This is a genomic window from Janthinobacterium sp. BCJ23 (assembly GCF_059617945.1).
Genome location: NZ_JCAQAW010000009.1, coordinates 56,423 through 167,491, shown reverse-complemented (window position 1 = coordinate 167,491; position 111,069 = coordinate 56,423). Strand labels below are relative to the sequence as shown.

The window sequence follows — 111,069 nt, the reverse complement described above, 5'->3', positions numbered from 1 at the left end:
GCCAAAATTAAACTGTTTCGTGGGTGAGATTCAGATAGAATGATTCTCGCTGTCGAGGGCATCTCTGTCGGGCCAGGGTTGCCAATGCTGGTCAGTTTATTTACTATGGCGCCCTACCCACACTGAGATACCGATGTCAGCGTCTGAATCAAACCTGTTTCCGTTGGTGGGATTACAAGCAGTGGCCAATGCTCATAACGAGTGGGTCGCTGTCACCTTGCATGTACCGCAGGCCTCGACGGCGCCGCTGCTGGCGGCGCTGGCCGCTGCCGATGCGTATGCCTTCCTGGCGCCGCTCGATTGCATCATTCCCCTGACCGACCCGCATGGCGTGGACGAGGCCGTGCTGGCGCAACTGGCGCCGCAACGCACCATCTTCCGTTTGCCGGCCCAGCTTGCCGGCGACAAGCAACTCCAGAAAAAATGCCGGCAATGGCGCGATGCCGGCTACCGCATCCTTCTCGATGGCGCCGACGCCAATCCCGTGGTGGCGGCGCAAGTCGACGCGCGCGCGCTGAGCTTTGACGCGGCAGGCGCACAACCGGCCCTGCATCAGCTGCTGCCCTTGCCGGGGCCGCACCTGGCCTACAACATCGCCGACGCGGGGCAGATTGCCGCATTGCAAGAACTTGGCGTCAGCTGGTTTGCCGGCGATTACGCCTTGCAGCATGCGCGCCAGCAAGGCGAGCCGGAAGACGCGACATCGCGGCGCCGGCTGATGTCGCTGCTGGGCCTGCTGGCCCGCGATGCCGACGCGCACGAGCTGGAAGTGCCGCTCAAGCAAGACCCGGCCCTCAGCTATCATTTATTGAAACTGGTCAATTCAGCCGCCTTCGGTTTCACGGCGCCGATTACCAGCTTCAGCCAGGCCATCACCCTGCTGGGCCGGCGCCAGCTGCAGCGCTGGCTGCAACTGCTGCTGTATGCGCGGCAACAGGACGATGGCAAGATCCACGCGCTGCTGCCGCTGGCGGCCGTGCGCGCGGCGCAGATGGAAGCGCTGTGCCAGTTGCGCGGCGGCGACCGCGACGCGCAAGACCTAGCCTTCATGGCAGGCGTATTTTCGCTGCTTGACGTCCTGCTGGGCATGCCGATGGCAGAGATCATCGCCACCCTGAACCTGGCGCCCGAAGTCAGCGCCGCCTTGCTGGAACGCAATGGCGAGCTGGGCACCTTGCTGGCGCTGGTCGAAAGCGCCACGCCGCCGCCCGAGGGCTTGCGCCGCGCTGGCATCGATGGAGAAACCTATTGGCGCAGCCTGCTGCAGGCCTACCAATGGGCCATCCAGGTCAGCCGGAACCTCTAGCATGGCCCTGTTTCCGGTGTCGGATTTCCTCGGTGACAGCGCCGCCCTGTGCGACGCCGTCGTGCGTTTGCGCGGCCCTGCGCTGGTCGCTGAGCTGGGCCGTATCGCCAGTACGGTGATGGCCAGCCCGCATGGCCAGTTCCTGCCTGCGGCCGGCACGGACGCCGCTGTGCCGGCCGTGCCGTTTCCCCGCGATACGCCCGCCTTGCTGCAGGAAGTCAGTTTCGACGGCCACTGTTTCGGCCATTACAGCGTGGCCGGCCGTCCGCTGTATAACGACGCCGACCGCCGCCACCTGGCCAGCCTGGCATCGTTGACGGCCGGCGTCCTGCAAGTGCATTCGCTGGCGCAACGCTCGACCCATGCCTACGCGCAAGTCGAAGCCTTGCTGGCGCAGCAGACGCAAATCCTCGACCAGTTGCACGAATCCGTGCTGACGATGGACTTGACGGGCTACATCACCAGCTGGAACAAGGGCGCCGAGCGCCTGTTCGGCTACACCTCGGTGGAAGCCGTGGGGCGCAACATTTTGTTCCTGTACGATGACGAAGACACGGGTTTCCACGATGCCTTCCTGGAGCAGGGGGGGCGCCTGATGGAGGTGCGCCGCCGAAAGAAGTCGGGCGAGGTCTTCTGGGCCAGCCTGTCCCTGTCTCCGCTGCAAGATCTGGACGACAAGCCGATCGGACTCATCGCCTACCTGACGGACATCACGGAACGCAAGCTGGCCGAAGAGCGGCTGCACCACCTGGCGTATTACGATCCGCTGACCAGCCTGCCCAACCGCACCTTGCTGGCCAAGCTGGTCGACCAGGCCCTCTCCGTGGCGCAGCGCAGCAAGATGCTCGGCTGCGTGCTGTTCATCGACCTGAACCGTTTTAAGCTGATCAACGACACCCTGGGCCGGCGCATCGGCGACGAACTGCTGCGCCAGGTCTCCCTGCGTTTCCGCCAGGTATTGCGCGACCAAGACCTGGTGGCGCGCCTGGGCGGCGACGAGTTCGCCGTCGGCCTGTTCGACATCGGCCAGCATTTCGAAGCGAGCATGGTGGCGCAAAAGCTGCTGGCCTCGTTGGTGGAGCCGTTCCTGATCGAAGGCCACGACTTGCGCGTGGGCGCCAGCATCGGCATCAGCGTGTATCCGCAAGACGCGCAAGATGCGGAAACCCTGCTGCGCCTGGCCGACATCGCGATGTACCGCGCCAAGCAGGACAGCGGCGGCGAAGCGGAAAGCGTTGCGTTCTACAGCCAGGACATGAACCTGGGCATGCAGGCGCGCATGCGCCTGGAAACAGGCTTGCGCCAGGCTTTGTCGGAACAGCAACTGCTGTTGCACTACCAGCCGAAATACGCCCTGGGCAGCGGCCGCATCATCGGCGCCGAAGCGCTGGTGCGCTGGCACCACCCGCAGCACGGCATGATCCCGCCCGCCGAGTTTATTCCTTTGGCCGAATCGACTGGCCTGGTGGTGCAAGTGGGCGAATGGGTACTGGAAGCGGCCTGCGCCCAGGCGCAAGCGTGGAAACTGGCCGGCCTGCCGCCGATCCGCCTGGCCGTCAACGTGTCCGCCCGCGAATTCACGGCAGCGCTGCCCGCCAGAGTGGCGGCGACCCTGGCCCGCTACGGCCTGGAAGCGGCCTGGCTGGAACTGGAAATCACGGAAAGCACCCTGATGCACAACATCGAGAGAGTCATCGGCATCATGGACCGCATCACGGCCTTGGGCGTGGCCCTGTCCCTGGACGACTTTGGCACCGGCTACTCAAGCCTGTCCTATTTAAAACGTTTCCCCATCGACACCCTGAAGATCGACCGATCGTTCACCACCGGCATCCCCACCGACGCCAGCGACTGCGCCATCGCCAGCACCATCATCAGCATCGCCCAGCAGCTGCACCATAAAGTGATCGCGGAAGGCGTGGAAACGGCCGAGCAACTGGCCTTCCTGAAGAGCTCAGGCTGCGACGAAGTGCAGGGCTATCTGTTCTCGCGCCCATTGCCGGCCGTGGAGTTCGAGAAGGCGCTGCGGGAAAACTGGGGCGTGTAAGGCAAGCGTGCCCGCTCTTTCCTGTCGGGCAAACGGTGCTAGCCATTGGTAAGCCACGGACCTTTATGTATAATGCTGCCATCTGGAAGCGTGGCCGAGTGGTTGAAGGCACTAGTCTTGAAAACTAGCGACGGGTTAAACTGTTCGTGAGTTCGAATCTCACCGCTTCCGCCAGGAATAAAGAAACCGCCTTCGGGCGGTTTTTTATTGCCTGGAGGAAGCGAGCAGGGCGCCTGCGCGCCCTGCGTGTGAGATTCGGGGCGGGCTGGGCCTACCGGCCCAGCCCGCCCCGAATCCTCCATCTGCTGCCGCTGTGCGGCAGCCCGCGCGCCGCAGGCGTGCGTTTCGTGGTTCTAATCAGCTTTTCGGCTGCGCCAGCTTCCACAGCGCCCAATGCATTGGTCCATGTCTGAAAGCCGGACTAGCTCAAACTGACCAAGAACTGACACCGGCCAGCAAACACTTAAACCACAGCAGCACTAAACGATTCGGGTCGCCGCGCAAGCAGATGAGACAGCCGTTGCAGACCCGCCTGCAAGCGTCCACGGTCCTTGATGCTGCCCAAAGAGATACGAATGGCATTCACGGATACGCTGCCAGTGGCGAATGCCTCCGCAGGCGTGACTGCGATGCCGTAGCTGGCGGCTGCATGCGCAAGCTGTGAGGAGTTCCAATATGCCGGCAACTCGAGCCATACATGCAGGCCATCTCCAGCGCCGCTGTAGCGCCCCGCCAGAATATCGCGCGCCATCCGGTGGCGCAGGCGCGCCTCCTTGCGTACGCCTGCCAGCAATCCGTCAGCCGAACCGTCGAGTATCCACTGTGTGGCCAGTGCGGCTGTCAGAGGGGCGACCATCAGCGCAAATGATCTGAGGGCGACCAGGAAGCGTTCGCGTTCCTCCGGGTCGCGTATCAGCACGAAGGCGACACGCAAGCCGGGCGTCAGGCATTTTGACAGGGTGGAGATGTAGACTACCTGTTCCGGTGCAAACGTGGCGACAGGCGGTGGCGGGGCATCGGCAAGCAGCCAGTAGGGATCGTCCTCGACGATGCGTACATTGCAGCGCTGCGCGATGCCGGCGATCTCCTTGCGCCGGCGTTCCGGCATGGTAATGGCGGTCGGATTCTGTAATGTCGGATTGAGGTAGACCAGCCGGGGCTTGTGCTGGCTGCATGCTTGCTCAAGCATCTCGGGCAGCATCCCGTGCTTGTCCGCTTCCACGGCAATGACGTGCCGGCCGAATTGGGTCGCTGCGGCACGCAAGCCGGGATAACTCGTCGGTTCTGCCAGGATGACATCGCCAGGTTCCGTCAGCGCAAGGATCAGTGCGGCGATCGCCGCTTGCGCACCGGGACACACGACAACCTGTCGAGAATCCAGATGTCCAAACATCGGTGCCAGCCATTTGGCGCCAGCCTGACGGTCGGAGTCACTTCCTCCGCCCAAGTGGTAAGTCATCAGTAACTCATTGTCTGCTCGCATCAATACTTGCGACAAACCTTGTTTCAGCATGTCGTCGAAGTCCACGCCATCGGGCGGTGGTGGGGTATTCATGGAGAGGTCGAGGATAGCGGTCAATTCGACTTTTGGCGCCGCGACATACGTGCCGCGAGCGCCGCGGCCCTCCAGCAAGTTGCGGCGCCTGGCTTCGTCGTAGGCGCGCGTGATCGTCGTCAGATCGACGTCCAGCTGTGCTGCCAGGTGGCGCTGTGGAGGCAGACGGTCACCCGGTGTCAGCGATCCATCTGCCACCGCCGCCTGCAAGGCGTCGGCAATCTGCAAAAAACGTGGCCCTCCGTGCGTCAGCAATCGCGGCAACCAGATAGTCAAATGTTCATCTTGTATGGTTTTCAACTGGGACATTTTGTCTCAATGTATGGAGATTGTTTTGAGGTAGTATGCATCATAACGTGCAGCAACACCAATCTTGCATGGCAGTCGCTGACGTTTCTCCTCTCTCATCTGCATTCGGCACATCGCTGCGCTTGATGCCATGGTTATTTCATAGCTGGCTATAATGAAAGAATCAAACAGGATGCCTGGGGGATGGTTGGAGCAGAAGCTGCTGAAGCAGCGTTTTGAGGCAGTGCTCCTCACGATAGATAGTGTCAAGTAATAGACTGGAAATATTTAAAATGCTGGATTGGACCCCTATAGTTTTCGTTACCTTCAAGGCTCTCGTGCTCGGCACGGGCATGTTCTTCGCCATCAAGTGGCATTACGATCAAGGGAAGAAGGATAAGGACAAGGCGAAGCAGAATCGCGCTGTGCTGCGCGCGAGTGGGAAGGTGGTCGCAGGCTTCGTGCTATTGCTCATGGGCCTGGGACTCGTCACCTTCGTCGTTGTCAGGATGGTCGGTTTGGACATGACCCTCCCATGATGGCAAAGAATAGGCGGCCGATATCGAGTGATGCGGCAGCCATTCCCCGATGCGCTAGTGGCTAGCCCCGCGCGCCGCATGGACGTGTATCGGCATTTTGTGGTAATTCAAATAATACTAACCAGCCAGCGTGGTGTATAACGAATAGACGTCACGGCATGTGTGACGCATGGCACCGGCGAGTGCTGTACTCGCCAGGAAACCTCATAAGGAGAGCGCTATGCCAAAGTATGTTATTGAGCGTGATATTCCCGGGGCTGGAAAGTTATCAGAGCAAGAGCTTCAAGCCATTTCGCAGAAGTCATGCGGTGTACTAAACAAGATGGGACCACAAATTCAATGGCTCCAAAGTTATGTGACCGGCGATAAAATCTACTGTGTTTACATCGCTGCAAATGAAGAGCTGGTTCGCGAACATGCCCAGCTAGGCGGCTTCCCTGCGAACCGTGTGTCGGAGGTTATTTCGGTCATTGATCCGACTACGGCGGAGTAGTGCCGCCCAAGTACTGTAGCCTCGTCCTTGGCGGAGCTTCGCTCTGGTAATGCTGAACGTGGCCAAGCCGTTGCCGCCGCGCGGCAGCTCCGCGCGCTGTGGGCGCGCGTTCGATTATCTAATCAGATTTCGATTGAGCCAGCTTTCACAGCACCCAACGCATCAGTTCGTTTCTTCAATCCTCACCTGATCATTTACGCGCGACCGGCCCCTTATCGACCGGCACAAACACTTCCCATTTATGTTGTATCGTGGGCTTTACGGTCTTGTCGCAATTCACAGCAACATTCGGTCCAGACAGGCCATGGCTCTTCGGAACCCATCTCACCCGCAAAGCTACCGCACATTTTGCCACCAGAATCTTCCGGTTCGGCTCCAATACCTGCCAGCTTGTTCCATTTTTGGAATTCTCGGCAGCCATGAATTTTACTGCTGCATCCCTGATTTCAAACAAGCCATGTATGTCACCGCGTGTCCGATCCTCGTCAAGCGTAGCAGCGAATGCCGATGCGGTACCGGCGGCAAGAACGCCGACAAGGGCGGTGCACACGCGTTTATTCAATCGTAACGGTAGCAACATATTTACTATCCAAATCGGCAACTTCGCCACCCTCACAAAATCAAGCCACTTCACCGCGTCGATAAACAAACTCCTGACGGCTAATACCCTGCGTAACAAAGTCCGCATCCGGCGGTATGGTTTCCCAGAAAAACACATGTTTAAAAATGGGGATTTTGTTGAATTTTTTCGAGCGGAATATCCATCTGTTTTTCGTGAAATCGCTGTAGCGGTCGCCTTTGAACTGCTTGTGCACAGTGGTGAAAGGAAGCAACCTTTCCGCAATATCCGGGAATGAATAATCGGGATGGTTTTCCTTGAATTTCTCAAAAATTTCAAATTGATCTCTGCAGATAACTTGAATGGCAGTTTCCGGAAAGCGATAGCGCGGGGACCACAGGACGTTCCAGCCTGATTCGATTTCATTGATGAAATTCACCAGGCGCGGCGTCATGATATAGGCATCCGACTCGATATGGATGATCTTATCCACGCCTAATTCATTTGCCACCTTGACCGAGTGGAGAAAGCTGCGCCACCAGCCAGGGTAGTCGGCCCCGCTTTGTCGTCCCAGATTGTTATCGAAGCGAATGATGAGATTTTTATCGCCATTCGACGCCAGCGGAGCGCTATGGGAAACGGTATTGATGATTTCGGCAGGTGGAAGAAATGGCGATCCATCATCAATCATTATCTTCTTTACCGCATTGATAGGAACATCTTTGTAATAATCGAGCCACCGCTGATACCGACTTCCCCATGATGGGGCATCTTTTATAAAGCTGGTGCAGAATATAATGGCTTTCATTTGCTCAGCACATTCTTTGTATTTGAAAAGTTCAGGTTATTCATGATTTGATCATTAAAATTTTCAACTATTTTAACAGATTGGAGGCGCCCTAATAAATGAATGGACATCCCGGCGATGCGGTGCCGCCTCCGCCCGCAGTACAGGCGGCCAAGCATCAGCGCAAGGCCAAGAGGCCCCCAGGCTGTTCACTGATGTCGTAGCGTCCATATGCCTCAATCATCGCTGGTGATACTATCCCCATGGCAAAGGTCTCCCATGCGCAATCTTCTTACACCCGTGAACCAATGAAAAACACCACTATCGAATATCGTCATAACTTTCCCCTTGATCCGCTGGACGTTGTTCGTGTGTTCGATCAATTCGGCATCAAGCGGCCCACCAGCAACCTTCCGCGAATCGCGCGCATGTTTGCCGCGCCTTGCCTGGTGCTGTCGGCATGGGTGGATGGCGAGCTTGTGGGGCTGGCCCGTTCGCTGACCGACCATGCGTATTGCTGCTATCTCTCGGACCTGGCCGTAGACAAGCAGTACCAGGGCCTCGGTATCGGCAAAGAACTTGTCAAACGCACCCAGGCCATCATCGGCGAGGAAGTGTCCTTGATATTGCTATCCGCCCCCGATGCCATGTCCTATTATCCGACACTTGGTTTTGAGCCTGCCGGCAATGCTTTCGTCATTCGGCGCAAACATTGAGTGAGCGCTTCAAGCCATTCCTGCGCCCTGATGAAACCTGTCTACACCCTCGCCGAAGCCCTGGCACAAGACCCGGCCCGTATCGCCAAGACCCGATCTCTCACTCTCGACAGTTCCAGGCCCCGCATGGGCCTGAAAGGCAGCCAAGGCCTGTTCGCTTCGGACGAATGGTGGGAAAGCATCAAAGCCGGGCGCATCCAGACGCAAACGGTGACGGGCAGGATCGAGCGCACGTATTTCGCGGGCCAGGATAGCCGGCGTGGCGATCAAGTCAACAGTTTTACCTTGCGCCTGGCGGATGGCTCGACATTCGACGAGAGCATCTACACGCACCGCAAGCAGGACACCAAGCTGTTCGTGCCTGGCGCCATGGTGACGATGGTGTATGCGCTGGACGAACTCAAGGAGCAGCCGGCCGCCGACGGCAGTGTCAATGTGGCGCGTATCGTGCTGGAAGGGTATTGTGTTTTTCAGCCACACCAGCCATCTGCATAGAATTGACCTCGGACAAATTCCTCACTGGAATTCGTTTGACCGCCTCACGCGCCAGGTCTAGAGTCAACAAGGAGACTTCAACCGACTGCGTCCCCCCATGGCCAAGCCCTTTCCCCTGAACCCCAAGAACCCCGAACGCATCTGCTGGGGCTGCGACAAGTATTGCCCGCCGGACGCCATGCGTTGTGGCAATGGTTCCGAGCGCACGCAGCACCCAATCGAACTGTTTGGGGAAGGCTGGAATGACTGGGGGCTGGCGGCTGCCGACAAGGCCGACAAAGAGCAAGAGCATAAGCCGTGATGGCAACCCCCACCACGCATTGACCCGCTACAATTCCTCATCGCATCCGCGCCGAGGAAATACCCATGCAAGCAACCCTGTCCCGCTGGCTGGAAAGCCATGCCGGCGATTGCCCATTCGTCGAGCATCCAGCCGTGTACACGATCGCCCAAGCGCTCATCCATGTGCCGGCCATGTCCGGCTTGATGGTGAAAAACCTGTTCGTGCGCGACGAGAAAGGGCGCCGGCATTTTCTCGTCATCGTGCCTTTCGACAAGCGCATCGACCTGGCGGCGCTGGGACGTTTGCTGCCGTCGAGCAAGCTGAGCATGGCTTCGCCCGAACGCCTGCTGCAGCACCTGGGCATCACGCCTGGGGCCGTCAGTCTGTTTGCGCTGATCCACGACAGCGCGCAGGCGGTGGAACTGCTGCTGGACCAGGCTGTGTGGGACGCTGATTCAGTGCAAGCTCATCCGCTGCGCAACACGGCCACGGTGGCGCTGTCGCATGCCGCCTTCGTCGATTTCCTTGCGCATACAGGCCACGTGCCCCGCATTCTGAACGTACCGGCAACTATTTAAATAGGGTCTTTCAATGCCCGGTCACGGGCGCGCCGCCGCTGCGCCGTCCCGGCCGGAAACCGTGTTCGCGGGTCGACCAGGCGACAAGGAATGCCAGCACCAGCAAGCTCACCATCGCCCACGGGAAAGCGCCCACGCCCCAGGTTTCCAGCAGGGCGCCACCCACCACGCCCGCGGCCGCAATCGCGCCATTCCACGCCACCACATTCATCGACAAGGCCACGTCGGCGCCGCTGCCGGCCGTGTCGGCCAGCGCTGTTTGTAAAAGTGTTGCCGCGCCGCCAAAGCTCAGGCCCCAGATGGCCATGCCCAGGTAGATCGCAAAGGGAATGTGCGCTGCGATACCCAGCACGAGGGCCGTCGCGGCGAACACGGCCAGGCTGGCCAGTACGGTGGCGCGCAGGTGGCGCTCGACCAGTTTGCCCGTGATCCAGATGCCGGCCATGGCGGCGGTGCCGAAGACGAGCAGCACCAGGTCGATTCGCTCTGTCAATCCTGCCGGAGCCACGAACGGGGCGATGTAGGTGTAGAGAATGTTGTGGGCCAGCATCCAGGCGATGACGACGGCCAGCACGGGGCGCACGCCCGGCGTCGTGAAGACGCGGCGCAGGGGCAGACGTTCATGGATGGACTGGCCCGGGTAGTCAGGCACCTTTGCCAGCACCCAGGCGATCAGGATCAATGTCAGCGCGGAAATGATCCAGAACGCGGCGCGCCAGCCGACGAGCGAGCCGAGCAAGGTGCCCAGCGGTACGCCCAGGGATAGGGCGACGGGCGCGCCCACCATGGCCAGCGCCAAGGCGCGGCCTTGCTGATGCGGCGCCACCATGCGGCGCGCGTAGCCGGCGAGCAAGCTCCACGCCAGCCCGGCCGCCATGCCGGCAAAGAAGCGGGCCGCCAGAGTCAGCCAGTAATGGGACGACAGGGCCGTGACGGTATTGAACACGAGAAAGCCGATGATGGTCAGCAACAGCACGTTGCGGCGGCGCCAGCCGCGCGTGGCGATGGTGAGCGGAATGGCCGCCAGCAACGAGCCGAGCGCGTAGGCCGTGACCATTTGCCCGGCCAGCGCGGCACTGATGCCGAGGCCCGCGCTGATTTGCGGCAGCAAGCCGGCGGGCAAGGTTTCCGTGACGATGCAGATAAAACCCGTCATGGCCAGGGCCAGCAGGCCGGCAACGGGGAGGCGGTCGGCCAGCGCAGGGCTGGTTCCGGTGGTGAGCGTAGCGTGATTCACGGCAAACATCCTTGTCAAGTAATCGGGCGCAGGAATCCCCCGACCGTTATAGCGGTACATATGTATCGATCGGTATAAATATAGGCGATGGCGTGCAACGTTGTCAACGACTTCTGTATCGAGTAGTATGTAAGTGGATGAAAGGGAGCGATCGATGGCGCAAATGGGACGGCCGCGCACGTTCGACCGGCAGGCAGCGGTCGAACAGGCCATGTTTTTATTCTGGCAGCAGGGGTATGAATCGACGTCCTTGAGTCAGCTCAAGGTGAGCCTGGGCGGCGGCATTTCCGCGCCCAGCTTTTATGCGGCGTTCGGTTCAAAAGAAGCGCTGTTCCGTGAGGCGGCGCAATGTTATCTGGACACGTTTGCACGCGTGACGGAATGCCTGTGGGACGATGGCCTGGCGCCGCGCGCGGCCATCGAGCAGGCCTTGCGCCAGTCGTCCCGCATGCAGTCCGATGCGGGACATCCGCCCGGCTGCATGGTGGCGCTTGGCTGCATGAGCGCGCCGACGGCCGAGCATGCGGCCGTGGCTGCACCGCTGACGGCTTCGCGCGCCCGCACGCGCGCCGGCTTTGTGCGCTGCGTGGAGCGGGGCATGGCCAGCGGCGAATTGCCCGCAGATACGGATGCAACGGCGCTGGCATCCGTCTTCGACAGCTTTTTATCGGGCGTGTCGATTCAGGCCCGCGATGGCGTTGGCTACGCCGTGTTTGACGTTGCCATCACGCAGTTGATGCGCGTGTGGGATGCCAACAGCTTGATCGCCTAGGCCGTAAAGCGAAACTCCAGCACATCGTCGCCATACTTGTCCGTCTCGCCCGTCGCCGTCCAGCCCAGGTAGCGGTAAAAGCCGTAGGAGCGCGAGGCGGGGTCGCTGGAGCAGCCGAGGAACAGCCGCTGATGGCCTTGCGCCCGCAGCTCCATCATCACCAGTTCCAGCAAGGTCTTGCCGATGCCTAAGCCTTCGAATTCCGGCAGCAGGGCCAGGACGATGATTTCGCCCGTGTCGCGTTCGCCAAAGCAGTAGCCGGCCAGTTGGCCATCGTGATGGCAGACCTGGCCAGGCAGGCTGCCCGAGCGCATCATTTCCGCCCAGGAATCGGCCGTGATACCGACTTCCGCCAGACGTTCTTTTGGGATGGCGTTTTGCCGCGTCTTGCCGCGCAATTCGATGAACGCGGGAGTGTCTTCCGCCTTGGCGGCATGAAAAGTAATCGATGCTGGATGTGTCGTCATATGTGTTGTTCGATGGTGTCGGATTGGGGGGCAAATATCACTCCCAGGATTTGCGCATGATGTGCGCATGGCGCTGCCAGTCATATACATGGTTATTCTCGATGGCTTGCTGGCCAGGATTACCGCTATCGATGATTTCATCCTTGACGATGATCAAGTCGTTTTTTTCATTCAAGCGATATTCACGGTAGCGTTCGCAATCCTGTTCGCGCCGGGCGGTGGCGATTAATTTGTCAGCCCGCCACTTATAGCTGTCTTCATAAAAACATTGTGCCGCGCAGCCGCAATTGGGGATGCCGCCTTTGATTGCTCGATCGGCCATGCTGATATCCAGATTCGGAATGGCTGATAGTGGTTTGTTGAAACGGTATTGCTTCGCCGGCGAATCCCACAGCCACACATCGGAACAGCGGATGCGCCCCTGGCTATCCGTGTAGCCGGTGACCCACAGGTCGGCCTGGCCGTCGAAATTCATGTCCAGCAGCAGCGCGTGCAAATTGCCCGTGCCGCTGCTGCTGCAACTGCCATGGATCCACTGCTTGCCGATTTTCAGCCGGTAGGTCTGTTTTTCATCGTGGTTCGCATAGCGGATATCCGTGGCTTGCCGTACTTTGCCTGTCGCGGCTTTGTCCAGGTGCAAGGTGCCGCAATAAGCCGAGGTGGAAATCAGGGATAAAAGCAGAGCAATCAGTTTCATGGCGATATTCTTGGGCAGGCAATTGGGCGCAATACCCTGATTGCATCAGGCGGAGAGCGATCATAACGCATGATTTGGGCAATGCGCCACACCATTTCCTATCGTGCATTCTGCACGGAACAGTGCTTGTACAATGCCAAAAAATCCCCGAATAAGGAATTCTGATGACATCCTCTCCCGAATCTTTGAATGAAGCGGGCATCCTCGCTTATAACGACGATAACCACGCCGAGGCGTTCAGGCAATTCGACGCGGCCGCGCGCACTGGCGACCCGGCCGGCCAGCATTTACTGGCCAGCTTGTATTACCAGGGGCATGGCGTGACGCAAGACTTGCCGAAAGCGGTGGAATTGTTCACGGCCGCCGCGCAAGCGGGTTTTCCGCCGTCGCTGGCCAACCTCGCCCTGATGTATGCGAGCGGTGATGGCGTCGCGCAAGACATGGCGCAATCGCTGGCTTACGGACGCCAGGCGGCCGAGGCGGGCGATGGCCAGTCGCAATTCAACCTGGCGCAGGCGTACCGCAAGGGCGATGGCGTACCGCAAGACTATGCCGAGGCGGCGTTCTGGTACAAGCAGGCGGCCGAAGCCGGTTCCCTGTCGGCGCAGAATGAATACGGCTTGCTGTACGCGCAAGGGCAGGGCGTGGAACTTGATTATGTGCAAGCGTACGCGTGGATCGCCATGCCGGCCGAGGCGGGCAGTACGCAATCGATCAAGAACCGCGACCAGTTGCTGGAAATCCTTACGCCCTCACAGCAGCAAGCGGCGCGCGCACTGGCGGCCGAATATGCGGCCCAATATGGCGTCAATCCCCACTAAAATAACACCTGACAAAACCTACTGCGCGTCGTAATTTGCGGTCTGCGATGCTCACTGTACCTTCGTACAGTTGCGCTTCTCGACCACAACTTCCTTCCGCTCGCTACGGTTTTGTCAGGCGTTGTTAATTTGGTTTTAACGGCAGTTTGATCAGCTCGCCGGCCGCATCGAGCTCATAGCTGTCGAAATCGCGTGCGAGGAATAGTTCGCCCGAGTAATGCAGCCGGGCCTCCGCTTCCAGCTCGGCCATGCCTTCCGCATGGTGATAGCGGGCGCTGAAGTGGGTGAGGATCAGGTTTGGCAAGCGCACCGCTTCGGCGAACTGCGCCACGCGCTGCACGGAACTGTGCGTGGGGCCGGGACCCACTTTCTGCAGCATCGCTTCCGTGTAGGTGGCTTCATGCACGAGCAGTTGCGCGCCGGCGCAGGCGTCCGTCAGCAACGACGGCGTGTCGTTGTCGCCGCCGATCACCACCGTGGCGCGCTGCGTTTCCGTCTGGCGGAAAGCGCCGGCCGCTAGTACCGTACCATCGTCGAGTGTCGCATCCTGGCCCGCCTGCAAGAGTCCCCAGGCGGGACCGGGCGGTACGCCGGCCGCCAGCAGGGCCGGCTTGTCCAGCTTCCATCGGCTCGTTTCCAGCGCAAAACGGTAGCCAACGCTTGGCGCCCGGTGCGACAGCGCGTGGCGCTCGATGGTCAGGCCCGCTGCTTCATGCACGACTGGCGCGCTGTCCACGTCGATATGGATCAGCGGGTACGTCAAAAACAGTTCCGTGTGCAGCAAGGTGGCATCGATCCAGGCCTTGATGGCGGCCGGGGCGATCAGCAGCAGGGGCCTCTTGCGTCCCGTCATCGAGGCGCTGGCCAGCAGGCCCGGCAGACCGTAGCTGTGGTCGCCATGCACGTGGGTGATGCAGATGCCGACCAGGTCGTGCACGGACAGGGGGATGCGCTGCAGCCGGTGCTGCGTCGCTTCGCCGCAATCGATCATCCACCAGTCGCGGTTGTGCGTGGTTTGCAGGGCCAGCGACGTGACGTTGCGGTAGCGCGTGGGCACGCCGGAAGAGGTGCCGAGAAAAGTCAGTTTGAACATGCCCGCATTATGCGGCAGCCGTGCGGGCTTGCCAATGTTCAGCCCACCGGTGGCACCTCGTCTGCCGTGTAATCGACAAAACCGTCGCGGCGGCAAAAGCTGGCCAGTTGCATGCCGGCCTGGCGCGCGATGCGGATGGCCAGCGAGGTGGGCGCCGAGATGGTGGCGACGAGCCCGATATGCATGCGCGCCGACTTGCGCACCAGTTCATAGCTGGCGCGGCTCGACAGGAAGACGAAGCCGTCGTGCATGGCGATGCGGTGCAGGGCCAGGTAGCCGATCAGTTTATCCAGGCCGTTATGCCGGCCCACATCCTCGAACACTTTCACGATGGCGCCCTCGGCCGTGCACCAGGCGGCGGCATGCACGCCGCCCGTCTTGTGCATCAGCTCCTGGTAGGGCAGCAGTTCGCGCGCGGCGCGGCCGAGGATGGCGCTGCTGGCGACCAGCGGCGGTAGGGGACGCGTGATCTTTTCCGGCACCAGGTCCAGCAGGGCCAGGCTTTCGATGCCGCACACGCCGCAACCGGTGCGCCCGGACATCGCGCGGCGGCGGCCCTTGAGCCGCATCAAATCCGGCTGGGCAATGGTCAGCCGCACTTCCGCGCTGTCCTCGCCGCAGCACACGTCGAGGTCGTAGATGTCGCGTACGCTGCCGACGATGCCCTCCGTCAAGGTAAAGCCGACGGCGAATTCCTCGAGGTCGCGCGGCGTAGCCATCATCACCGCGTGGGCGATGCCGTTGTAGACGAGGGCTACGGGATACTCCTCGGCCACCATGTCGTGGCCCGCCGTGGCCACACCGGCCTGGTGGCGCACCATGGGAACTTCCAGGAAACCGTCGCGTTCGGTGGTAGTGGTATCAAAGTCCATGCTGTTCTCCCGTTAATTGATTTGATAGCGCGGGCAGGGCTGGATCGATGGCGGCAGCGGGTCGCCGTTCAATTCCAGCAGCGAGCGTTCTGTTTCCCGCGTCATGGCGTTCAGGGCCAGGCAGTTGGGCGCCAGGCCGAACGGTTCGGCGATCTGTTGCGCGATGGCTTCCAGCGCAAACAGGGTGTAGGCAACAAAGACGGAAATGAGGGGCGTGGCCACGCCGATGGCGTCCACCAGGCCCAGCGGCAGTAAAAAACAGTACATGTAGACGGTGCGGTGCACCAGCACGCCATACGGATATGGAATCGGCGTGTTCTTGATGCGCTCGCAGCCGGCCACGGTGGCGGCCAGGTCGTTGAGCTGCGTGTCGAGCATCCACAGCAGCTGCGTCTGGCCCGGCTGGCGCCGCACGGCGTCGTACAGCATGGCCCGTACCGCATGCAGCACGGCGACGGGTTTGAAGTGGATACCTTGCAAGCGCTGCACTTCCTCGGCCGGCAGGTAGCGCGCCAGGTCTTGCTGCGGATCTGTCTGGCGCAGCTGGTGCTTGAGCGCGTAGACGAAGGCGGTCAGGCGGCGCAGCAGCAACTCGCGGTCCAGGCCGCTCGTTTCCTGCGGCAGATACGTGATCGCCTGCGAAGCCAGGGCCCGTGCGGCGATCAGCAATTGCCCCCAGATATGCCGCGCCTCGACAAAGCGCGCATAGCTGGCGTTGTTGCGAAAGCCGAGAAAGATCGCCAGGCTGATGCCGACCATGGGAAATGGCGCCGTATCGAGCGGAATCTTGACGCCGAAGATACGGCCATCCGTCAGCAAGGCCAGCGAACTGACGACCAGCATCAGCAGCAATTGCGGGATGATGGCTTGCAGCACCGAGCCATCCCATACGAACAGCATGCGAAACCAGTTGGTGGTGGGGCGGATAATCATGATGGAAGACGCATGCCGTGATGCCGGTTAATGTTTCCGGGGCACGACTTTGCCCTCGAAGACGTAGTATTGGAACAGGTTGTAGCCGATCATGATCGGCAGCATGGCACCCATGCCGATGAGCATGAAGATCAGGGTCGGCTCATCCGAGGCGGCCGCCGCGATGCTCAGCTTGCCCGGTACGAGGTCGGGGAAAAAGCTGATGGCCAGGCCCGCGAACGAGGCCAGGAACAGCACGATGGCGCCGCGGAACGGGCCGCGCACGCCGTTCACGTGCACGGCCCACAGGATGTAAATAAAAGCGCTGGCGGCGATGGCGGCCAGGGCCAGCAGCACGCCGAATACGCCCGGCTGCGCCCAGCGGTCGTGGCCGATGGCACTGAAGACCATGGTGCCGGCCGACAGCACGATGGCGGCCGCGACAGTCGCCAGCACGCTGGCCGTCGCATAGCGGCGCGCCGCCGCTTCCAGCTGGCCGCCCGTCTTCTTGATCAGGTAAGTGCTGCCCAGCAGGCAATAGCCGGCCACCACGCCCAGCGCCGTGCAGGCCGTGAAGATGCCGCTCAGCCAGCCCGGCTGCAAGCCCGTGATGACCTCGCCCAGCACCACGCCTTGCGCCACGGCGGCCAGCAGGCTGCCCACGCCGAAGATCACGTCCCACAGGCGCTTGTTGCCGGCCGCATGGCGGAACTCGATCGAGGCACCGCGCATGATCAGGCTGGCGATCAGCAGCATGATGGGAATGTACAGCTGTTCCAGCAAGGTGGCGTAGGCGCTGGGGAAGGCGCCGAACAGGGCGCCGCCCACTACGACCAGCCAGGTCTCGTTGGCGTCCCACACGTGCTCGATAGACTGGAAGATCAGGTTGCGTTCCTGCTCGCGGCGGGTGAACAGGCTGAGGATACCCACGCCCAGGTCGAAACCGTCCGTGACCACGTAAAAGATCAGCATCAGGCCGATCAGGCCGAACCAGGCATTGCCCAGCATGGCATGCGAATTGATATCCATTACAAACTCCTTGATTGGTAGCGGCGCATTTCAGTAGCCCACGGCATGGGCAGCGTCCGGCAGCGGCAGTGCCACGTCCGGGCCTTGTTGCAGCCATTTCTTGGCAAACACAAAGAAAGTGACGAACAGCACGATGTAAAACACGAAGAACATCAGCATGCTGCCGGCCACGGCATGGGCCGCCACGTCGGAGACGGCGTCGCGCGTGCGCAGCAGGCCGTACACGACCCACGGCTGGCGTCCCACTTCGCGCACGATCCAGCCGCACTCGACGGCGATGTAGGGCAGCGGTATTGTCAGCACCCAGGCCAGCAGCAGCTTTCGGTTGCGTACGAACTCTTCCACCCGTCCGCCCGCCTTGCGCCAGACCACGAAGGTCCAGAACGACAGCAGCACGAACCACATGCCGATGCCGGCCATGGCGCGAAACGCGTAGTACAGCAGCGGCAGCATGGGCGGCTGGTCTTCGCGGGCGATGTCGGCCAGGCCCGTGATCTTGCCCGTGGCGCTATGCGTGGCGATCACGCTGAGCATGCCGGGCACTTCGATCGACCAGTCATTCTTTTGTTCAAGCTGGTTGGGCCAGGCCAGCAAGGACCAGGCCGCGCCTTCACCATCGCGGTTCGTGTGCCAGTGGCCTTCGATGGCCGCACCCTTGGCGGGCTGGGTCTTGAAAACATCGACGCCGCTCGAATCGCCGAGCCAGACCTGCAACGGCGCGATGATGAGCAGCAGCATCAGCGCCAGCTTGAACGAGCGGGCGAAGAAGGCCGGTTCGCGGCGCTTGAACATATACCAGGCGGAAATACCGGCGATGACGAACAAGCCCGTTTCCACGGCGGCCACCCACATGTGGCCCACGGCCCAGGCCATGTCGGGATTGAAGATGGCGGCCACGTAATCGGTGACGATGATCTTGCCGTCGACCACGCGCACGCCGGCCGGCGTCTGCATCCAGGAATTGGCGACCATGATCCAGAACGAGGAAATGCTGGAGCCGAGCGCCACCATGCCGGTGGCAAACAGGTGCACGCCTTTCGGTACGCGGCCCCAGCCGAACATCATGACGCCGATGAAGCCCGCTTCCAGCATAAAGGCCATGGCGCCCTCGAAGCCGAGGATGTTGCCGATGAACTGGCCCGAGTGGTGCGAGAACGGCGCCCAGTTGGTGCCGAACTGGAATTCCAGGGGAATGCCGCTGACGACGCCGACGGCAAAGTTCAGCACCAGCAGCTTGCTCCAGAAGCGCGCGTGGCGATAGTAGACGGGGTCGCTGGTGCGCAGCCACAGCGCCTCGACAACGAACAGGAACAGCGACAGGCTGATCGTCAATATGGGCCACAGGATGTGGAAGATGGCCGTCATCGCAAATTGCGCGCGCGACAGGTCCAGGGTATCGAAACCGAACATGGCGTTCTCCTGATCAGCTGAGGGCGGCCGAAGGCGACAGCAGCACGGGGATGGATTTGAAGGTCGGCGTGCGCGAACCTTCGCCCACGCTGTCGAGCGGCACCAGCGGATTGGTTTCCGGGTAGTAGGCGCCGATGCAGCCGCGCGGGATGTCGTACTCGACCAGCAGGAAGCGGTCGGCGCGGCGTTCGATGCCGTCATGCCACACGCCGATCAGGTCGACCCAGTCGCCGGCCGCAAAGCCCAGCATGGCCAGGTCGTCCTTGTTGATGAAGACCACGCGGCGCTGGCCGAACACGCCGCGGTAGCGATCGTCCATGGCGTAGATCGTCGTGTTGTACTGGTCGTGCGAACGCGTGGTCATCAGCACCATCAGGCGCTCGCCATATTGCTGGCGCGCACGGTGGATCGGCGTGTCCAGTTCCACGGCGTTGACGATGAATTGCGCCTTGCCGCTGTCCGTCTTCCATACCCGTTCGCGCGAGGCGATTTTCAGGTGGAAACCGCCCGGCTTGGCTATGCGCAAGTTGTAGTCGAAAAAGTCATCGAATACTTGCTCGATGGAGTCGCGCAGCAGCGCATAGTTGCCGGCATAGCGCAGCCAGTCGATCTTTTCGCTGCCCACGGTCGCTTGCGCCATGCCGGCCACGATGGCGATTTCCGAACGCAGATTGGGCGAGGCGGGCTGGTTCATGCCGAACGAGATGTGCACCATGCTCATCGAGTCTTCCACCGTCACGCCTTGCGCCACGCCCTGCTGCACGTCGATCTCCGTGCGGCCCAGGGTGGGCAGGATCAGCGCATCCTTGCCATGCACGAGGTGGCTGCGGTTGAGCTTGGTGGCGATGTGCACGGTCAGGTCGCACGAGCGCAGCGCGCCCCACGTGCGCGGCGTGTCCGGCGTGGCCATCGAGAAGTTGCCGCCGAGCGCCACAAATACTTTGACTTTCTTTTCCAGCATGGCCGCGATGGTGCCGACGGCGTCGTAGCCGTGGTGGCGCGGCGGCTCGAAGTTGAAGACGAGGCCCAGGCGGTCGAGGAATTCCTTGGTCGGCTGTTCCTCGATGCCCATGGTGCGGTCGCCCTGCACGTTCGAGTGGCCGCGCACGGGACACAGGCCCGCGCCGCGCTTGCCGATATTGCCGCGCATCATCATCAAGTTCGACAGGATTTGCACGGTGGCCAGCGAGTTCTTGTGCTGCGTCACGCCCATGCCCCAGGTGGCGATGACGGCCTTGCCTTTCACATAGATCTGCGTGAGCTCTTCGATCTTGTCGCGCGCCACGCCCGATTCGGCCAGCAGCAAATCCCAGCTTTCCGCGCGCAGGTCGGCCGCGAACGCGTCGAGGCCCGTCGTGTGTTCGGCGATGAAGGCGCAGTCGAGCACGCGCTCCTGGCCGTGGGCGATGGCCTCGTCATCGAGCTCGACGACGCGCTTGGCCATGGCCTTGATCAGCGCGAAGTCGCCACCCAGGGTCGGGCAGATGAACAGCGAGCAGATGTTCGTGCTGCCGCCCGTCAGCATTTCCAGCGGATGCTGCGGACTCGTGAAGCGCTCCAGGCCCCGTTCGTGCAATGGGTTGATGGAAACAATGGTGGCGCCACGGCGCGATGCTTCGCGCAGTTCGCCCAGCATGCGCGGATGGTTGGTGGCCGGATTCTGGCCGAACAGCAGCAGGGTGTCCGCATGCTCGAAGTCGTCGAGCAGCACCGTGCCCTTGCCGATGCCCACCGTTTCCGGCAAGCCACGGCTCGTCGCTTCGTGGCACAGGTTGGAGCAATCAGGAAAATTGTTGGTGCCGTAGGCGCGCACGAACAGCTGGTACAGGAAGGCCGCTTCGTTGCTGGCGCGCCCCGATGTGTAGAAGGCGGCCTGGTTCGGGTCGTCCAGCGCGTGCAGGTGGTGCGCCAGGAGGGCGAACGCGTCGTCCCAGGAAATGGCCTGGTATTTGTCGCTGGCGGCGTCGTACACCATGGGGTCCGTCAAACGGCCATGTTGCTCCAGATCATAGTCTGACTGCCCCATCAGTTCGGTGACCGTGTGCTCCTGGAAAAACTCGGGGCGCACGCGCTTGCTCGTCGATTCGGCGGCCACGGCCTTGACGCCGTTTTCGCAGAATTCAAACGTCGACGCGTGTTCGCGGTCGGGCCAGGCGCAGCCGGGACAGTCGAAACCATCGGGCTGGTTTTGCTCGAACAGCGAGCGGTAATTGCCCGCGCTGACTTTTTCCTTGAACAGATTGATGGCCACGTACTTGAGGGCACCCCAACCGGCCGCGGCATGGGTGTAGGGCGCGATGCGCGCGTCGGACTTTGGCTTGCTCATGATGACTCTCCTGGTGATATGCGATGGGACAATCACATGGTAGGGGCGGCGGACAGCCCCATAGGCGCACAGTTCCGGCTAAAAAAACAGAGTACAGATGGCAAGACGACGATGCCGGTCGCGCCGGCGCCGGCCGTGATTTATGATGTGGACAAGGAGAAAAACATGCACAAGGAAGACAAGGAAGTGGGAGTCGACGCGGCACTGATAGCCCTGCTGGCGCTGCTGTGGCAAGCGCGGCAGGAGGCGTCGGAAAAACCGTGGTCGCTGGCCAAGCTGGCCAAGCGGGCAGGAGTACAGATGAGCACTTTGCTGCGCCAGCTCAATGCGCTGTCCAGCGCGGGACTGGTGACCGTTGCCACGGCGGAGGGTGGCGGCGGCAGCGCTTCGCTGAGTACGGCGGGCGCCGAGCTGTGCGCCAGCATGTTCGCGCCACCAGGAGAGTAAAGCCGAATCTGTACTCTATCGCCTGGCGCCGGACTGTACCTCCTTGAGTGCCTGCTTTCGTCCTATGCTACTTCCAGACGAACGCACATCAAGGGGAAGCACAATGAACACCATCAGGTATCCGCAGCCAGACCATAGTGAGCCGTGCGTGGACATGCTGGGCCGCCCCCTGACGGACTTGCGCATTTCCGTCATCGACCAGTGCAATTTCCGCTGCACCTATTGCATGCCGGCCGAGCTGTACCCGAGCGATTATCCGTTTCTTCCCTCCAGCGAGCGCCTGTCCTTCGCGCAGATCGAAACGATGGCGCGCGCCTTCGTGCGCCTCGGCGTGAATAAAATCCGCATCACGGGCGGCGAGCCGCTGCTGCGCAAGAACCTGGAGCAACTGATCGAGTCGCTGGCGCGGCTCACCACGCCGGACGGGCGCGCCGTGAGCATCGCCCTGACGACGAATGGCAGCTTGCTGGCGGCCAAGGCGCGTTCGCTGAAGGATGCTGGCCTGGACCGGGTCACCGTCAGTCTCGACAGTCTGGACAACGGTATTTTCCAGCGCATGAATGGCGTCGACTTTCCTGTCGAGAAAGTGCTGCACGGGATCGAGGTAGCGCAAGCCGTGGGATTGAGCCCCGTGAAGGTCAACATGGTCGTGCAGAAAGGCGTCAACGACAGCCAGATCGTGCCGCTGGCGCGCCGCTTCCGCCACACGGGCGTGATCCTACGCCTGATCGAATTCATGGACGTGGGCGGCATCGGCGCCTGGTCGCGCACGCACGTCGTCACGTCTGACGCGGCGCGCGCGCTGATCGCCGCCGAATTCCCCCTCGTGTCGCTGGGCGAAGGCAAGCCTGTCCTGCACGAGACGGCCAGCCGCTACCGTTACCTCGATGGCGGCGGCGAAGTGGGTTTTATTTCCAGCGTGTCGCAGCCGTTCTGCGGCAACTGCAGCAGGGTGCGCGTGTCGTCGGACGGCAAGCTGTTTACTTGTTTGTTCGCCCAGGACGGCCTCGACCTGCGGCCCCGGCTTGACTCCGGGCAAGAACTGGAAACCCTGCTGCGCCAGCACTGGCAGCGGCGTGGCGACCGCTATTCGGAAGTGCGCGGTGCACTGGCCCAGCTTGGCGGGCGCAAGCAGTATCCCACCGTGCGCATGTCGCTGGTGGGCGGGTGAGTGATCTACAGGAATTCGGTGATCAGTTTGCCGAGCAGGATAATGGCTTGCTCGACGCCCACACTCCACGGATAGCTGTAGTTGAGGCGGATGCAATGCTTGTAGGCCTGGCTGACGGAAAACATGCGCCCCGGACCCACCGTGATCTTGCATTCCAGCGCGCGCCGGTACAGCTGCATGGAGTCTATGCCGCCGGGCAATTCCACCCACAGCACGTAGCCGCCCTGCGGGTGCGAGATTTTCGTGCCAGCAGGAAAGAAGCGCTGCACGGCGGCAGCCATGATGCGCGCTTGCTGGGCATAGGCCTTGCGGGTGCGGCGCAGATGCTGTTCGTAGCCATCGTTTTGCAGGTATTCGGCGATGGCCAGCTGCGGAAACGACGATGTGGCCAGGGTGTTGAGGAATTTGAGTTCCTCGACCTTGCCCCGGTAGCGCCCAGCCAGGGCCCAGCCCACGCGCTGCGCGGAACTGAGGCTCTTGGAAAACGAGGAACAGTGCAGCACCATGCCCTTGCGGTCGTACGACTTGAGCGAGGACGGGTGGGCGTCGCCGTAATACAGTTCGTTGTAGACGCCGTTTTCGATGGCGGGCACGTCGTGCTGCTCCAGCAGCTGGACCAGGGCGCGCTTGCGCTGGTCGGACATCTGGAAGCCCAGCGGATTCTGGAAGTTCGGCATCACCATGACGGCGGCGATCGGTTGCCGGGCCATGATGTCGGCCAGCGCTTCGATGCTGATGCCGTCGTACGGATCGGTGGACACTTCCACCACCTTCATGCCCAGCCGTTCGACGGCCATCAGCATGGCATAGAAGGTGGGCGACTCGACGGCGATGGTATCGCCCGGCTTGGCCACGGCTTGCAGGCACAGGTTGATCGCTTCCGTGGCGCCCACGGTGACGATGATTTCATCGGGATCGACGGCCAGACCGTTTTCCATGTAGCGGCGGGCGATTTCGCGGATCAGCTGCGGGTTGCCCGGCGGCAGGTCGTCCGTCATGTTCCACACGCGGTTGCGGCGCGCCACGGCACCCGCATACTGGTTGATGCGTTCCCAGGGAAACAGCGACGGGTCGGGGTAGGGCGAGCCCAGCGGGATGGCATCGTGCAAGCCAATCGAGCGCAATGTCGACAGCACCAGGCGGCTGACGTGCACTTCCGCCGGAACGGGACTGGGCTGGGAGGCCTGCATGCACAGGTCGGCGGTCTGTACGTCGCCGGCGCGCGGGCGCACGAAGTAGCCGGACTGGGGCCGGCTTTCGATCACGCCCATGCTTTCCAGCTTGACGTAGGCGCGCAGCACCGTGGTGATGCTCAGCTTGTGCTGCTGGCTGGTCTGGCGCACGGAGGGAATGCGTTCGCCGGGCAAGAGCACACCCTTGGCCACCAGTTGCTCGATCTCGCTGACGAGCTTTTCATACAATTTCATTGGTATCCATTCTTTGATTCTTGCTCTACGTCATTGCATTATCGTCCAATTCATGGAGGCGGTATGGCTGCGGCCACCGCATGTTGTCGAAATGAAACTGTCGTTCGGCAGTTCTGGTTTAATATCCACACAGAAAGTAAAAAAGGAACATTTGATGGCAATCCCACAAAGCATGCTGTCTGTCGTCGCGCGCGACGAAGTGCATTTGCAGTTCAATGTGAAGGCCGGCGTCGATATGCGGCAGTTGTTCAAGCTGCTGGGCAAGCTGTGGGAATCCGAAGTCACGGGTATCCTCGATCCCACCCTGAACCGCCACCATCAGTTGACGGGCGGCACGGCCAATGTGGTGCTGGGATTCAAGCCCGAGCTGTGGCGCGCCGCTTGCCCCGGCTGCGTGCCGGACAATATGGCGTCGTTCGCGCACGACCTGGTGGGCGCCAACGGCAAGACGGCGCCGGCCACCCAGCACGATTTCTGGGTCTGGATCACGCAGTCGAACGCGGCCAACCTGTACGACAGCATGCGCACGACGCTCACTTTGCTGAGTCCGTTTGCAGAGCTGGCCAGCGAGCAGGTGTGTTTTCCGTATCACAATAACGTGACCTTCGACGGCTTTGCCGACGGCGTCGCCAATCCGAATCCGTTTCGTGCCAACGGCGTGGCCATCATTCCGGACGGCGAGGCGGGTGCGGGCGGCTCGACCGTGCTGCTGCAGAAATGGCGCATGGACGTGGAACGCCTGCGCGCCTTGCCCGTGCACGCGGCGGAGCAGGTGTGGGGCCGCACCAAGGCAGGCAGCCATGAATTGTCGCCGCTGCCCGTCGATTCCCACGTGGGCCGCAATCAGTTCATCCGCGATGGCGAGGAAGTCGATATCGTGCGCCGCAATGCCAATTACGCCAATGCCAGCGAGGCGGGTGTCATGTTTGTCGGTTTTTGCAAGGACATCACGGTGACCATGGGCATGCTGCGGCAAATGTACGGTGTAGGCTATGATGGCGTCACCAAGACGGACAGGCTGCTGGATTTTTCCACGGCGCTGTCGTCGGCGATCTATTTCGTGCCCAGCATCGATGCCTTGCTGACCGTGGGTATTTCGCCGGCGGATCCCGGCTAAGGGCCGCCCCGGCGGTTCCGATTTTTACTTTTACTAGGAGTTTTTCATGCGTATTCGTCCCGCCACCTTGCTGTCCGCCCTGATCTTCGGCAGCGTCGTCTTCAGCGCTTCCGCCTCCGCCGTCGGCCTGGGTTTCCTGGCCGATACGCCGATGGCTTACCTGAACAAGAACGACAAGCCCGTCTTCGTCAAGGCCGTCACCGACGTGCTCAATGACAAGAAGGATGGCGAAACCGTGCAATGGAGTAATGAAGGCTTGCGCAATTCCGTGCGCATCGCCGCCGAAATCACGGCCAGCGACACGGAAAAAACGGATGCGCAAACGTGCCGCAAGGTGCAGGTAGCCTTGAGCGCCAAGGGCCAGGAACAGACGCTCAAGCTGAAGGTCTGCAAGGCCGGCGCGGCCGCGTGGAAAGTGGCGAAGAGCTGATCGTCCGTGTTGTTCCCTTGCCGGTTCTGCACCGGCAAGGTGCGACTTTCCTCTAGGTAAGTCTGGCAGCGGTTAGAATCACGCTTTACCCTCACTTTTCTCACCTGCATGCAGCAAAGTCGCCTCCTGTTTTTCCGCCTGGCCGGGCAGTTTCGCCGCTATGGCGCCATCGTTGCCGCCACCTTGCTGGCCGTGGGCGTGGCGTCCGCCACCGATGTGTTGTTAATCCGCCAGTTGCAAAACGTCGTCGACGCCATGCGTACGACGGCCAGCACGCAGGTCGCGCCCGCGTCCGGCGTGATGGGCATGCTGCAGGGCTGGGTCGACCGTTTCTTGCCGGCACAGGCGGGGCAGGTGGACTTGTGGGTGATTCCCGCCACCATCCTGGGCCTGGCCGTGCTGCGCATGGTGTCGAGCTTTGCCGGCGATTACGGTTCCGTCTGGCTATCGAGCCGGGTGCAGGCCGACTTGCGCGAAAAAATGTTCGCCACCATCATGCGCCTGCCCAGCCGCTTTTTCGATACCACCACCACCAGTCTGACGCAGTCGCGCGTGGCCTTCGACGCGAGCCAGGTGTCGCAGGCGGGTTTGAACGTGCTCAACGTGATGGTGCGCGATTCCGTCGCCACCGTCGGCTATTTGATCCTGCTGTTCAGCATCGATGTGAAACTGGCCCTGTTCTGCATGGCGTCGATGCCCATCGTGGCCATCGTCGTGACCCTGGCGGGCCGCCGCATGCGCCATTTGAGCAAGAGTTCGCAGCAAGCCGTGGGCGAGCTGACGTCCGTGCTCGACGAAAGCATCGCCGGCCAGCGCGTCGTGAAAATCTTCGGCGGCCAGGATTATGAGCAGGCGCGCTTTGTCGACGTGGTCAAGCGCAACCGCCAGCTGGCCGTCAAGCACGCGGCCACGTCGGCAATGAATTCCGGCTTCATCATGATGCTCGTCGGTATTACCCTGTCGTCCGTGATCTATTTCGCCATGCTGCGCGCGCAAAGCGGCGCCATCACGCCAGGGGCCTTCGTTGCCTTCATGGGCGCCTTGATGGCCATGCAGTCGCCGATCAAGAATTTGACGAAGATCAATGAGCCGCTGCAACGGGGGTTGGCGGCGGCCGAGTCCGTTTTCGGCCTGATCGACACGCCGCTGGAACCGGACCCGGGCACAGTGGCCCCGGCGGCCGTGCAGGGCAATTTGTCCCTGCAGAACGTGCAGTTCCGCTACAACAGTGACGACCCCGATGCGCCCACGGCCTTGAGCGACATCACGCTCGACATTCGCGCCGGCGAGACGGTGGCCCTGGTGGGCGGTTCCGGCGGCGGCAAGACGACCTTGCTGGGCTTGCTGCCGCGCTTCTACGACGTCAGCGGCGGCCAGATCCTGCTCGACGGCGTCGACGTACGCGACTACGCCTTGCTGGCCCTGCGGCGCCAGTTTGCCCTCGTCAGCCAGGATGTGATTTTGTTCAACGACACGATGGCGGCCAATATCGCCTACGGCGACCCGGCCCCGGACCAGGCCCGCATCGAAGCGTCGGCGCGCGCCGCCTATGCGCATGACTTCATCATGCAACTGCCGCAAGGCTACGCCACCCAGGCGGGGCAGAACGGTTCACGCCTGTCGGGCGGACAACGCCAGCGCCTGGCGATCGCGCGCGCCCTGTACAAGGACGCGCCGATTTTGCTTCTGGACGAAGCGACCAGCGCGCTCGATACGGAGTCGGAGCGTTCCGTGCAGGCCGCGCTGGAAGTGCTGATGCGCAACCGCACCACCATCGTCATCGCCCATCGTTTGTCCACCATCGAAAGCGCCGACCGCATCGTCGTCATGCAGGGCGGGCGCCTGGTGGAATCGGGCAGCCATGGGGATTTGCTGCAGCAGGGCGGCGCGTATGCGCGCCTGCATGCGAGCCAGTTGTCGCCCGTCAAGGACAGCGTGGGCTGAGGTGTGGCGCGCCAGCGCATCCGCCGGGCCGGAGCCGGACCAGCAGGTCCGTCCCGGCCTTTTTTCATGGGGCGGCAATCGTGCCCATGGCGCACGGTGCTTGCCTTTATGATGGTGGCCGCAAAGCAACATGAACAATGGAACAACATGAAAAATCGACAAACGATGCGCTGGCTGCTGGCCGCCGCGCTGTGCGCAGCCTTGCCGCTGGCGGCGCAGCAGCAGGCAGCGCCAACGCCAACCCTACAGGAGGAAGACCAGACTATGTATCTGGATGAAAATTTTATGCCAAGCAACCAGCGCCGCGCCACCTATGCGCTGCGTACGCCGCCCGTGCGCGACGAGGCGCTGGGCGCCTGGCATATCCGCCTCGAATTTCCCGACACGCCGGGCGTGCTGGCCTTTGAAACCTACACCACGGACCTGGACCTGAGCCAGGTCAGGTTCGTGCGTTTTCGCAAGTCCTACTACGAGAATGGCCAGTTGCTGCGCGAAACCTATTTCAATGACCAGGGCGAGGAGCTGCTCGGCGGCTGCGTGTACTTTGAAAACGGCCAGGTCAAGCAAAAGGTGACGGCGCTGCCGAACGGGCGCGACAGCATCTCGGAAACGTATCACGAGAATGGCCAGCTGATGAGCCGCACCTTGTATCACGGCGACGAGATGGCCGATGGCGAGCACGTGTCGTATGGCGCGAACGGAGCCGTCAGCAGCCGCTCGTATCAACGCAATGGCCAGATGGATGGCGTGCAGGAATCGTTTTATGACGATGGCAAGCTGTTCCAACGGGGACAGTTCGTCGATGGCCAGCGCGAGGGCGAGTTTGTCACGTATGCGCAGGACGGCAAGGTGCTGGCCAAAACCGTCTGGGTGCACGGCCAGCCCGATGGCTGGTCGTTTGAAAGCCATGGCAATGGAAAACTGTCGAACAAGACGCTGTACCAGAAAGGTAACGTGCTCAGCCTGGAAAAGTGGGGAGCGAATGGCCATCCCATTTTTGCGTGGCATAAAGATGCACAGGGGCGTGACCACGGCGATACGACGGATTGGCATGCCAACGGCGTGCGCGCCAGCGTGACGCCGTTTGTCGCAGGCCAGCGCCACGGCTTGCTGCAAACCTGGTACAGCGACGGCAGCCTGCGGCAGATCGTGCCGTATGAACACGGCAAGAAGCACGGCATCGAGCGCCACTGGGACAAGGCCGGCAAGCTGGTGCTGGAACAGGCATGGCAGGATGGCCAGCCAGTGACAGGCAGTTAGTTCCGCGCCGCCATTGCAGGTATCATGTACGGATTCCGGCCCGCCAGCAGGCGCGAAGCCGGCGGGATAACTGGAGGCAATGGTGGCGGAAGCGGAAGTATCGGCGATAGCCAGGGCGCAGGGCATGGCCTTGCAAAACATGCGCGTCGTCATGCGCGCGGCGCAGCGGCATTCGGCGCAGATCGAGAAGCAATGCGGTGTGTCGGGCGCGCAATTGTGGGTGATGCAGGAATTGCTGGAGCGGCCGGGCCTGCGCATGGGCGAGCTGGCCGGCAAGATGTCGATCCACCAGACGACGGCCAGCAACCTGGTCGAGGCACTGGTGAAAAAATCCTATGTGCGCAAGGCGCGCGACCAGCCCGACCAGCGCGTGGTGACCCTGACCCTGACGGCGGAAGGGCAGGCCGTGATCGCCGGCGCACCGCAGCCGGCGCGCGGCTTGCTGCCCAGCGCCCTGGCCCAGCTGGACGCTGCCAGCCTGGCCCACCTGAACCAGGGTTTGAGTGCCTTGCTGGCCGTCGTCGCCCCCGATGATACGCAGGCGGGCATGCAGCCGTTTCCGTTTACGATGTAGTTTCCCGGCCCGTCGGCTGTAGCGGCAGCCGCTGCAACTGCAGCTGCGCCAGCGCCCCGTACAACGGTTCGCTCAGCACGCGCGAGACCGTGCTGGCCACGACGGCGCAGGCCATCAGGCTCAGCACCATGCCGTGGCCGTCGACCATTTCCATGACAATGATAAACGCCGTCAGCGGCGCCTGCGTGGCGGCGGCCAGGAAGCCCACCATGCCCAGCGCGATTAGGGCGGGCGCATGCGGGTAGTGCAGCAGCACGGCGATATCGTGGCCGATGCCGGCGCCGATGGCCAAGGAGGGCGCGAAAATGCCTGCCGGCACGCCCGACCACACGGTCAGCCACGTCGCCACGTATTTGAAAGCAACAAAGGCGGGCGCTACGTCGGACGAGCCTTCCAGCATGGCGCGCGTGGCCACGGTGCCGCTGCCGAACGTGGCGCCATGGCTGGCGATGCCGATGGCCGCCACCAGCACACCGCAGACGGCGGCGAACAGCACGGGCCGGCCTTTTCTCCACGCAGACAATTTTCCCAGCGGATTGCCCCGGGCGGACGCCAGCAGCAGCCGCGCAAACAGGCCGCCCGCCACGCCCGCGACCAGAGTGACGAGTAAACCCGGCAAGGCCAGCGCCAGGCCGATGGGTCCCGGGTGGATGATGCCGAAGTGGGTGGCGTTGCCGTGGATGGACACGGCCATCATGCCGGCCAGCACGATACCTGCGACGATGAGGCCGCTGTTGCGCTGCTCGGGCGAGCGTGACAATTCTTCGATGGCAAACATGACGCCGGCCAGCGGCGTGTTGAAGGCAGCCGCGATGCCGGCCGCGCCGCCGGCCACCAGCAGGGAATGGGCGCTCACCTGCGAGTGACGGGGCAGCCAGCGGCGCGCGGCCAGCATCACGCCGGCGGCGATCTGCACGGACGGTCCTTCGCGCCCCAGCGACAATCCGCCCAGCAAGCCGCCCGCCGTCAGGACGATTTTCGCGGCGCTGAGTTTCAGCGACACGAACAGCGAGCGCTGCTCGGGCGCCACGGCCGGGTCCAGCGTCGCCATCACTTGCGGGATGCCGGAACCAGCCGCGCCCATCGCGTAGCGGCGCGTCAGCCAGACGAGCAGGGCGGCGCAGGCCGGCGTCCACAGCAGGGCGAACCACCAGGCCTTGCCGTTAAAAAAGAGAAACAGGTCCAGCGCTTCCTCCGCCAGCCACGTAAAGCCGACGACGACGAGCCCCGCGATGGCGGCCATGCCGACGACGACGGCGCGCGACCACCACAGGCGCGGGTTGGCAAATTCATGCTTGAAGGCAGAGGGAATATCGTGCAAGTGCTTCATTGCGGCAAGTCCAGGAAGGGGCGCGCAGGGCGTCGGGGAGACTTGCCATTATATAGATGTATTTGCTCAAATGTATTTGAGCCTCATCTTCCGTGGGCGGCTGACAACAGTATGTCTGTTTCGGCCAGGAAATCGACGAGCGCCCGTACTTTCGGCGCCAGGTGCGGCCCGGATGGCCACAGCAGCCAGCAACTGTGGGCCGGATGCCCGGTGATTGCGTAGTCCCTCAGCACTTCGATGAGGCTGCCGTCGTCGATGGCGGAGCGCACATAAAAGTCGGGCAGCCAGGCGATGCCCAGGCCTTGCCGGGCGAAGTGCAGCCGCGCTTCGACGTTGTTGCAGACCATGGACAGTGGCAAATCCGGCGCCGGCGCCTCGGCTTGCTGGCGCAGCTGCCACTGTTCGACCTTGCCGCTGTGGCGGAAGCGGTAGTGCAGGCAGGCATGTTGTTGCAGTTCAAGGGGATGGCTGGGCGTGCCGTGGCGCGCCAAGTAGGCGGGCGAGGCCACGAGGCAGGAGCGGAACTGGCCCAGCTTGCGGGCGGCCAGGCGCGAATCGCGCGGTGCGCCGATGCGGATGACGGCGTCGAAACCATCGCCGACGACATCGGCCAGCGCGTCCGAAAAGTCCAGGTCGAGGGCGATGGCTGGGTGTCGTTGGGAAAAATCAGCCAGCGCGGGCAGGAAAACGCTGCCCAGTTCCGGCAAGCCCAGGCGCAGGCGGCCGCGCGGCGCCAGCGTGCCCGCCAGTTCCTCCTGCGCCGCCTGCATTTCCGCCAGGATGCGTTCGCTGCGCGCGAGGAACAGCTTGCCTTCCGCCGTCAGGCTCAGCTGACGCGTGCTGCGCTGGAACAGGCGCGTGCCCAGCCGCTGCTCGAGCCGGGCCAGGCTCTTGCTGACGGCCGATGGCGAAATGCCGGCCTGGCGCGCGGCGGCGACAAAGCTGCCCGCCTGCGCCAGTTGCACGAACAGAGCCACGCCGGAGAGATTATCGATGTCTTGCATGATTCATGACAGTTTGGTCAGGTGTGAAACGCATTGAAGCATATTTCTCTTTCTCGCGTGGCTGCTTACCATGGGGTTTTGACCTGCTGGAGCAAGCAATGAAGATGATTGGTTTCAAGAAAGGAAGCAGTGTGGACGAACAAGGCGGCCTGTTCGACATGGAAGGCCCGATGCCCGTGCCCGGCCCGCGCGACGTGCTGGTGCAGGTGCGCGCCGTCGGCGTCAATCCGCTCGATACCAAAGTGCGCGCGGGGCTGGTGACGGTACCCGATGCCGTCACGACTCTGGGCTGGGATGCGGCCGGCGTCGTGCATGCGGTGGGCAGCGAAGTGACCCTGTTCGCGCCGGGGCAAGCCGTGTATTACGCGGGTTCGTTCGACCGCGCGGGCGCGAATGCCGAATATCACCTGGTCGATGAGCGCATCGCGGGGCGTATGCCGGCGACCCTGGACTTTGCGCAGGCGGCCAGCGTGCCGCTGGCGGCGCTGACGGCGTGGCAGCTGCTGTTCGAGCGTTTTGCCATCGCGCCTGGCGACAGGCAGGAGCGGGGCAGCCTGTTGGTGCTGGGCGGCGCGGGCGGCGTCGGCTCGCTGCTGATCCAGCTGGCGCGCCAGCTGACGGGTTTTACGGTGATTGCCACGGCCTCGCGCGGCGACAGCGGCGACTGGTGCCGCGCCATGGGCGCGCACCACGTGATCGACCATACACAACCGTTGTCGGCGCAGGTGGCGGCATTGAACGTGGCGCCCGTGCGCCATATCGCGGCGCTGTCGCACACGGCGCAACATATCGCGCAACTGGTGGAGCTCATCGCGCCGCACGGCAAGCTGGCCGTCATCGACGACCACGATGTTTTCGATGCGGCGTCGCTGAAGGGCAAGAGCATCTCCTTGCACTGGGAAATGGTGTTTACGCGGCCTTTGTTTGCCACCGAAGACATGATCGAGCAGCACCGCATCCTGAACCGCGTGGCGCGGCTGCTGGACGAGGGCGTGCTGCGCCATACGCTGCGGCAGCGCTTGTCGCCGATGAACGCGGCCACCTTGCGGCGCGCGCATGCGCTGCTGGAGCGGGGCGGGCAGCCGGGCAAGATCGCCGTCAGCGGCTGAACGGGTTTACACGAACAGCTCGCGCCGCGCGCTCTGGCTGATGGCGATGGTGGCCGGGTGGCGCAAGCGCCGTTCCGTGGTGATCGCATACACCTGCTCGACGAGGCTATCGACCCGGCCCAGCGCCACCACGGCGTATTGCTCGCACACCTGGGGCGCGATGACGGTAGGGGCGAAGAACAGGCCGGCGCCGGACTGGCCGAAGGCCTTCATCATGGCGCTGTCGTCGAACTCGCCGACGATGCGCGGGTGCAGATTATTGTCGCCGAGCCACTGCAGCAAGCGCCCGTAGATGGCGAAGTCTTCGCCGGGCAGCAGCAGCGGCGCGCCGTCCAGGCATTGCGGGAAGCCGCCGTTCAGCGTGGCGGCCAGGGCTGGCGTGCCGAACAGGGTCATGCCGCTTTCGCCCAGTAAATGGTTAAAGCCGCGCACGCTCAAGTGGGCCGGCATGGGACGGTCCGCCATGATCAGGTCGAGCCGGTGCACGGCCAGGTCCGCCAGCAGGCTGGCCAGCCGGCCTTCGCGGCAAATGATGCGCAGCGGCTCGGCCAGTCCCAGCGCCGGTTCCACGAGGCGGCAGGCGATCAGTTTCGACACGGAATCGGCGCAGCCCACGCGGAAGGTCGTCGTTGTCGTACGCGACTGGTCGCGCACGATTTCCAGCAATTCATCGCCCGTGTTGAAAATGCTTTCGGCATGGCTGAGGATGCGCCGGCCCGTGTCCGTCAATTCCAGCTGGCGCCCGCTGCGGCGGAACAGTTCCACGCCCAGGGTGTCGGCAAACTCGCTGAGCTGGCCGGAAATCGATTGCGGCGTCAGGTGTAGCTGCTCGGCCGCGCGCGCGATGCTGCCCGTCTTGGCCACCATCCAGAAATAGCGCAAGTGCTTGAAGTTGAGTGTCGACATGGTTTTTCCCGGGGGATTAATGCATCGAGTTTTTCGATGTATTCTTAAATTATATTCGATTTGTTCGATGTTTATATTCGGACTATGATGGCTGCTCAATTCATGCAAGGAGAGTGTCATGGACTTCTGGATACAAACAGACAGTTGCGGAGGCCGCCGATGAACGGCCTGGAAAGTATTGCGACGGCACCCATGTGGGCCGGCTTCATCGCCTTTGTCCTGGTGATGCTGGCGCTGGACTTGTTCGTCTTTGGCGGCAACAAGGCACACAAGGTCAGCGTCAAGGAAGCGGCGACGTGGTCGCTCGTGTGGGTCAGCCTGGCCCTGCTGTTCAACGGCGGGCTGTGGTGGTATCTGAACGGCACGGCCGGTCCTGAGATCGCCAACCAGAAGGCGCTGGAGTTTTTCTCCGGCTACCTGATCGAGAAAGCCCTGTCGGTCGATAACGTGTTCGTCTTCCTGCTGATCTTCAGCGCCTTCCAGGTGCCGATCCAGTACCAGCGCCGCGTGTTGATCTATGGCGTGCTGGGCGCGATCGTCATGCGCGCCGTGATGATCATGGCCGGTGCGTGGGTAGTGAGCGAGTTCAGCTGGGTGCTGTACCTGTTCGGCGCCTTCCTGCTGGTGACCGGTATGCGCATGCTGGTGGCTGCCGATGCGGAACCGGACGTGGCGAACAACCCCGTGCTGCGCTTTGCCCGCCGCCACTTGCGGGTGGCCGACGGCGACCACGGCGAGCGTTTCTTCGTGGCAAAGGGTGGCTTGCGCTATGTCACGCCGCTGTTCCTCGTGCTGATCCTGATCGAGGTGACGGACCTGGTCTTCGCGGTGGACTCGATCCCGGCGATTTTCGCCATCACGACGGACCCGTTCATCGTCTTCACGTCGAACCTGTTCGCCATCATGGGATTGCGTGCCCTGTACTTCCTGCTGGTGGACGTGGCTGACCGCTTCCACATGCTCAAGTATGGCCTGGCGATGGTGCTGGTGTTCATCGGCGCCAAGATGCTGATCATGCCGTGGTACCACGTGCCGGTGGAAGCGTCGTTGCTGGTGGTGGCGGTCCTGATCGTGTCGAGCTGCGTGGCCAGCGTGTTCATCACCCGCAGCGACAAGAAGTAAATGCCGTACCGCGCGCCCTGCAATGGCGGGGCGCGCTTTTTAAACTGACAATGGAAAGTGAACTATGCGTACCTATGCAATGAACAGTCCCCAGGCAGCGGGACGTATCCTGGCCCTGATGATGGTGGTCGATGGCAACCTGGCCAGCGCCGAGCTGCAAGCGATGCATCGCAGCAAGATCCTTGAGCATATCGACCTTGAGCCGGCCGCCTTCCAGCAATTGCTGCAAGACCTGTGCGACGACATGCTGACGTCGACCGTGCATGGCGCCGTGCAACTGGCCAATGGCGTGATCGACAGCCTGCTTGATGAAATCACCGAGCCGGACTTGCGCCGCCAGCTGCTGCAAGCCATGTGGAAGATCGCCGATGCGGACGACTGGCTGGCCGATGGCGAAGCCGTCTTGCTGGCCCGCGCCAGCGCGGCGTGGTCGGCGGAAACGAACTTCCGCCGGCATGCGGCGTAATTACTGCGCCTTGTGCCCCATGGCAATGACGGCGGCGCCGGCCAGGGCCAGGCCCACGCCGGCGATGTCGGTCCAGGCGGGCGTGACGCCGTCCACCAGCCACAGCCAGCCCAGCGCCGTGGCGATGTAGATGGCGCCATACGTGGCATACACGCGCCCGCTGGCGGCCGGATGCAAGGTCAGAAGCCACACGAAGACCAGCAGGCTGAGGGCGGCCGGCACCAGCAGCCAGGCGCTGCCCTTGTTGCTCAGCCATAGCATGGGCAGGTAGCAGCCCAGCAGTTCGGCCACGGCCGTGACGGTAAACAACCCGAAAGTGCGGGCAAGACTGGTCCATTCGATGGTGTCGTTCATGCTATTCCTGTTATGCGGTCAGCCGACATTGTAGACGGGCATCTGTCAATTCAGTTGCAGGGCGACATACAGCAGCAGGCGGTCATCCGTGTCGTCCAGGTCCAGCCCCGTCAGTTCGGCGATCTTCTGCAGCCGGTAATCGAGCGTGTTGCGGTGGATGTGCAGGGCCCTGGCCGTGGCCATCGGGTGGCTGTGGTGGCGGAACCAGGCGGCCAGGGTGCGCATCAGGGTGCCCGACTTGCGGTCGTGCGCCTGCAGACGGGCCAGGGTCTGGCGCAATTGCTCGGCCTGCCAACCCGCTTGCAGGCCGGACAGCAGCACGGGCAGGCTCAGTTCCAGATAGGAAAAAGTAGTGTGCCCGCCATCGCGGGTGCGGCCCACGCGCGCCGTCTGCTTCGCCGATTCATACGAAGCCGTGGCGCCATCGAGGCCCGGCAAGGCCACGCCCATGGCCAGGGTGGCCGGTGGCGTGAGCGCCTGCTGTGCCACCTGGTGCAGTTCGAGCAGGCGCTCCCTGGCTTGCGCCGCGCGCGCCTGCTGCGGGCCGCTGGCGGGAAAGGCGTCGAGCAGCACCAGTTCGCCCGGCGAGACGACGGCCATCAGCAGGGAAGGCCAGCGGGCCGACAGGTCGGACTGCACTTGCTGCAGCTGCGTCAGCACCTGGTCGAGCCGCTCGCCCGGGCCTTCGCCCGCATCCGGTATTTCCAGCACGAACATGGCGCGCGGCACGCGTAAATCGACCGCCAGGCGCGCCGCCCATGCCTGCATGCTGGCGTCCGAAATGCCCGTGCGGTAGACGAGCTGGAACACGAATTCCTCGCGGTAGCGCTTTTCATGCTGCAACTCGCTGACCAGCCGCGCCTGTTCCAGCATCATTTCCGCCATGGCCCGCACCAGTTCGCCGAACTGGCGCACGGCGTCCGGCTCGCCCGTCAGGCCCAGCACGCCGCAAATCTCGCCGCGCACGGTCAGGGGCAGGTTGATACCGGCCCGCGTGCCGGGCAGCCTGGCCATGTCGGCCGCGCCGATTTCCACGCTGGCGCGCCGGGCCAGCGCCAGTTGCGCACCCGGATGCAGGTTGCCCACGCGCTGCGGATCGCCGCTGGCCAGGATCACGCCGCGCGCATCGATGACGTTGACGCTGAAGGGAATGATGTGCATGGTGCGCTGGACGATGTCCTGCGCCAGGGGAAGGTCAATATTCGGCATGGGGTGGTCCGTCTTGTGCATTTGCATGGAATCATCGTATAAAGCACCATATTTCTTCATGCATCCGCACGATGACTGTTTCTGCCGGCGATTGTACGATGGGCTGGCCGTATCCCATAAAAAATAGTCAGGAGACACCCATGACCACCCATCCAGGCGCCAGCCTGTCCGCCGGCGCGTCCGCGCAGGACCGCGTGCGCGAAGGCGCCTACCGCAAGGTCACCTTGCATCTGATCCCCTTCATCTTCATCTGCTACCTGTTCAATTACCTGGACCGCGTGAATGTCGGCTTTGCCAAGCTGCAAATGCTCGATGCGCTGCAATGGAGCGAAAGCGTGTACGGCCTGGGCGCCGGCATTTTCTTCATCGGCTACGTGGCCAGCGGCGTGCCCAGCAATCTGCTGCTGCACCGCCTGGGCGCGCGCAAGGTCATCGGCACCCTGATGATCGCCTGGGGCATCGCCTCGGCCTGCCTGATGTTCGTCACCACGCCGGCCGCGTTCTATTCGCTGCGCTTCATCACGGGCGTGTTCGAGGCGGGCTTCTTCCCCGGCATCGTGCTGTACTTTACGAACTGGTATCCCGCGTCGCGCCGGGGCCGCATCATGGGCCTGTTCATGTCGGCCATTCCCATTTCCGGCTTGCTGGGCAGCCCCTTGTCGGGCTGGATGATGCAATCGTTCGCGGGCCACGGCGGCCTGGCCGGCTGGCAATGGATGTTCCTGCTGCAGGGCATTCCCACCGTGCTGCTGGGCTTTCTAGTCTACGTGCTGCTGAACGATGGCATCGCCCAGGCGAAGTGGCTCAATGCCGAAGAAAAGCAGCTGCTGCGCGCCGATCTCGACGAGGACGAACGCCAGCGCCGCAACAGCGCGAATACGGCCGACACCTTTGCCAGCGTGCTGCGCAACAAGCATGTGTGGATGCTGGGCCTCGTGTATTTCTGCATCCAGATGGGCGTGTACGCGATCAACTTCTGGCTGCCCACCATCGTCAAGTCGCTCGGTTTCGCCAGCCCCGTGGCCGTGGGCTGGGTCAGCGCCATTCCCTACCTGTGCGCCAGCATCTTCATGATCTGGGTGGGCCGTTCGGCCGACAAGCACAAGGAACGCCGCTGGCATTTGAGCGGCCCCTTGCTGATGGCGCTGTGCGGCCTGCTGCTGGCGACCCAGGCGCACGGCAACGTGGTCGTTGCCCTGATCGGCCTGTCGCTGGCGACCATGGGCGCGCTGTCTGGCCTGCCCATGTTCTGGCCCTTGCCGACGGCGTTTCTCGGCAGCGCGGCGGCGGCCGGCGGCCTGGCGCTGATCAATTCGCTGGGCCAGGTGGCCGGTTTCGTCAGTCCCTTCCTCGTCGGCTGGATCAAGGATGCGACGGGCGGCACCGACGTGGCCCTGTATATTCTTTCCGCAGTGATGCTGCTGGGCGCCATACTGGTGCTGCGCGTTCCCGCGCGCATCGTTAATCGCTAAGTGAACCGCTGATGCCATCGAACCGGAGGAATTGACCATGACGACGACCCCACCGCCGCGCGCCTTGCTGCAAGCCATGTTCCAGGCCGCCATCGCCGCGGCCCAGCCATCGCATTGCATCCGGCCCCATCTGCCGCCCGCGCCCAAGGGCCGGCTGATCGTCATCGGCGCCGGCAAGGCGTCGGCCGCCATGGCGCAAGCCGTGGAGCGGCACTGGCCGGGGCCGCTGTCGGGCCTCGTCGTCACGCGCTATGGCTATGCCGTGCCATGCGAACGCATCGAGATCGTCGAAGCGTCGCACCCCGTTCCCGATGCGGCCGGCATGGATGCGGCACGCCGCATGCTCGAGCTGGTGGGCAATTTGCACGCTGACGATACCGTGCTGTGCCTGATCTCGGGCGGCGGCTCGTCGCTGCTGGCCTTGCCACTTGACGGCATCAGCCTGGAAGACAAGCAGGCGCTGAACCGCGCGCTGCTGGCGTCGGGCGCCACCATCGGCGAAATGAATTGCGTGCGCCGCCATTTGTCCGCCATCAAGGGCGGCAGGCTGGCGGCTGCCTGCCATCCGGCGCAAGTGGTGACCCTGGCCATTTCCGACGTGCCCGGCGACAAACTGGGTGACATCGCATCCGGCCCCACGGTGGGCGACGCCACGACGTGCGACGATGCGCTGGCCATCGTGCGCCGCTATGGCATGGACTTGCCGGACAGCATAAGAAAGACTCTGGAAAGCGGACGCGGCGAATCCGTAAAACCCGATGACCCACGGCTGGCGCGCACGCGCACGACCCTGATCGCCACGCCGCAGATGGCCCTGGAAGCGGCGGCCGACGTGGCGCGCGCGGCCGGCATCACGCCGTATATCCTGGGCGACAGCCTGGAAGGCGAGGCGCGCGACGTGGGCAAGGTGATGGCCGGCATCGCGCTGCAAACGGCCTCGCGGGGCCAGCCGTTTCCCGCCCCGTGCGTGCTGCTTTCGGGCGGAGAAACGACGGTCACCGTGCGCGGCAATGGGCGCGGCGGGCGCAACGTGGAATTCCTGCTGGCGCTGGGCATCGCGCTGGACGGGCACGAGGGCATCCACGCGCTGGCCGGCGACACGGATGGCGTCGACGGCCAGGAAGACATCGCCGGCGCGGTGCTTGCGCCCGACACCCTGCAACGGGCCTGGGCGCAAGGCATCAAACCGCGCGACAGCCTGGACAACAACGATGGCCACGGCTTCTTCCAGGCGCTGGGAGATGCCGTGATCACGGGCCCGACCTTGACCAACGTCAATGATTTCCGGGCCATCCTGATCAGCTGAGTTTAGAAACCTTCGAGTACGATTTTTCCCTTCGCCGTATTGCTTTCCAGCAGTGCATGCGCGCGCTTCAAATTCGCGGCATTGATCGTGCCGAAGCGTTCGGCCAGGGTCGTCTTGATGATACCAGCGTCGACCAGCTGCGCCAGCTCTTCCAGTAGCTCATGCTGCTTGACCATGTCGGCCGTCTGGAACAGCGAACGGGTAAACATCAGTTCCCAGTGCAAGGACACGCTCTTGCCCTTGAACTTGCGCACGTCGATGTGCTCGGGGTCGTCGATCAGGGCGAACTTGCCCTGCGGCGCGATCAGTTCGACGATGTGCTCGAAATGCTTGTCGGTCTGGTTCAGGCTGATCACGTAATCGACGGGCGGCAAACCCAGGCGCGTGATTTCCTGCGCCAGCGGCAAGCTGTGGTCGATCACGTGGTGGGCGCCCAGTTCCTTGACCCAGTCCGCCGTTTCCGCGCGCGAGGCCGTGCCGATGATGGTGACACCCGTCAGTTGCCGCGCCAGTTGCACCAGCACGGAACCGACGCCGCCGGCCGCGCCGATCACCAGCAGCGACTTGCCGGTGAGATTCTTGTCGCGGCTGATCTGCAGGCGGTCGAATAGCAGTTCCCAGGCCGTAATGGCGGTCAGGGGCAGGGCGGCGGCCGGCGCGAAATCGAGGCTGGCGGGCATTTGGCCGACGATGCGCTCGTCGACCAGCTGGAATTCGCTGTTGCTGCCGGGGCGGTTGATGGCGCCCGCGTACCAGACTTTATCTCCGACCTGGAACAGGGTGACGTCGGGGCCGATGGCCGTGACGACGCCGGCCGCATCCCAGCCCAGCACTTCCGGCTGGCCGTCTTTCGGCGCGCGGTTCTTGCGCACCTTGGTATCGACGGGGTTGACGGAAATGGCCTTGACGGCGACGAGCAGGTCGCGCCCCGTGGCGGCGGGCACGGGCAGCTCGATGTCGAGCAGGGCGTCGGCATCGGTGATGGGCAGGCTGTGGCGGTAGGCGATGGCTTTCATGTGCTTCCTTTGGTAAAACAGTGATGGATTAGGGGTAGGTCGGATCAGGTCCGAAGGACCGTAATCCGACACCATTGTTGGCGTGGCCATACGGGCTTGACGTATCATGGCCATTTTCTCGCCCTGGAAACAGGGGGCGCGTACCGAAACACTTTCAAAGGAATACTGAAAATTGCTGCGACTCGATGACTTGCAGGTGTTTGTGCGCACGGCCGACCGCGGCAGTTTGTCGGCGGCCGCGCGCGAGATCGGCATTTCGCCCGCGCTGGCCAGCGCCGCCGTCAAGCGCCTGGAAGGGGAGCTGGGCTTGCGTCTGCTGGCCCGCACGACCCGTTCGCTGAGCCTGACGGCGGAAGGCACGCAATACCTGGAACACGCGCGCGAAGCCTTGCGCCTGCTGCGCGCCGGCCACGATGCGCTGCTGGCCGGCAAGGACAGTTTCGGCGGAACCTTGAAAATTGCCATGCCCTCGGACCTGGGCCGCAATCTGATGCTGGGCTGGCTCGATGAATTCCAGTCGCGCCATCCGAAGCTGCATTACCAGCTCAGCGTCAGCGACCGGGTGGCCGACATGGTGCGCCAGCAAGTCGACGTGGCCATCCGCTATGGCCAGCAAGACGATTCGAGCATGGTCGCCATGCCCATCGCGCCCGCCAACGACCGGGTACTGGTGGCGTCGCCCGCCTACCTGCGCGAACATGGACCCCTGTTGGCGCTGGGAGACTTATCGCAGCGCAATTGCCTGCGCTTCGCGCTGGAAGACGGCTTGCACGACCGCTGGACCTTTTACCGCCTGCCGCAGCGCGAGCAGGTGACGATAGATGTGAGCGGCAACCGCAGCGCCGACGATGCCGACCTGGTGCGCCGCTGGGCCGTGGCAGGCCTGGGCATCGCCTACAAATCGCGGCTCGATGTGTCCGGCGACGTGGCCGCCGGCCGGCTGCACGTGCTGCTGCCCGAGGTGGCGGGCGAGGCCGCGCCCTTGCAACTGCTGTGCATGCACCGGGCGCAGGTGACGCCGCTGGTGCTGCAGCTGCGCGACTTCCTGCGCGACAAGTGCGCGGAATTGCATAAATAGCATTATTGATTACAACTCGTTGCAAATGGCAATCATGCGCAGGTCAACCTGGGCGTACCCTCAGGCATTCTGGTTGAAACCGCTTGAAGGACCGCCATGACCCCCAACCGACTGTTGCCGACAACCTTGATTTCCCTGCTGTTGCTGGCCGGCTGCACCGCCACCGGACCTGCCGTCCAGGCCGATCATCGCGCGCAGACCAGTTCCGCGCAGGACATTGCCCTGCTGGAAAGGGTCAGCTGGGGCGTGAACGCCGGCAGCGCGCGCCAGATGCAGGCGCAAGGCTGGCAGCGTTATCTGCAGGCGCAATTGCACCCGGGTAAAGCCAGCCTGCCATCCGCCGTGCAGGCCCAGATCGACGCCATGACGATCAGCCAGGTGCCCCTCGATCAGCTCGTCATGTCCGTGGAGCAAAAGCGCAAGGAGTCGGCTGCCGTCATGGACGACATGGCCAAGCAGCAGGCGCAAAAGGATTACCAGCAAGAACTCAACCGTCTGGCGCGCGAAGCGGCCACGCGTTCGCTATTGCTTGACGTGTATTCGCCGAATCAGCTGCAGCAGCAGCTGAGCTGGTTCTGGCTCAACCATTTCAGCGTACACCAGGGCAAGCACAACTTGCGCGCCATGGTCGGCGATTACGAGGCGAACGCCATCGCGCCGCACGCGCTGGGAAAATTCCGCGACTTGCTGGGCGCGACCGTCCACCATCCGGCCATGCTGCGCTACCTGGACAATGAAGCCAATGCCGCCAAGCGCATCAATGAAAACTATGCGCGCGAGCTGATGGAACTGCATACGCTGGGCGTGAACGGCGGCTACAGCCAGACGGACGTGCAGGAACTGGCGCGCATCCTGACAGGCGTGGGCGTTAACCTGGGACCGGATACGCCAAAGGTGAAACCGGCGCTGCAGTCGCAATACGTGCGCCGGGGCTTGTTTGAATTCAACCCGAACCGCCACGATTACGGCGATAAACAATTCCTAGGACAAACGGTGAAGGGCAGGGGACTGGCCGAGCTCGATGAAGCGCTGGATCGTTTGAGCCGCAGTCCCGCCACCGCGCATTTCATCAGCGGCAAGCTGGCCCAGTATTTCGTCGGCGACAATCCGCCCGCGCCTCTGGTGGCGCGCATGGCCGCCACCTTCCAGCAGAGCGATGGCATGATCGCCGACGTGCTGCAAACCATGTTCAACAGTCCCGAATTCAAGCAGTCGCTGGGCAAGAAATTCAAGGACCCCATGCATTACGTGGTGTCGGCCGTGCGCCTCAGCTATGACGACAAGCCCATCCTGAATGCGGGCCCCATGCTGAGCTGGCTCTCGCGCATGGGCCAGCCTCTGTACGGGCGCCAGACGCCGGACGGTTACCCTCTGACGGACGCTTCCTGGGCCAGCCCCGGCCAGATGACGACGCGCTTCGATATCGCCCGCACCATTGGCTCGGGCAGCGCCGGCCTGTTCAAGACGGATGGCCCGCAGCCGCAGGAAAAGGTGGCGTTTCCCCAACTGGCCAGCGCCCTGTATTACCAGTCGCTGCAGCCGACCTTGAGTCCGGCCACGCGTCAGGCCCTGGAGCAGGCCGCCTCGCCGCAAGAGTGGAATACCTTCCTGCTCTCGTCGCCCGAAATGATGCACCGCTGAAAGGAATTGTCATGAACCGTCGTGACTTGTTGAAAGCCCTGGCCGCCGCGCCGCTGTTGTCGCATGCGGGCAGCTTGCTGGCCGCGCCCGCCACAAATGCGAAGCTATTGTTCGTCTTTTTGCGCGGCGGCTATGACGCAAACAATCTGCTGGTGCCCATCGGCAGCGATTTTTACTATGCCTCGCGGCCGAATATCGCCATCGCGAAACCGGGCGAGGAAAACGGCGCGCTGGCCTTGACGACCGACTGGGCCCTGCATCCGGCATTGCGCGAAACCATCTATCCCATGTTTACGGGCGGCGAGGCGGCCTTCATTCCGTTTGCGGGCACGACGGATCTGACGCGCAGCCATTTCGAGACGCAGGACAGCATCGAACTGGGACAAGAGCTGGGCGGGCGCCGCGATTTCCGCTCGGGCTTTTTGAACCGGCTGGCGCAAAGCCTCAATAAGCAGCAAGGCAATCACGCCATTTCCTTCACGGACCAGCTGCCGCTGATCTTTCAAGGCGGCGTACAGGTACCGAACATGGCGCTGCGCTCCGTGGGCAAGTCGGGCATTGATGCGCGTCAAAGCCAAGTCATCGCTGCCATGTACCGGGGCACGCCCCTGCAGCAACCGGTCAGTGCGGGCTTTGCCGTGCGCGACGATGTGACGAAGGAATTGACGGGCGAAATGCAGGCGGCCAACCGCAACGCCATCAGTACCAAGGGATTTGAATTGGAGGCGCAGCGCATCGCCCGCTTGATGAAGGATAAATACAACCTGGGCTTCGTCGACGTGGGCGGCTGGGATACGCACGTGGGGCAGGGCGGCGCGAACGGTTACCTGGCCGGGCGTTTCGATGAGCTGGGGCGTGGCTTGGCCGCGTTCTCGCAGGAAATGGGCAGCGAGTGGCGCAATACCGTCGTCGTCGTGGTCAGCGAATTTGGCCGCACCTTCCGCGAAAACGGCAACCGCGGCACGGACCATGGCCACGGCAGCGTGTTCTGGGTGTTGGGCGGCGGCATCAAAGGCAAGCAGGTGGCGGGCGAACAGGTGGCGATTTCGCAGGCGACGCTGTTCCAGAACCGCGACATGCCCGTACTCAACGAATACCGTGCCGTGCTGGGAGGCTTGCTGCGCCGCACCTTCGGCTTGACCCCGGCGCAGCTCGATCACGTGTTTGCCGGCGTCAAGCCTGCGGAACTGGGCCTCGTCTAAAGCGGAATGCCGCCGTGTTACGCTACGCCTGCGCAACTGGCGCGTAGCCAATACTGGTGCTCCATGGCGCCGGGCACGAATGGAGTGGCATGAACGATACTCAGCGCGATATTGTCAGCGCAGGTTTTTCCCTGGCCTTGATCGCCGTGACGGCGTTCGTCATGCAGCGTTTCTTTTTGCCGCTCGTGTGGGCCGGCATCCTGTGCGTGGCCACCTGGCCCCTGTATTTGCGCGTGCGCGCGGCCCTGGGCCAGCGCCCCATCGTGGCGGCGGCCGTGCTGACCCTGGCGTTCGCCTGTATCTTCATCGTTCCCGTGCTGTTCGGCGTGGCGCAGGCGGCGCGCGAAGTGCCCGTGCTGGCCAATTTCGTCGTGCATGCGAATACGGACGGCTTGCCCGTGCCGGACTGGGTGGCGCACATTCCGCTGGCCGGCAGCGCCATCGGCGACTGGTGGCAAGCCACCCTGAGCCAGCCCCACGGCCTCGGCCACTTCTTTGCTGGCAGCGCCGTGGGCGGCTTTCATTCCGCGCGCGACATGCTTAAGGTGCTGGGCGCGGACGTGTTCCACCGCCTGGTCGACTTCGGCCTGGCGTTTTTATGTCTGTTTTTCTTCTATAAGGATGGCGAAGCGCTGACGCGCCAGATCACGGCCGTCGGCAGCCATTTCCTGCGCCCCGAACGGTGGGGCCGCTATGCGCAAAAGATTCCCACCGCCATCCGCGCGACCGTCAACGGCCTGGTGCTGGTCGGCCTGGCCGAAGGCGTGCTGATCGGCATCGCCTACGCCATCGCCAGCTTGCCGTCGCCGGCCCTGTGGGCGTTCGCCACGGGCATCCTGGCCATCATCCCGTTCGGCGCGCCGCTCGCTTATCTGTGTGCGGCTGCCTTGCTGGTCTTCCAGGGCAGTGTGGGCGCCGCCATCGGCGTGGCCGTGTGGGGAACCGTGGTGCTGTTCGTGGCCGACCATTTCGTGCGCCCCGGCATGATCGGCAACGCCACCCGCTTGCCTTTCCTGGCCGTACTGTTCGGCATTCTGGGCGGCGTGGAAACCCTGGGCCTCGTGGGCCTGTTCATCGGCCCCGTCGTGATGGTGCTGTTCGTCACGCTTTGGTACGAAGCGAACGTGTTTGACACGACGCTGCCAGTGCAAACACCTGCCAGCCCGGCCGCACCGGAACGCACACAGTAATGAGGGGTCGGCCAGCGTTGCCGCTGGCCGGTACTGGCGAGCTCCCGGCGTGGCCGGACGGAGCTGACTTTACAACAGGGTACGAGTACCTTGTTTTAAAGTCATTCTTAATGTGCCTTGGATAGAATGAGCAACCAACGGCGCATCAGCAGCACTTCAACATAGCCCGGCTCGATGCCCGTACCGCACTCGATCAGGGGATTGACGGTGTAGTAGCGCTTGCGGAAGTCGCGGCAGACGAGGATTTCGCGCTTGCCCATGCGGACGAGGAAAGAGCTTGGGGCGTATTCCAGGCCGAACCGTGAGCCAAAACCGCTATTCAATGTTGCCATGACAATTCCTTTGAGGGAGATGTGTTGAACGAGTCATCAGAATAGCATAACTACTGTATGAATACACAGCTACTGTATGAATAAACAGTATTTTTTTACTGGTGTGGTTTTTTTGATCATCACCGGGAACAGGAAAGAGAGATGAGTTTGCAAGAGAAAAATGACATGAGCATGACCACGGGCTGGACCACGAAACTGCGCCGCTTCGTCGAGGCGCGCCTGTCGCCCGAGGGCGAGCTGGGCCTGCATATGACGGTGGGCGTGGTCCTGATGCTGGTGGCCATCGTCGTCTTCCACGAGATCGCCGAAGCCGTGATGGGCATGGAGCAAATTACCGTAATCGACTTGCAGGTGGCGCAGTGGTTCAACCAGCATGCCGTGCCGTGGATCACCACTTGCCTGCTGGTCGTTACGCACATGCATGGCGTGATCGGCGCCATTACTCTGGCCGTCTTGCTGGGCTGGTATCTGCACCGCAAGGGGGCAGATTACTGGCTGTTTACCCTGGTTATCACCATGCCGGGCGTCATGTTTTTGAACCTGCTGCTAAAGTACATTTTTGTCCGCGCGCGGCCCAGTTTTGACGAGCCCATCCTGCAGACGGCCCTGAGCACCTACAGCTTTCCGAGTGGCCATACTGCCACCTCGACAGCCCTGTACGGCTTGCTGGCCGCCTACCTGATTTGCCAGACGGCGCCGGGCGCCTGGGGCAAGCGCATCGCCATCGCGCTGGGCGCTTTCCTGATGGCGGCGCTGGTGGGTTTCAGCCGCATCTACCTGGGCGCGCATTACCTGAGCGATGTACTGGCGGCCATGGCGGAAAGCTATGGCTGGCTGGCCATCTGCATCGCCGGCGTGTCGACCCTGCGCCGGCGCCGGCATATCCGGCAAACCAAATAAGGGGAAACTGTCCTGAGCAAAATTGCAGTCATCATCAATGGAGGCGCCGGTTGCGGCTATGCGCCCGACTGGGCGCAGCAGCTCGAAGCGAAATTCGCCGCCGTGGGCCTCGACGCCGACATCACCCTGGCGCAAAGCGGCACCGAGATGATCGCCACGGCCGAACGGGCCCTGCGCGATGGCGCGCCCATCGTCGTGGCCGGCGGCGGCGACGGCACCATCAACGCCGTGGCCTCTGTCGTTATCGGCAGCGGCACGCCGTTCGGCGTCTTGCCGCTGGGTACCTTGAACCATTTCGCCAAGGATTTGAATATTCCGCTCGAGCTCGATGCGGCGATTGCCAACGTGGCGCAGGGCGTGCCGCACCAGGTCGACGTGGGCGAAGTCAATGGCCGTATATTCCTGAATAATTCCAGCCTGGGCCTGTATCCCGATATCGTGCGCGACCGCGAAAAGCAGCAGCGCCGGCTGGGGCGGGGCAAGTGGCTGGCCTTCAGCTGGGCCCTGGTGGCGGCCTTGCGCCGCTATCCTTTCCTCAGCGTGCAATTGACACTCAACGATGCCGTGCATGCGCGGCGCACGCCATTCGTCTTCATCGGTAATAATGAATACATGATGGAAGGCTTGAATATCGGCGAGCGCGAACGGCTCGATGGCGGCCAGCTGAGCTTGTATGTGGCGCAGCGTCCTGGCCGCCTGGGCTTGCTGAAGCTGGCCTTGCACGCGCTGTTCGGCAAGTTGTCGCAAGCCAAGGATTTTGATGTGCTGACGGCTACCGACCTGGAGGTGGCCACGCACCACCGCCGCCTGCGCGTAGCCACCGATGGGGAAGTGACGATCATGAATACGCCGCTGCAGTACCGCATCCACAAGGCCGCGCTGGCCGTGCTGGTGCCTGCGCCGGCACTTTCTGGGGAGTAAGGCCATGCGTACCATCGTGCATTTGTCCGACTTGCATTTTGGCAGGGTCGATGCGGACCTGCTGGCGCCCTTGCGCGCGCTGATCGAACGCCTGGAACCGGATGTGGTCGTCGTCTCGGGCGACCTCACGCAGCGCGCCCGCAGCGCCCAGTTCCAGCAGGCGCGGCAATTTCTCGACAGCTTGCCAGGGCCGCAAATCGTGGTGCCGGGCAACCATGATGTGCCCCTGTACAACGTCGTTTCCCGCTTCCTTACCCCGCTGGTGAAGTACCGGCGCCATGTGACGGACGATTTGTCGCCCGAATATGTGGACGAGGAAATCGCCGTGCTGGGCATCAACACGGCCCGTTCCCTGACGTTCAAGGATGGCCGCATCAGCCACGAGCAGATCGATTTTCTGCGTGAACGCCTGGGCAGTTTGCCGCCCGGCCTGACGCGTATCATCGTCACCCACCATCCATTCGACTTGCCGGAAAACTTCGATGAAGACGACCTGGTCGACCGCGCCCCGCAAGCCTTGCAGATGTTTTCCGAATGCGGCGTGGATTTATTGCTGGCGGGTCATTTGCATGCCAGCGTGGCGGGCAACACAGCCGAGCGCTACAAGATCGCCGGCTACGCGGCCCTGATGGTGCAGGCGGGTACGGCGACCTCGACGCGGGGCAGGGGCGAGTCGAACTCCTTCAACGTGCTGCGCGTGGAAAACAGCTGTATCAGGGTCGAGCGCTACAGCTGGAATGAAGACAGCGCCGACTTTGAAAAAGTCAGCACGGAAGCGTTCGAGCGCCAGGGCGGCGTGTGGGCCAGCTTGCGGCCGCTGTGAGGCGTCGCGTCGCGTCGGATGGTGATTTCACTAAAGATGGCGCGCCGCATCCATGCGGTCGTGCAGAATACGCACGATGGCAATGCCATAGTTCGTGATGCGAAAATAAATCATGTGCCGTCCGACTTTGCGGCGCCGGTAGCCGGGCCGAATCTGCTCGCATGCCGGCGCGGTCTCTGGCGCGCCTGCCAGGTCATCAAAGGCCGCCGTCATGCTGTCAAGATAATGACTGGCCTGCTGTACGCCCCAGCGCTGTACCGTATAAGCCCAGATCGCCTCAAGGTCATGCTCGGCGGCAGGCGTGAGCCGGTATTCAGCCATGCGCCGCCAGCATTCTCTGCTTGAACGCCTTGGCGTCGAAAGGCTGGGGTTCGCCGCTTGCCTCTCCTTCCATCAGCGCCGCGCGGATCGCATCGAGTTCGGCGCTGCGTTCCTGTTCACGCCGGATCAGGTCGCGGATGTATTCGCTGTCGTTGGTATAGCGCCCCGCATCAATCTGCGCCTTGATCCAGTCGTCTTGCTGATCCGTCAAGGTAATGGTCTTGCGCACGGTAGCCATGGTAGTCAACTCCAGAGATGAGCAGCACGACGATTGTCATACTATTGGTGCAATATAGTGCATATCCATGCAAATATCCAGTTGCCCCATCGGTGCTTACAGCCAGTAATTCATGAAACGCGCCGCCCACTCCTTCATGCGGTCCGAGAGCGGCCGTGTTTCCCATTTCGCCTTGGTGATCTCTTCCGAATCGCGCAAGTCTTCCTGGAAGGCGTTTTCCATTTCGCGGCCGAAACTGTCGCCCAGCACGATCACGTTCAGTTCGCTGTTGTGCAGGAAGCTGCGCATGTCGATGTTCGTCGAGCCTACCGTTGACCAGGCGCCATCGATGACGGCTGTCTTGGCGTGCAGCACGGCCAGTTTCAAATGAAAAATGCGGATGCCGCCAGCCAGCAGCTGGTCGTACAGCGCGTGTCCCGCATGGAACACGAGGCCGCTGTCGGATACGCCGGGCAGCACCACGGTCACGTCCACGCCCCGCTTGGCCGCCGCGATCAGGGCGTCGACCGTCTGCTGGTCGGGCACGAAGTAGGCGGACGTGATGTGGATCGATTTCTTTGCTTCCTGGATGGCCAGGATATACGCCTTGTAGATTTCAAAGCCGCCCTCGGGCTCGCTGGCCACGACGCGCACCAGCTTGTCGCCCACTTCCGACAGCACGGGGAAATAGTTGGCGTCAGGCAGGTCGGCCTGGTCTTGCTGGGCCCAGGTGCGGATGAACAGCCACTGGAAGGCGGCCACGGCCGGGCCTTCCACTTTCACATGGGTATCGCGCCAGCCCACGTCTTTCTTGTCCGTGGGTTTCGATTTCGAGCGGAACAGCGAGCTTTTCGCATAGGTATCGCTGATATTGATGCCGCCCGTAAACGCCATCTTGCCATCGACGATCAGCACCTTGCGGTGGTCGCGGTTGTTGATCTTCCAGTCGTCGCCCTTGAGCTTGGCGGGATTGACGGGGTTGAAGGCCACCAGGTGGATGCCGGCCGCGCGCATGCGGTCAAAGAACGCTTGCGGCACGCCGATGGTGCCCACGCTGTCGTAGATGATGTTGACCGTCACGCCCGCTTTCTGCTTTTCGATCAGCATGTCGGCAAATTTCAGGCCCAGCGGATCCTGGTCAAAGATATACGTTTCCAGGTTGATGCTGGTCTTCGCATCGCTGATGGCCTGGAACATGGCGGCCATGGTTTGCGGGCCGTCAAACAGCAGGGTCACCTTGTTGCCCTTGATCAAAGGCACGCCCGTGGCCGCTTCTTCCAGCGCGGCCTGGGTCTTCAAGTCCATGCCGGACTTGGCCCAGCGCTTGTTGAGCAGGGCGGCGCGGCTGTTGACGTTGAGCACGGCGCCCTTGCCCGTGATGACTTTGGGCTTGGCCACCGGCTCCAGGGTGGTATTGAGATTCTTGACATTGGGCAGCGAGGCGCATGCAGCCAGGGTCCAGCACAGCAGTAGGGCGGTGAGGCAGGGTTGCATGCGCCGAGCGGTCATTTTTGAGCCTTGTTCGTCAGTGACAGGGTTGCCGACTCGTCAAGCAGTGCCAGCGGTGGCGGGTTTTTCGAGCCGAAGAAGAAGACGATGGGCGAGCGCAGGAAGCGCTTGCCCAGAATCTTCAATAATTGCATGCCGTGCTTGAAGCGCACCTGGCGCGAACGCAGGGCCACCCACAGGGCCAGGCCGAAGCTGACGAGCAGGTTGGCCGTGCCGATGGCGAAGATGCCCGACAGCGACTTGACGGCCAGTTGCCAGCTCATGTTGTGGTCGAGGCCCACCAGGGCCGTGGCGAAGTTGGCGGCCGAGAACGTGATGTGGCGGATATCGATCGGCAAGCCGATCAAAAAGCCCAGGGTGCCGATGGAGCCCAGCAAGATACCGAAATAGAAGTTACCCATCAGCCCGCCCAGGTTGTTTTCCAGATACAGGCCCAGCCGTTGCAAGCGCTCCTGGCCGATCACCCGGCCCAGGCCGCGCAATTGCGCGATGCGCTGCGCCCAGCGCGTGTACAGGGCCTGGTTGTCATAGTAGCCGGAAATCAGGCCTGCGACGAACAGGCACACGCCGGCGATCATCGCGTAGAAGATGGCGGGGCTGCCGATGGGGTCGATATCGTGCAGCAAGTGCATGGCCTTCTCGGGCGTGACCAGGTTGTGCCCCGTGATCGCCTTGTAGCCGAGTGCGATCAGCCAAGCGGTGGGAATGGCGGTGGCCAGGTTGCCCAGCACGGCCATGTTTTGCGTGCGGAAGACCTTGTTGATCAGTTCGGCCATGCTGTCGAGGTCGATATTCCGGCCATCCTTGCTGTGCAGGCCGGCGGCGATGCGCGAGGCCGTCATGGCCGGCTGCTTGGTGGCGACCGTGAAGTGCAGCAAGTGGATGAACATGAAGCCGATCGAGTAATTCATGCTGAACATGAACGCTTCGACCAGCGGCGCCGAGCGCAGATACGACATCAGTATCTTGAACAGAGCCATGAAGCCAATGATGATGCCGGCGCCTGCGGACGAGAGGAACATGGCGCCCATTTCGCGGCGGTTTTCCGCGATGTAGTGCTCGCCCGTGCGGCTGGCGTTTTCCGTCACATTGCGCGCCAACAAGTTGATATTGTCGGAAAACAGGTCGCTGACCTTGTACTTGTGGTTATGCGCGCGTATTAGTTCCAGCGCCAGCCCGACGGCGCCCGCGCGGCGGCGGCTGACGGGTTGCGGGTGCAGCAAGTCTTGCGTGGCGTCGACCGTGATGGCGGCGATGTCCACGTTGTTCGATGCGGGCAGTTCGCCGCTCGTGTCGACGAGGAACAGGAGCTTGCGCAGGCGCTCGATGCTTTGCGCCAAGGCTACCAATAAATACGTGAGGGGAATGCTGGTGCCCTGGTACAGCGCCTTCTTGCGGATCTTGGCGATGACGGCGTCGCACTGGTCCAGCATCACCAGCAAATGGCGCGCGTCCTCGATGTGCTCGATGTCGCCGTGCAGCAGGCTCGTGTAGGCGTCCAGGTAGGCGTTCACTTCCGTGTTTTGCACCATAAACGGCGACTGGAACACTTCGATTTCATTGTGGAAACGCGTCAGTTCCGGTTCCAGCCCCATGGCGCAGACGCGGTAGGACAGGGTGCGGATGGCGTCGAGCATGCCGGGCAGCATGATGTTGCCATCGCCGACGGCCAGTTCGATATCGTCGCTGGTCAGCACGTCGAACAGTTCCAGCCAGTCCGTGGCCGGCACGTTGCTGATCCACAAATAATCGGTCTTCAGGTACAGCACCTGGTCGAGCGCGTCGTTCAGGTACTCATCGCCGAGGGCGGGCGGCAGCATGCGGTAGGCGATGCGGCGTTTCAATTCCGTGAAAAAACCGCTGTTCGACAGCACGCCGATATCGGTGTACAGGCTGGCGTGGCGGCGCGCGGCCAGCACGCGCAGCACGTATTCGTGCAGGGCGCGCGCTTGCGCGGGGTTACCTTTGAGTAGCTGGCGCAGGGTGCGCACGTTGGCAATCGCGGTGGCGCTGTCGTGGGAGCGCTTGGGACGCAGTGAGTTGAATAATTCCACCAGCAAGTCGATATTGCTGGAGTTGGGGTCAATGCGTTCGAGGATAGCTAGCATGCAGAAAAAACGGGCGAGCCGCTGTCGGTAAAACCAGTAGTGTACCGCCTGCGTCAGATCGCGCAACGTTCGCCACCGAACATTGCTTTACGGCAGGGCCTGCAATTCACGCTATTTTGCCGCAAATTGCCACCAATCATGGTCAATCTTGCGTGTTGTCAGTGTACGACGCATTTCCTGGGGCTAAGCTGAAGTTTCTGTTGTACAACGCACGGATGGCTGGACAAAAAGCGGGGATAAGGTAACACTGAGATCAGACACACAGCGCATGTCCTGATCAATACCGGGAAGTTTCAACTCACGTTACCGAGATATTTATCATGAAGACCTCGTATTTTGCGCTTGCTGTGATAGGGATGGGGCCTTTCGCGCTGGGCGCGACGGCCCAGGCTGCCGATGGCGCAGGCAGTGCCGCATCCAGTAACGTTGCCGTGTACGGCGTGCTCGACGCGGGCATCGTGGCCGAACGCGGCTGCGCCGCCAATTGCGCCGGCGCCAAGGTGTCCGGCGGCGTCGCGTCCGGCTCGCGCCTGGGCGTGCAGGGCCGCGAAGCGCTGGGAAATGACGTCTCCGCCGTGTTTACCCTGGAAGCGGGCATCCAGAATGACACGGGCCAGTCGGAAGAGGGCCGTTTGTTCGGCCGCCAGGCCTACGTGGGCCTCGACAGCCGCCTGGGCGCACTGACTCTGGGGCGCCAGTACAATCTGCAATACCTGACCCTGACCGACGTGGCCGACCCGTTCAAGGGCGGCATGGCCGGCAGCGCCGGCAATCTGGCCGGCTACAGCGTGAAACGCTACGACAATACCGTCAAATACGTCACTCCCGCCTTGCGCGGCGTGACCGCCAGCGCCATCTACAGTTTCGGCGAGTCGCCGTACAGCAGCGCCAACAACCGCGCGTATGGCGCCACCCTCGGCTATTCGTCCGGCGCCGTGAATGTCAGCGTGTCGCACCAGCGCAAGAACAACTTCATCCTCGCCTCCGGCACTTTGCCCGCCATCGACATGTCGGCCCGCAACACCTTGATCGCGGCCAATATCGACCTGAAAGTGGCCACCGCCTTTGCCGCCGTGGGCGTGAACAAGGGCTATGGCAGTTCGCCGTGGGATCCGAACAATGCCTACAGCTCGCTGGCCCTGTCGATGTCGTCGTCGGACAGCCGCGACACCTTGCTGGGCGTGTCCGTGCCCGTGGGCGGCTTCAAGCTGCTGGCCTCGTACGTGCGCAAGGATGACCGCGACCTGGCTGATCGCGATGCCAAGCAGGTGGCCGTCGGCCTCACGTATTCGCTGTCAAAACGCAGCGATTTCTACGCGTCCTACGCGAAGATCCACAACAAGAATGGCGCCCGCTACACGGTGGGCAATGCCAGCGATGCGGGCCGCGGCGATGCCGCCTTCAATATGGGCTTCCGTCACGGTTTCTGACCAGCAGCGCTTGATCGCGCAGGGCACGTTGCTCCCAGCCACTTGCCGTTGCTCGTTACATTCACCTGTTCCGGCGTGCCGCGCGCGCTGGTGGTCACCGCCAGCTGCATGTTGAACGCCTGCTCGCCGCTGAACAAGACCTTGCCTTCGCCGCTCGATTTCGGATTCGCGCACGTGAACGACACGTGCATGCCGCCCGCGATATCCTTGTTCTTCGAGGTGCAATCGCCGGGCTGGCCCGTGGGAATCTGCTTGCGCGCGGCCATTTCCGGCGTCACGCACGCCGTCACGCGCACGGCGCCGTCTGCGCCCACGGTGGGCATGGCCATGCCGCGGCTGGCCGCCATGCTTTCCAGCTGCTTGCGTTGATCGGGAGGAAGGTTGCCCAGCTGCTGCAACACCATGGACATGGCGTTGTCGGTGGCGGCGTCGGGCGATGCCATCTTGCTGTCGACTTGCCACAGGCCCGGCTTGATGGTGGTGGAGGGCGAGGCGGCCTGGGCGCTGGCCTGGCTGCCCAAGGCGGCGCAAGCCAGCAGACTCAGGCGTAGCAAAGAATGTTTCATGTTGGCGTCTCCAAAAAAGGCAGACCCCAGCATACGGCATGGCAAGCGGGGCACGCTTGCCATTGTGTTACAAACTGTGATCAGGCTCGATGCGGCGCACGTCGACGCTGGCGATGCGGCGCTCGTCGGCCTCGAGGATTTCATAGCGCAGATCGTCGAGTTCCAGCACTTCGCCCACGGCCGGCATGTTTTCGAAATGCGCCAGCAGGAAGCCGGCCAGCGAGTTGTATTCGCCGTCTTCGCTGACCAGGGTTTCCGTCTCGAACACTTGCTCCAGGTAATGCAGGTCCGTCGCGCCGTCGATGCGCCAGTGGCCGGGGCCCAGCACTTCCACGTCGGGCTGCTCGTCCTCGTCGGGGAATTCGCCGGCGATGGCTTCGAGGATGTCGATCGGCGTGAGCACGCCTTGCACTGTGCCGAACTCGTCGACCACCAGCACCAGCTGGCCGCGCGAGCGCTTCAGCGTTTCCATGGCTTTCAGCACGCCGGCCGCTTCCGGCACGACGACGGCTTCGCGCATGCTGGCCGGGTCGATCTTGCCGTGCGACACCAGGTCCTCGATCAGGTCCTTGCTGCGCGCGATGCCGACCACATTGTCGAGGTCGTCATTGCAGACAGGAATCATGCTGTGCGGCGTGTCGCGCAGCAGCTGCAGCATCTTGTCGCTGCTGTCGTTCAGGTTGACCCACGACACGTCGCCGCGCGGCGTCATCACGGAGCGGATCGAGCGCTCGGCCAGGGTCAGCACGCCGCTGACCATGTTGCGCTCTTCCACGCCGAAGGCGGAGACGTCGGGCAATTCCTTGACTTCGTGCTCTTCGACGGTTTCGCGGCCCTTGCGTCCGCCCAGCAGGCTCAGCACGGCTTGCGCCGTGCGGTCGCGCAGCGGGGCGTTCGATTGCAGCTTGAGGAAGTTGCGGCGCGCCAGCTGGTTGAAGAACTCGATGACGATGGAAAAGCCGATGGCCGCGTACAGATAGCCTTTCGGAATGTGGAAGCCCAGGCCTTCGGCCACCAGCGACAGGCCGATCATCAGCAGGAAGCTCAGGCACAGCACGACGACGGTGGGGTGGGCGTTGACGAAGCGCGTCAGCACTTTCGAGGCCAGCATCATGACGACGATGGAAATGACGACGGCCGCCATCATCACGTACAGGTTTTCCACCATGCCGACGGCCGTGATGACGGCGTCGAGCGAAAAGACGGCGTCGAGCACGACGATCTGCGCCACCACGAGGCCGAAGCCGGCGTAAACTTTCGGGCCCGTCTGGGCGTGCGTGACGCCTTCGAGGCGTTCGTGCAGTTCGCTGGTGGCCTTGAACAGCAGGAACATGCCGCCGAGGAGCAGGATCAGGTCGCGCCCCGAGAACGAGAATGTCCATATGGAAAACAATGGCGTCGTCAGGGTGACCAGCCAGGAAATCAGCGAGAGCAGGCCCAGGCGCATGACGAGGGCCAGGGTCAGGCCCAGCACCCTGGCCTTGTCGCGCTGGTGCGGCGGCAGCTTCTCGGCCAGGATGGCGATGAAAATCAGGTTGTCGATGCCCAGTACGATTTCCAGTACGACCAGCGTCAGCAGGCCGACCCAGATTGTCGGGTCAAATAACCATTCCATGTGTGTAACCTTGTAAAGTCAGTAAGTATCAAGCTTGCCTGGCGGCTGGTGCCCCGGGCGTGATGGGTGCTGCCGTGTTCGTCTCAGTGGCGGACGCGCGGCGGCCGGGTGGCCAGCCGCACGTCCGCTTCGGAAAGTGCGCCCGGTCCCGCTTGCCAAATGATGGCGTAAAACGGTACGGCCTGGCGCGAGCTCGGGTACAGCGTGATGGGATCGTTGTCGCATTCGTTGGCGTCGCAGCTGTCGCCGGGCTGGCCGGCATCGTGGCAATCGGCGGCAGGCGTGGCGGTAACGCCGGCGACATCAAGGTGCTGGAATGGGGAGGGGCTGGCGTAGGCCATGCTGGCGAACGCCTGGGGTAACGCGATGAAAACAAAAAGGCAGAGCAGGACGAGAGCTCGTCTCATATACAGGCAGATAGTTCTGGAACCGTGGAGTATAACACGGGCAGATAACAGCTTGATGACAGGGACTTGCGCAAGTGACAAGCATGACGTAAATTGTGAAATGGCAATAATTTCACGTAGTGGCGAAGACGCAGCGCAAGCTCCGTGATCATTCTTGCACTCAGTATGTATTCCATGGCGCTTGCTGTTGCGCCTTGCCCAATCATGTAGTGTTACCAGGACTCTGCCTTGAAACCAATTACCGCCCTCCTGCTTGCCGCCGGCATCTTGTCGCCGTCGTTCATCCTGGCCGCCACCCCCGTCGAAGCGGCACCGACCCAGAAAACCGGCAAGGCCGCGCCGAACCGCGCCGCCGCCGTCAAGGTCACGTCCGTCGAAGGCATTACCGAATACCGGCTGGCCAATGGCTTGCGCGTGCTGCTGTTCCCCGATGCCAGCAAGCCGACCCTGACCACCAACATCGTCTACCTGGTCGGTTCGCGCCATGAAAACTATGGCGAAACGGGCATGGCCCACTTGCTCGAGCACTTGCTGTTCAAGCCCAGCGCCAACTTCGGCATCAAGAAGGACACGAAAACCCCGGTCGAGATCCTGAACTCGACGGGCGCGCAGTTCAACGGCACCACCTGGTACGACCGCACCAATTACTACGCCACCTTCCCCGCCAACGACGACAATCTGCGCCAGATGCTGGCCATGGAAGCGGACCGCATGGTCAACGCGGCCATCGACCAGAACGACCTGTGGAATCCGAAGACGCAGAAGGGTGAAATGACGGTCGTGCGCAACGAGTTCGAGATGGGCGAGAGCGATCCGATCGGCGTGACGAGCGAGCGCATCCAGGCCATCGCCTACGACTGGCACAACTACGGCAAGTCGACCATCGGCGCCCGTTCCGACATCGAGCAGGTGAACATTCCCCGCCTGCGCGCGTTTTACCATAAATATTATCAGCCCGATAACGCCGTGCTGATGGTGGCGGGCCGCTTCGATGAAGCGAAGGTCTTGAAGCAGATCAATGAACTGTTCGGCAAGATCCCGAAACCGACGCGCGTGATCGAACCGACCTACACGGCCGAACCGGTGCAGGATGGCGAGCGCGCCGTGACGGTGCGCCGCAGCGGCGGCACGCAGTTCGTCGGCGCCGGCTACCACGTGGCACCGTCCGGCAATCCGGACGCCGTCGCCATTGAGGTGCTCGGCCACGTGCTGACGGATGCACCGGCCGGCCGCCTGCACAAGGCGCTGGTGGAAACCAAGCTGGCCAGCAAGATCGAATACAACTCCGTGAGCAACCTGGAGCCGGGCTACAACCTGTTCGGCGCGCTGGTGCCTGTCGATGGCAACCTCGACGCGGCGCAAGCGGCCATGCTGAAAGTGCTGGAAGACTTGAAGTCGCAGCCGGTCACGGACGCGGAAGTGGCGCGTGTGAAACAGCAGCTGAACAAGCAGGTCGAACTGATCACGTCGAACACGGCGCGCATGACGATCGCCCTGACGGAATCGCTGGCGGCCGGCGACTGGCGTCTGTTCTTCCTGCAGCGCGACCAGCTCGACAAGCTGACGACGGCGCAGGTGCAGGCGGCGGCCGAGAAATACCTGAAGAGCTCGAACCGCACGCTGGGCCGTTTCATCCCTACCGATGCGCCGGACCGCACCGTCGTGCCGGCCTACGCCGACGTGGCGCCGCAATTGGCCGGCTACACGGGCCGCGCCGTCGTGGCGCAGGGCGAAGCGTTCGACCCGAGCCCCGACAATATCGAAGCGCGCACCACGCGCTTCACCTTGCCGAATGGCCTGAAGGGCGCCTTGCTGCCGAAGAAAACCAAGGGCAATACCGTCAGCGTCGTGTTGAAATTGCAGATCGGCAGCGAAGAGAGCTTGCGCGGCAAGGGGCAAGTGGGCAGCTACACGGCCAATCTGCTGTCGCGCGGCACGGATAAACTGTCGCGCCAGGAAGTGAAGGACAAGTTCGACCAGTTGGGTACGCAAGTGGCCATCACGGGCGGCGCCGAGGGCGTCACCGCCATGCTGACGGGCAAGCGCGAGAACTTGCCGGCCGCCATGGACCTGCTGGCGCAAGTGCTGCAAAAGCCGGCCCTGAGCGAAACGGAATTCCTGGAATTGCAGCGCGAGCGCGTCGGCCGCGCGGAGCAGGAATTGCCTGAACCGCAGCCGCTGGCCGTGAACGCCTTCCGCCGCCTGCTCGACGCCACGCCGGAAGGCCATGTGCGCCACGTGGCCACCTTGCCGGCGGAACTGGCGCAATGGAAAGCCATCAAGGTTGCCGATGTGAAAGCCTTCCATGGCGCCTACTATGGCGCGTCGAACGCCACCTTTGCCGCCGTCGGCGACTTCGATCCAGCCGCGCTGAAGGCGCAAGTGGCCAGCCTGTACGGCAGCTGGAAGGCGCAGCAGCCGTATGTGCGCATTCTTGACGCCGTCAAGCCCGTCAGCGGCGAGAAAGTCACGCTGGAAACGCCGGACAAGGCCAACAGCGTGCTGTTCGCCATCCAGCCGATTCCCCTCAAGGATGATGCCGCCAGCTATCCGGCCTTGCTGATGGCCAATCACATGCTCGGTGGCGGCGCCTTGCGCAGCCGCCTGGCCGACCGCATCCGCCAGAAGGAAGGCCTGTCGTACGGCGTCGGTTCACAAGTGAGCATCCCGTCGCGCGAGCCGGCCGGATACTGGATGGCGTATGCGATCAGCGCGCCGCAAAACACGGTCAAGGTGGAAGCGGCCCTGCGCGAGGAAATCGCCAAGGTGCTGGCCGACGGCTTCACGGAAGCCGAACTGGTTGAAGCGAAGAAAGGCTGGCTGCAATCGGAAGAAGTGGGCCGCACGCAGGACGCGGGCCTGGCGCGCGAACTGGCTGGCTACCTGGCGCAGGACCGCACGATGGCGTACGACAAGGACCTGGAAGCGAAAGTGGCCGCCTTGACCTTGGCGCAAGTGAACCAGGGCCTGCGCGAATACCTGAAGCCATCGGCCGTCTCGGTGGTGGTGGCGGGCGACTTCGCCAAGGTGGCGAAAGAGGGTGAAAGCGGCGCCAAGGCAACGACGTCGAAATAAGCTGTTTTACATGGAAAAAACCCGCCGGCAAGTTACCTTGCCGGCGGGTTTTTTATTGATGCGTGTCAGCTTAGCGTGGGGCAAGCTCGGCTACATAGATTTCCACGCGGCGATTGCGTGCGCGTCCCGATGCATCGGCATTCGAGGCGATCGGCTCGCGGGCGCCGCGGCCTTCCGTCACGACGCGGGTCGGCGAGACGCCGCGCATCGACAGGTAGTCGCGCGTGTGGGCTGCGCGTTCCACCGACAGCGGCTCATTGATGGAATCGCTGCCCGTGCTGTCCGTGTGGCCGATGATGCTGACCGTGGTGTTCGGGTTTTCATTCAGGGTGGCGGCAAAGCGGTCGAGGATGGGGCGGAAGTTGCCCTTGATGTCGGCACGGTTGGTGTCGAAGGAAATGTCGCTCGGGATTTCCATTTTCAGGCGGTTATCGGCCGTTTGCGACACTTGCACACCAGTACCCTGTGTCGCTTGTTCCATCGCGCGCTTCTGGTTTTCCATGCGGTTCGACCAGATATTGCCGACCACGGCGCCAGCTGCGGCACCGATCAGGGCGCCGCCGGCCGTGCGGCCGCTGCTGCCGCCACCGGTGGTGCCGCCGATCAAGGCGCCCAGGCCCGCGCCGATGCCGGCGCCCGTGGCCGTGCCACGCTGCGTCGAGGACATGTCAGCACAGCCGGTGGCGGCCAATGCGATCACCAGCATGCCGATCAGGGATTTGGCACCAGGGCCTTTTTTGAATGTTTCTTTCATGGATTTTCTCCTTGTTTTGTTATTGGGACATACCCAGGAATTACCTGCACACGTTACTGCAAAATGCCGCGGCGTGCCAGTGCGCACGCACTGTATGCAAAAGGCGGCAAAAAGGCGGCGCCGTTTGCACGCGCGCCGCCCTGTCTGGCCAGTGCGCTGGCCTCTATAAACCGCGCCCGCTGATCAAACGCAGCAGCACCATGATCACGGCGACCACCAGCAGAATGTGAATGAAGCCGCCAATGGTATAGGAAGTTACCAGGCCCAGCAGCCAAAGAATAATGAGTACGACGGCGATTGTATACAGCATGATGTGTCCTCCGAGAGTAATGTGTGGATGACGGCGGCTGCCTTGGCCGGGCGCTGTCATCGGTTTTTGTCATTGCGCGGCGACTGGGTCGCTGAACGCTGATGCCATGACTTATTGTCTACTTTGTTTCTGAAATTTTCTGTACGGTGCCGTACACAAGCCTTATTTACCCAACTTATTCCTGATTTAGCCAGCTTATTTGGCCAAATTCCGCTCGCGTAGCGGTGGCGTTTCCTGTTCGCCATCCATGCCCGGTATCCAGGCCAGCATGCCGGCCAGGCCGATGGCGCCGGCCAGGCAGCTGACCATGCCGCCCGTCAGCAACAGCATCACGCCAAACACGGGCGCGCTCGCTTGCACGGGCGCCAGGTCCAGCGCGCAGAAGCCGAGCGCGGTGGCCAATGCGCCGCCACCGATAAAGCCGAGCCAGATCCGGCGGCTGCCTGTCTTGTCGTTTTCCATCGCATCTCCTTGAAGACATCCGTTGAACTTTCTTGAATGCATCATCTCGCGGGACGGCAAACTCATCTGTACGCCAACGAACATTATCAAAAAGAAAACGCCCGGACGGGCCGGGCGAGTGTTGAATTTGCAACTAATCGCGGCAGCGGCGCCGCCGCGGTTCGCTTAGCCCATGGCGCGCAAGCCGCCGTTGACGATGCGCACGCGGTCGCCCTGGCGCCAGTTCGGCGCGGCGCTCTGGTGCACGGTGCGCGTCTTGCCGTTATCGAGGCGCACGACGATGTTGTAGCTGCGCGTGGCGCGCACGCTGCCTTCGATCTGGTTGCCGGCCACGGCGCCGCCAACGGCACCCAGCACGGTAGCCAGTTGCTTCCCATGACCGCCGCCTACCTGGTTGCCCAGCAAGCCGCCGACGACGGCGCCGCCGGCCGCGCCCACGCCGCTGCCTTCGGCGCGCGTATTGACTTCATGGATGGCTTCGATCACGCCGCAATTGCTGCACACTTGCGGCGCCGGGGCTGCTGCGTATTGTTGCTGTGGTTGCGGCTGGGGCTGTGGCTGGCGCACCGGTTGCTGCTGTTGCTGTTGCTGTTGCTGCTGCTGTGGCGGCAGGGCGGCCAGCGGCTGCGCGCCGGCAGGCTGCAGGTTCGCTGGCGGCTGGTTCGCCTGCAGGCTGGCCATCTGCTCGGCCGAGGTGCTGGCTGCCAGCGGCTGGCTATCGCCCTGGGACGAAGGCAGCCAGCCCATCAGGGCCGCCGTGCCGACGCCGCAAAACAGCAGGACGGCGACGGCGGCGGCAAGCACCAGCGGATGGAGGGATTTGGTGGTGGTGGTCATGGAAGGCTCCTTGTTTTTAAAATAATGAAATGGGTAGTGCGTGTTATCCGTGCATGCGGCCAGTGTGCTGTACCGCTTGCCCCGCTTCCGTGCGTCACCGTACATACAGGGACGGTACTGCACCGTAGGCTAGGTAAAAATTATGTCGAGTTGTAACGACACCAAGGAAAAGCAATGCCACTAACGAACGCCAGCACGACCCTGTCCCGCGATACAGGCCGATCCGGCCTGGGGTCGCCCATGGGCGCGCCTGACGCCGGCAACCGCTTGCTGGCCAGCCTGCCCCAGCACGACTTGCGGCACCTGACGGCGCTGTTCGATACCGTCACCGTCGAGGTGGGCGAGGTGCTGTACGAACCTGGCCAGCCTATCGCCCACATCTATTTCCCCGGCGACTGCCTGATCTCGCTGCTGGCCGTGGCGGAAGGCCGCATGACCCTGGAAGTGGGCTCCGTCGGCCGCGAAGGCGTCCTGGGCGCTTCCGTCGCGCTCGGTCATGACCTGGCGCAAGTGCGCGCAGTCGTGCAACGTTCCGGCACGGCCAGCCGCATCGCGCGGGCCGATTTCTGCGCCGAGTTCGCCCAGCTCGAGTCCCTGCAGCGTTTGCTGTACCGCTACACGGACACCCTGCTGGCACAAGCCATCCAGATTGCCGTGTGCAGCCGCTTCCACGTGCTCGAGGCGCGCCTGGCCCGTTCGCTGCTGATCACGCGCGACCGCTTGCAGTCCGAAAAATTTCACCTCACGCATGAATTCCTCGCCCATACCCTCGGTGTGCGGCGGGTCGGCGTGACCAAGGCGGCCAGTGCGCTGCAACAGCAAAAACTCATCACTTACAGCCGTGGCAATATCGAGATCCTCGATTCGGCCGGCCTGGAAGCCGTTTCCTGCCGCTGCTACGAGCTGGTCAAAGATAGCGGCACCATCGGCATGGCCAACGTCTTCGTCTGATTCCTGTTTTTTTTAAAGCTTATACCGCAGACGCAAAAAAGCGGGGCGGGCGCCTGCGCACCCACCCCGCTTTTTTCATCATCGATTACTTCGGCTTGACCTGGTTACCGATCACGCCGCCGACAGCGGCGCCGCCGACTGCGCCGACAGCGCTACCGCCCGTCAGCACGGAACCGGCAACGGCGCCGACGCCGGCGCCGATGGCCGTGTTTTTATCCTGACCGGACATGTTGGCGCAAGCCGTCAGGCTCAGCAGAAGGGCAGCAACGGAAGTGGTAGCGGCGATTTTTTTAATGATTTGCATGATAGTTCTCCTATGAATTCGGACCTCGTGGCGCCGGCATGGTATGGGCCGGATGACTTCGTGACGCCGTGTGTTTCAGGCACGATCACAGGATAGGATTGCGACAAGGCAGGGTCTGTTCGGCAACGCACATAGGTGTGTAACAATTGTAAAGGCACCCACACCCCGTTCAGCGCACCTTGCGTACGGCTTTCCCCGGCTTGGGGGCGACTGGCTTGACGCGCGCCTGGGCCAGCAGTGCCGCGCATTCGCTATCCTCGACGGGACCGGCATTGACCAGCGGCAGCAGCGCCGCCACGGGCGCCACCACGGCCAGCGCCAGGGCGCCACCGGCGCGCAGGGCCAGCACGCCCTTGTCGACGCTCACGTCGGGTTTGCTGAAAGTGCCATGCACATACAGGGGCGAGCGCAGCGAAAAGACGCGCAAGCCCTTGCTGTCCGGCCGCAGGGTCAGGTCCAGCCGTTCATCGGCCAGGTTCACCGTGCCGTCGATATTCAGGACGGCGTCATCCGTGTCGACGAAGAACTGGCGCGTGCGCATCAGTCCCTTGGTGACGGCGAAATCGGCGGCCATGCAGTTCAGCTTGACCTGCTTGTCGCCTGACAGTTTGGCCAGCACGACGCTGCCGATATTCAAGCCCATTTCTTCCAGCAGCAGCTTGCTGATGCTGCCCCGGTTGATCAGCGCGCGCACTTCGCCGTTCGAGCTGCCCAGCAGGGTGGCGACGGAATTGCCCGTGGCCGACAGCGAAGCGTCGCCATTGATTTCGCCCACGCTGGCCTGCAGGGCAGGCAGGCGGGGGAACAGTTGCTGGATGTGCAAATGGCGCGCGCTGGCCTTGAGTTCGGCGGCGATGCCGTTGGCGATGACCTTGCCGCTGCCGTCGAGCTTGATCTGCGACGTCAGGGTGCCGCCCGCCACGTTGAAGTTGAGCGGCGTCAAGGACAGCACGCCATCCGTCAGCACCACATGCGTGTCGAGCTTGCTGATCGGCAGCTCGGCGTCGCGCGTGATCTTGTCGGCCGTGTAGCGCACGTCGGCGTCCAGGCTGGTCCAGCGCTCCGTCTTGAACGTTTCCACCGGCAGCACGCGGCCAGCCGGCTGCGTCGAGGCCACGCCCCGTTCCTTCTTGCTGGCGCTGGAATCGGCGCCCACCAGCGGACCGAGGTCGGAAAATTGCAGCAGGCGCGAGTGGACTTCGCCCGTCAGGCGCTTGCGCGGCGTGCTGGCGGAAAAAGCCAGCTTGCCGCTGATGTCGCTCGACCCTACCTTGCCGCTGAACTTGTCGTATACCCACTCGCCGCCGCGCGGCGCCAGGGTGCCCGTCAAATGGCCTTCCGTGCTGAAGTGCGGCGTTTCCGGCAGCAGCACGCCCGTCAAGGGATACAGGCGCGCCATGCTGGGGCCGGACAGCTTCAGGCGCACGTCGAGCGCGGCCAGGTTCGCCGGACGCGTGAGCGTGCCTTCGATGGCCATGCTGTTGCCGCCCGCCCGCATGTCGGCCTGGATGGGGAAGGGCGTGCCTTGCTGCTGCAGCGACAGTACGCCGCCCGCCTTGCCGCCGCCCTTGACGGTTTCGCCACGGTATTTGCCGGACAGCGTCCAGGCGATGCCGTAGCGCGCGTCGCCCGCAATGGTGTCGACATCGGCGCGCATGGCCGTTTTGCTGACGCCATCATCCAGGGTCACGGTGCCCTTGCTGAAGACCACGCTTTGCAATTCCAGCTGCCACGGCGACGGCTGTTCCTGCTTGTCGAAGGTCCAGTTGTTCTTGCCGTCCTTGTTGCGCAGCAAGCGCACCTGCGGCGTGTCGAAGCGCAATTGCGGGATGATGATTTTCTTGTCCAGCAGGGCCAGCGGATTGAGCGAGAACGCCAGCTGGCTGACGCTGGCCAGCTGCGCTTCGTCATCCGTCCCAGCCATGGTGCTCGGGTTGCCCAGGCGCACATCCTTGGCCTGCAGGTGCGGCCATGGCAAATAGTCGCGCCAGCTTTGTTTTCCTCCAGCCGTCGGTTGCTGCCACGTCAGCGCCAGGTCGCCCTCGATGGCAAACGGCCGCGCCAGCGCTTCGCTGACGCGCGCGTTGAGCCAGGGTTTGGCGCGGTTCCAGTCCATGTTCAGCAGGACGATGGAAGCCGTGACGGGCACGGCGATGAGTACGGCGGTGCTGGCGAGGGCTATTTTCTGACGGCGGGAGAGCGGCATGAGCGGATTCTTTCTGTACAAGTAGTCATGATGCTACAGGAATCGTCCTGAAGCCGGGGCCGTTTCAGGTTTTACTGGCGGGCACGTGCGCTAGCGCACGTTGCCCATGCAAGTATTGTCGATTTCCTACCCTATGTGCGGCACCGAACGGATATGCGGGGAGCCGGAGCCTATAACGTCTACATCAAACGCCGTTCCTGATTCCAGATGCACCGACGTATGAACCTTACTGCTTACATTCTCCAGGAGAAGAAAAATGACAAACCGAGATTTCAAGATGTCCCCGTTGGCCGCCTTGGCCGCCTGCGCCACCGCCGTTGTCCTGATGACGGGCTGTTCCAGCCTGAAAACGCCAGCCACGGCCGACGTTGCCGTGTCGCGCGCCGCCGTCGATAACGCCGCCAGTGCCGGCGCCGCCGACCTGGCGCCCGATGAAATGCGTTCGGCCCGCGAAAAAATGCGCATGGCCAACCAGGCCCTGAAAGACCGCGACTACAAGACGGCACGCGACCTGGCCGACCAGGCGCAAGCCGATGCCAAGCTGGCGCAAAGCAAGGCCAACTCGGCCAAGGCCACCAGCGCCGCCGACGAGATCAACGAGAACATCCGCGTCATGCGCGAAGAGCTCGACCGCGCCAATCAGCAAGCCCCAAAACAATAACTAATAACAATAACTAGGACCCCATCATGAAAAAAGCTACTTACACCACCATTCCCGGCCTGCTGGCCATGGCCGCCTTTGTCGCCGCCTGCAGCTCCGCACCGACCACCACCAGCCTGCTCGACCAGACCCGCGGCGACTACATGGCGGCGCAATCGAACCCGATCGTGTCGACCTATGCGCCACGCGAATTCCGCGAAGCGAGCGCTGCCCTGGAAGCGGCGAACGCGGCCGCCACGCGCCAGGAAGATAGCGAAAAAGTCGACAAGCTGGCCTACCTGGCCAAGCAAAAGATAGCCACGGCGCAAGAAGTCGCCAAGCAGAAAGCTGCGGAAGCCGATATCGCCAACGCCGGCAAGCAGCGCGATCAATTGCGCCTCGATGCGCGCACGCAGCAGGCTGACCAGGCCACTGCGCGCGCCCAGTCGGCGCAGGCCGATGCGGAAGCGGCCAAGGCCCAGGCGCAAGCGGCCGAAGCGTCGGCCCGCGATGCGCAAGCCCGCGCCGCCGGACTCGAGGCGCAGCTGGCCGACTTGGCCGCCAAGAAAACCGAACGCGGTATGGTGATCACCCTGGGCGACGTGCTGTTTGGCACGGACAAGGCGAATCTGACGGCCGATGGCGCGAATACGGCGCGCAAGCTGGCTGATGTGCTGAAAAACAACCCGCAGCGCACCGTGCTGATCGAAGGCTTCACGGATAGCACGGGCGGCTCCGCGCACAACCTGGAATTGTCGCAACGCCGCGCCGAATCCGTGCGCAATGCGCTGCTGGAGCAAGGCATCAGCCGCGACCGCATCGCCACCAAAGGCTATGGCGCCGCCTATCCGGCCGCCGGCAATGACACGGCGGCAAACCGCCAGTTGAATCGCCGGGTGGAAATCGTGCTGTCGGAAGATAACACCGCGATTCCCGCCCGCCGTTAAACGCCTTGGGACGTTGTAAGCCAAAGGCAGCACCGGCCGAACCTTGGCCGGTGGATACCCATGCAAGACTTGAAAGGAAACATCATGACACCAACATCTGTTGAGATTCCAGCTGGCATCGATACGGCGGCCATCCGCGCTGCCGCGAAAAATTTGGACGATGGCGCCGTGACGGCCGGCTACCAGGCCGACCGCGAGGAGTTAATTACCCTGCTGAATGGGGCGCTGGCCACCGAGCTGGTGTGTATCGCACGCTATAAACGCCATTACTACACCGTAAGCGGACGCGACAATGGCAGCATCAAGGCCGAGTTCCTCGAGCATGCGCAGCAGGAGCAGGAACATGCGGACTGGCTGGCCGAACGCATCGTGCAATTGAATGGCAAGCCAGATTTTAATCCTGCAACATTGCTTGCGCGTAGCCATGCCGAGTATGATGACTCCGAAGACGTGCAGAGCATGGTGCGTGCCAATCTGATCGCGGAGCGGGTAGCGATCGAGTCGTATCGCCAGATGATCGTGAAAATCGGCGACAAAGACCCGACCACACGCCATTTGTTGATCAAAATCATGGCTGTTGAAGAAGAGCACGCCGATGATATGCGCGATCTAATGGAATAGTGTTTTTGAGTAAAGTAGGTATAGTAACTACATTCATCCACAGCTAAGGAGCTAAACCATGTTGGAAAATAATATCACTACCGTTAATAACGATGTCAAAACCCTGGTCAAGGATGCACAAGCCCTGTTCAGCGCCGCTGCTGCCCTGACTGGCGAAAAAGCCGATGAAGTACGCATCAAGGGCATGAAAACCCTGGACGCCGCCCTGGCCAAGGCGCATGAAGCGCAAGCGTCGGCCATCGTCGCCACCAAGCAGATGGCTGCCCAGGCAGACGGCTATGTCAAGGAAAACCCATGGCGCACGGTGGCCGTTGCCGCTGGCGTCGGCGTGCTGGTCGGCTTCATCCTGGGCCGCAAGTAATCCCATACAGGAGCGATATGGACAAGTCTGCTTCGTCTCACCAGGGGCCGGGATTGATCGGCTCGGTCGCCGGCCTGGCCAAAAACGCCGTCGGACTGATGTTGTCGCGGCTGGAACTGGCCACCATCGAGCTGTCGGAAGTGCGCAATCACATGCTGCAGCTGATTGTCATTTTCGCGCTGGCGACGGTGGCGGGCTTGTTTGCCATCGCTTACGGCAGCGTGCTGATCGTTTTCCTCGCCTGGGATAGCCTGGGCTGGAAGATCCTGGCGATCATGACGGTCGTGTTCGTACTGCTGGCCATCGCGCTGGTCATGTATGCGCGCGCCATGCTGCGTCAAGGAAAGCTGTCGATGCCGGCCACCATGGCGGAATTGAAGGCCGACCGCGACATGCTGATGTAAGCTGCCTCACGAGGAGAATTCATGTCGGAAACCGACAAACTGGCGGCGCAAGCCGCCCGCAAGCGCCTGCTGATCGCCCAGGGCGAAATGTACCGCGTGGGCATCGTGCATGCGCGCGCCAACGTGGGCTATGCATTGCGTCCCGAGTCGATGCTGCAGGGCGTGGTCGAGACGGCGGTCGGCTTTGCCGGCCACCGCGTCGAGTCCCTGCTGGCGCCGGGCGGCATGCGGCTGCAAGGCGCCATGCCCTATGTGCTGACGGCGCTATCGTTTATCGGACGCAAGAAGCTGGTCAAGCCGGCCTTGGTCCTCGTGGCCGTTGCCGCCGTTGCCGCCAGCTGGCTGCGCCGCAAGCGCTGAACGCCAGCCGTGTTGCACAGGAACGCCGTCATTGACGGCGTTTTTTTTGCCTGCACCCAAGGTCCGGCGCGCACTGACGCAATCCCTTACAATGATTCACGCCGCATTCCGCGCGGCGGACAGAGGGGCCATCTTGATGACGCATTCGAAGACACCGATCAATCAGTTAAATCCCTCGCGCCTGCGCATCGTGCTGGTGCTACAGGGTGGCGGCGCACTGGGCGCCTACCAGGCCGGCGTCTACCATGCGCTGCACGAACATGGCCTGGCGCCCGACTGGGTGGTGGGCACCTCTATCGGCGCCATCAATGCCGCCATTCTGGCTGGCAACAAGCACGAAGACCGGCTCGTGCGCCTGAAACAGTTCTGGCAGCGCGTGGCGCACCGCGACAGCATCGACATGAACCTGGTCTCCGACCAGCAGCGCCGCTCGAACATCTGGCTGGCCACGCTCGATACGGTGCTGCGCGGCGTGCCCGGCTTCTTCAAGCCGCGCACCTTCAGCCTGTTTCCTGCCGGAATCGCCGTCAAGCCGGAAGAGGCCAGTTTTTATGACACCAGCGAGCTGGCCAGCACCCTTGAGGAACTGGTCGACTTCGATTACCTGAACGAGCCGGGCGGCATGCGCCTGACGGTCAACGCCCTGCGCGTCAAATGCGGCAGCCTCACCAGTTTCGACAGCCAGCAGCAAGCCCTGACGGCCGACCATATCCGCGCCAGCGGCGCCTTGCCGCCCGGCTTTGCCGGCGTGCGCGTCGATGGCGATTTATATTGGGATGGCGGCCTGTACTCGAATACGCCGCTCGAAACCGTGCTCGACGACACGCCCCACGTCGACACCCTGGTCTTCATGGTGGATCTGTGGAGCTCGGAAGGGCCGGAACCGACCACCCTCGATGAAGTGCAGACGCGGCAAAAGGATGTCACCTTCGCGTCGCGCTCGAAGCGGCATATCGCCGATTATGTGAACACGCACACCTTGCAGCGCAAATTGCGCGAACTGTATGCCGGCCTGCCCGACACCAAGCACAACCGCCAGCAGACGGAAGAACTGGTGGCGCTCGGTTGCGACAGCACCATGCACATCGTGCGCCTGCCGTATGCGGGGCGCGACTGGCACATGGCGGCCAAGGATATCAATTTCTCCAAGGGCTCGATCGAATGGCGCTGGGAGCAGGGCTACCAGGATGGCTTGCGCGCGATCAAGGCGGCCGGCTGGCTGGCTTTTGTCACGGAAGATACGCCGCTCGTGGTGCACGAACTGCCACCCTACGAACGCGACGCCGCCTAGTGACGCCTGTCAAAAACTGCTGCGCGTCGGTATAGGCGGCCTGCGATGCTCACCGTACTAGATGTACGGTTGCGCTTCTTGGCCACCTCTCCCTTCCTCTCGCGACGGTTTTGCCAGGCGTTGCAAGAGTACAGAGCAAGAGTCATCACTGCGTATGCGCCGCTGCACGCAGTTTTTCCGCATTCGCCATGTCTTGCCGGTACGTGTCTTGTGCATCCTTTAGGCAGGTGGCGCGCGCGGCGGACGGTTCCGTACGGCAGGCTTTTTTGGCTTCGGCCAGGGCGGCGGCGATTTCTTTGCGCAGAGTGCGCAGCTGGGCTTGCGCCGTGCTGTCTTCCTGGTACCAGCGTTGCGGGTCGCCTGGCTGCGGCGTGGCTGTCTGGGCCAGTGCCAGCGGCGCCAGGCTGCAGGCGAACAGGGTCGCCAAGAGTGTGTTGTGGATAGTCATGATATTTCCTCCTTGAAATAAAAAAGGCGCCGTAGCGCCTTTTTTTACAACCTGCCTGTCAGTAATAGCAGGATCAGTATCACTACGACCAAGCCGGCGATGCCGCTGGGGCCGTAACCCCAGTTGCGGCTATGCGGCCAGGTGGGCAGGACGCCGACCAGGGCCAGGATCAAGATGATCAGAATGATGGTGCCCATGGTATCTCCTTGTTTGGTGCATGGTCCGGCGCAGGCTTGCTGGCAAGCCCGGCCAGTGGATTAATAGCGGTAGACGCGGCCGTCAACGACGCGCACGCGGTTGCCCGGGCGCAAATCATTGGCGTTGTCTTGCACCACGGTACGGTATTCGCCGTTGTCGAGACGCACGCTGATCTGATAAGCCTGTGCCTGCTGCTTGCGGCCTTCGACCTGGTTGCCCACGACGCCGCCGGCGACGGCGCCCGCCACGGTAGCGGCCGTGCGCCCGCTGCCCGAACCGATGGTATTGCCCAGCAGGGCGCCGGCGATGCCGCCGACCACGGCGCCGGCGCCGCTGGTTTGGCCGCCACCCTGCACGATTTGGATGGAATCGACGGTGCCGTACATGGCGGACTCAGGCTGGTTGGCCGGGTAATACTGTTGTGATTGGGAAGGGCCGGTGGCACAACCGCTCAGTACGGCGGTGGCGGCGAGCATCAGTGCGGCCAAGGTGGCGTTGGTTTTCATTTTATTCTCCTGACGAGGTGAGGGTGTAGTGCCATCTTAGTCATGCCCCCGTCCCGGGTCTGTACGCTGCCGCACGTAGTTATTTGCTGCCAAAAATGGTATTTTTTACCGTGGCGATCCACCAAAACGTTGTTATTTCTCCCTGTATCCCTTTCGCTTTCAAAATAAATTACTTGTGTACGGCAGCGTACAGAAGAGCGGCGACTATCCACGTAAAACGGTAGTCATGCCAAGCAGACATGTTTGGTACCACCAGGGAGAAATACAATATGAACAAGAATAAGCTTTTCACCGCCATCGTCGTCAGCCTGGCATGCGCCGCCTGGGGCGGCCAGGCAGTGGCCGCCACGCCGGAAGCAAAAGCAGCCTACAAGGCGGCCAATGAACAGGCGGCCCTGAACTACAAGCTGGCGCATGCCGAGTGCGAAAAAATCACGGGCAACCCGAAGGATGTCTGCATCGCCGAAGCGAAGGCCGTGCGTACCTACGATGAAGCCGTGGCCCAGGCGCAATATACGAATACCCTGCGCGCCTACACCAAGGCGCGCATCAAGATTGCCGATGCCAATTACGACGTCGACCTGGCGCGCTGCAATGCGGTGACCGGCAACGACAAGGATGTCTGCGTCAAGCTGGCCAAGTCCACCAAGGTGGCGGCCCTGGCCGACGCCAAGGCGGACAAGAAAGTCATCGAAGCGCGCAGCGATGCGCGTGAAGCAAAAAGAAAAGCCGAGTACAAGGTCGCGACAGAAAAATGCGATGCATTAGCCGGCGCAGCCAAGGATGACTGTATCAAGGCTGCAAAAACCCAGTTTGGCTACTGAGCTCCATCCGGCGCGCAGTCACCACACTGGTATAAGAAGCTCATTGTGAGCACATTGATTGACCACTCCTAAGGAAAAAACCATGAAATTCACTAAATCTATCGCTACTGGCCTTTTCGTCGCTTCCCTGTTCGCCGTTGCAGGTTGCGCTTCGACCCCAACCAAGGAAGGCACGGGCGAGTACATCGACGACGCCGCGATCACCACCAAAGTGAAGGCCAGCATCTTCAATGAGCCTACCCTGAAATCGACGGAAATCAACGTGGAAACCTTCAAGGGCGTGGTTCAGCTGAGCGGCTTCGTTGCCCAGCCAGCCGATGCCGCCAAAGCGGGTGAAGTTGCCCGTGGCGTCAAGGGCGTGAAGTCGGTGAAAAACGATATCCGCGTCAAGTAATGGCCTGACCCGCCGCAGCGGCCAGCCCCACGGCTGGTGCTGCGGCCCACCACCGACCGTCGCGGGAATCGCATGCATATCCAGCCTTCAGATACCCCGCCCGAGCCGGTGGCGGCTGCCTCCACCGAGCCTGCCGGGCCACCTTCCGGCACGCCCGTGGAGCACCTAGACGCATCCTTGCGTTTGCCGCTGCATGTCAATGCGCGTGGCATGGCGCTGGGCATCATCGCCACCGTCAGCTTCATTTATGCGCTGCAGTGGGCACAGAAATTCCTCATTCCCGTCATCTTCGGCATTTTCATTGCCTACACCCTCAATCCCGTCGTCGCCTGGCTGGAAAAGCTGCGCCTGCCGCGCGCCATCGGCACCACGGCCGTCACGGCCCTGATCCTGTTCGGCTCCATCGTCGTGGTCGAGCGCGTGCAGGGCGAATTCGAATCCATCGTTGAAGAGCTGCCTGCCGCCACGCATAAACTGTCGCGCCTGATCGCCGCCAATACGGGCGGCAAGAACAGCACCTTCCAGAAGATGCAGGCCGTGGCCAATGAGATCGAGCAAGTGACCGCCGGCGCCGAAGCGCGCCGCAACAACCGCCGCGCCGCGGCAGCGTCCGAAGGCCCCAATTTCAAGATCATGGACTGGGTCTGGGCCGGCTCGCTGGGTCTGGTGGGCTTTGTCAGCCAGGCCACCATGGTCATCTTCCTCGTGTTTTTCCTGCTGCTGTCGGGCGACACCTTCAAGCGCAAGCTCGTCAAGCTGACGGGACCGTCGCTGAGCCGCAAGAAGGTCACCGTGCACATCCTGGAAGACATCAATACCTCGATCCAGAACTATATGTTCATGCTGCTCGTCACGAATGGCTTGCTGGCCGTCCTGATGTGGATCGCCCTGCGCGTGATCGGCCTGGAAAACGCGGGCGCCTGGGCCATTGTGGCCGGCTTGCTGCACATCATGCCGTACTTCGGCCCCTTGCTCATCACCATCGCCACGGGGCTCGTCGCCTTTTTGCAGTTCGAATCGCTGGAAATGGTCTTGCTGGTGACGGGCACGTCGATGGCCATCGCCACCCTGGTTGGCACTTTTGTCACCACGTGGATGACGGGGCGCATCGCCCGCATGAACCCCACGGCCGTCTTTATCAGCCTGCTGTTCTGGGGCTGGCTGTGGGGCGTCTGGGGCTTGCTGCTGGGCGTACCCATCATCGTCATCGTGAAGGTCGTGGCCGAGCGCGTGCAGGGCATGGAAGTGGTGGCGGAATTGCTGGGCGAGTAAGTTGATGCTGCATAAGAACAACGGCGCCCGCGGGCGCCGTTGTTGCGTGCAGACTGCCTACGACTGGTGGCGTTTCAATATCTTCACTTGCAGGTCGCCGTCTTCCGTCTTCGGCATATCCTTCATGCTGCCCAGTTGCAGGGCGAACTGGCGCGTGAATTCGGCGCCCAGGAAGAAGATTTGTGCCGAGTAATATACCCACAGCAGCAAGGCTACCAGCGAACCGGCCGCGCCATAGCTGCTGGCCACGCCGCTATTGCCGATATACACGCCAATCGCATATTTCCCCAGTGAAAACATGAAAGCCGTGCCGATGGCGCCGATCAGCACGTCGCGCCAGGACAGGCGCACGCGCGGCAGCATTTTATAGATGACGGCAAACAGGCTGGCGATGACGGCAAAGCCAATCAGGTTCGACAGGATGGTAAACAGCACAGCCGTGTCCTTCCACACGCCTTCCCAGAAGTTGGCGAGGATGGCCATGGCGGCGTTGACCACCAGCGATACCATCAGCAGGAAGGCCAGCACCAGCACCAGGCCGAACGACAGCAAGCGCGTGCGCAGCATGTCCCAGGCGCCCGCTTCCTTCAAGGGCGGCACTTGCCAGATTTCATCGAGGCTCGCTTTCAGCTCGGCAAACACGCTGGTGGCGCCAAACAGCAGCAGGGCGCTGGCGATGAGGGTGGCGATGCGGCCCTGTTCATGGTTTTTCGCGCCGGCCAGCACGAGCTGGATGGCTTCGGCGCCTTGCGTGCCCAGCAAGCCCTGCAATTGCCCCATCAGCTCGCCGCGCGCGGCGGCCGGGCCATAGAAAAAGCCGGCGATGGCGATCACCAGCACGAGGATGGGGGCGATGGAAAACAGGGTGTAATAGGCGAGGGCGGCGCCCTTGCTCGAGGCGCGGTGTTCCAGCCATTCAGTGACGGAACAGACGAGGACACTGCGCATCTGCTTGCTGAACGGCGCCAGGCTGGCCAGTTTGGGATAGCGGGTAGAGAAATTCATGGTGGCTTTCAATGCAAAAAGGGGCGCGAGCCCCTTTTTTTTAATTCACAAGTGGCGTACCACTGTTCAGCTTACTGCACGCGGCGTTCGATGGTGATTTGCTCCACTTCAACGCGGCGGTTTGGTTCCAGGCACTTGATCAGGTCGGCACGTTTCTTGTTGTTGCACGTGACGACAGGATTCGTGGAGCCCTTGCCTTCGGCCGTCAGGCGGTTGGCGGCGACACCGTGGGCGACCAGGTATTCCTTGACTGCATCAGCGCGCTGCTGCGACAGTTTCAGGTTGTACTTGGGCGAACCGATGCGGTCGGCATAACCACTGATGACGACGTTGTTGACGTCCGGTGCTGCCGTCAGCACGCGTGCGATTTCGTCGAGCTTGGTCTGTGTCGGACCCAGCTTGGCGCTGTCGAACGCGAACAGTTCCGTTGCCGACATCGTCACTTTTTCAAAGCGTGCTGGTGGCGGTGGCGGCGGTGGCGGCGGCACGACCACGACCACTTCTTCACGCACTGGCGGCGGTGGCGGTGGTGGCGGCGGTGCAGGCGGTTTGTTGAACGCGTAGTTCAGGCCCACGGTCACGTAGTAGTTGTTGGCCTTGCTGCTCGGGTCGAACGTGTTGCCGCGCAGGAAACCGTGGACGTTGCGCACGTCAGCCTGGACGGACAGTTGATCCGTGATGCTGGACTGGAAACCCAGGCCCACGCTGGCGTATGGCGAGCTCTTGCTGCGCTCACCGAAGGCGAAGCTGGTGTCCTTGTCGCGTTGCATACCGGCACCGACCAGCAGGAAGGGACGGAAGGCTTTGCGCGAGAACATGTACAAGCCGTCTACGCCCAGCGTATTTTGCTGGTAGCGCTGACCGCCATCCTTGGAACGTGCATACGTGGTGCCCAGCTGGATATCCCAGTCCTGGGAAACAGGCTTACCGAAGCGCAAGCCTGCGCCATAGCCGGTTTTATCCGTGGCGAAGTCGGAATCTGGCTTGAGTGCGTTGATGCTAGGTTGAATATACCAGGAGGGATTGATTTCCTGGGCCTGTGCGCCGAGGGCAGAGCACAGGACTGCGGCGGCAACGGCGATTTTTTTTAGATTATTCACAAGTAACTCCCAACGTTGATAAGAGATTTTCTCTACGGCATCAAAACGACATCTTGCTACACGTGCTATTGCTAGAGATCGACCACACTTCCAGGTGCGTTTTCTTGCGATAAATGCACTGCTGTTGGACTAGAGAATACGGTTGCAGGTTCAGGTGGTCGGTGCGCTGGCGCACAAAGCATTGCGGTATATCAATGGTGTTGCAGATTCACGACAACGACTTTGCTGTTGAAAAAAACTAATTTGCTAGGTGAAACTTTTACAAGCACGCCACTTCCTGGCGCCGCGGCAAGAGGCAATCGTACGACTTGTCACCTGCATGCCACTGTATATTAGCAACAATGATGAGCTTGATAACTAATATTACATTGATGTTGTATTCCTGCCGCGTTCCGTTGCTTTTTCAGGCTTCCGCCAAGCAACTTTTCGCGCTGCAGCCAGCTCCGCCACTTTTCATCAAGGAGTCACCCGTGCCTGACCTGCCCCGTATTTTTTCTTCCCCGCTGACTGGCAAACTGGGGGCCTTGTGCCTGCTGCTGTCGCTGGGCTCGGCGACGCCGGCCTGGGCCGATAGCGGCGTATCCGTGTTTTCACCGAGCGGCACGGTCAAGGCCGTACGCCAGGTACGGGCCCAGTTCGCCACGCCGATGGTGCCGTTCGGCGACATGGGCTTGCCCGCGCCGTTCGCCATCGATTGCGGCAAGGCCGAGCCTGGCGTCGTGGCGGGCGCGGGGCGCTGGGCCGACGAGCGCAACTGGAACTTCGATTTCGAGCGCGACTTGCCAGCCGGCGTGGCCTGCAGCTTCACCTTGAAGCCGGGGCTGAAGGACCAGGCGGGCCAGGCCTTGCAGGGGACGACGTCCTACCGTTTCACCACGGGCGGCCCGGCCATCGTCGAGGCCGTACCGTATGACGGCCAGCCGTACATCGATGAAAACCAGATCTTCGTGCTGGGCCTCGACGCCGCGCCGAACGAGGCCAGCGTGGCCGCGAATGCGTATTGCCGCGCCGATGGCATCAATGAAAAGATTCCTGTGCGCCTGTTCAAAGGCAAGGAACTGGAGCAGGTATTGACCCTGCGTAAGAGCTTTCTCGACCGCTACCTGACCGTGTACTTCAAGAAGCGGGGCGTCGTATGGAAAGCGGGCATGCCCGTGGCCAGCAAAGGCGCGCCGCCGTTGCCCGTCACCGTGCTGCAATGCAAGCGCAGCTTCCCCGCCAACGCCAAGGTGTCGCTCGTGTGGGGCGAGGGCATCGCCAGTGCCAGCGGCATCGCCACGGAGAAAGCGCAAACCCTGCAGTTCAAGACGCGTCCCGACTTCACGGCCAAGTTCAGCTGCGAGCGCAGCAACCCGAAGGAGCAATGCATACCCTTCCTGCCCATGCGCGTGCAGTTTTCCGCGCCCGTGAAAGCATCGCTGGTGCGCGCCATGACCCTGAAGGGCGGCGGCAAGACGTATGTACCGACGATTTCAAAAGAGGAAGAAAAGGCGGAATTCCTGTACAGCGCCGCCTTCAACGGCCCCTTCCCCGTGCAAGCGAGTTTTGTCTTGAGCCTGCCGCCGAAGCTGACGGATGACGCGGGCCGCGCCTTGCTCAACCGCGCGCGCTTCCCCATGACGGTGCGTACGGGCGAACAGCCGCCGCTGCTCAAGTTCCCGGCCCCGTTCGGCATCATCGAAGCGAAGGGTGATGGCTTGCTGCCCGTCACCGTGCGCAATATCGAACCCGTGCTGACGGGCAAGGAAGTCGTGCAGCCATCCGCAGCAGCCACTGGCGCCACCTTGCGCGTGCCCGATAATGACGACAAGTTCATCATCGAGTGGATGCAGCGCCTGGCCGGCAATGGCGACGGGGGCGAATACTGGCAGCCCTACGCGCAATATGCGGGCAACATGAGCAAATCCGTCTTGGCGGGCGCGTCCGGCACGCGTCCTATCAGCCTGCCCCGTCCCGATGGCAAGAAAACCTTTGAAGTGATCGGCATTCCGCTGCAAAAGCCGGGCTTTTACGTGGTCGAACTGGCCAGCCCCATCCTCGGCAAAGTGCTGCTGGGCAAACCGACGACGGCCTACATCCGCACGGCCGCGCTGGTGACGAATCTGGCGGCCCACTTCAAGCATGGCGCGCAATCGTCGCTCGTGTGGGTGACGTCGCTCGACAAGGGCGCGCCTGTTGCGAAAGCGCAAGTGGCCGTGCGCGACTGCGCCGGCAAGCTGCTGTGGCAAGGCGCCACGGGCGCGGACGGCGTGGCGCATATTCCCGGCGAGCTGGCCAATTCCAGCTGCAAGAATAATGGCCGCTACTTTATCAGCGCGCGCAGCGGCGGCGACATGACGTTCACCCTGTCGGACTGGGTGGGCGGCATCGAAGCGTGGCGTTTCAATTTGCCCACGGACGACACGCGCGCCGACAACACCCTGCTGGCGACGGTTTTTGACCGCACCTTGCTGCGCGCCGGCGAAACCGTGCACATGAAGCATTTCATACGCAAGCACACGGGCGAGGGCATGAGCCTGGTCGACAAGAACAATGGCCCCGGCAGCGCCACCTCCGTTGTCATCACGCACCAGGGCAGCGACCAGAACTATCAATTGCCGCTGCGCTGGTCCGCCAGCGGCACGGCGGAAAGCGACTGGGTCATCCCCGCCGACGCCAAGCAGGGCGAGTACAGCGTGACGATGGCGGGCCGACCATCCGGCAGTTTCCGTGTGGAAGCGTTCCGCGTACCCACCATGAAAGCCGTGCTGCAGGGACCGAAAGCGCCCGCCGTGCAGGCCAGGCAGCTGGCCCTTGATGCGCAAATCACGTATCTGGCCGGTGGCGCGGCCACCAACGCGCCTGTCAAGCTGCGCACGGTGCTGCAAGACAAGAGCGTGACGTTTGCCGATTATCCCGATTTCAGTTTCAGCAATGGCGACGTGAAGGAAGGTCTTGTGAAACAGGGCACCGGCTACGACGACGATGAGGGCGGGTGGCAGGACGAGGGCAATGGCGGGCATGCCGGTGCAGGCGCGGCTGCCGCGCGCACGCAAAGCTTGGCCCTGGACAAGGCGGGCGGCGCGCGCATCGTCATCGACCAGCTGCCGCAGCTGTCCACGCCGCGCGACCTGGTGGCGGAAATGGCGTTCCAGGATGCGAATGGCGAGACGGCATCGGTCGCCACGCGCGTCCCGCTGTGGCCATCAAACTATCTGATCGGCATCAAGCCCGACGCCTGGGCCTTGAGCAAGGATGCCTTCAAGTTCACCGTGGCCGTGCTCGGCACCAATGGCAAGCCCGTGGCGAATGCCCCGGTCGCCGTTGATTTCTTCCAACGCAACAGCTATTCGCACCGCCGTCGGCTGATCGGCGGCTTCTATGCATATGAAAACAGCAGCGAAGTGGTCAAGCTGGGCCCGGCGTGCTCGGGCAAGACGGATGGCAAGGGCCTGTTGATGTGCGACGTGAAGGCGCCCGCCAGCGGCAACCTGATTTTGCGCGCCAGCACGCAGGATGCGTCCGGTAACGCGGCTGTCGCCAACCGCGAAACGTGGGTGGCCGGCGGCGGCGACTGGTGGTTCAACGCCAGCGACAATGACCGCATCGACGTGCTGCCTGAAAAGAAACGCTATGAACCGGGCCAGGAAGCAAGCTTGCAGGTGCGCATGCCGTTCCGTTCGGGCACGGCGCTGATCACGGTCGAGCGCGAAGGCATCCTCGATACCTATGTGCGCCAGCTCAATGGCCGGGAACCGGTGGTGAATATCCCGGTCAAACCGAACTACGCGCCGAATGTGTACGTGTCCGTGTTTGTCGTGCGGGGCAGGGTGGACGGCGTGCAGCCGACGGCGCTGGTTGACCTGGGCAAGCCGGCCTACAAGATGGGCATTGCACCGCTGAACGTGGGGTGGCAGGCGCATGAACTGAACGTGATGGTGGTGTCCGACAAGGAGGTGTACAAGACGCGTGACAAGGCGGAGGTGTCCGTGCGCGTGCGCCGCGCCGACGGTAAACCGTTGCCAGTCGGCGCCGAAGTGGCGCTGGCGGCCGTCGATACGGGCTTGCTGGAACTGATGCCCAACGATAGCTGGAAATTGCTCGACACCATGATGGCGCAGCGCAGCCTGCAGGTGGAAACGGCGACGGCGCAGATGCAGGTGATCGGCAAGCGCCACTTCGGCCGCAAGGCCTTCCCGGCCGGCGGTGGCGGCGGCAAGGGCGCCAGCCGCGAGCTGTTCGATACCCTGCTGTTCTGGAAGGGCACGGTCAAGCTCGACGCCAAGGGCGAAGCGACCGTGCAAGTGCCGCTCAACGATTCATTGACGGCGTTTCGCATCGTCGCCATCGCCAGCGCCGGCAAGGAACTGTTCGGCACGGGCAGCACGGACATCCGCAGCTCGCAAGACTTGATCCTGATGTCGGGCTTGCCGACCCTCGTGCGCGAAGGCGACCAGTTGCGCGCCGGTTTCACCGTGCGCAACACCTCAGCCGCGTCCTTGAGCGTGGACCTGAACGCCAGCGCGGCGGGCAAGGCCTTGCCACGCCAGAGCTTGACCTTGGCGGCGGGCGAAGCGCGCGAAGTAGGCTGGGATTACCAGGTGCCGCTCGGTGCGCAGCAGATTGTGTGGGAGATCGGCGCCAAGGCAGGTAGCCATACCGATAAACTGAAAATCACGCAAAAGGTGGGCCAGGCCACGCCCGTACGCACGTACCAGGCCACTTTGCAGCAAGTCGACAAGCCCATCAATCTGCCCGTGCAAATGCCGGCCGGCGCCTTGCCGGGCCGGGGTGGTATCCAGACCAGCTTTGTCGCCAAGCTCGGCGGTGAGCTGCCAGGTGTGCGCGAGTACATGGCCGCGTATCCGTACACCTGCTTCGAGCAAAACACGTCGAAGGCCATCGCGCTGCAAGACCAAGAGGCGTGGAACAAGCTGGCCGCCAGCCTGCCCGCCTACCTGGATGGCGACGGCATGCTGAAATACTTCCCCATCATGGAACAAGGCAGCGACAGCTTGACGGCCTACGTGTTGTCGGCAACGAAAGAAGCGGGCTATGCGATTCCCGAACAGACGAAAAACCGCATGGAAGCGGCTTTGACGGCCTTCGTACAGGGCCGCATCGTGCGCCGTTCCGCGCTGGATACGACGGACCTGGCCGTGCGCAAGCTCGCCGCACTGGAAGCGTTGTCGCGTTCGAACAAAGTGCCGCCCGATGCGCTGGAAAGCATCAGCATCAACCCGAACCTGTGGCCGACTTCGGCCGTGATCGACTGGAGCCTGTTGCTGCAGCGCACGCCAAACCTGGCACGCCGCGATGCGCTGCTGGCCGAGGCGCAGCAGATTTTGCGTTCGCGCCTGAATTTCCAGGGCACGACCATGGGCTTTTCCACCGAGCGCAAGGATAACTGGTGGTGGCTGATGGTCTCGGGCGACGTCAACGCCAACCGCCTGCTGCTGGCCGTGATGGACAACCCGGCGTGGAAAGACGACATCGGCCGCCTCGTGCGCGGCAGCATGGGCCGCCAGAAGAAGGGCCGCTGGGATACGACGGTAGCCAACGCCTGGGGCACCCTGGCCATTAACAAGTTCTCGGCCAAGTTCGAATCCACACCGGTGACGGGCGCCAGCGCAGTCAAGCTGGGCGGCGATACGCAAGCGCTCGTGTGGAACGGCGCGGCGAAAGTGGGCCCCGTGCTGCAAGCGTGGCCGAAGGGCACGGACACCCTGGGCCTGGCACACAGCGGCACGGGCAAACCGTGGGCCACCGTGCAAAGCCTGGCGGCCATCCCGCTCAAGGCGCCCGTGTCCAGCGGCTACACGATCAAGAAAACCGTTACGCCGGTGGAACAGAAGACGGCGGGCGCATGGTCGCGCGGCGACGTCTACCGCGTGCGCCTGGACTTGTCGGCGCAGGCGGACATGAGCTGGGTCGTGGTCGACGACCCGATTCCCGCCAGTGCCACCGTGCTGGGCAATGGCCTGGGCCGTGATTCGCAGCTGATGACGGCCGGCGAAAAGTCCACGGGCTGGGTCTGGCCCACGTTCGAGGAACGCGCGTTCGACGCCTTCCGCGCGTATTACGCGTTCGTGCCGAAGGGCAGCTGGAGCGTGGAATACACGGTGCGCCTGAACAATGCCGGCGACTTCAGCCTGCCGGCCACGCGCATCGAAGCCATGTATTCGCCCGAAATGTTTGGCGAGTCGCCGAACGTGAATGTGAAGGTGGGGCAGTGAAAGGCAAGGTTTTACTGATGGGCTGCCTGCTGGCCGGCCCGGTCTTTGCCGAGGCGGTCCTGACGCCGGCCCAGGTGCAAGCCGCCTACCGCAGTTCGGAAGCGCAGTTGCTCGACCGTAGCGGCGCTCCGCTGCAATCCTTGCGCGTGGACATGAAGGTGCGGCGGCTGCCGTGGGTGCCGCTGGCCGATATTTCACCGGCCGTGCAACAGGCCGTGCTGTTGGCGGAAGACCAGCGCTTCATGCAGCATGGCGGTGTGGATGTGTCCGCGCTGGCCACGGCCGCCTGGGACAATCTGTTTTCGAAAAAGCCCCGGGGCGCCTCGACCATCACCATGCAGCTGGCGGGCCAGCTGGACGCGGACTTGCAGGCGTCCTCGGGCGGACGCAGCCTGCGCCAGAAATGGGACCAGATGCGCGCGGCCCAAGCCATCGAAGACAGCTGGAGCAAGGCGCAGATTTTTGAAGCGTATTTGAATCTGGTGTCGTTCCGCGGCGAGCTGCAAGGCATCGCGTCCGCCTCGTACAGCCTGTTCGGCAAGGCGCCGTCCGGCCTGAACCAGACGGACGCCATCATTTTGGCCAGCCTCGTGCGCGCGCCGAACGCGCCGCCGGCCACCGTCACGCGGCGTGCCTGCGCGCTGGCAAAAGAGTGGCGCATGGACAGCAGCTGCCAGCTGATCGGCCAGCGCGTGCAGACGGCCTTGCAGCGCAACGCGCTGGCCGCGGAACTGGCGCCGGCGCCGCAAGTGGCGCAGCAGTTGCTGAAACAGCCCGGTGCACAGGTCGCCAGCACCCTCGATGGTCCTTTGCAGCGCTTCGCGCAGGAAAACCTGCGCCAGCAGCTGGCCTCCTTGCGCGAGCGCAATGTCAACGATGGCGCCATCATCGTGTTAGATAACCGCAGCGGCGAGATCCTCGCTTATGTCGGCAATGCGGGCGGCAGCCATGTCGATGGCGTGGCGGCCCTGCGCCAGGCCGGTTCCACCCTGAAACCATTTCTATATGAACTGGCGATCGAGCGCCGGCTGATGACGGCCGCGTCCGTCATGGACGACTCGCCGCTCGACGTCGCCACGGCGTCCGGCATGTATGCGCCGCAAAACTACGACCGCAATTTCAAGGGTTACGTCAGCGCCCGCACCAGCCTTGCCAGTTCCCTCAACATTCCCGCCGTGCGCACGGTGCTGCTGACGGGGCAGGACGGTTTTTACAACCGCCTCAAGGAAGTGGGCCTGTCGAGCCTGACGGAACCGGCCGAGTACTACGGCCCGTCACTGGCGCTGGGCTCGTCCGAAGTGACCTTGCTGGAACTGGCCAACGCCTACCGCGCGCTGGCCAATGGCGGGCTGTACAGCACGGCCAGCCTGCAGCCGGGCCAGGCTGGCAAGGACCGGCGCCGTGTGATGGAGCCGGGCGCCGCCTTCATCGTTGGCGACATCCTGGCCGACCGCGCCGCGCGCAGCATGACGTTTGGCTTGCGCAACGAACTGGGGACGAATTTCTGGAGCGCCGTCAAGACGGGCACGAGCAAGGACATGCGCGACAACTGGTGCATGGGCTACTCGGCGCGCTACACGGTGGGTGTCTGGGTGGGTAACTTTGACGGCAAGCCCATGTGGGACGTGTCGGGTGTGACGGGCGCCGCGCCCGTGTGGCGCGACGTCATGGATTATCTGCACAAGAACGTGCCCAGCCACGCCCCGAAAGCGCCGCCCGGCGTATTGCAGCAGATGGTGGCCTACCAGCCCGCACTCGAAGCGCCGCGCCGCGAATGGTTTATCGCCGGCACGGAAAGCCCCGTCATCGCCGTTCTGGGCGACACCGTGAAGCCGCCTGCCATCGTGTATCCGGCCGAAGACAGCATCCTCGCCATCGACCCCGACATCCCGCCAGCCTTGCAGCGCGTGTTCTTCCAGGCCCAGGGCAGCCATGCCTTGCGCTGGGTGCTCGACGGCAAGGACCTGGGCGCGGCGCTTGACAGCATCAGCTGGCGCCCCGTGCCGGGCAAGCATGCGCTGGCGCTGGTCGATGATGCGGGCAAGACGGTGGCGAAGGTGGCGTTCCAGGTGCGGGGCAATGCGCTGGCGTCGCTGAACTAGGCGGGATGAACCGTGTCCTTGGCCAGCTTCTAGCGCAATATAATCAAAAAATATTTACGGTGCGCTGAGGATGTTCGTCAGCGCAATCCGGTACGCCGGTTGCACCTCGCCATTCTTGTCGAGCTTGTCCGTCATGATTACGCCGAAACCCTGCGCGTACCATACGTATTCGCCGCTTTTGCCTTTGCTTTTGCCGCCCACGTCATGCAGTTCGAACTTGCAGGCGTCGGGGAAGCGGCGGCCGCCCAGTTCTAGGCGTTCCCAGCCGAGGAAGGTGATGGAGAAATTGCGTTCGTCCGTGCGCGTGGAGGTGGTGATCTTGTCGGAGAGCCCCGCCAGCGGGTAGTGGGTACTCGTTTGCGTGTCCGAAAATTGCACGCGCACTTCCTGGCCGGGGCGCATGTTGGCGGGGATGGCGGACTGCGGCGTGTAGACGTTCTTGCTGCGCACGGTGCCGTCTTCATTGTAGTGGACGTTGCCCGTCAGGAATACCTGGCCATCGCGGATGTCCTGGTAGGAGGTGGCCAGCAGCACGCCGCCGTTGAGGATCAGCTGCGTGCCCTTTTGTTTCTTGCCCTCGAATAGTTCCTCGACGTTGACTTGTGCGTCGCCATTGTTCTTGCTGAACTTGATGCCCGTCGTCAGTTCCATGCACTCGCCCACCGTGGGCGCCGCCTGTACGCTCGCGGCCGCCAATACGCCCGCCGCCATCATTCCACACCATGCTGCTTTCATTGTCTTCCTGGCTATCTTGTAAAGGCGTGATGATAGCGTGCTTGGAAGCAACATGGCGCAGCGCAGACACTATTTCGTGGGGGCGATGGGGATGCTGGGCACCGCAGGTGTGGACGCTGGCGGCTCGGTGGGCGTGCCGCTGTGCGGTTTGTCCCGATGATTGGCCGTCGGTTTTCCGCGCCGCGTGCGTTTGTCCGTGCGGGTTTTGCTGGCCTTGCCATCGTGGACCAGCTTGCCTTTGTTGTCGAGCTTGTCGGAGGCATCCGATTGCTGGCCCGGGTCCCTGGCATTGTTGGTGTGGTTGCCCGTCTGGTTCAGATTCGTCGTCGACTGGGCTTGCACCCAGGCACCGCCAACGGTCATCAGGGTGGCGGCCAGCAAGAGAGCGGGAGTTTTCATGGTGCGTATCCTGTGTAAAAGTTGGGAGTTGCTGTCGAGACTGGATTGTCACATGCGTGCTGCCGTTTCCAAGTAGGAATATGCCGCATGCGCGTGTGAGCATATTGCCAGTGTTCACGCATGTCGGCCCGCACGCAAGCGCAGGCGCCGCGCGCTCAGGCCATCGCGCACGGACCATGCCAGCGAGATGGCGCCCATGGCGGCCAGCCACTGGCCGGGTCCGCCGGGCGGCAGGGCCTGCATGGCGGCCGGCAGGGCAAGCCAGCCGGGCAGCGCTTGCAGCAGCAAGGTGGCGATCACGCCCAGGTTGATGAACAGCAGGACGTGCAGGATGCGTTCGGGCACGGGCAAGCGGCGCGTGTCGCCTTCGACCACGGTGTCGCGCAGCGAGACCAGTATCTCCGCCAGCAGCAGTGCCACGGGCCACCAGGCCAGCCAGCCATGCCAGCTGAACAGGCCCAGCGAGGGAAACAGCAGGCCGAAGATGACTTCGCGGGCGCTGTGCAGGCGCTGCTCGGCGGCCGCGCCCGGGCGCGACGGCAGCCGCACGAGCAGCTCGTGGTTGAGGATGACGTCGGCCCCGCCCAGCAGGCCGTGCAGCAGCAGCGCGGCCTGCAGCGCCGTCATGGCTATCCCGTGCCGCGTTGCCGGCGCTTAGCGGCCGGGCTGGCGCTGCGGGACCACGCCCGTGTTGCCCGTGGTGCCGGAATTGCCGGTGTTGCCGGTGTTACCCGACGTGCCAGAGTTGCCGGTATTGCCGGAAGTCCCCGACGTCCCTGACGTGCCCGAAGTCCCCGACGTGCCTGTGCCGCCCGTGTTGCCGTTCATGTTTTGCGTGCCGCTGCGCGCAGCGTTGCCTGCGGACTGGCCGGCGCTGCCCGGGGTACCGCCGCCCGAGTTGGTGCCGCTGGTGGATTGTCCCGTCGTATCATGGTTGCGCGATTTGCCGGATTTCTGCTTCTGCTTCTTGTCATGCTTGCGCGGCGTCGTGTCATCCTGTCGCGTATTTTGCTGCGTATCTTGCTGGGCCGCCGTGCCCGTGTTGCCAGTGTTGCCAGTGTTGCCCGTGGTATTGCTATTGCCCGTCGATTGCGCCTGAGCCAGGGCGGCTGCGCCGCCCAGCAGCAGGGTGGCCAGCATCAATGCAGATGGTTTCATGGGAACTCCTTCTCGTGGCTTGAAGTGGAGTACCGATTCTGGCACGCGCGGGCAGGGCGGCAAGTAGGAGCGCGCCGCCCGCGGCTGTGGGTGCATGGCTGGCCGTGGCGCAGGCGTCAGCGAAATTGCTCGGTCGAAATGTCGAAACGCTTGAGCTTGTCGTACAGGGTTTTCTTTGGAATATTCAGGCTGGCCGCCGCATCGATGACGTTGCCGTTGTGGCGGCGCAAGGCTTCCTCGATGATGGAAATCTCGAACGTGTCCACCTGCTCGGCCAGCGACGCTTCGCGGCAGCCGGCCGGGCTCAGGGTGTCGTCGAGCAGGCCCAGCACGAAGCGGTCTGCCACGTTGTGCAGCTCGCGCACATTGCCGGCCCAGCGCTGCGCCATCAGGGACGCGATCAGCTCGCCGCTGACGAGGGCGGCCGGCTGGCCGTAGCGCAGCGCCGCCTGCAGCACGAAGAATTCGAACAGCAGCGGGATATCCTCGCGCCGGTTGCGCAGGGCCGGCAGGGTCAGGCTGGCCACGTTCAGGCGGTAATACAGGTCGGGACGGAATTTCCCCTGTTCCGCCAGCACATTCAAGTCTTCCTTGGCCGCGGCGATGACGCGGAAATTGACGGAAATGAGTTTATTTGAACCGAGCCGCTCCACCTGCCGCTCCTGCAGCACGCGCAGCAGTTTCACTTGCAGGGCCAGCGGCATGCTTTCGATTTCATCGAGGAACAAGGTGCCGCCGTTCGCGTATTCGATCTTGCCGATGCGCTGGCGCTGCGCGCCCGTAAACGCGCCTTCCTCGTGGCCGAACAGTTCCGATTCGAAGATCGATTCGGGCAGGGCGCCGCAGTTGATCGCCACGAACGGATGGTCGCGCCGCTCGCTGAAGTCGTGCAGGCAGCGGGCAATCAGTTCTTTTCCAGTGCCCGTTTCGCCGAGGATGATGATGTCGGCCGATTTCGGCGCCAGGTTCAGCACCAGCTGGCGCACCTTGGCCATGGCCGCGCTGCGGCCCACGATGCGCGCTTCGATGCCGACGCGCTGCTCAAGCTGGCGGCGCAAGTTCATGTTTTCCAGCACCAGGTGGCGCTTGTCGAGGGCGCGACGGCACACTTCCACGAGCAAGTCGGCGGAAAACGGTTTTTCGATGAAATCGTAGGCGCCACGGCGCATGGCGCCCACGGCCATCGACACGTCGCCGTGGCCCGTGACGAGGATGACGGGCAGGCTGGCATCCTGCGCTACGGCGATATCGAGCAGTTTCAAGCCATCCATGCCGGGCAGCTTGATGTCGCTCAATAAAATGCCGGCAAATTCGGGCACCAGATAGGGCAGCGCCTCCTCGGCCGTGGCAACGGCCGTCACTTGCAAGCCCGCCAGTTCCAGCGATTGCCGTGCGCCCTTGCGCACGACGGCGTCGTCTTCCACCAGCAGCACTTGCATGCCTTCAAAATTATTCTCGTGCATCAGATGTTTCCTTGTCTCTCTCCCCCGGGTCGCAGCTCAGGGTGATGGTAAATTGTGCGCCGCCCCCTTCCTGCGCGCTGCGGTTGCGCACGGCCAGGGCGCTGCCCGCCGCGCGCAGTATGCCAGCGCTGATCGACAAACCCAAGCCCAGCCCGTGTTCCTTGGTGGTATAGAAGGGGTCGAATATCTTGTCGAGCGAGGCCAGCGGGATGCCGGGGCCATTATCGGTGATATGCAGCACGGCAAGGCTGCCTTCGCGGCGCACCTGGAACCAGATTTGCACGGGTTCGTTTTCCGGCACGGCATCCATGGCATTGGTGATCAGGTTGGTAAACACCTGTTCCAAGCCAATGGCGTTGCACAGCACGATGATGTCGTCCTCCAGCCAGCTTTCATGCAGGGTCAAACGCTGCGAGTTCTTGCGTGTACGGATTTGCAGCATGGTTTGCGCGAACGCCTGGCGCACGCTGACGGGCTTGCGCGCATCGTCGCTGCGCCGCGCAAAACCTTTCAGTTGCGACGTCACATAGCCGAGGCGCTTGACGAGGTCGGAAATGGTCGACAGGTTATCGAGCGCATCGTCGATCTGGCCCCGCGCCAGGAAGACCTTGGCATTGTCGGAAAACGTTTGCAGGGCGGCCAGCGGCTGGTTCAGCTCGTGCGTGACGCCTGCCGCCATCTGGCCGATGGCCGCCAGCTTGCCGCTTTGCACCAGTTCCGCCTGGGCATAGCGCAAGGTTTGCTCGGCCCGCTCGCGTTCCGTCACCTCGGCTTGCAGGCGGCCGTTCGCGTGGACCAGGTCGGCCGTGCGCTGCTCGACCTTGATTTCCAGCTGTTCATACGCGCGCGCCAGGGTTTGTTGCGCATTGAGCTTGTCGGCGATGCGGCGCCGGCGCTGGCGCGCATACATCAGGGCCAGCAGCAGCAAGGCCCAGCCCAGCGCGGCGGCGATGGCCGCGTTGCGCGCGGCCTCATTCACCTGGTCGAGTTCGGCCAGCACGGTGATCTGCCATTGCAGCGGCCCCAGCGCGCGGTTCACGGCCAGGTAGTCGGCGCTGCCGGACAGGGCGGGGGTGTCACCCGTCTGCGGACGTTCCAGGGTCATCACACTGGCGCCATCGGCGAACTGGCGGCTGACACGGTGCGGCAGGATGGGCAGATTTTCTTGCAGGAACTGGCGCTGTTCGCTGATGTCTTTCTTGGCGTCCGGCGACAGCGGGGCCAGGGTCTTGAACTTGAAGGCCGGTGTCGTGGCCAGGATGATCACGCCATTCGCATCCTTGACCCAGATCTGTTCGCCCGCGCCGGGCGTGCGCCACGATTGCTCGATCCAGTCCAGGTTGACCTTGGCGGCGACGATGCCGATGATGCGTCCGTTGCGCTGCACGGGCTGCGAAATGAAATAGCCGGCCTCGAAGGTGGAAAAGCCGATACCGTAGAAGCGGCCGATGCCGCCCGCGATGGCGTTCTTGAAATACGGACGAAAACCATAGTTGACGCCCACATACGAGCTGCGGTCCTGCCAGTTGCTCGACGCCAGGGTCGTGCCCTTGTCGTCGAGCACGTAGACGGCAAAGGCGCCCGCGCGGCGGTTCATGTCGACCAGGTAGGCGTTGATTTGCGCGACTTTGTCGGCGCTGGGCTGCTCCAGCAATTGCGCCACCGCATCGCTCTGGGCCACGGCCAGGGGCAGGAATTCGTATTTGTTGAGGGCGCCGCCGATGGACGCCGCGTACAGTTCCGCGCGCGAATCGAGGGTGCGGTGCAATTCGTCGAGCTGGCGCTGCTTGACCCAGGCATACGACGCCCACGTCAGCACGGCCAGCGACCCCACGGCCAGCAGGGGGGCGAGTAGCCTTGGGGTCTGACCCGCCGGGTCAGACCCCAAATAAGTTTGCGGTCGCTTAATCAAGCTCCCTCAATCGGCGGTACTGGCCATGGTTTCGGCATTGTGATGACGCTGTTGCTCTTCCATCACCATCTCGCCCAGCATGCGCTTGAGGCGGTTGAACTCGGGGTCGCTCGGGTCGCGCGGGCGGGGCAGGTCGATGGCCACGTCGCGCTTGATGGTGCCGGGACGGTAGGTCATGACGATGGTGCGGTCGGCCAGGTAGATCGATTCCTCGATCGAGTGCGTGACGAACACGATGGTGGTGCCGAAGACTTTCCAGATTTTCAGCAATTCATCTTGCAGGTTGCGCCGCGTCAAGGCGTCCAGCGCGCCGAACGGTTCATCCATCAGCATGATCGGCGAATCGAGGGCCAGCACGCGGGCGATGGCCACGCGCTGGCGCATGCCGCCCGACAAGTCTTTCGGGTAGCGGGCACGGAATTCCGTCAAGCCCAGCATGCTCAGCAGCATGTCGACCCGTTCCTTGATCTCGGCTGGCGTCTTGCCGGCGATTTCCAGGCCGAAAGCGATATTGCTCTCGATGGTCATCCATGGGAACAGCGCGTATTCCTGGAACACCATGCCGCGGTCGGGGCCGGGTTCGGTGATCAGCTTGCCGCCGGCCAGGATCTGGCCCGACGTCGGTTGCGAGAAGCCGGCGATGGCGTTGAGCAGGGTCGACTTGCCGCAGCCGGACGGTCCCAGCAGGCAGATGAACTCGCCGCTGGCGATTTCCAGGTTGATGTCCTTCAGGGCGATGACGTCCGCGCCGCCCGTGGTGAAGATTTTATTGACTGCATTGATATTGATCGTGGTCATGGCCGTTCCTCTCAGTGTTCCAGGCCGCGGTGCCACTGCAGCAAATGATTATTCAGGGCATTCATGGCGATATCGATGGCCAGGCCGAACAGGCCGATGGTAAACATGCCGGCGATAATCTTGTCGGACCAGAAGTACTCGCGCGCTTCCAGGATGCGGAAACCGAGGCCGCTGTTGACGGCAATCATTTCCGCCACGATCACGACGATGAAGGCCGTGCCCATGCCGATGCGCGCGCCGGCCAGGATGTACGGCGTGGCGGCCGGCAGGATGACGCGGCGGAACATCGTCATCTGGCTGGCGCCCAGGTTGCGCGCGGCGCGGATGTAGATGCCGTCGACCTGGCGCACGCCGGCGATGGTATTCATCAGCACGGGGAAGAAGGAACCGATGCTGATCAGGAAGAAGGCGGGCGGGTTGCCCAGGCCGAACCACAAGATCGCCAGCGGAATGTAGGCGATCGGCGGAATCGGGCGCAGCACCTGCACCAGCGGGTCGAACAGTTTATAGATGGTCTTGTTGGTGCCCATCAGCAGGCCCAGAGGCAAGGCCAGGCCGGCGCCGATGGCAAAGCCGCCCAGCACGCGCGACAGGCTGGCCCAGGCGTCGTGCGGCAATTCGCCGGAGAACATCCACACGAGGTAATGGCCCGCTTCGGGCGTGTACGCTTCCATGGGGATCAGGTATTCATACCATTTTACGACCACGGCGACGGGCGAGGGCAGGATTTGCGGGTTGATCCAGCCGAACGTCGACATGGCTTGCCACAGCAGCAGCACGGCGACGGGCACGGCGGCGCCGTGCGCGAAGCGTTTCATCATTTGAATATTCATCGTGACACTTTCAGATTAGCGAGGTGCGTAGGACTTCTTGGCTTTTTCCAGCAGATCCAGCTTGACCCAATCCTTGGCGGCAGGCGCTTTGGCCATGCGGCCCACGCCGAATTTCACCATGTAGTCGGTGGTCAGCTGCACGTGGCTTTGCGTGATGTCTTCCGTGAAGATGGCGTTGTCGATGGCATCGCGGTAATCGTCGGAGGTGATCTGGTTCTTGAACATCGATTCGCGCACGTATTTTTCCGCCAGTTTCGGATCGGCCAGGAAGGCGCGCGTGGCGGCGACGAAGCAATCCATGAAGCGCTGGGCCACGGCCGGCTTTTCCTTGTACATCTTTTCCGTCATCACGAGCGCGCGCACGGGCTCGCCCAGCGGCGTGTCGTAGGGCTTGATGATGGCCGCGCCATATTTCTTGTGGATGGCCTGGGTCGAGTACGGCTCGGACTGGCTCATGACGTCGATATCCTTGGTCAGCAGCGCCTGGTTCAAGTCCGGGTAGCCCATGTACAAGATCTGCACGTCCTTGCCCGGCTTGTCGGACCAGGTCAGCTTGGCCTTGGTCAATTCGGCAAACAGCAGGATTTCCTGCGGACCGCCGCGCGTGACGCCGACTTTCTTGCCTTTCAGGTCGGCGATACCCTTGATGTTCAGGTCGGGACGGCCGACGATCTGCACGCCGCCCTTGGCAAAACCGCCCACCAGGTACACGGGCAAGCCCGTGGCGCGGCCCGTGATGGCCGCTTCCAGCGCGCTGGCGGACACGTCGATTTCGCCGGCGATCATGGCCGGCACGATGTCGAGGCCCTTGGCGAAAATGCGCTCTTCGATCTTCAGGTCGTATTTCGGCGCGATTTCCTTCATGTAGGCGACGGCGCCGTAATGGGCGAATTTCAGGTTGCCCAGGCGTACGGTATCGGCCGCGTGGACGGCCAGCGGGAATTGCGCGGCCAGGGCGACGGCCACGGCCAGTGCCTTGGTGTTGAGAAAGGACGAGATGCGGAAGGTGCTTGCCATGCTGTTGTCTCCAAAAGGTAGATGGTTTTTATATAGTGGGTCAGGCCGCCGCTCTGATGGCGGCTATGAAAATATAAAAGCATCTTCCGTGCCAGTGGAGCGCATTTTGGCGTTTATTGCAAGTGATTGTTTATAAAGGTTTAATTTGAATCTATTGAAATTGGGAAATGACGAGATTCCGCCTTTCCGCACGGGGAGGGGAAAAACTGTGCGGATTGCCGCATTGTGGCGGGCGGGTTCGATACCGGCTTGCGGGCTCGGAGCAGGTGAACCTAAATGGCGCGGCCGACTCCAATCGTAAAAAAACGCGTTGCAAACAGGCTGGCAACGCGTAACTCCCCCGTGGAGTAGGGGCGGCGCCGCGCGGGCGCCTGATGGATAGCTCTGTCTGCCGGGCTTACTTTGGCGCCGTGGCGGGCGGCAGGGCCGGCGCGGTGGCCGGGTCCGTCAGCGGCGCAGGCGGCGTCGTGCTGCCAGGACCCGCTTCCGGCGTGGCTGGCGCGACAGGGGGCGGCATCACTTGTGGCGCGGAAGCGGGGTTGGGCGCCGTTTCGGGCAGCGGCGCGTCGGCCGGTTTTTTGCAGGCGGACAAGGTGATCAGGGCGGCGGCTGCCAGCAGACTGGGCATATTCATGATGGTTCCTTTGCAAAGTATCAAGATTGGCGCAATGCGGGCGGCGGGTGCCACGCGCGAAGCTTGAATTTATTGCAAGGATGCCGACGCTTCTGTTCGCTATTTCACTTTGTGCGCGTATGCGAGCGCAGCGTTTTTAGACGTCTTTTATAGATGCACTGAGAGAAATAATTCAACAAGGCAATATTTTTCACTTTCTTGCTTCTAATGTTCGTTAACGCACAGACCAGTGAGGAGCAGGATGGCATTCTGTGCCCAGACGCTCAGGATTCGTGGCGTTCTGGTATAAAAATTGCCAAGAACTTAACAATCCGGGCTACCGGCAATCGTTTAAAAGGAGTATTCAAATGCATGCAATGACTCAGTCTCACGTGAAGAGCGAATTAAAGGCAGCGCACCAGGAACTTCGTAGCCCCGAAAAAGGCTCGCAAATGGTAGAACGCGCAGCACCCATCCCCCCGGAACGCATGAATCCCATTTCCATGGCACCGATCGAGCGCGTGCGTTCGACGTCGGCCACCCTGCGCCGCATCGAAAACATGCAAAAGCTGATTGGCGAATTGTCGCTGCACGAGATGCTGGCAGACGAAATCGCCTGGTTCCTCAAGTTTTCGCCATCGGGCGCCCGCAAATACATCCGCGACCTGCGCGAAGCGGGCGTGATCGAACTGGCCCGCTACATCGAAGGCACCGCCACCTATTTGGGCAAGGCAGTGTACCAGCTGACACCGGATCCTGAGCGCGTGCGCGCTTTCCTGGCCGCCATCGTCCAGCCAAAACGCGAAGGCGCGCCACCGCGCAAGGACCGTCCCGGCCTGCGCGAGCAAAGCATGGCAGGCAGCGGCCGTCACTTCCACATCCTGGCCGATGACACGCATTACGCCATCCGCGTCAACCGCGGTCCCGTGACGCGCGATCCGCTGGTGGCAGCCTTGTTCGGAGCGCCGCAGCAAAAATCTGCCGAGTAAAAACGCGTCTGAGCGGCCGCCTGGCGGCTGGCGGGCGGAATGCTTGTGGTTTTGATTCTCAGATGCATGTCGAAAGCCGGGTTGCAACCCGGCTTTTGGCGTTGGGACAGGCCGTTTCATGTCGTCTGATTGAAAAGACTGCAAGCATCCCCATGTGGGCTGGACTGCTGCCCGCAACGCGCGGGTTCACTTGAAGGAGCTTGTCCTTGTCTGCCTACGCCGCCTCGCTATCGTGTCCGCCACTGCCTTGCCTGAAACGGGACTCCGCATGAATCCGCTGCTGTGGATCGCCCTCGTCACGGCTACCATCGTCTTTTCGCTGTGGTTTCCCCGCTGGCGCTTGAAGCGGGCCCTGGCCAGGCCCTTGCCGGCTGAAGGCCTGGCCGTGCTGGAAAAGAATATCCCCGTGTATCCGCGCATGCCGGCGCCGCTGCAGGAGCAGTTGCGCCGTCTCGTCGTGCAATTCCTGTATCAGAAGAAATTCGTCGGTTGCGGCGGCCTGGAGATCACGGACGAGATGCGCTACACCATCGCCGGCCAGGCTTGCCTGCTGCTGCTGAACCGCCAGACGCAGGTGTATCCGGAACTCGACACCATTCTCGTGTATCCCACGGAATTCATCGTCACGCGCGATGAAGTGGGGCCGGGCGGCGTGGTGACGCCATCGGCCAATGGTTTGTTGGGCGAATCCTGGGGCGATGGCAGAGTCGTGCTGGCCTGGGACCATGTGCAGCGCGGGGCGGCCGACTGGACCGATGGACACAATGTCGTGCTGCATGAATTTGCCCACCAGCTCGACAGCGAATCGGGCGCCGCGAATGGCGCGCCGTATTTGCCCAGCGTGTCGAGCTACCGCAGCTGGGCCACCGTGCTGTCGCGCGACTTCGACAACCTGCGCCACGACGCCATCTACCAGCAACACAGCGTGATGGACCATTACGGCGCCACGAATCCCGCCGAATTCTTTGCCGTGGCCACGGAAACCTTCTTTGAAAAACCGTACCAGATGGCCGAGCACCACGAAGAACTGTACGCGCAATTCTTGCAGTACTACAAGGTCGACCCGCGCGACTGGATGGCGCCGCCCGTGGAGCCCGAGCACATGAGCTCGCCGTTTCCCAACTACGCGGCACATTGGTAAACGTTCAGCCCAGCAGCCGCTGTTTCAGCGCGGGATAACTGCTGCGCGACACGGGTATGCCCGTGCTGGTCTGCGTGTCGAGCGCGTATTTGCCGCCCGCCGCGATCTGCAGCCTTTTGAAGCCCAGGCTGTTGACGATGTAGGAGCGGTGCACGCGCAGGAAGTGGGACGGCAGCAGGGCCATGAGCTTGTCGATGGCCAGGTCATGAAAACACTGTTCGCCGCTGCGCAGCACGATATTGCTGTAGTGGCCATCGGCTTGTACATGGTCGATGTCGGCCATGGCGATCCATTCCAGCGCCCCCCGTTTCTTGACGGCCAGCGAGGCCGCTTCCGTATGCCGCCCCGTATAGCGTTGCAGCGCCTTGTGCAGGCGTTCGCGGCTGAAAGGCTTGGCAACGAAGTCGAGCACGCCGAACTCGAAGGCCGTGATCGAGCGTTCCGCATGGGCCGAGACGATGATGGTCTGGAACGGGGCTGTCTGGGCCAGACGCAGCAAGTCATAGCCATCGGCACCGTGCAGGTTCAGATCCAGCAGCAGCAAGTCGACCTGTTCCTGGGCCAGCGCGGCCAGCGCTTGCGGGACATTGTCATGCAGCACCAGCGCCGTCAGGCGTGCGCCGAAATGCGCGCGCACCTCGCGTTCGATGCCTTGCGCGATCAGCGGTTCATCTTCCAGTATCAACACATTCATGGCGCCGCCGGCAAGGTAAAGGTGAGGTGCCAGCCTGGTTGCTGTGGCGCGCTGTCATAGCGGGCGCTGTCGCCAAACACGGCGTGCAGGCTGGCGCGGATGTACTGTTCGCCCACGCCGCCGCCCGCATGCTGGCGTGTCTCGCCTTCGGGCAGGATCAGGGTGAGCACGTGCGTTTGCGCATGGTGTGCGATGCGCAGGATAAAGGTCGCGCCGTGGCGGTAGCGGTTGTGGCTGAACGCATTTTCCAGCGCCGTCAGCAAGGTGGCGGGCGGCACGGTGATGCCCGCCGCCTCGCCATCGAGCTGCAGGCTGCATGGCTGCTGCAGCCGCGTGCTCATGATGCTCAGGTAGTTCTCGCACAGGGCCAGTTCCTGCGTCAGGGCGATGCTGGGCTGCTGGGCGAACTCGTTGAGCATGCGCAACTCGGCGCCCAGTGCCTCGATGAAGGTTTCGGCCGCCTGCGGCGATTGCGCGTTGAGTTCGCTGATCAGGCTCAGGGAATTCATCAGGAAATGCGGTTGCATGCTTTTACGCAAGAGCTGGTTTTCCAGCTGCTGGGCGCGTGCCGCCTTGCTGCGTTCGCGCAGCAGCTGGGCCAGCAGTTGCGCGCACAGGGGCAGCAGCAAGAAGCACACGACGAGGGCGAAGCCGCCTTCGGCAAACTGGCTGCCCGTCAGCAGGAACAGGGCGCACGAGGCCAGCGCGATCAAGGTGCCGCCGAAACTGCCCGGCAGGCGGCGCCACAGGGCGCCCAGGTTGAGCGCCAGGCTCGCTGCCAGGCCCGTCAAGAACATCGACCAGCAGCGCGAGTCGAAATGCGCGGGCAGCGCGCCGGCCAGCGCGATGCCCGCCAGCAGTACCGCCGCCGCCAGCGGCCAGCGCGGCAGCTGGTATGCCGTATAAAAATACAGGGGCAGCAAGGCGGAAAACAGCCAGGTCAGGGCACTGACGGCGTACAGGCGCGGCAAATGCATGGGGTAGGCATAGCCGGCAACGCTGCGCCAGAGTTCCACCACCAGCAGCAGCGCCGCCACCAGGCACAGCGCGGCAAACATGGCCCAGTGCCGCTGCCGCTGGTACAGCGCCGTCAAGGCGAGAAACAGCAGGGCGACGGCACCCAGCGCCCCGGCCAGCAGCAGCGGCGGCAGCCGGTACCAGGCCAGCGCCGCGCGGTAGCCTTGCCGGTCGACCAAGTACAGCGCGTACAGTGGCGACGCCAGGCGTTCAGGCGCCTGCTGCGTCGACAGCAGCAGGCGCAGGTGATGCTTGCCCATGGCCAACTGCCGTGGCCTCAGGTGGATGGCGAAATCGATGTCGCCCGCGCGTTCCCCGCTGGCCTGGCGGGCCGGTTGGCCATTGCTGCCGATCAATATGCCGTCGAGCCAGACTTCGCTGGAAGCCAGCGCCGACAGCACCAGCAGCTGCGTCGACGAGGGCGTGGCGGCCACGGTGAGGTCGCGCTCGACGCACAGCAGCAGGCCCGGCTTGAGCAGCTGGTACAGCGAGGCGGCGGGCGTGGCGCTGGTTGTGCCGCAGGCGCGCCAGCCTTCGGCCAGCGATAGCCTGCCCATGCCCATGGCGAAAGAGGGCAAGGTCAGGCAGCACAGCAGCAGGTAGCGGAAGCAGGAGGGCATGGCGGGCATTGTAGCTGCTCATTTGCCAACCCTTTGCAACATTTTCATCGTGTTCGGTGCCGTTCATGCGGGCCACGTGCATTTCGTGCACGGCCCGCCAACGGTGTGTAAAAGACACTTACCATGCATCAGCGCCGTGCTGTGGACACGGCCCTCACCATGGAATATTAATTATGCAAAGCAGCAAATACTACGGTTTCGCCGGCGCGCTGGCGCTGTTCTGCGGCGCGGCGCAAGCCGCTTCCGCTCCCACTTCTGTTCCCGCTTCTGCTCTGGCCGCGCGCCTGGCCGATTTCGACGGCTGGGTCGCTCAGCGCATGGACAAGGCCCGCATCCCGGGCGTGACCGTCGGGTTCAGCCAGGGCGACGTGGAATGGGTCAAAGGCTATGGCTATGCGGACCTGGAAAACCGCGTGCCGGCCACAGCCCGGTCCAGCTACCGGCTCGCGTCCGTCACCAAGCCCATGACGGCGGTGGCCATCCTGCAACTGGTGGAACAGGGCAAGATCGACCTGGATGCGCCCGTGCAAACGTATGTGCCGTATTTCCCCGTCAAACCGTTTCCCGTGACGGTGCGCCAGTTACTGGGCCACCTGGGCGGCATCGACGCCTACCGTAACAGCAAGGCGGAGAAGCACTTCAAGGAGCACAAGGATACGCGCCAGTCCATCGCCGTCTTCGAGCAGTTCGACCTGATCGCCGAACCGGGCACGCGCTTCCGCTACACCAGCTACGGCTACAACCTGCTGGGCGCCGTCATCGAGAGTGCCTCGGGCGAAAGCTATGGCGGCTACATGCGGCGCCACGTATGGGGGCCGCTGGGCATGGACACGATCGTGATGGATGACCCCGACGCCGTGATCGCCCATCGCGTGCGCGGCTACCGGCTGGCCGGCAAGGAGTGGAAAAATGCGGAATTCGTCGACATCAGCAGCCGCTTTTCCGCCGGCGGCACGCGCGCCAGCGTGCCCGACATGCTGGCGTTCGGCAGGGGCGTGCATGAAGGCAAGATACTCTCGGCGGCCAGCGTGGCCGCCATGGTGCAGCCGATGGCCACGCGCGCCGGCCGCTTGACGGACTATGGCATGGGCTGGGAAGTCGTCCCGACGGGCGGGCGCTACGCGATTGCCCACAGCGGCCAGCAGCCGGAGACCGTCACCTATCTGTACAGTTTTCCCTCGCGCAAGCTCACCGTTGCCGTCGCCGCCAACCTCGAGCGCGTCAATCCCGAGGCGTTCGTGCAGCGCCTGTTCGAAGTCGTCACGGGCGAAGCGTGGCAGCTGAACACGTATATCGCCGATGCGGGCGCACAGCGCGCGTATCAGGTGGCGCAAGGCTTGTTCGAAGAGGGCAGGGCGTACGCCGAGCGCACGGATCAACCGTATGCCGATGCGGCCGCCACGCGCGAAGCATTTACGCAAATCAACCGGCAAGCGCTGGCGCCCGATGCCAGGGCGGCGCGCGCCTACATCGACGCGGCCCGCCATCCCGCAGGCGGCCGCGTGTTTCTCACGGCCGGCGCCAGTATGGCCGGGCAGTTGCACCAGTCGGGCGTCGACCTGAATCAATACGCGCGCGGCGGTGCGCTGGCGTTTGTGCGCGACTATGTCCTGTTGTCGCAAGGAACAAAGGCCGGCGCCTTGCCCCGCTTCGACCCTGCCTTCGAGCAAGCCATCGTGGCCCTGGCCGGCAGCTGGGAACGCACGGCCGCCATCGCCTGGCCGGCCGCGGCCCCATCCATCGCCGCGCTCGATAGCCAGCTGCGCACGGCCTTCCGTGGCCAGCGCGCCTATCCCGATTTCGTGCCCGAGCTGCAGGAACTGGCGCAAGCGTCGGCCGCGCGCGGCGAGGTGGAGGCGGCGCTGGCGGCCAGCCGCCTGGCCGTGGAACTGTATCCGCTCAGCGACCGTGCGCATGCGCTGCAAGGCTTGACCCTGCTGCACGCCGGCAAGACGGAAGCGGCCCTCGCGGCCCTGCGCCTGGCGCTGGAGCGCGATCCGCTCGGTGCGGCCAACCCGGCGGCGCTGAACCTGGAAGCCTACCGTTTGAAAGGCAGCGGCGCCGTGGCGCAAGGCATGGCCGTGCTGCAAGCGGCCGTCCGCCTGCATCCGCGCGACGCGAATCTGCAGGATAGCCTGGCCGAGTTTTATGTCGAGCAAGGCTTGCGCCCGCAGGCTGTCGAGGCCTACCGGCAAGCGCTGCGGCTCGATCCCCGCTATCCGGGCGCCGTGGGCGCAAAAGCGGCGATCATCCGCCTCGCTGGCGAGACGAAGGCGCTGGCGCCTTAGAACAGCTAATGGGCTTTGCGCGCACAACAATTCCTGTCCGATATCCGTAGCCCGTACGGCGCAGCCGCATGATTGATTGGCTGTGTGCGTAACTGTGTGCGTAAGCGAACGGTATCCTGGCGCCGTCCGGCGCACGCTATCGTAGCGGCGCACGGTGCGCCAGCAGCCGACCAGGAGGGCCGTATCATGTCACGCATCATCGCAGGTCATTTTCAGTTGCAGGAGCAGATCGACGCCGCGCGCGCGGCCCTGAACCAGGCGGGCTTTCCCGACAGCCGCATCAGTTCCTTCTTTGTCAACCAGCCGGGCCAGCATGATTTGCACGCGCTTGGCGGCGACCGCGACATGTCGCCTGGGGCCAAGGAAACGCCGGAAGGCGTAGTGGAAGGCGCGGCCGTCGGGGCCGCCGTCGGTGCCGGCATCGGCGCGGCCACCACCCTGGCGACGGGGCCGCTGGGCCCGGTGGTGGGGGCGCTCGTGGGCGCCCATGTGGGTTCGCTCTACAGTTTCAATAAAATGAAAGACGCGGGCGAACCCGAAGCAAATGGCGAGGGTAATGGCGAAAACCGTCGCCAGCCCCGCCATCCGGGCATGCTGATCGCCGTCGCGCTCGGTGGCCCCGACGAGCGCGAACGGGCGCTCGAGACCTTGCACCGTCTCGGCGCCGAGCACATCGAGGAAGCGGAAGGCACGATCGCCAATGGCGACTGGCTGGATTTCGATCCGCTCAGCATACCCGTGCTGGTGGCGTGAATCGGCGCGCCAGCCGCGGAATATGCATAAATTCCGCGCTGCATGAAATTTAGGTATGATCCTTGTTAGTATTCGTAATTATTGGTAAACAATGCCGACAGGGATAGTTTCCGCGCGCCCGAAGTGACACTGGACCAAGGTGACTGCCTGTAGTACTTGCCTCGCATGCTAACGGGTATGAATAGGAGGTCGCGTCATGACACAGGCATGGTTCATTCTGACACGGGCCGATGGGCGCGACATCTGCGCGCCCTCGCCGGCACAGCTGGCCGATGCGCTGGCCGAGGTCTACCGCGGCGGCGCCGTGGCGCAGGATGGCAGCCCGGCCGCCGTCCTGTTGCGTTTTGGTTACGACGATGGCTTGATGTATCAGGTCGAGGTCGCTAGCGGAGGCGAAGTCACTTTCGAGGAATGGTCGGACCGCGATTGCGAAATCGCCCTGGCCAGTCCGCGCCACATGTCGGCCCTGCCGCAGGACGACGCGCTGCAGCTGTGGCAGTGGCTGGCGCAGCGCCAGGTGGCAAAGATCCGCAGCCAGCCCTGGCAGGGCGGCTAGCCCGCCGCTTTCAATACACCCTAGTGCGCCATCAGCACGGGGATCGTCATGCTTTGCAGAATTGTGCGCGTGACGCCACCGAGGATGGTTTCGCGCAGGCGCGAATGGCCATACGCTCCCATTACCAGCAAGTCGGCCGACAGGTCGGCCGCCTGCGACAGCAGCGCCTCGCCGATATCGCCGCGCCGCACGCCACCGCCATCGAGCAAATGCAGCCGCGCTTCCACGCCGTGGCGCGCCAGGTATTGCGTCAGTTCCGCGCCCGGCTGTTCGCCGTGCTCGGCGGCATGCACCTGGGCATCGAAGATGGCCACGTGGACTTGGCCGGCGCGCTGCAGCAGGGGCAGGGCGGCGCTCACGGCGCGGCTCGCTTCCTTGCTGGCGTTCCAGGATATGAGTACATTGCGCGCGGCCGCCGGCGGCGCCAGCAGGGGCAGCGGCGGCGCATACGGCACGATCAGCACGGGACGTCCCGAATGCAGCAGCACGTAGGCGGGAAAGTCGCGCATCACGGACGGTGATTTATCCTTGGCATTGTATTGGCTGATGACGACCAGATCCGCGTAGCGGGCCAGCAGGCTGATGCCGCCAGCCGCCTCATCGTCGAGCACGCGCTGTTCGAACGAAGCGACGCCGGCCGCGCGCACCTGCGCCTCGAAACCGTCGAGGGCGCGCGTGGCCCGGTCGCGCAGGAAGTTCAGGTGCAAGCTCAGGTTCGGGTCGGCATCGAGGTCGGGCTGGTTCTGGTACAGCAGGCGCGACACGCCCGTCAGCGCCACGCCCGTCAGGTGGCCGCCGCAAGCCTGGGCGATGCTGGCCGCTGCTTCGATGCGGGCGGCGCGCCCGGCGCTGTCGTCGATGTGGAGCAATACGGTCTTGTACGTCATGGCTTGTCCTCTCGCTGTGCAGTAGCGGCCATTCTGGCACAGTCCGGGGTGCCGGCCGCGCACGACTGCATCAGGCTGAGCACTTGATCTGGCGCAAGGCTGGCAATAAAAACTGCTCCTACACTTGATGCCACGCAGAACAACCATAACAAGCGGGGAGAGACAGTCATGAAGGAACAAAAGGTAGCGCTGGTCACGGGCGGCATGGGCGGCCTGGGGACGGCCTTGTGCCGCCGCCTGCATGGGGCGGGCTTTGCCGTCGTGGCCGCGCATACGCCGGACAATGCGCGGGTGGCAAGCTGGCTCGACGAGCAGCAGGCGCAGCAGTATTATTTCCATCCGCTGGCCATCGACGTGACGGATTTCGCTGCCTGCAGCGAGGCCGTGGCCAGCGTGCTGGCGCAGTTCGGCCGCATCGACGTGCTCGTCAACAACGCCGGCATCACGCGCGACCAGAGCATGCGCAAGATGGAATTGCCGCACTGGTCCGAGGTCATGCGTACCAATCTCGACAGCCTGTTCAACATGAGCAAGCAGGTGCTCGAACCGATGCTCGAACATAAATGGGGCCGCATCATCAATATCTCGTCCGTCAACGGCCAGAAGGGCGCGTTTGGCCAGTGCAACTACGCGGCCGCGAAGGCGGGCGTGCATGGCTTCAGCAAGGCGCTGGCGCTGGAAGTGGCGCGCCACGGCATCACCGTCAACACGGTCTCGCCCGGCTACCTGCGCACGCAGATGGTGACGGCCGTGCCCGCCGATATCATGGAAACGAAGATCCTGCCGCAAATTCCCCTGGGCCGCCTGGGCGAGCCGGACGAGGTGGCGGCCCTGGTCGCTTACCTGGCGTCCGACGAGGCCGCGTTTGTGACGGGCGCGAACATCGCCATCAATGGCGGACAGCACATGAGTTAAGCAAGCATACAGCTTGCACAGAGGCAATGGCAGTAGAGGAGACCCGTCCACCCAGCCGGCGCACAGACGCTGGCGGCGGACGGCAGGCAATGGCAGTCACGCTGGAAAACAAGGGCAGGGCAGCGATGCCTTGCCCTTTGTTGTTGCGCAGTCATGCAGCCGTTATGGTACCGGGCGCCGGGCTTTTTCCAGCCGCGTCTGGCAATCGATGCACAGGCGCGCTTCGGGGCGGGCGTTCAGGCGCGACAGGCCGATGGCTTCGCCGCAGTTGTCGCACAGGCCGTAGCTGCCATCGGCAAACTTGGCCAGCGCGTGCTTGATGATGGCCAGCTGCGCCTGATTGTGCTCGGCCGCTTCGCTGACGAGGGCGTTCAAGGTGCGCACGCTGGCGTTGTCGGCCGGCGAGGCTTCGATTTCATTGAGCAAGGAGGCGCGCGCGTCCGCTTCGGCCGCTTCGTTCTCGATCTGTTCCAGCAACGCCAGCTTGCGTTGCTCCAGCACGCCCTGCAGGCGCTGCAGCTGGTCTTGCGGCAATCCATTCATGGCCATCACCCGGTAGAGGTTACTTCCATCATGGTAGTCCAAGATTGGCGGCTCTGCTTGCGCTACCACCCGCGCCGCGTTTGATGCGGCGCAGGCTGGCAGCGGCCATTCTATGCTGGCTCTTTCAGGCAGTTGACCATCCAGGCGACGCCGAACTGGTCTTTCAACATGCCGAAGCGCTTGGCCCAGAACGTTTCTTCCATGGGCATCTGGATGGTGCCGTCACGCGCCAGCGCGTCGAAGGCCCGTTCCGCCTCTTCCGGCGTATCGACGGTCAGGCAGATCGAGCTGCCGTGCATGCCCTTGGCGCCATCCTCGGTACAGCCGCCGTCTGAACCCATCAGCATGGTGGGACCCAGCTGCACGGAGCCGTGCATGATCTTGTCATACCAGTCTTCCTTGACTTGCTCCTGGCCCGGGGTGCCCCGGAATGGCATCAGGCACAGGTCGGTGCCATGCAGGTGCTGGCGGTAGTATTCGAGCGCTTGCGCGCAGTTTCCATTGAATTGCAAATACGGTTCGATACGCATCTTGGTCTCCTCTGGTCATCGTCCCGCAGGCACGATTGCCACGCGGGGGAGGTCCCAGTATAGGCGCTCGCCAGCCGATTTCAATCACTCCGGGGCCATCTCTTGCAGCCGCTCACGCACCTTGCCCAGGGTGCTGAGGATGCGTTCGGGACTGCCGGCGAGCACGGCGCTGCCCAGGTGCAACAAGCTCGTCGCCAGGCTGATCCAGTGCCGCACGTCGTCGTTGCGGGCGATGCGCAGGCGTACCGTGTCGAGCAGGCCGCTGAGCTGGCGCTGCGCCGTTTCCAGGCCCGCCACTGTGTGCCCGGCCGCATCGGCATACAGCTGATTGGCTTGCTGGCGCAAGGCCACCTCCAGGGCGAAGACGGCTTGCGCCTGGCTGTGGCTGATGCCGTCGGCCCCCTGGCTGGCGCGCTTGCGGATGGCGCGCATGACGGCGCCGTGCAGGGTGACGGCCGCCTGCGACAGGCTGTCGGCCAGTTGCTCGACGCGCATGGCGCTGCTGAGAGCCGCTTCGCGGCGTTCGCTGTTGCTGCTCCTGCCTACCGATCCGTCCATTGTGCCTCCGTGGTGGTGAGGGTAGCGGCGAGCCGGGCGTGTTCGCGCCCCAGTGCCGCCAGTTGCCGGCGCGCCAGGGTATGGCGCAAGCCAGCCAGGCGGTATTCCTCGGTTTTGCTTTGCTGCATGTTTTTCGCCAGCACGGCCAGCAGGCGCTGCTGCGGCGTGTCCGCATACGCGATTTCCACGTCGAGCAAGCCGAGCACCATGTCGCGCTCGTTGTCGCCGCTTTTGTCGTACAGCGCCAGCAAGCTGTCGAGCGCGGCCAGCAAGGCTTGCAGCGGCGCGTCGCCATCGTGCAGCACTTGCGCCAGGTGCGCCTGCTGACTGGCCGCGCTGCTCAGGCGCGACAGTTGCTGCAGCAACTGGGTATAGGCGCTGACATGGTGGTCGTCGATGCCGCTATCCGGCCAGGTGCGGATGGCGGCGCCGGCGCCCGCCAGTTCCGGCCGCACGTCATACGCGTCGGCATCGGCCAGCCGGCCCAGCGCCTGCAGGTACAGGCGCACGGCTTGCACCAGGCGTGCGGCGTCCGCCTGCGCGGCGCGGCGCTGCGCATCGAGCAGGCGTTCGCGCGCGTCTTCGGCCGGCGACAGATAGGGGCGGGCGCGCTGGTAGCTGTCCACGTGGCGCTGCGACAGTTCGCTGAAGGCGCTCAAGGCATCGGTGCCGGCCGCCAGGGCGCGCACATGCGCCAGCTCGGGGCGCGCGGTGGCGCAGCCGCACAGCACGGCAGCCAGGAAGAGGCTCAGGTACAGGTGCAGGTAAAGAGCGCGGCGATGGCGGGCGGGCATGGCAAACACGTCACCTCTCGACAGGAAATACTGTATGGAAAGGTATTGTCGTGCCGGCCTGCGCAACCCGCCTTGTGCGGGCGCAAGCAGGCTGCGATCAGGCGCCCGTCAATTGCTCGCGCCAGCCCAGTCCGGCAACGGTGTCGCTGGCGGGACGGTATTCGCAGCCGACCCAGCCTGCGTAGCCGACCTGGTCCAGCAGCTTGAACAGGTGGCGGTAGTTGATCTCGCCCGTGCCCGGTTCGTGGCGGCCCGGCGTGTCGGCGATCTGGATGTGGCGGATCAGGGGCAGCATGGCGCGGATGGTGTTGCTCAGCTCGCCCTCCATGCGCTGCATGTGATAAATGTCGTACTGCAGGAAGATATTGCTGCGCTGGCAGTCGGCGATGATGTCGGCCGCCTGCTGGCTATGGTTCAGGAAGTAACCGGGCATGTCGTGGTGGTTGATCGGCTCGATCAGCACGTTGATGCCATGCGGACGGCAGGCTTCGGCCGCAAATTGCAGGTTGCCGATCAGGCTTTGCCGCGCCCGCTCCAGGCTCATGCCGGGCGGCACGATGCCGGACATGCAGTGCAGCTGTTTTGCCCCGAGCGCCAGCGCATAGTTGAGCGCCAGCTGCACGTTGCTGCGGAATTCCTCGCCCCGGCGCGGGTCGCAGGCAATGCCACGCTCGCCATGCTCCCAGTCGCCGGGCGGAAAGTTGAAGAGGGCCAGCTGCAGATGGTGAGTTTCCAGCCGCATGGCGATCTGCCGCGCCTCGACGGCATAGGGAAACAGGAATTCAACGGCATCGAAGCCCGCTTCCCTGGCGGCGGCAAAGCGGTCGAGGAAGGGCAGTTCGGTAAACATCATGCTGAGGTTGGCAGCGAAGTTCGGCATGGCGGCACGCAGGTGAGGGCAATGGACACTATCCTAGCCCAAATCGGCAATTGGTGGCGGGCATGAAAAAACCGTTCCAGAAACAAGTTCTGGAACGGTTTTGATTGCTGCGATACGCTTACCTGCGGGTATTAACGGCCGCGACCGCCGGAACGGTGCGATGCTGCCGAACGCGGCGCATTGCCGCTGCGGTTACCGCCGCCACCGCCGCCCGATGGGCCGGCGCTGCGTGGCTTGGCGCCGCTGCCGCCGGTTTTCACGCGCACGACGGCGCCCGCTGGCGCGCGGCTGTTGTTGCGGTGGCCACCGGTGCCGCTGCGCAATTGCACAGGCTGGGCGCGGGCGTTCAGGTCGGGCTCGAAGCCTTCGATGACTTCGCGCGGCAGGGTTTGCTTGATCAGCTTTTCAATGTCTTTCAACATTTCGTGCTCATCCACGCAAACCAGCGACACGGCTTCGCCCTTGGCGCCGGCACGGCCCGTACGGCCGATACGGTGCACATAGTCTTCCGGAATGTTCGGCAAGTCGTAGTTGACGACGTGCGGCAACTGGTCGATATCGATACCGCGCGCGGCGATGTCGGTGGCGACCAGCACTTGCAGGGTGCCATCCTTGAACTCGGACAGCGCGCGCGTGCGCGCCGACTGGCTCTTGTTGCCGTGGATGGCCAGGGCGCCGATGCCGTCCGCGCCCAGCTGTTCGACCAGTTTATTGGCGCCATGCTTGGTGCGCGTAAATACTAGCACTTGCGTCCAGTTGTTCGATTTGATCAGGTAGGACAGCATCGGGTGCTTCTTGTCGCGGTCGACCGGATGGATCTTTTGCTTGATCACTTCCACGGTCGAATTGCGGCGCGCCACTTCGATCATGGCTGGCTTGTTCAGCAAGCCGTCGGCCAGGGCCTTGATCTCTTCCGAGAACGTGGCCGAGAACAGCAGGTTCTGGCGTTTTGGCGGCAGTACTGCCAGCACTTTCTTGATGTCGCGGATGAAACCCATGTCGAGCATGCGGTCGGCTTCGTCGAGAATCAGGATTTCCACTTTCGACAGGTCGACCGTGCCCTGGCCCATGTGGTCCAGCAAGCGGCCCGGCGTGGCGACGAGGATGTCGACGCCATGCTTGAGCTGCTTGATTTGCGGGTTGATGCCGACGCCGCCGAAAATCACGGTCGAGTTCAATTTGGTGTACTTGCTGTAGGCGCGCACGCTTTCCTCGACCTGCGCGGCGAGTTCGCGCGTCGGGGCCAGGATCAGGGCGCGGATAGGGCGCGTCGAGGTGTTGCTGGTGATGGATGCGCCATTGGCGTCCGTCGACAGGCGGTGCAGCACGGGCAGGGTGAAGCCGGCCGTCTTGCCGGTACCGGTTTGTGCGCCGGCCAGCAAGTCGCCGCCAGCCAGCACGGCGGGAATCGCCTGCGACTGGATCGGGGTCGGCACGGTGTAGCCGTGTTCGGTAACGGCACGTACGATAGCGTCGGACAATCCGAGGGAGGAAAAGGACATGGTAACTTTATTGTGAGATCGGCCTGTCGCCATCGTGAGGCGCCAGTCGCAGGCAATCAGATTAGGGGTCGAAAGACAGCGGCAAGGGGACTGGTCATATGTGCCGCACACGCGAAGTATAACAGCCTGGCAAAAACGCGCCTGTTTTGTTTCAGGTTTGCAATGTCGCAAGTAAAGAAAAGGTGTTTAGTCGTCGATCTCGCCGACGGTGTAGCGCACGCCGTGCGTATCAAACCAGGCGCGCAGGGCTTCCAGGCCGTGCCACGGCTCCGGGCGCAGGTACTGGCAGATATACAGGCCGGCCTCCGTCAGCCTGGCGTCGGTATCGGGCATGGCGCCGGGCGCCTGCGGCCGTGCCGCCAGCAGCTGCGCGATGTGCTGGCGCTGCTCTGGCGTCAGGCTGGCCGCGATCCTGAATTCAAATCCCATGTTTTCTCCTTGAGGACAGGCTGTTGTCGCGGCCATTTTTTAATTATCGAAAAAATTGCATATAGCTTGGCATTCTTTCCGTTTTTGTTTTCAAAGTATCTCGTCCATACTGCATAGCACTGGCCCGGCACACACAGCGTGACGCAAGGGCAGGAGCAGCAGCACCGTATAACGACATCCGTATTTTTATATTCAATTATTTTCACTAAGGAAAGCATCATGCCTATCGCCACCGCCCAAGCCGCACAAAAACTGCTGACCCCGAACGATCATACCCTGATCATGATCGACCACCAGTCGCAGATGGCGTTCGCCACGCGCTCCATCGACCTGGCCCTGCTGCGCAATAATGCGGCTCTGGTGGCCAAGGCGGCGGCGGAATTCAAGGTGCCGACGATTTTGACGACGGTGGCCGCCAAATCGTTCTCCGGCCCGATCTTCGACGAGATCCAGTCCGTCTTCCCGGATCAGGCGCCGATCGACCGCACCAGCATGAACACCTGGGAAGACGCGCGCATCGCCGACAAGGTGAATGGCTACGGCAAGGGCAAGATCGTGCTGGCCGGCCTGTGGACGTCCGTCTGCATCGTGGGCCCTGCGCTGTCCGCGCTGGAGCAGGGTTTTGAGGTCTACGTGATCGCCGACGCCAGCGGCGACGTTTCCGACGAAGCGCATGCGATGGCCATGCAGCGCATGATACAGGCGGGTGCGCAGCCGATGACGTCCGTGCAATACTTGCTGGAACTGCAGCGCGACTGGGCCCGCGGCGAGACCTACAATGAGACGGTGGCGACGGCCGTGGCGCACGGCGGCGGCTATGGCCTGGGCCTGATCTACGCCAAATCGATGTTCAACGCCAGCGAAGGCCATTGATTTTTCACTGACTGTGACTCCGCCGCCCGCCGGCGGGGCCGTGTTTTCATTTGATCCGGGAGTTCCCATGCACGCAAACACCATCTTGCTCAACGGCCGTTTCCACACGGTCGACAGGACGCAGCCGCTGGCGTCCGCCGTCGCCATCGCCGATGGCAAATTTCTCGCCGTGGGCGACGTGGAAGACGTGATGCGCCATCGCGGCCCCGCCACGCAGGTGATCGACCTCGATGGCCGCACGGTGATTCCCGGCCTGAACGACTCGCATTTGCACCTGATCCGCGGCGGCTTGAACTACAACCTGGAATTGCGCTGGGAAGGCGTGCCGTCGCTGGCCGACGCCTTGCGCATGCTGAAGGAACAGGCCTTGCGCACGCCGAACCCGCAATGGGTGCGCGTCGTCGGCGGCTGGACGGAATTCCAGTTCGCGGAAAAGCGCATGCCGACCCTCGATGAAATCAACGCGGCCGCGCCTGATACCCCCGTCTTCATCCTGCACCTGTACGACCGCGCATTGCTGAACCGCGCTGCCCTGCGCGCCGTCGGCTATGACAAGAACACGCCGAACCCGCCCGGCGGCGAAATCGTGCGCGATGCGGCCGGCAACCCGACGGGCTTGCTGATCGCCCGCCCGAACGCCATGATCCTGTATGCGACCCTGGCGAAAGGCCCCAAGCTGCCGCTGGAATTGCAAGTGAACTCCACGCGCCAGTTCATGCGCGAATTGAACCGCCTCGGCATCACCAGCGCCATCGACGCGGGCGGCGGCTTCCAGAATTATCCCGAGGATTACGCCGTCGTCGACGAGCTGGCGCAGAAAGAGCAGCTGACCATCCGCATCGCCTACAACCTGTTCACGCAAAACAAGGGCGCGGAACTGCAGGACTTCCAGAAGTGGACGGGCATGATCAAGCCCGGTGACGGCACGGACTTTTACCGGCATAACGGCGCCGGCGAAATGCTCGTGTTTTCCGCCGCCGACTTCGAGGATTTCCTCGAACCGCGCCCGGAGCTGGCGGCCGGCATGGAAGACGAGCTGGAAAAGGTCGTGCGCCACCTGGTCGAGCAGCGCTGGCCGTTCCGCCTGCACGCCACCTATGACGAATCGATCAGCCGCATGCTCGACGTGTTTGAAAGGGTCAACCGCGACACGCCGTTCGGCGGCTTGCACTGGCTGTTCGATCATGCTGAAACCATCAGCCCGCGCAATATCGACCGGGTCAAGGCGCTGGGCGGCGGCCTGGCCATCCAGCACCGCATGGCGTTCCAGGGCGAGTACTTCGTCGAGCGTTACGGCGCGGACGCGGCCAAGGCCACGCCGCCCGTGCAGCGCATGCTCGACGCGGGCGTGCCCGTGGGCGGCGGCACGGACGCCACGC

110 protein-coding genes and 1 tRNA gene (1 of these 111 running past the window's edge) are annotated in these 111,069 nt (G+C 62.9%); 53 read left to right on the top strand and 58 right to left on the bottom strand.

From position 1 onward, the window contains the following. Window positions 1-181: 181 nt before the first annotated feature. The 3 genes from AC54AG_RS23840 (at window position 182) to AC54AG_RS23830 (ending at window position 3,527) form a co-directional block, all read left to right on the top strand. Window positions 182-1,306: an EAL and HDOD domain-containing protein gene (locus AC54AG_RS23840; protein WP_496631735.1), complete on the top strand. Its 1,125-nt coding sequence runs from the start codon at window positions 182-184 to the stop codon at window positions 1,304-1,306. Window position 1,307: 1 nt separating this feature from the next. After that, the gene (locus AC54AG_RS23835) at window positions 1,308-3,353 is read left to right on the top strand and encodes a putative bifunctional diguanylate cyclase/phosphodiesterase (RefSeq protein ID WP_496631734.1); all 2,046 of its coding nucleotides are present in this window, start codon (window positions 1,308-1,310) and stop codon (window positions 3,351-3,353) included. 84 nt (window positions 3,354-3,437) lie between these two features. Continuing rightward, window positions 3,438-3,527 (top strand) — tRNA-Ser (locus AC54AG_RS23830). A 289-nt stretch (window positions 3,528-3,816) separates the two neighbouring features. Here AC54AG_RS23830 and AC54AG_RS23825 read toward each other — a convergent pair. Then, complete coding sequence (locus AC54AG_RS23825; RefSeq protein WP_496631733.1) at window positions 3,817-5,217, bottom strand: aminotransferase-like domain-containing protein; 1,401 nt, start codon at window positions 5,215-5,217, stop codon at window positions 3,817-3,819. A 272-nt stretch (window positions 5,218-5,489) separates the two neighbouring features. On the opposite strand from AC54AG_RS23825, the gene AC54AG_RS23820 reads away from it, so the two are divergent. Both AC54AG_RS23820 and AC54AG_RS23815 read left to right on the top strand, forming a co-directional pair. Next, window positions 5,490-5,735 carry a hypothetical protein gene (locus AC54AG_RS23820; RefSeq protein WP_034759085.1) on the top strand — a complete coding sequence of 82 codons (246 nt, stop codon included), beginning with the start codon at window positions 5,490-5,492 and terminating at the stop codon, window positions 5,733-5,735. Between the two features lie 220 nt (window positions 5,736-5,955). Beyond that, window positions 5,956-6,228: a DUF4242 domain-containing protein gene (locus tag AC54AG_RS23815; protein ID WP_034759082.1), complete on the top strand. Its 273-nt coding sequence runs from the start codon at window positions 5,956-5,958 to the stop codon at window positions 6,226-6,228. Between the two features lie 190 nt (window positions 6,229-6,418). On the opposite strand, the gene AC54AG_RS23810 is transcribed toward AC54AG_RS23815, so the two are convergent. After that, complete coding sequence (locus tag AC54AG_RS23810; protein WP_200873075.1) at window positions 6,419-6,808, bottom strand: hypothetical protein; 390 nt, start codon at window positions 6,806-6,808, stop codon at window positions 6,419-6,421. Window positions 6,809-6,848: 40 nt separating this feature from the next. After that, complete coding sequence (locus AC54AG_RS23805) at window positions 6,849-7,595, bottom strand: hypothetical protein (protein ID WP_496631732.1); 747 nt, start codon at window positions 7,593-7,595, stop codon at window positions 6,849-6,851. 242 nt (window positions 7,596-7,837) lie between these two features. On the opposite strand from AC54AG_RS23805, the gene AC54AG_RS23800 reads away from it, so the two are divergent. The 4 genes from AC54AG_RS23800 (at window position 7,838) to AC54AG_RS23785 (ending at window position 9,646) form a co-directional block, all read left to right on the top strand. Then, complete coding sequence (locus tag AC54AG_RS23800) at window positions 7,838-8,290, top strand: GNAT family N-acetyltransferase (RefSeq protein WP_496631731.1); 453 nt, start codon at window positions 7,838-7,840, stop codon at window positions 8,288-8,290. Window positions 8,291-8,320: 30 nt separating this feature from the next. Next, window positions 8,321-8,785: an immunity protein RhsI2 family protein gene (locus tag AC54AG_RS23795; protein WP_496631730.1), complete on the top strand. Its 465-nt coding sequence runs from the start codon at window positions 8,321-8,323 to the stop codon at window positions 8,783-8,785. A gap of 97 nt (window positions 8,786-8,882) precedes the next feature. Further along, entirely contained in the window at window positions 8,883-9,086 is a 204-nt protein-coding gene (locus AC54AG_RS23790) for a DUF3079 domain-containing protein (protein WP_070304137.1), read from the top strand. A gap of 65 nt (window positions 9,087-9,151) precedes the next feature. Further along, window positions 9,152-9,646, top strand: a complete 495-nt coding sequence (locus tag AC54AG_RS23785) for a prolyl-tRNA synthetase associated domain-containing protein (protein WP_496631729.1) — start codon at window positions 9,152-9,154, stop codon at window positions 9,644-9,646. 10 nt (window positions 9,647-9,656) lie between these two features. Here the strand turns inward: AC54AG_RS23785 and AC54AG_RS23780 are convergent, their stop codons facing one another. Next, window positions 9,657-10,892, bottom strand: a complete 1,236-nt coding sequence (locus AC54AG_RS23780; RefSeq protein WP_496631728.1) for an MFS transporter — start codon at window positions 10,890-10,892, stop codon at window positions 9,657-9,659. A 145-nt stretch (window positions 10,893-11,037) separates the two neighbouring features. Here AC54AG_RS23780 and AC54AG_RS23775 point away from each other — a divergent pair, with 145 nt between their 5' ends. Beyond that, on the top strand, window positions 11,038-11,655 hold the full coding sequence (locus AC54AG_RS23775) for a TetR/AcrR family transcriptional regulator (RefSeq protein WP_496631727.1): 618 nt from the start codon (window positions 11,038-11,040) through the stop codon (window positions 11,653-11,655). Here the strand turns inward: AC54AG_RS23775 and AC54AG_RS23770 are convergent. Next, window positions 11,652-12,122, bottom strand: a complete 471-nt coding sequence (locus AC54AG_RS23770) for a GNAT family N-acetyltransferase (RefSeq protein ID WP_496631726.1) — start codon at window positions 12,120-12,122, stop codon at window positions 11,652-11,654. The two genes, AC54AG_RS23775 and AC54AG_RS23770, sit on opposite strands and share 4 nt — an antisense overlap. Window positions 12,123-12,159: 37 nt before the next feature. Further along, the gene (locus tag AC54AG_RS23765; RefSeq protein ID WP_496631725.1) at window positions 12,160-12,819 is read right to left on the bottom strand and encodes an XAC2610-related protein; all 660 of its coding nucleotides are present in this window, start codon (window positions 12,817-12,819) and stop codon (window positions 12,160-12,162) included. 164 nt (window positions 12,820-12,983) lie between these two features. On the opposite strand from AC54AG_RS23765, the gene AC54AG_RS23760 reads away from it, so the two are divergent. After that, complete coding sequence (locus AC54AG_RS23760; RefSeq protein ID WP_070304131.1) at window positions 12,984-13,640, top strand: tetratricopeptide repeat protein; 657 nt, start codon at window positions 12,984-12,986, stop codon at window positions 13,638-13,640. A gap of 124 nt (window positions 13,641-13,764) precedes the next feature. On the opposite strand, the gene AC54AG_RS23755 is transcribed toward AC54AG_RS23760, so the two are convergent. Genes AC54AG_RS23755 through AC54AG_RS23730 form a run of 6 tightly spaced genes read right to left on the bottom strand, consistent with a single transcriptional unit; the run spans window position 13,765 to window position 21,282 of the window. Then, window positions 13,765-14,733: a ribonuclease Z gene (locus AC54AG_RS23755; protein WP_496631724.1), complete on the bottom strand. Its 969-nt coding sequence runs from the start codon at window positions 14,731-14,733 to the stop codon at window positions 13,765-13,767. A 38-nt stretch (window positions 14,734-14,771) separates the two neighbouring features. Continuing rightward, window positions 14,772-15,605, bottom strand: a complete 834-nt coding sequence (gene fdhD, locus AC54AG_RS23750) for a formate dehydrogenase accessory sulfurtransferase FdhD (protein WP_034759049.1) — start codon at window positions 15,603-15,605, stop codon at window positions 14,772-14,774. Window positions 15,606-15,617: 12 nt separating this feature from the next. Next, window positions 15,618-16,538 carry a bestrophin family protein gene (locus tag AC54AG_RS23745; RefSeq protein WP_034759046.1) on the bottom strand — a complete coding sequence of 307 codons (921 nt, stop codon included), beginning with the start codon at window positions 16,536-16,538 and terminating at the stop codon, window positions 15,618-15,620. A gap of 27 nt (window positions 16,539-16,565) precedes the next feature. Next, complete coding sequence (locus tag AC54AG_RS23740; protein WP_070304129.1) at window positions 16,566-17,546, bottom strand: cytochrome d ubiquinol oxidase subunit II; 981 nt, start codon at window positions 17,544-17,546, stop codon at window positions 16,566-16,568. Between the two features lie 30 nt (window positions 17,547-17,576). After that, window positions 17,577-18,956 carry a cytochrome ubiquinol oxidase subunit I gene (locus tag AC54AG_RS23735; RefSeq protein WP_070304128.1) on the bottom strand — a complete coding sequence of 460 codons (1,380 nt, stop codon included), beginning with the start codon at window positions 18,954-18,956 and terminating at the stop codon, window positions 17,577-17,579. Window positions 18,957-18,969: 13 nt separating this feature from the next. Next, window positions 18,970-21,282: an FdhF/YdeP family oxidoreductase gene (locus AC54AG_RS23730; RefSeq protein WP_496631723.1), complete on the bottom strand. Its 2,313-nt coding sequence runs from the start codon at window positions 21,280-21,282 to the stop codon at window positions 18,970-18,972. A 165-nt stretch (window positions 21,283-21,447) separates the two neighbouring features. Here AC54AG_RS23730 and AC54AG_RS23725 point away from each other — a divergent pair, with 165 nt between their 5' ends. Beyond that, on the top strand, window positions 21,448-21,729 hold the full coding sequence (locus AC54AG_RS23725; RefSeq protein WP_070304164.1) for a helix-turn-helix domain-containing protein: 282 nt from the start codon (window positions 21,448-21,450) through the stop codon (window positions 21,727-21,729). Between the two features lie 103 nt (window positions 21,730-21,832). Then, window positions 21,833-22,900: a GTP 3',8-cyclase MoaA gene (gene moaA / locus AC54AG_RS23720; protein ID WP_139143443.1), complete on the top strand. Its 1,068-nt coding sequence runs from the start codon at window positions 21,833-21,835 to the stop codon at window positions 22,898-22,900. Window positions 22,901-22,905: 5 nt separating this feature from the next. Here moaA and AC54AG_RS23715 read toward each other — a convergent pair whose 3' ends face one another. Then, a complete protein-coding gene (locus tag AC54AG_RS23715; RefSeq protein ID WP_070304125.1) occupies window positions 22,906-24,327 on the bottom strand; it encodes an aminotransferase-like domain-containing protein in 1,422 nt (473 codons plus the stop codon). Window positions 24,328-24,481: 154 nt separating this feature from the next. Between AC54AG_RS23715 and AC54AG_RS23710 the strand changes: the two genes are divergently transcribed. The 5 genes from AC54AG_RS23710 (at window position 24,482) to AC54AG_RS23690 (ending at window position 29,652) form a co-directional block, all read left to right on the top strand. Further along, on the top strand, window positions 24,482-25,444 hold the full coding sequence (locus tag AC54AG_RS23710; RefSeq protein WP_319993252.1) for a Dyp-type peroxidase: 963 nt from the start codon (window positions 24,482-24,484) through the stop codon (window positions 25,442-25,444). A gap of 46 nt (window positions 25,445-25,490) precedes the next feature. After that, window positions 25,491-25,874 carry a hypothetical protein gene (locus AC54AG_RS23705; protein ID WP_034759028.1) on the top strand — a complete coding sequence of 128 codons (384 nt, stop codon included), beginning with the start codon at window positions 25,491-25,493 and terminating at the stop codon, window positions 25,872-25,874. A 108-nt stretch (window positions 25,875-25,982) separates the two neighbouring features. Continuing rightward, window positions 25,983-27,818 carry a lipid A export permease/ATP-binding protein MsbA gene (gene msbA / locus AC54AG_RS23700; protein WP_496631722.1) on the top strand — a complete coding sequence of 612 codons (1,836 nt, stop codon included), beginning with the start codon at window positions 25,983-25,985 and terminating at the stop codon, window positions 27,816-27,818. Between the two features lie 147 nt (window positions 27,819-27,965). Beyond that, a complete protein-coding gene (locus AC54AG_RS23695) occupies window positions 27,966-29,078 on the top strand; it encodes a toxin-antitoxin system YwqK family antitoxin (RefSeq protein ID WP_496631721.1) in 1,113 nt (370 codons plus the stop codon). Between the two features lie 124 nt (window positions 29,079-29,202). Then, the gene (locus AC54AG_RS23690) at window positions 29,203-29,652 is read left to right on the top strand and encodes a MarR family winged helix-turn-helix transcriptional regulator (protein ID WP_257620499.1); all 450 of its coding nucleotides are present in this window, start codon (window positions 29,203-29,205) and stop codon (window positions 29,650-29,652) included. On the opposite strand, the gene AC54AG_RS23685 is transcribed toward AC54AG_RS23690, so the two are convergent. Further along, on the bottom strand, window positions 29,642-30,982 hold the full coding sequence (locus tag AC54AG_RS23685) for a chloride channel protein (protein ID WP_070304120.1): 1,341 nt from the start codon (window positions 30,980-30,982) through the stop codon (window positions 29,642-29,644). The two genes, AC54AG_RS23690 and AC54AG_RS23685, sit on opposite strands and share 11 nt — an antisense overlap. A gap of 83 nt (window positions 30,983-31,065) precedes the next feature. Beyond that, the gene (locus tag AC54AG_RS23680; protein WP_331778806.1) at window positions 31,066-31,986 is read right to left on the bottom strand and encodes a LysR family transcriptional regulator; all 921 of its coding nucleotides are present in this window, start codon (window positions 31,984-31,986) and stop codon (window positions 31,066-31,068) included. Window positions 31,987-32,084: 98 nt separating this feature from the next. Here AC54AG_RS23680 and AC54AG_RS23675 point away from each other — a divergent pair, with 98 nt between their 5' ends. Continuing rightward, window positions 32,085-33,095 (top strand): zinc-binding alcohol dehydrogenase family protein, encoded by a 1,011-nt coding sequence (locus AC54AG_RS23675; RefSeq protein WP_442907312.1) that lies wholly within the window; start codon window positions 32,085-32,087, stop codon window positions 33,093-33,095. A gap of 6 nt (window positions 33,096-33,101) precedes the next feature. Here the strand turns inward: AC54AG_RS23675 and nhaR are convergent, their stop codons facing one another. Continuing rightward, window positions 33,102-34,001, bottom strand: coding sequence for a transcriptional activator NhaR (gene nhaR, locus AC54AG_RS23670; protein WP_319993257.1), 900 nt, complete (start codon window positions 33,999-34,001; stop codon window positions 33,102-33,104). A gap of 159 nt (window positions 34,002-34,160) precedes the next feature. Here nhaR and AC54AG_RS23665 point away from each other — a divergent pair, with 159 nt between their 5' ends. Together AC54AG_RS23665 and AC54AG_RS23660 are read left to right on the top strand one after the other, a co-directional pair. Continuing rightward, on the top strand, window positions 34,161-35,123 hold the full coding sequence (locus AC54AG_RS23665; protein ID WP_072456397.1) for a TerC family protein: 963 nt from the start codon (window positions 34,161-34,163) through the stop codon (window positions 35,121-35,123). Window positions 35,124-35,187: 64 nt separating this feature from the next. Beyond that, entirely contained in the window at window positions 35,188-35,589 is a 402-nt protein-coding gene (locus AC54AG_RS23660; RefSeq protein ID WP_034759008.1) for a tellurite resistance TerB family protein, read from the top strand. Here the strand turns inward: AC54AG_RS23660 and AC54AG_RS23655 are convergent, their stop codons facing one another. After that, a complete protein-coding gene (locus AC54AG_RS23655; protein WP_070304116.1) occupies window positions 35,590-35,943 on the bottom strand; it encodes a YnfA family protein in 354 nt (117 codons plus the stop codon). It abuts the gene before it with no gap. Window positions 35,944-35,988: 45 nt separating this feature from the next. Next, window positions 35,989-37,179 (bottom strand): sugar diacid recognition domain-containing protein, encoded by a 1,191-nt coding sequence (locus tag AC54AG_RS23650; protein WP_496631720.1) that lies wholly within the window; start codon window positions 37,177-37,179, stop codon window positions 35,989-35,991. 113 nt (window positions 37,180-37,292) lie between these two features. On the opposite strand from AC54AG_RS23650, the gene AC54AG_RS23645 reads away from it, so the two are divergent. Both AC54AG_RS23645 and AC54AG_RS23640 read left to right on the top strand, forming a co-directional pair. Next, on the top strand, window positions 37,293-38,624 hold the full coding sequence (locus AC54AG_RS23645; protein ID WP_289906458.1) for an MFS transporter: 1,332 nt from the start codon (window positions 37,293-37,295) through the stop codon (window positions 38,622-38,624). Between the two features lie 37 nt (window positions 38,625-38,661). Further along, a complete protein-coding gene (locus tag AC54AG_RS23640) occupies window positions 38,662-39,930 on the top strand; it encodes a glycerate kinase type-2 family protein (protein WP_496631719.1) in 1,269 nt (422 codons plus the stop codon). 2 nt (window positions 39,931-39,932) lie between these two features. On the opposite strand, the gene AC54AG_RS23635 is transcribed toward AC54AG_RS23640, so the two are convergent. After that, on the bottom strand, window positions 39,933-40,946 hold the full coding sequence (locus AC54AG_RS23635) for a zinc-binding alcohol dehydrogenase family protein (protein WP_496631718.1): 1,014 nt from the start codon (window positions 40,944-40,946) through the stop codon (window positions 39,933-39,935). 172 nt (window positions 40,947-41,118) lie between these two features. Here AC54AG_RS23635 and AC54AG_RS23630 point away from each other — a divergent pair, with 172 nt between their 5' ends. The 4 genes from AC54AG_RS23630 (at window position 41,119) to AC54AG_RS23615 (ending at window position 46,057) form a co-directional block, all read left to right on the top strand. Then, window positions 41,119-42,024, top strand: coding sequence for a LysR family transcriptional regulator (locus AC54AG_RS23630; RefSeq protein WP_034758996.1), 906 nt, complete (start codon window positions 41,119-41,121; stop codon window positions 42,022-42,024). A 96-nt stretch (window positions 42,025-42,120) separates the two neighbouring features. Next, window positions 42,121-43,665 carry a DUF1800 domain-containing protein gene (locus AC54AG_RS23625; protein ID WP_331778810.1) on the top strand — a complete coding sequence of 515 codons (1,545 nt, stop codon included), beginning with the start codon at window positions 42,121-42,123 and terminating at the stop codon, window positions 43,663-43,665. An 11-nt stretch (window positions 43,666-43,676) separates the two neighbouring features. Beyond that, entirely contained in the window at window positions 43,677-44,867 is a 1,191-nt protein-coding gene (locus AC54AG_RS23620) for a DUF1501 domain-containing protein (RefSeq protein ID WP_456131623.1), read from the top strand. An 89-nt stretch (window positions 44,868-44,956) separates the two neighbouring features. Further along, window positions 44,957-46,057 (top strand): AI-2E family transporter, encoded by a 1,101-nt coding sequence (locus AC54AG_RS23615; RefSeq protein WP_051992014.1) that lies wholly within the window; start codon window positions 44,957-44,959, stop codon window positions 46,055-46,057. A gap of 107 nt (window positions 46,058-46,164) precedes the next feature. Here AC54AG_RS23615 and AC54AG_RS23610 read toward each other — a convergent pair whose 3' ends face one another. After that, on the bottom strand, window positions 46,165-46,389 hold the full coding sequence (locus tag AC54AG_RS23610) for a hypothetical protein (RefSeq protein ID WP_010396348.1): 225 nt from the start codon (window positions 46,387-46,389) through the stop codon (window positions 46,165-46,167). A gap of 141 nt (window positions 46,390-46,530) precedes the next feature. Between AC54AG_RS23610 and AC54AG_RS23605 the strand changes: the two genes are divergently transcribed. Genes AC54AG_RS23605 through AC54AG_RS23595 form a run of 3 tightly spaced genes read left to right on the top strand, consistent with a single transcriptional unit; the run spans window position 46,531 to window position 49,033 of the window. Beyond that, on the top strand, window positions 46,531-47,289 hold the full coding sequence (locus AC54AG_RS23605; RefSeq protein WP_496631717.1) for a phosphatase PAP2 family protein: 759 nt from the start codon (window positions 46,531-46,533) through the stop codon (window positions 47,287-47,289). Window positions 47,290-47,301: 12 nt separating this feature from the next. Then, a complete protein-coding gene (locus tag AC54AG_RS23600) occupies window positions 47,302-48,210 on the top strand; it encodes a diacylglycerol/lipid kinase family protein (protein ID WP_072456413.1) in 909 nt (302 codons plus the stop codon). A gap of 4 nt (window positions 48,211-48,214) precedes the next feature. Next, window positions 48,215-49,033, top strand: coding sequence for a metallophosphoesterase family protein (locus AC54AG_RS23595; protein WP_070304111.1), 819 nt, complete (start codon window positions 48,215-48,217; stop codon window positions 49,031-49,033). 30 nt (window positions 49,034-49,063) lie between these two features. Here the strand turns inward: AC54AG_RS23595 and AC54AG_RS23590 are convergent, their stop codons facing one another. The 4 genes from AC54AG_RS23590 to AC54AG_RS23575 all read right to left on the bottom strand — a co-directional run bounded on the left by AC54AG_RS23590 (window position 49,064) and on the right by AC54AG_RS23575 (window position 53,188). Further along, window positions 49,064-49,354 carry a type II toxin-antitoxin system RelE/ParE family toxin gene (locus AC54AG_RS23590; RefSeq protein ID WP_034758985.1) on the bottom strand — a complete coding sequence of 97 codons (291 nt, stop codon included), beginning with the start codon at window positions 49,352-49,354 and terminating at the stop codon, window positions 49,064-49,066. Next, complete coding sequence (locus AC54AG_RS23585; RefSeq protein ID WP_034758982.1) at window positions 49,347-49,592, bottom strand: type II toxin-antitoxin system ParD family antitoxin; 246 nt, start codon at window positions 49,590-49,592, stop codon at window positions 49,347-49,349. Before AC54AG_RS23585 ends, AC54AG_RS23590 begins: the two co-directional genes overlap by 8 nt. Before the next feature lie 96 nt (window positions 49,593-49,688). After that, complete coding sequence (gene cls, locus AC54AG_RS23580) at window positions 49,689-51,065, bottom strand: cardiolipin synthase (RefSeq protein ID WP_442907314.1); 1,377 nt, start codon at window positions 51,063-51,065, stop codon at window positions 49,689-49,691. Between the two features lie 11 nt (window positions 51,066-51,076). Continuing rightward, window positions 51,077-53,188, bottom strand: coding sequence for a site-specific recombinase (locus AC54AG_RS23575; protein ID WP_496631716.1), 2,112 nt, complete (start codon window positions 53,186-53,188; stop codon window positions 51,077-51,079). A 320-nt stretch (window positions 53,189-53,508) separates the two neighbouring features. Here AC54AG_RS23575 and AC54AG_RS23570 point away from each other — a divergent pair, with 320 nt between their 5' ends. Continuing rightward, window positions 53,509-54,618, top strand: coding sequence for a porin (locus tag AC54AG_RS23570; RefSeq protein ID WP_072456419.1), 1,110 nt, complete (start codon window positions 53,509-53,511; stop codon window positions 54,616-54,618). On the opposite strand, the gene AC54AG_RS23565 is transcribed toward AC54AG_RS23570, so the two are convergent. The 3 genes from AC54AG_RS23565 to AC54AG_RS23555 form a co-directional block, all read right to left on the bottom strand. Beyond that, a complete protein-coding gene (locus AC54AG_RS23565; RefSeq protein WP_496631715.1) occupies window positions 54,606-55,184 on the bottom strand; it encodes a DUF3617 domain-containing protein in 579 nt (192 codons plus the stop codon). The two genes, AC54AG_RS23570 and AC54AG_RS23565, sit on opposite strands and share 13 nt — an antisense overlap. A gap of 67 nt (window positions 55,185-55,251) precedes the next feature. Then, the gene (locus AC54AG_RS23560) at window positions 55,252-56,799 is read right to left on the bottom strand and encodes a TerC family protein (protein ID WP_331778819.1); all 1,548 of its coding nucleotides are present in this window, start codon (window positions 56,797-56,799) and stop codon (window positions 55,252-55,254) included. 83 nt (window positions 56,800-56,882) lie between these two features. Beyond that, window positions 56,883-57,140, bottom strand: coding sequence for a hypothetical protein (locus tag AC54AG_RS23555; protein WP_034758969.1), 258 nt, complete (start codon window positions 57,138-57,140; stop codon window positions 56,883-56,885). A 294-nt stretch (window positions 57,141-57,434) separates the two neighbouring features. Between AC54AG_RS23555 and AC54AG_RS23550 the strand changes: the two genes are divergently transcribed. Next, on the top strand, window positions 57,435-60,281 hold the full coding sequence (locus AC54AG_RS23550) for a M16 family metallopeptidase (RefSeq protein WP_496631714.1): 2,847 nt from the start codon (window positions 57,435-57,437) through the stop codon (window positions 60,279-60,281). A 70-nt stretch (window positions 60,282-60,351) separates the two neighbouring features. On the opposite strand, the gene AC54AG_RS23545 is transcribed toward AC54AG_RS23550, so the two are convergent. The 4 genes from AC54AG_RS23545 to AC54AG_RS23530 form a co-directional block, all read right to left on the bottom strand. Continuing rightward, complete coding sequence (locus tag AC54AG_RS23545) at window positions 60,352-60,987, bottom strand: YiaD family glycine zipper/OmpA-like lipoprotein (RefSeq protein WP_070304156.1); 636 nt, start codon at window positions 60,985-60,987, stop codon at window positions 60,352-60,354. 211 nt (window positions 60,988-61,198) lie between these two features. Then, window positions 61,199-61,345: a lmo0937 family membrane protein gene (locus tag AC54AG_RS23540; RefSeq protein WP_010396376.1), complete on the bottom strand. Its 147-nt coding sequence runs from the start codon at window positions 61,343-61,345 to the stop codon at window positions 61,199-61,201. Between the two features lie 195 nt (window positions 61,346-61,540). Beyond that, window positions 61,541-61,807, bottom strand: a complete 267-nt coding sequence (locus AC54AG_RS23535; protein ID WP_219329640.1) for a hypothetical protein — start codon at window positions 61,805-61,807, stop codon at window positions 61,541-61,543. A 165-nt stretch (window positions 61,808-61,972) separates the two neighbouring features. Continuing rightward, window positions 61,973-62,644, bottom strand: a complete 672-nt coding sequence (locus AC54AG_RS23530; protein ID WP_338681445.1) for an outer membrane lipoprotein — start codon at window positions 62,642-62,644, stop codon at window positions 61,973-61,975. 174 nt (window positions 62,645-62,818) lie between these two features. On the opposite strand from AC54AG_RS23530, the gene AC54AG_RS23525 reads away from it, so the two are divergent. After that, window positions 62,819-63,595, top strand: coding sequence for a Crp/Fnr family transcriptional regulator (locus AC54AG_RS23525; RefSeq protein ID WP_496631713.1), 777 nt, complete (start codon window positions 62,819-62,821; stop codon window positions 63,593-63,595). 85 nt (window positions 63,596-63,680) lie between these two features. Here AC54AG_RS23525 and AC54AG_RS23520 read toward each other — a convergent pair whose 3' ends face one another. Then, entirely contained in the window at window positions 63,681-63,899 is a 219-nt protein-coding gene (locus tag AC54AG_RS23520; RefSeq protein ID WP_034758955.1) for a YMGG-like glycine zipper-containing protein, read from the bottom strand. A 169-nt stretch (window positions 63,900-64,068) separates the two neighbouring features. After that, window positions 64,069-66,105: an AsmA family protein gene (locus tag AC54AG_RS23515; protein ID WP_496631712.1), complete on the bottom strand. Its 2,037-nt coding sequence runs from the start codon at window positions 66,103-66,105 to the stop codon at window positions 64,069-64,071. A 256-nt stretch (window positions 66,106-66,361) separates the two neighbouring features. Between AC54AG_RS23515 and AC54AG_RS23510 the strand changes: the two genes are divergently transcribed. From AC54AG_RS23510 to AC54AG_RS23480, 7 genes are all read left to right on the top strand, one after another. Further along, complete coding sequence (locus AC54AG_RS23510) at window positions 66,362-66,766, top strand: DUF4398 domain-containing protein (RefSeq protein WP_051992010.1); 405 nt, start codon at window positions 66,362-66,364, stop codon at window positions 66,764-66,766. Window positions 66,767-66,792: 26 nt separating this feature from the next. Further along, window positions 66,793-67,692, top strand: coding sequence for an OmpA family protein (locus AC54AG_RS23505; protein ID WP_034758945.1), 900 nt, complete (start codon window positions 66,793-66,795; stop codon window positions 67,690-67,692). Window positions 67,693-67,752: 60 nt separating this feature from the next. Beyond that, entirely contained in the window at window positions 67,753-68,313 is a 561-nt protein-coding gene (locus AC54AG_RS23500) for a ferritin-like domain-containing protein (protein WP_373917172.1), read from the top strand. Window positions 68,314-68,371: 58 nt separating this feature from the next. After that, the gene (locus AC54AG_RS23495) at window positions 68,372-68,674 is read left to right on the top strand and encodes an ElaB/YgaM/YqjD family protein (protein WP_034758939.1); all 303 of its coding nucleotides are present in this window, start codon (window positions 68,372-68,374) and stop codon (window positions 68,672-68,674) included. 17 nt (window positions 68,675-68,691) lie between these two features. Further along, the gene (locus AC54AG_RS23490) at window positions 68,692-69,078 is read left to right on the top strand and encodes a phage holin family protein (RefSeq protein WP_034758936.1); all 387 of its coding nucleotides are present in this window, start codon (window positions 68,692-68,694) and stop codon (window positions 69,076-69,078) included. Window positions 69,079-69,099: 21 nt separating this feature from the next. After that, window positions 69,100-69,438, top strand: coding sequence for a hypothetical protein (locus AC54AG_RS23485; RefSeq protein WP_034758933.1), 339 nt, complete (start codon window positions 69,100-69,102; stop codon window positions 69,436-69,438). A 136-nt stretch (window positions 69,439-69,574) separates the two neighbouring features. Next, window positions 69,575-70,729, top strand: coding sequence for a patatin-like phospholipase family protein (locus tag AC54AG_RS23480; RefSeq protein ID WP_139090914.1), 1,155 nt, complete (start codon window positions 69,575-69,577; stop codon window positions 70,727-70,729). Window positions 70,730-70,874: 145 nt separating this feature from the next. On the opposite strand, the gene AC54AG_RS23475 is transcribed toward AC54AG_RS23480, so the two are convergent. The 3 genes from AC54AG_RS23475 to AC54AG_RS23465 are packed head-to-tail and all read right to left on the bottom strand — an operon-like array spanning window position 70,875 to window position 71,881. Next, a complete protein-coding gene (locus AC54AG_RS23475) occupies window positions 70,875-71,177 on the bottom strand; it encodes a hypothetical protein (protein ID WP_219329638.1) in 303 nt (100 codons plus the stop codon). Window positions 71,178-71,221: 44 nt separating this feature from the next. After that, window positions 71,222-71,374 carry a DUF3309 family protein gene (locus AC54AG_RS23470; RefSeq protein WP_010396415.1) on the bottom strand — a complete coding sequence of 51 codons (153 nt, stop codon included), beginning with the start codon at window positions 71,372-71,374 and terminating at the stop codon, window positions 71,222-71,224. Between the two features lie 60 nt (window positions 71,375-71,434). Beyond that, window positions 71,435-71,881, bottom strand: coding sequence for an outer membrane lipoprotein (locus AC54AG_RS23465; RefSeq protein WP_034758920.1), 447 nt, complete (start codon window positions 71,879-71,881; stop codon window positions 71,435-71,437). Window positions 71,882-72,150: 269 nt separating this feature from the next. Here AC54AG_RS23465 and AC54AG_RS23460 point away from each other — a divergent pair, with 269 nt between their 5' ends. The 3 genes from AC54AG_RS23460 to AC54AG_RS23450 all read left to right on the top strand — a co-directional run bounded on the left by AC54AG_RS23460 (window position 72,151) and on the right by AC54AG_RS23450 (window position 74,371). Continuing rightward, window positions 72,151-72,705 (top strand): hypothetical protein, encoded by a 555-nt coding sequence (locus AC54AG_RS23460; RefSeq protein ID WP_034758917.1) that lies wholly within the window; start codon window positions 72,151-72,153, stop codon window positions 72,703-72,705. Between the two features lie 82 nt (window positions 72,706-72,787). After that, entirely contained in the window at window positions 72,788-73,099 is a 312-nt protein-coding gene (locus AC54AG_RS23455; protein ID WP_034758914.1) for a BON domain-containing protein, read from the top strand. A gap of 72 nt (window positions 73,100-73,171) precedes the next feature. After that, window positions 73,172-74,371 carry an AI-2E family transporter gene (locus AC54AG_RS23450; RefSeq protein WP_496631711.1) on the top strand — a complete coding sequence of 400 codons (1,200 nt, stop codon included), beginning with the start codon at window positions 73,172-73,174 and terminating at the stop codon, window positions 74,369-74,371. A gap of 57 nt (window positions 74,372-74,428) precedes the next feature. Here the strand turns inward: AC54AG_RS23450 and AC54AG_RS23445 are convergent, their stop codons facing one another. Next, window positions 74,429-75,376, bottom strand: a complete 948-nt coding sequence (locus AC54AG_RS23445) for a YihY/virulence factor BrkB family protein (protein ID WP_034758909.1) — start codon at window positions 75,374-75,376, stop codon at window positions 74,429-74,431. A gap of 71 nt (window positions 75,377-75,447) precedes the next feature. After that, window positions 75,448-76,476: an OmpA family protein gene (locus AC54AG_RS23440; protein ID WP_070304100.1), complete on the bottom strand. Its 1,029-nt coding sequence runs from the start codon at window positions 76,474-76,476 to the stop codon at window positions 75,448-75,450. Window positions 76,477-76,946: 470 nt separating this feature from the next. Between AC54AG_RS23440 and AC54AG_RS23435 the strand changes: the two genes are divergently transcribed. Further along, window positions 76,947-82,691, top strand: coding sequence for an alpha-2-macroglobulin family protein (locus AC54AG_RS23435; RefSeq protein WP_496631710.1), 5,745 nt, complete (start codon window positions 76,947-76,949; stop codon window positions 82,689-82,691). A gap of 17 nt (window positions 82,692-82,708) precedes the next feature. Further along, the gene (gene pbpC / locus AC54AG_RS23430; RefSeq protein ID WP_070304099.1) at window positions 82,709-84,793 is read left to right on the top strand and encodes a penicillin-binding protein 1C; all 2,085 of its coding nucleotides are present in this window, start codon (window positions 82,709-82,711) and stop codon (window positions 84,791-84,793) included. Window positions 84,794-84,847: 54 nt separating this feature from the next. On the opposite strand, the gene AC54AG_RS23425 is transcribed toward pbpC, so the two are convergent. From AC54AG_RS23425 to AC54AG_RS23380, 10 genes are all read right to left on the bottom strand, one after another. Next, window positions 84,848-85,528, bottom strand: coding sequence for a hypothetical protein (locus AC54AG_RS23425; protein WP_139143440.1), 681 nt, complete (start codon window positions 85,526-85,528; stop codon window positions 84,848-84,850). A 69-nt stretch (window positions 85,529-85,597) separates the two neighbouring features. Next, window positions 85,598-85,927 (bottom strand): hypothetical protein, encoded by a 330-nt coding sequence (locus tag AC54AG_RS23420; protein WP_139143439.1) that lies wholly within the window; start codon window positions 85,925-85,927, stop codon window positions 85,598-85,600. A gap of 114 nt (window positions 85,928-86,041) precedes the next feature. Continuing rightward, entirely contained in the window at window positions 86,042-86,554 is a 513-nt protein-coding gene (locus tag AC54AG_RS23415; RefSeq protein WP_072456438.1) for a hypothetical protein, read from the bottom strand. A 27-nt stretch (window positions 86,555-86,581) separates the two neighbouring features. After that, a complete protein-coding gene (locus AC54AG_RS23410; protein ID WP_496631709.1) occupies window positions 86,582-87,085 on the bottom strand; it encodes a hypothetical protein in 504 nt (167 codons plus the stop codon). Between the two features lie 116 nt (window positions 87,086-87,201). Further along, window positions 87,202-88,548 carry a sigma-54-dependent transcriptional regulator gene (locus AC54AG_RS23405; protein WP_034758888.1) on the bottom strand — a complete coding sequence of 449 codons (1,347 nt, stop codon included), beginning with the start codon at window positions 88,546-88,548 and terminating at the stop codon, window positions 87,202-87,204. Then, window positions 88,535-90,436, bottom strand: coding sequence for a sensor histidine kinase (locus tag AC54AG_RS23400; RefSeq protein WP_496631708.1), 1,902 nt, complete (start codon window positions 90,434-90,436; stop codon window positions 88,535-88,537). The genes AC54AG_RS23405 and AC54AG_RS23400 overlap by 14 nt, the downstream gene beginning before the upstream one ends. A 30-nt stretch (window positions 90,437-90,466) precedes the next feature. Then, window positions 90,467-91,258: an ABC transporter ATP-binding protein gene (locus tag AC54AG_RS23395; RefSeq protein ID WP_034786306.1), complete on the bottom strand. Its 792-nt coding sequence runs from the start codon at window positions 91,256-91,258 to the stop codon at window positions 90,467-90,469. An 11-nt stretch (window positions 91,259-91,269) separates the two neighbouring features. Continuing rightward, window positions 91,270-92,079, bottom strand: coding sequence for an ABC transporter permease (locus AC54AG_RS23390; protein WP_496631707.1), 810 nt, complete (start codon window positions 92,077-92,079; stop codon window positions 91,270-91,272). A 27-nt stretch (window positions 92,080-92,106) separates the two neighbouring features. Then, window positions 92,107-93,108 (bottom strand): ABC transporter substrate-binding protein, encoded by a 1,002-nt coding sequence (locus tag AC54AG_RS23385; RefSeq protein ID WP_070304092.1) that lies wholly within the window; start codon window positions 93,106-93,108, stop codon window positions 92,107-92,109. A gap of 397 nt (window positions 93,109-93,505) precedes the next feature. Further along, entirely contained in the window at window positions 93,506-93,742 is a 237-nt protein-coding gene (locus tag AC54AG_RS23380) for a hypothetical protein (RefSeq protein ID WP_034758874.1), read from the bottom strand. Window positions 93,743-94,209: 467 nt separating this feature from the next. Between AC54AG_RS23380 and AC54AG_RS23375 the strand changes: the two genes are divergently transcribed. Together AC54AG_RS23375 and AC54AG_RS23370 are read left to right on the top strand one after the other, a co-directional pair. Next, the gene (locus AC54AG_RS23375; RefSeq protein ID WP_223278908.1) at window positions 94,210-94,710 is read left to right on the top strand and encodes a winged helix-turn-helix domain-containing protein; all 501 of its coding nucleotides are present in this window, start codon (window positions 94,210-94,212) and stop codon (window positions 94,708-94,710) included. A gap of 268 nt (window positions 94,711-94,978) precedes the next feature. After that, a complete protein-coding gene (locus AC54AG_RS23370; RefSeq protein WP_496631706.1) occupies window positions 94,979-95,851 on the top strand; it encodes a M90 family metallopeptidase in 873 nt (290 codons plus the stop codon). Window positions 95,852-95,855: 4 nt separating this feature from the next. Here AC54AG_RS23370 and AC54AG_RS23365 read toward each other — a convergent pair whose 3' ends face one another. Both AC54AG_RS23365 and AC54AG_RS23360 read right to left on the bottom strand, forming a co-directional pair. After that, window positions 95,856-96,545, bottom strand: a complete 690-nt coding sequence (locus AC54AG_RS23365) for a LytR/AlgR family response regulator transcription factor (RefSeq protein WP_496631705.1) — start codon at window positions 96,543-96,545, stop codon at window positions 95,856-95,858. Beyond that, on the bottom strand, window positions 96,542-98,191 hold the full coding sequence (locus tag AC54AG_RS23360; RefSeq protein WP_496631704.1) for a histidine kinase: 1,650 nt from the start codon (window positions 98,189-98,191) through the stop codon (window positions 96,542-96,544). The genes AC54AG_RS23365 and AC54AG_RS23360 overlap by 4 nt, the downstream gene beginning before the upstream one ends. A gap of 164 nt (window positions 98,192-98,355) precedes the next feature. Here AC54AG_RS23360 and AC54AG_RS23355 point away from each other — a divergent pair, with 164 nt between their 5' ends. From AC54AG_RS23355 to AC54AG_RS23345, 3 genes are all read left to right on the top strand, one after another. Beyond that, window positions 98,356-100,470, top strand: coding sequence for a serine hydrolase domain-containing protein (locus AC54AG_RS23355; RefSeq protein WP_496631703.1), 2,115 nt, complete (start codon window positions 98,356-98,358; stop codon window positions 100,468-100,470). A 186-nt stretch (window positions 100,471-100,656) separates the two neighbouring features. Continuing rightward, window positions 100,657-101,223, top strand: a complete 567-nt coding sequence (locus AC54AG_RS23350; RefSeq protein ID WP_034758864.1) for a glycine zipper domain-containing protein — start codon at window positions 100,657-100,659, stop codon at window positions 101,221-101,223. A 196-nt stretch (window positions 101,224-101,419) separates the two neighbouring features. Continuing rightward, window positions 101,420-101,779 carry a hypothetical protein gene (locus AC54AG_RS23345; RefSeq protein WP_034758862.1) on the top strand — a complete coding sequence of 120 codons (360 nt, stop codon included), beginning with the start codon at window positions 101,420-101,422 and terminating at the stop codon, window positions 101,777-101,779. 20 nt (window positions 101,780-101,799) lie between these two features. Here the strand turns inward: AC54AG_RS23345 and AC54AG_RS23340 are convergent, their stop codons facing one another. Next, window positions 101,800-102,666 (bottom strand): universal stress protein, encoded by an 867-nt coding sequence (locus AC54AG_RS23340; RefSeq protein ID WP_034758861.1) that lies wholly within the window; start codon window positions 102,664-102,666, stop codon window positions 101,800-101,802. Window positions 102,667-102,834: 168 nt separating this feature from the next. Between AC54AG_RS23340 and phbB the strand changes: the two genes are divergently transcribed. Continuing rightward, window positions 102,835-103,581: an acetoacetyl-CoA reductase gene (gene phbB / locus AC54AG_RS23335; RefSeq protein ID WP_034758859.1), complete on the top strand. Its 747-nt coding sequence runs from the start codon at window positions 102,835-102,837 to the stop codon at window positions 103,579-103,581. Window positions 103,582-103,743: 162 nt separating this feature from the next. Here the strand turns inward: phbB and AC54AG_RS23330 are convergent, their stop codons facing one another. The 7 genes from AC54AG_RS23330 to AC54AG_RS23300 all read right to left on the bottom strand — a co-directional run bounded on the left by AC54AG_RS23330 (window position 103,744) and on the right by AC54AG_RS23300 (window position 108,817). Next, window positions 103,744-104,124: a TraR/DksA family transcriptional regulator gene (locus tag AC54AG_RS23330; RefSeq protein ID WP_034759509.1), complete on the bottom strand. Its 381-nt coding sequence runs from the start codon at window positions 104,122-104,124 to the stop codon at window positions 103,744-103,746. Window positions 104,125-104,234: 110 nt separating this feature from the next. Continuing rightward, window positions 104,235-104,654: a VOC family protein gene (locus tag AC54AG_RS23325; RefSeq protein ID WP_034758858.1), complete on the bottom strand. Its 420-nt coding sequence runs from the start codon at window positions 104,652-104,654 to the stop codon at window positions 104,235-104,237. Window positions 104,655-104,738: 84 nt separating this feature from the next. Further along, window positions 104,739-105,212 carry a hypothetical protein gene (locus tag AC54AG_RS23320; protein ID WP_331778831.1) on the bottom strand — a complete coding sequence of 158 codons (474 nt, stop codon included), beginning with the start codon at window positions 105,210-105,212 and terminating at the stop codon, window positions 104,739-104,741. Beyond that, window positions 105,197-106,006 (bottom strand): hypothetical protein, encoded by an 810-nt coding sequence (locus AC54AG_RS23315; RefSeq protein WP_331778832.1) that lies wholly within the window; start codon window positions 106,004-106,006, stop codon window positions 105,197-105,199. The genes AC54AG_RS23320 and AC54AG_RS23315 overlap by 16 nt, the downstream gene beginning before the upstream one ends. A gap of 97 nt (window positions 106,007-106,103) precedes the next feature. Next, window positions 106,104-106,886, bottom strand: a complete 783-nt coding sequence (gene otnI, locus AC54AG_RS23310) for a 2-oxo-tetronate isomerase (protein WP_331778833.1) — start codon at window positions 106,884-106,886, stop codon at window positions 106,104-106,106. A 131-nt stretch (window positions 106,887-107,017) separates the two neighbouring features. Next, the gene (locus tag AC54AG_RS23305; protein WP_034758850.1) at window positions 107,018-108,388 is read right to left on the bottom strand and encodes a DEAD/DEAH box helicase; all 1,371 of its coding nucleotides are present in this window, start codon (window positions 108,386-108,388) and stop codon (window positions 107,018-107,020) included. A 186-nt stretch (window positions 108,389-108,574) separates the two neighbouring features. Beyond that, window positions 108,575-108,817 (bottom strand): hypothetical protein, encoded by a 243-nt coding sequence (locus AC54AG_RS23300; RefSeq protein WP_331778834.1) that lies wholly within the window; start codon window positions 108,815-108,817, stop codon window positions 108,575-108,577. Window positions 108,818-109,036: 219 nt separating this feature from the next. Here AC54AG_RS23300 and AC54AG_RS23295 point away from each other — a divergent pair, with 219 nt between their 5' ends. Next, window positions 109,037-109,690: a hydrolase gene (locus tag AC54AG_RS23295; protein ID WP_034758835.1), complete on the top strand. Its 654-nt coding sequence runs from the start codon at window positions 109,037-109,039 to the stop codon at window positions 109,688-109,690. 67 nt (window positions 109,691-109,757) lie between these two features. Further along, a protein-coding gene (locus AC54AG_RS23290; RefSeq protein ID WP_496631702.1) for an amidohydrolase crosses the window boundary here: on the top strand, window positions 109,758-111,069 show its 5' portion. 539 nt of this gene lie beyond the right edge of the window; only the first 1,312 of its 1,851 coding nucleotides appear in the window; the start codon lies at window positions 109,758-109,760; its stop codon lies off the right edge, out of view.

Bases quoted from the DNA above. Each gene is read 5' to 3' on its own strand.
- AC54AG_RS23790 (WP_070304137.1), top strand. From the start codon at position 8,883: ATGGCCAAGCCCTTTCCCCTGAACCCCAAGAACCCCGAACGCATCTGC.
- AC54AG_RS23530 (WP_338681445.1), bottom strand. From the start codon at position 62,644: ATGACCACCACCACCAAATCCCTCCATCCGCTGGTGCTTGCCGCCGCC.
- AC54AG_RS23460 (WP_034758917.1), top strand. From the start codon at position 72,151: ATGAACAAGAATAAGCTTTTCACCGCCATCGTCGTCAGCCTGGCATGC.
- AC54AG_RS23315 (WP_331778832.1), bottom strand. From the start codon at position 106,006: ATGCCCGCCCGCCATCGCCGCGCTCTTTACCTGCACCTGTACCTGAGC.
- AC54AG_RS23620 (WP_456131623.1), top strand. From the start codon at position 43,677: ATGAACCGTCGTGACTTGTTGAAAGCCCTGGCCGCCGCGCCGCTGTTG.
- AC54AG_RS23515 (WP_496631712.1), bottom strand. From the start codon at position 66,105: ATGCCGCTCTCCCGCCGTCAGAAAATAGCCCTCGCCAGCACCGCCGTA.
- AC54AG_RS23380 (WP_034758874.1), bottom strand. From the start codon at position 93,742: ATGAATATGCCCAGTCTGCTGGCAGCCGCCGCCCTGATCACCTTGTCC.
- AC54AG_RS23360 (WP_496631704.1), bottom strand. From the start codon at position 98,191: ATGCCCGCCATGCCCTCCTGCTTCCGCTACCTGCTGCTGTGCTGCCTG.
- AC54AG_RS23500 (WP_373917172.1), top strand. From the start codon at position 67,753: ATGCAAGACTTGAAAGGAAACATCATGACACCAACATCTGTTGAGATT.
- AC54AG_RS23675 (WP_442907312.1), top strand. From the start codon at position 32,085: ATGAAGATGATTGGTTTCAAGAAAGGAAGCAGTGTGGACGAACAAGGC.
- AC54AG_RS23770 (WP_496631726.1), bottom strand. From the start codon at position 12,122: ATGACGACACATCCAGCATCGATTACTTTTCATGCCGCCAAGGCGGAA.
- phbB (WP_034758859.1), top strand. From the start codon at position 102,835: ATGAAGGAACAAAAGGTAGCGCTGGTCACGGGCGGCATGGGCGGCCTG.
- AC54AG_RS23560 (WP_331778819.1), bottom strand. From the start codon at position 56,799: ATGGAATGGTTATTTGACCCGACAATCTGGGTCGGCCTGCTGACGCTG.
- AC54AG_RS23465 (WP_034758920.1), bottom strand. From the start codon at position 71,881: ATGAAAACCAACGCCACCTTGGCCGCACTGATGCTCGCCGCCACCGCC.
- AC54AG_RS23800 (WP_496631731.1), top strand. From the start codon at position 7,838: ATGGCAAAGGTCTCCCATGCGCAATCTTCTTACACCCGTGAACCAATG.
- AC54AG_RS23510 (WP_051992010.1), top strand. From the start codon at position 66,362: ATGACAAACCGAGATTTCAAGATGTCCCCGTTGGCCGCCTTGGCCGCC.
- AC54AG_RS23625 (WP_331778810.1), top strand. From the start codon at position 42,121: ATGACCCCCAACCGACTGTTGCCGACAACCTTGATTTCCCTGCTGTTG.
- AC54AG_RS23445 (WP_034758909.1), bottom strand. From the start codon at position 75,376: ATGAATTTCTCTACCCGCTATCCCAAACTGGCCAGCCTGGCGCCGTTC.
- AC54AG_RS23695 (WP_496631721.1), top strand. From the start codon at position 27,966: ATGAAAAATCGACAAACGATGCGCTGGCTGCTGGCCGCCGCGCTGTGC.
- AC54AG_RS23745 (WP_034759046.1), bottom strand. From the start codon at position 16,538: ATGATTATCCGCCCCACCACCAACTGGTTTCGCATGCTGTTCGTATGG.
- AC54AG_RS23555 (WP_034758969.1), bottom strand. From the start codon at position 57,140: ATGGCCTACGCCAGCCCCTCCCCATTCCAGCACCTTGATGTCGCCGGC.
- AC54AG_RS23375 (WP_223278908.1), top strand. From the start codon at position 94,210: ATGAATCCCATTTCCATGGCACCGATCGAGCGCGTGCGTTCGACGTCG.
- AC54AG_RS23355 (WP_496631703.1), top strand. From the start codon at position 98,356: ATGCAAAGCAGCAAATACTACGGTTTCGCCGGCGCGCTGGCGCTGTTC.
- AC54AG_RS23385 (WP_070304092.1), bottom strand. From the start codon at position 93,108: ATGGCAAGCACCTTCCGCATCTCGTCCTTTCTCAACACCAAGGCACTG.
- AC54AG_RS23730 (WP_496631723.1), bottom strand. From the start codon at position 21,282: ATGAGCAAGCCAAAGTCCGACGCGCGCATCGCGCCCTACACCCATGCC.
- fdhD (WP_034759049.1), bottom strand. From the start codon at position 15,605: ATGGACTTTGATACCACTACCACCGAACGCGACGGTTTCCTGGAAGTT.
- AC54AG_RS23450 (WP_496631711.1), top strand. From the start codon at position 73,172: ATGCATATCCAGCCTTCAGATACCCCGCCCGAGCCGGTGGCGGCTGCC.
- AC54AG_RS23300 (WP_331778834.1), bottom strand. From the start codon at position 108,817: ATGGGATTTGAATTCAGGATCGCGGCCAGCCTGACGCCAGAGCAGCGC.
- AC54AG_RS23760 (WP_070304131.1), top strand. From the start codon at position 12,984: ATGACATCCTCTCCCGAATCTTTGAATGAAGCGGGCATCCTCGCTTAT.
- cls (WP_442907314.1), bottom strand. From the start codon at position 51,065: ATGCAACCCTGCCTCACCGCCCTACTGCTGTGCTGGACCCTGGCTGCA.
- AC54AG_RS23505 (WP_034758945.1), top strand. From the start codon at position 66,793: ATGAAAAAAGCTACTTACACCACCATTCCCGGCCTGCTGGCCATGGCC.
- AC54AG_RS23705 (WP_034759028.1), top strand. From the start codon at position 25,491: ATGCGTATTCGTCCCGCCACCTTGCTGTCCGCCCTGATCTTCGGCAGC.
- AC54AG_RS23615 (WP_051992014.1), top strand. From the start codon at position 44,957: ATGAACGATACTCAGCGCGATATTGTCAGCGCAGGTTTTTCCCTGGCC.
- AC54AG_RS23815 (WP_034759082.1), top strand. From the start codon at position 5,956: ATGCCAAAGTATGTTATTGAGCGTGATATTCCCGGGGCTGGAAAGTTA.
- AC54AG_RS23810 (WP_200873075.1), bottom strand. From the start codon at position 6,808: ATGTTGCTACCGTTACGATTGAATAAACGCGTGTGCACCGCCCTTGTC.
- AC54AG_RS23455 (WP_034758914.1), top strand. From the start codon at position 72,788: ATGAAATTCACTAAATCTATCGCTACTGGCCTTTTCGTCGCTTCCCTG.
- AC54AG_RS23715 (WP_070304125.1), bottom strand. From the start codon at position 24,327: ATGAAATTGTATGAAAAGCTCGTCAGCGAGATCGAGCAACTGGTGGCC.
- AC54AG_RS23325 (WP_034758858.1), bottom strand. From the start codon at position 104,654: ATGCGTATCGAACCGTATTTGCAATTCAATGGAAACTGCGCGCAAGCG.
- AC54AG_RS23545 (WP_070304156.1), bottom strand. From the start codon at position 60,987: ATGCTGGTGATCGCATTGGCCGCCACCGGCTGTGCTGACATGTCCTCG.
- AC54AG_RS23330 (WP_034759509.1), bottom strand. From the start codon at position 104,124: ATGAATGGATTGCCGCAAGACCAGCTGCAGCGCCTGCAGGGCGTGCTG.
- AC54AG_RS23725 (WP_070304164.1), top strand. From the start codon at position 21,448: ATGCACAAGGAAGACAAGGAAGTGGGAGTCGACGCGGCACTGATAGCC.
- AC54AG_RS23835 (WP_496631734.1), top strand. From the start codon at position 1,308: ATGGCCCTGTTTCCGGTGTCGGATTTCCTCGGTGACAGCGCCGCCCTG.
- AC54AG_RS23820 (WP_034759085.1), top strand. From the start codon at position 5,490: ATGCTGGATTGGACCCCTATAGTTTTCGTTACCTTCAAGGCTCTCGTG.
- AC54AG_RS23685 (WP_070304120.1), bottom strand. From the start codon at position 30,982: ATGAAGCACTTGCACGATATTCCCTCTGCCTTCAAGCATGAATTTGCC.
- AC54AG_RS23345 (WP_034758862.1), top strand. From the start codon at position 101,420: ATGACACAGGCATGGTTCATTCTGACACGGGCCGATGGGCGCGACATC.
- AC54AG_RS23565 (WP_496631715.1), bottom strand. From the start codon at position 55,184: ATGAAACATTCTTTGCTACGCCTGAGTCTGCTGGCTTGCGCCGCCTTG.
- AC54AG_RS23490 (WP_034758936.1), top strand. From the start codon at position 68,692: ATGGACAAGTCTGCTTCGTCTCACCAGGGGCCGGGATTGATCGGCTCG.
- AC54AG_RS23420 (WP_139143439.1), bottom strand. From the start codon at position 85,927: ATGAAAACTCCCGCTCTCTTGCTGGCCGCCACCCTGATGACCGTTGGC.
- nhaR (WP_319993257.1), bottom strand. From the start codon at position 34,001: ATGTCGACACTCAACTTCAAGCACTTGCGCTATTTCTGGATGGTGGCC.
- AC54AG_RS23785 (WP_496631729.1), top strand. From the start codon at position 9,152: ATGCAAGCAACCCTGTCCCGCTGGCTGGAAAGCCATGCCGGCGATTGC.
- pbpC (WP_070304099.1), top strand. From the start codon at position 82,709: ATGGGCTGCCTGCTGGCCGGCCCGGTCTTTGCCGAGGCGGTCCTGACG.
- AC54AG_RS23805 (WP_496631732.1), bottom strand. From the start codon at position 7,595: ATGAAAGCCATTATATTCTGCACCAGCTTTATAAAAGATGCCCCATCA.
- AC54AG_RS23775 (WP_496631727.1), top strand. From the start codon at position 11,038: ATGGCGCAAATGGGACGGCCGCGCACGTTCGACCGGCAGGCAGCGGTC.
- AC54AG_RS23320 (WP_331778831.1), bottom strand. From the start codon at position 105,212: ATGGACGGATCGGTAGGCAGGAGCAGCAACAGCGAACGCCGCGAAGCG.
- AC54AG_RS23485 (WP_034758933.1), top strand. From the start codon at position 69,100: ATGTCGGAAACCGACAAACTGGCGGCGCAAGCCGCCCGCAAGCGCCTG.
- AC54AG_RS23765 (WP_496631725.1), bottom strand. From the start codon at position 12,819: ATGAAACTGATTGCTCTGCTTTTATCCCTGATTTCCACCTCGGCTTAT.
- AC54AG_RS23780 (WP_496631728.1), bottom strand. From the start codon at position 10,892: ATGTTTGCCGTGAATCACGCTACGCTCACCACCGGAACCAGCCCTGCG.
- AC54AG_RS23370 (WP_496631706.1), top strand. From the start codon at position 94,979: ATGAATCCGCTGCTGTGGATCGCCCTCGTCACGGCTACCATCGTCTTT.
- AC54AG_RS23470 (WP_010396415.1), bottom strand. From the start codon at position 71,374: ATGGGCACCATCATTCTGATCATCTTGATCCTGGCCCTGGTCGGCGTC.
- AC54AG_RS23405 (WP_034758888.1), bottom strand. From the start codon at position 88,548: ATGCACGAGAATAATTTTGAAGGCATGCAAGTGCTGCTGGTGGAAGAC.
- AC54AG_RS23305 (WP_034758850.1), bottom strand. From the start codon at position 108,388: ATGTCCTTTTCCTCCCTCGGATTGTCCGACGCTATCGTACGTGCCGTT.
- AC54AG_RS23540 (WP_010396376.1), bottom strand. From the start codon at position 61,345: ATGCTGTATACAATCGCCGTCGTACTCATTATTCTTTGGCTGCTGGGC.
- AC54AG_RS23425 (WP_139143440.1), bottom strand. From the start codon at position 85,528: ATGAAAGCAGCATGGTGTGGAATGATGGCGGCGGGCGTATTGGCGGCC.
- AC54AG_RS23610 (WP_010396348.1), bottom strand. From the start codon at position 46,389: ATGGCAACATTGAATAGCGGTTTTGGCTCACGGTTCGGCCTGGAATAC.
- AC54AG_RS23395 (WP_034786306.1), bottom strand. From the start codon at position 91,258: ATGACCACGATCAATATCAATGCAGTCAATAAAATCTTCACCACGGGC.
- AC54AG_RS23410 (WP_496631709.1), bottom strand. From the start codon at position 87,085: ATGAAACCATCTGCATTGATGCTGGCCACCCTGCTGCTGGGCGGCGCA.
- AC54AG_RS23740 (WP_070304129.1), bottom strand. From the start codon at position 17,546: ATGGATATCAATTCGCATGCCATGCTGGGCAATGCCTGGTTCGGCCTG.
- otnI (WP_331778833.1), bottom strand. From the start codon at position 106,886: ATGCCGAACTTCGCTGCCAACCTCAGCATGATGTTTACCGAACTGCCC.
- AC54AG_RS23475 (WP_219329638.1), bottom strand. From the start codon at position 71,177: ATGACTATCCACAACACACTCTTGGCGACCCTGTTCGCCTGCAGCCTG.
- AC54AG_RS23525 (WP_496631713.1), top strand. From the start codon at position 62,819: ATGCCACTAACGAACGCCAGCACGACCCTGTCCCGCGATACAGGCCGA.
- AC54AG_RS23640 (WP_496631719.1), top strand. From the start codon at position 38,662: ATGACGACGACCCCACCGCCGCGCGCCTTGCTGCAAGCCATGTTCCAG.
- AC54AG_RS23350 (WP_034758864.1), top strand. From the start codon at position 100,657: ATGTCACGCATCATCGCAGGTCATTTTCAGTTGCAGGAGCAGATCGAC.
- AC54AG_RS23390 (WP_496631707.1), bottom strand. From the start codon at position 92,079: ATGATGAAACGCTTCGCGCACGGCGCCGCCGTGCCCGTCGCCGTGCTG.
- AC54AG_RS23575 (WP_496631716.1), bottom strand. From the start codon at position 53,188: ATGCTAGCTATCCTCGAACGCATTGACCCCAACTCCAGCAATATCGAC.
- AC54AG_RS23690 (WP_257620499.1), top strand. From the start codon at position 29,203: ATGGCCTTGCAAAACATGCGCGTCGTCATGCGCGCGGCGCAGCGGCAT.
- AC54AG_RS23710 (WP_319993252.1), top strand. From the start codon at position 24,482: ATGGCAATCCCACAAAGCATGCTGTCTGTCGTCGCGCGCGACGAAGTG.
- AC54AG_RS23645 (WP_289906458.1), top strand. From the start codon at position 37,293: ATGACCACCCATCCAGGCGCCAGCCTGTCCGCCGGCGCGTCCGCGCAG.
- AC54AG_RS23665 (WP_072456397.1), top strand. From the start codon at position 34,161: ATGAACGGCCTGGAAAGTATTGCGACGGCACCCATGTGGGCCGGCTTC.
- AC54AG_RS23480 (WP_139090914.1), top strand. From the start codon at position 69,575: ATGACGCATTCGAAGACACCGATCAATCAGTTAAATCCCTCGCGCCTG.
- AC54AG_RS23635 (WP_496631718.1), bottom strand. From the start codon at position 40,946: ATGAAAGCCATCGCCTACCGCCACAGCCTGCCCATCACCGATGCCGAC.
- AC54AG_RS23585 (WP_034758982.1), bottom strand. From the start codon at position 49,592: ATGGCTACCGTGCGCAAGACCATTACCTTGACGGATCAGCAAGACGAC.
- AC54AG_RS23735 (WP_070304128.1), bottom strand. From the start codon at position 18,956: ATGTTCGGTTTCGATACCCTGGACCTGTCGCGCGCGCAATTTGCGATG.
- AC54AG_RS23520 (WP_034758955.1), bottom strand. From the start codon at position 63,899: ATGCAAATCATTAAAAAAATCGCCGCTACCACTTCCGTTGCTGCCCTT.
- AC54AG_RS23795 (WP_496631730.1), top strand. From the start codon at position 8,321: ATGAAACCTGTCTACACCCTCGCCGAAGCCCTGGCACAAGACCCGGCC.
- AC54AG_RS23535 (WP_219329640.1), bottom strand. From the start codon at position 61,807: ATGGAAAACGACAAGACAGGCAGCCGCCGGATCTGGCTCGGCTTTATC.
- AC54AG_RS23605 (WP_496631717.1), top strand. From the start codon at position 46,531: ATGAGTTTGCAAGAGAAAAATGACATGAGCATGACCACGGGCTGGACC.
- moaA (WP_139143443.1), top strand. From the start codon at position 21,833: ATGAACACCATCAGGTATCCGCAGCCAGACCATAGTGAGCCGTGCGTG.
- AC54AG_RS23340 (WP_034758861.1), bottom strand. From the start codon at position 102,666: ATGACGTACAAGACCGTATTGCTCCACATCGACGACAGCGCCGGGCGC.
- AC54AG_RS23595 (WP_070304111.1), top strand. From the start codon at position 48,215: ATGCGTACCATCGTGCATTTGTCCGACTTGCATTTTGGCAGGGTCGAT.
- AC54AG_RS23660 (WP_034759008.1), top strand. From the start codon at position 35,188: ATGCGTACCTATGCAATGAACAGTCCCCAGGCAGCGGGACGTATCCTG.
- AC54AG_RS23495 (WP_034758939.1), top strand. From the start codon at position 68,372: ATGTTGGAAAATAATATCACTACCGTTAATAACGATGTCAAAACCCTG.
- AC54AG_RS23415 (WP_072456438.1), bottom strand. From the start codon at position 86,554: ATGACGGCGCTGCAGGCCGCGCTGCTGCTGCACGGCCTGCTGGGCGGG.
- AC54AG_RS23755 (WP_496631724.1), bottom strand. From the start codon at position 14,733: ATGTTCAAACTGACTTTTCTCGGCACCTCTTCCGGCGTGCCCACGCGC.
- AC54AG_RS23295 (WP_034758835.1), top strand. From the start codon at position 109,037: ATGCCTATCGCCACCGCCCAAGCCGCACAAAAACTGCTGACCCCGAAC.
- AC54AG_RS23680 (WP_331778806.1), bottom strand. From the start codon at position 31,986: ATGCAAGACATCGATAATCTCTCCGGCGTGGCTCTGTTCGTGCAACTG.
- AC54AG_RS23655 (WP_070304116.1), bottom strand. From the start codon at position 35,943: ATGAACGACACCATCGAATGGACCAGTCTTGCCCGCACTTTCGGGTTG.
- AC54AG_RS23365 (WP_496631705.1), bottom strand. From the start codon at position 96,545: ATGAATGTGTTGATACTGGAAGATGAACCGCTGATCGCGCAAGGCATC.
- AC54AG_RS23650 (WP_496631720.1), bottom strand. From the start codon at position 37,179: ATGCAAATGCACAAGACGGACCACCCCATGCCGAATATTGACCTTCCC.
- AC54AG_RS23825 (WP_496631733.1), bottom strand. From the start codon at position 5,217: ATGTCCCAGTTGAAAACCATACAAGATGAACATTTGACTATCTGGTTG.
- msbA (WP_496631722.1), top strand. From the start codon at position 25,983: ATGCAGCAAAGTCGCCTCCTGTTTTTCCGCCTGGCCGGGCAGTTTCGC.
- AC54AG_RS23590 (WP_034758985.1), bottom strand. From the start codon at position 49,354: ATGGCTGAATACCGGCTCACGCCTGCCGCCGAGCATGACCTTGAGGCG.
- AC54AG_RS23570 (WP_072456419.1), top strand. From the start codon at position 53,509: ATGAAGACCTCGTATTTTGCGCTTGCTGTGATAGGGATGGGGCCTTTC.